At 65.6% G+C, this 112,354-nt stretch carries 104 protein-coding genes, 1 pseudogene and 1 riboswitch (1 of these 106 cut by a window edge); of the genes and pseudogenes, 47 read left to right on the top strand and 58 right to left on the bottom strand.

Translation table 11 applies throughout. The features are described 5' to 3' along the window. The first annotated feature begins 92 nt into the window (after positions 1 to 92). On the top strand, positions 93 to 392 hold the full coding sequence (locus tag B5D38_RS08130; protein ID WP_207552915.1) for a hypothetical protein: 300 nt from the start codon (positions 93 to 95) through the stop codon (positions 390 to 392). Positions 393 to 676: 284 nt separating this feature from the next. Here B5D38_RS08130 and B5D38_RS08135 read toward each other — a convergent pair. From B5D38_RS08135 to B5D38_RS08150, 4 genes and pseudogenes are all read right to left on the bottom strand, one after another. Next, positions 677 to 1,071, bottom strand: a pseudogene (locus tag B5D38_RS08135) (IS256 family transposase); the annotation flags it as partial. A gap of 561 nt (positions 1,072 to 1,632) precedes the next feature. Beyond that, entirely contained in the window at positions 1,633 to 2,424 is a 792-nt protein-coding gene (gene attM / locus B5D38_RS08140; RefSeq protein WP_078707928.1) for an AttM family quorum-quenching N-acyl homoserine lactonase, read from the bottom strand. Positions 2,425 to 2,474: 50 nt separating this feature from the next. Then, positions 2,475 to 3,635: an iron-containing alcohol dehydrogenase gene (locus tag B5D38_RS08145; RefSeq protein WP_078707929.1), complete on the bottom strand. Its 1,161-nt coding sequence runs from the start codon at positions 3,633 to 3,635 to the stop codon at positions 2,475 to 2,477. 189 nt (positions 3,636 to 3,824) lie between these two features. Continuing rightward, on the bottom strand, positions 3,825 to 5,279 hold the full coding sequence (locus B5D38_RS08150) for an NAD-dependent succinate-semialdehyde dehydrogenase (protein ID WP_078707930.1): 1,455 nt from the start codon (positions 5,277 to 5,279) through the stop codon (positions 3,825 to 3,827). A gap of 98 nt (positions 5,280 to 5,377) precedes the next feature. Between B5D38_RS08150 and B5D38_RS08155 the strand changes: the two genes are divergently transcribed. Beyond that, positions 5,378 to 6,160 carry an IclR family transcriptional regulator gene (locus B5D38_RS08155; protein WP_078707931.1) on the top strand — a complete coding sequence of 261 codons (783 nt, stop codon included), beginning with the start codon at positions 5,378 to 5,380 and terminating at the stop codon, positions 6,158 to 6,160. 70 nt (positions 6,161 to 6,230) lie between these two features. Here the strand turns inward: B5D38_RS08155 and B5D38_RS08160 are convergent, their stop codons facing one another. After that, positions 6,231 to 7,388 carry a LacI family DNA-binding transcriptional regulator gene (locus tag B5D38_RS08160; protein ID WP_078707932.1) on the bottom strand — a complete coding sequence of 386 codons (1,158 nt, stop codon included), beginning with the start codon at positions 7,386 to 7,388 and terminating at the stop codon, positions 6,231 to 6,233. Between the two features lie 213 nt (positions 7,389 to 7,601). On the opposite strand from B5D38_RS08160, the gene B5D38_RS08165 reads away from it, so the two are divergent. The 5 genes from B5D38_RS08165 to B5D38_RS08185 all read left to right on the top strand — a co-directional run bounded on the left by B5D38_RS08165 (position 7,602) and on the right by B5D38_RS08185 (position 14,332). After that, positions 7,602 to 8,882, top strand: coding sequence for an extracellular solute-binding protein (locus B5D38_RS08165; RefSeq protein WP_207552916.1), 1,281 nt, complete (start codon positions 7,602 to 7,604; stop codon positions 8,880 to 8,882). 104 nt (positions 8,883 to 8,986) lie between these two features. Beyond that, entirely contained in the window at positions 8,987 to 9,913 is a 927-nt protein-coding gene (locus B5D38_RS08170) for a carbohydrate ABC transporter permease (RefSeq protein WP_207552917.1), read from the top strand. 4 nt (positions 9,914 to 9,917) lie between these two features. Then, positions 9,918 to 10,751: a carbohydrate ABC transporter permease gene (locus B5D38_RS08175; RefSeq protein WP_078707934.1), complete on the top strand. Its 834-nt coding sequence runs from the start codon at positions 9,918 to 9,920 to the stop codon at positions 10,749 to 10,751. Between the two features lie 16 nt (positions 10,752 to 10,767). Beyond that, positions 10,768 to 11,895 carry an ABC transporter ATP-binding protein gene (locus tag B5D38_RS08180; RefSeq protein ID WP_078707935.1) on the top strand — a complete coding sequence of 376 codons (1,128 nt, stop codon included), beginning with the start codon at positions 10,768 to 10,770 and terminating at the stop codon, positions 11,893 to 11,895. 58 nt (positions 11,896 to 11,953) lie between these two features. Then, a complete protein-coding gene (locus tag B5D38_RS08185) occupies positions 11,954 to 14,332 on the top strand; it encodes a glycoside hydrolase family 3 N-terminal domain-containing protein (protein ID WP_078707936.1) in 2,379 nt (792 codons plus the stop codon). A gap of 54 nt (positions 14,333 to 14,386) precedes the next feature. On the opposite strand, the gene B5D38_RS08190 is transcribed toward B5D38_RS08185, so the two are convergent. After that, positions 14,387 to 15,640: an ROK family transcriptional regulator gene (locus B5D38_RS08190; protein ID WP_165690814.1), complete on the bottom strand. Its 1,254-nt coding sequence runs from the start codon at positions 15,638 to 15,640 to the stop codon at positions 14,387 to 14,389. A 160-nt stretch (positions 15,641 to 15,800) separates the two neighbouring features. Between B5D38_RS08190 and B5D38_RS08195 the strand changes: the two genes are divergently transcribed. The 5 genes from B5D38_RS08195 (at position 15,801) to aztC (ending at position 21,295) form a co-directional block, all read left to right on the top strand. Continuing rightward, a complete protein-coding gene (locus B5D38_RS08195) occupies positions 15,801 to 16,793 on the top strand; it encodes an N-acetylglucosamine kinase (protein WP_165690815.1) in 993 nt (330 codons plus the stop codon). Beyond that, on the top strand, positions 16,790 to 18,385 hold the full coding sequence (locus B5D38_RS08200) for an ABC transporter substrate-binding protein (protein WP_078707939.1): 1,596 nt from the start codon (positions 16,790 to 16,792) through the stop codon (positions 18,383 to 18,385). Before B5D38_RS08195 ends, B5D38_RS08200 begins: the two co-directional genes overlap by 4 nt. A 240-nt stretch (positions 18,386 to 18,625) precedes the next feature. After that, positions 18,626 to 19,420 carry a zinc ABC transporter ATP-binding protein AztA gene (aztA, locus tag B5D38_RS08205; protein WP_078707940.1) on the top strand — a complete coding sequence of 265 codons (795 nt, stop codon included), beginning with the start codon at positions 18,626 to 18,628 and terminating at the stop codon, positions 19,418 to 19,420. Continuing rightward, entirely contained in the window at positions 19,420 to 20,295 is an 876-nt protein-coding gene (gene aztB, locus B5D38_RS08210; RefSeq protein WP_078707941.1) for a zinc ABC transporter permease AztB, read from the top strand. The genes aztA and aztB overlap by 1 nt, the downstream gene beginning before the upstream one ends. 22 nt (positions 20,296 to 20,317) lie before the next feature. Beyond that, on the top strand, positions 20,318 to 21,295 hold the full coding sequence (aztC, locus tag B5D38_RS08215; protein WP_078707942.1) for a zinc ABC transporter substrate-binding protein AztC: 978 nt from the start codon (positions 20,318 to 20,320) through the stop codon (positions 21,293 to 21,295). Positions 21,296 to 21,391: 96 nt separating this feature from the next. On the opposite strand, the gene B5D38_RS08220 is transcribed toward aztC, so the two are convergent. Genes B5D38_RS08220 through B5D38_RS08230 form a run of 3 tightly spaced genes read right to left on the bottom strand, consistent with a single transcriptional unit; the run spans position 21,392 to position 24,555 of the window. Beyond that, positions 21,392 to 22,777, bottom strand: a complete 1,386-nt coding sequence (locus tag B5D38_RS08220; RefSeq protein ID WP_245318928.1) for a Dyp-type peroxidase — start codon at positions 22,775 to 22,777, stop codon at positions 21,392 to 21,394. Then, positions 22,767 to 23,462 (bottom strand): hypothetical protein, encoded by a 696-nt coding sequence (locus tag B5D38_RS08225; protein ID WP_078707944.1) that lies wholly within the window; start codon positions 23,460 to 23,462, stop codon positions 22,767 to 22,769. Before B5D38_RS08225 ends, B5D38_RS08220 begins: the two co-directional genes overlap by 11 nt. Before the next feature lie 10 nt (positions 23,463 to 23,472). Next, a complete protein-coding gene (locus B5D38_RS08230; protein ID WP_207552918.1) occupies positions 23,473 to 24,555 on the bottom strand; it encodes a catalase family protein in 1,083 nt (360 codons plus the stop codon). Between the two features lie 113 nt (positions 24,556 to 24,668). On the opposite strand from B5D38_RS08230, the gene B5D38_RS08235 reads away from it, so the two are divergent. Further along, positions 24,669 to 25,277, top strand: coding sequence for a TetR/AcrR family transcriptional regulator (locus tag B5D38_RS08235; RefSeq protein ID WP_078707945.1), 609 nt, complete (start codon positions 24,669 to 24,671; stop codon positions 25,275 to 25,277). A gap of 18 nt (positions 25,278 to 25,295) precedes the next feature. Here the strand turns inward: B5D38_RS08235 and murJ are convergent, their stop codons facing one another. The 8 genes from murJ to mutS form a co-directional block, all read right to left on the bottom strand. Beyond that, positions 25,296 to 26,912 (bottom strand): murein biosynthesis integral membrane protein MurJ, encoded by a 1,617-nt coding sequence (gene murJ / locus B5D38_RS08240; RefSeq protein ID WP_078707946.1) that lies wholly within the window; start codon positions 26,910 to 26,912, stop codon positions 25,296 to 25,298. Further along, positions 26,909 to 29,773: a [protein-PII] uridylyltransferase gene (locus tag B5D38_RS08245; protein WP_078707947.1), complete on the bottom strand. Its 2,865-nt coding sequence runs from the start codon at positions 29,771 to 29,773 to the stop codon at positions 26,909 to 26,911. The genes murJ and B5D38_RS08245 overlap by 4 nt, the downstream gene beginning before the upstream one ends. A gap of 96 nt (positions 29,774 to 29,869) precedes the next feature. Then, complete coding sequence (locus B5D38_RS08250) at positions 29,870 to 30,721, bottom strand: SDR family oxidoreductase (protein ID WP_078707948.1); 852 nt, start codon at positions 30,719 to 30,721, stop codon at positions 29,870 to 29,872. A 131-nt stretch (positions 30,722 to 30,852) separates the two neighbouring features. After that, complete coding sequence (locus tag B5D38_RS08255; protein WP_078707949.1) at positions 30,853 to 31,581, bottom strand: energy-coupling factor transporter transmembrane component T family protein; 729 nt, start codon at positions 31,579 to 31,581, stop codon at positions 30,853 to 30,855. Then, complete coding sequence (locus B5D38_RS08260; RefSeq protein ID WP_078707950.1) at positions 31,575 to 33,236, bottom strand: ABC transporter ATP-binding protein; 1,662 nt, start codon at positions 33,234 to 33,236, stop codon at positions 31,575 to 31,577. Before B5D38_RS08260 ends, B5D38_RS08255 begins: the two co-directional genes overlap by 7 nt. After that, positions 33,208 to 33,789: an ECF transporter S component gene (locus B5D38_RS08265; protein WP_078707951.1), complete on the bottom strand. Its 582-nt coding sequence runs from the start codon at positions 33,787 to 33,789 to the stop codon at positions 33,208 to 33,210. The genes B5D38_RS08260 and B5D38_RS08265 overlap by 29 nt, the downstream gene beginning before the upstream one ends. Before the next feature lie 75 nt (positions 33,790 to 33,864). Beyond that, positions 33,865 to 34,476 (bottom strand): YkoF family thiamine/hydroxymethylpyrimidine-binding protein, encoded by a 612-nt coding sequence (locus tag B5D38_RS08270; protein WP_078707952.1) that lies wholly within the window; start codon positions 34,474 to 34,476, stop codon positions 33,865 to 33,867. Further along, positions 34,468 to 34,579: riboswitch (TPP riboswitch) on the bottom strand. (Overlaps the previous gene by 9 nt.) A gap of 56 nt (positions 34,580 to 34,635) precedes the next feature. Continuing rightward, positions 34,636 to 37,341, bottom strand: coding sequence for a DNA mismatch repair protein MutS (mutS, locus tag B5D38_RS08275; protein WP_245318932.1), 2,706 nt, complete (start codon positions 37,339 to 37,341; stop codon positions 34,636 to 34,638). 325 nt (positions 37,342 to 37,666) lie between these two features. On the opposite strand from mutS, the gene B5D38_RS08280 reads away from it, so the two are divergent. After that, positions 37,667 to 37,951, top strand: a complete 285-nt coding sequence (locus tag B5D38_RS08280; RefSeq protein WP_131829882.1) for a hypothetical protein — start codon at positions 37,667 to 37,669, stop codon at positions 37,949 to 37,951. Positions 37,952 to 38,008: 57 nt separating this feature from the next. Here B5D38_RS08280 and olsB read toward each other — a convergent pair whose 3' ends face one another. From olsB to sppA, 8 genes are all read right to left on the bottom strand, one after another. Then, positions 38,009 to 38,851 (bottom strand): l-ornithine N(alpha)-acyltransferase, encoded by an 843-nt coding sequence (gene olsB / locus B5D38_RS08285; RefSeq protein ID WP_245319014.1) that lies wholly within the window; start codon positions 38,849 to 38,851, stop codon positions 38,009 to 38,011. Between the two features lie 351 nt (positions 38,852 to 39,202). Next, complete coding sequence (acuI, locus tag B5D38_RS08290; protein WP_078707955.1) at positions 39,203 to 40,195, bottom strand: acrylyl-CoA reductase (NADPH); 993 nt, start codon at positions 40,193 to 40,195, stop codon at positions 39,203 to 39,205. After that, entirely contained in the window at positions 40,192 to 40,695 is a 504-nt protein-coding gene (lspA, locus tag B5D38_RS08295) for a signal peptidase II (protein ID WP_078707956.1), read from the bottom strand. The genes acuI and lspA overlap by 4 nt, the downstream gene beginning before the upstream one ends. Beyond that, the gene (locus B5D38_RS08300) at positions 40,692 to 41,558 is read right to left on the bottom strand and encodes a TrmH family RNA methyltransferase (RefSeq protein ID WP_078707957.1); all 867 of its coding nucleotides are present in this window, start codon (positions 41,556 to 41,558) and stop codon (positions 40,692 to 40,694) included. The genes lspA and B5D38_RS08300 overlap by 4 nt, the downstream gene beginning before the upstream one ends. Next, positions 41,551 to 42,654, bottom strand: a complete 1,104-nt coding sequence (locus B5D38_RS08305; RefSeq protein WP_078707958.1) for a class I SAM-dependent rRNA methyltransferase — start codon at positions 42,652 to 42,654, stop codon at positions 41,551 to 41,553. The genes B5D38_RS08300 and B5D38_RS08305 overlap by 8 nt, the downstream gene beginning before the upstream one ends. Positions 42,655 to 42,756: 102 nt before the next feature. Further along, entirely contained in the window at positions 42,757 to 43,134 is a 378-nt protein-coding gene (locus B5D38_RS08310) for a lipopolysaccharide assembly protein LapA domain-containing protein (RefSeq protein ID WP_078707959.1), read from the bottom strand. A 176-nt stretch (positions 43,135 to 43,310) separates the two neighbouring features. Beyond that, a complete protein-coding gene (locus B5D38_RS08315; protein WP_078707960.1) occupies positions 43,311 to 43,595 on the bottom strand; it encodes an integration host factor subunit beta in 285 nt (94 codons plus the stop codon). 127 nt (positions 43,596 to 43,722) lie between these two features. Then, complete coding sequence (sppA, locus tag B5D38_RS08320) at positions 43,723 to 44,658, bottom strand: signal peptide peptidase SppA (RefSeq protein WP_078707961.1); 936 nt, start codon at positions 44,656 to 44,658, stop codon at positions 43,723 to 43,725. A 225-nt stretch (positions 44,659 to 44,883) separates the two neighbouring features. Here sppA and lptC point away from each other — a divergent pair, with 225 nt between their 5' ends. From lptC to ptsN, 6 genes are all read left to right on the top strand, one after another. After that, positions 44,884 to 45,612 (top strand): LPS export ABC transporter periplasmic protein LptC, encoded by a 729-nt coding sequence (gene lptC / locus B5D38_RS08325; protein WP_078707962.1) that lies wholly within the window; start codon positions 44,884 to 44,886, stop codon positions 45,610 to 45,612. Between the two features lie 9 nt (positions 45,613 to 45,621). Continuing rightward, positions 45,622 to 46,230, top strand: coding sequence for an LptA/OstA family protein (locus B5D38_RS08330; protein ID WP_078707963.1), 609 nt, complete (start codon positions 45,622 to 45,624; stop codon positions 46,228 to 46,230). Between the two features lie 61 nt (positions 46,231 to 46,291). After that, a complete protein-coding gene (lptB, locus tag B5D38_RS08335; protein WP_078707964.1) occupies positions 46,292 to 47,074 on the top strand; it encodes an LPS export ABC transporter ATP-binding protein in 783 nt (260 codons plus the stop codon). A 235-nt stretch (positions 47,075 to 47,309) separates the two neighbouring features. After that, positions 47,310 to 48,773: an RNA polymerase factor sigma-54 gene (gene rpoN / locus B5D38_RS08340; protein WP_342587353.1), complete on the top strand. Its 1,464-nt coding sequence runs from the start codon at positions 47,310 to 47,312 to the stop codon at positions 48,771 to 48,773. A gap of 268 nt (positions 48,774 to 49,041) precedes the next feature. Beyond that, a complete protein-coding gene (gene hpf / locus B5D38_RS08345) occupies positions 49,042 to 49,623 on the top strand; it encodes a ribosome hibernation-promoting factor, HPF/YfiA family (RefSeq protein WP_078707966.1) in 582 nt (193 codons plus the stop codon). 68 nt (positions 49,624 to 49,691) lie between these two features. Then, positions 49,692 to 50,153 (top strand): PTS IIA-like nitrogen regulatory protein PtsN, encoded by a 462-nt coding sequence (gene ptsN / locus B5D38_RS08350; protein WP_078707967.1) that lies wholly within the window; start codon positions 49,692 to 49,694, stop codon positions 50,151 to 50,153. A gap of 35 nt (positions 50,154 to 50,188) precedes the next feature. Here ptsN and B5D38_RS08355 read toward each other — a convergent pair whose 3' ends face one another. From B5D38_RS08355 to B5D38_RS08375, 5 genes are all read right to left on the bottom strand, one after another. Further along, positions 50,189 to 50,434 carry a BQ00720 family protein gene (locus tag B5D38_RS08355; protein WP_078707968.1) on the bottom strand — a complete coding sequence of 82 codons (246 nt, stop codon included), beginning with the start codon at positions 50,432 to 50,434 and terminating at the stop codon, positions 50,189 to 50,191. A gap of 40 nt (positions 50,435 to 50,474) precedes the next feature. Beyond that, positions 50,475 to 50,915, bottom strand: coding sequence for an Hsp20 family protein (locus B5D38_RS08360; protein ID WP_078707969.1), 441 nt, complete (start codon positions 50,913 to 50,915; stop codon positions 50,475 to 50,477). A gap of 262 nt (positions 50,916 to 51,177) precedes the next feature. Next, positions 51,178 to 51,675, bottom strand: a complete 498-nt coding sequence (gene msrB, locus B5D38_RS08365; protein ID WP_078707970.1) for a peptide-methionine (R)-S-oxide reductase MsrB — start codon at positions 51,673 to 51,675, stop codon at positions 51,178 to 51,180. Between the two features lie 123 nt (positions 51,676 to 51,798). Continuing rightward, a complete protein-coding gene (gene arfB, locus B5D38_RS08370) occupies positions 51,799 to 52,236 on the bottom strand; it encodes an alternative ribosome rescue aminoacyl-tRNA hydrolase ArfB (RefSeq protein ID WP_078707971.1) in 438 nt (145 codons plus the stop codon). A gap of 238 nt (positions 52,237 to 52,474) precedes the next feature. Beyond that, the gene (locus B5D38_RS08375) at positions 52,475 to 54,082 is read right to left on the bottom strand and encodes a phosphoenolpyruvate carboxykinase (RefSeq protein WP_078707972.1); all 1,608 of its coding nucleotides are present in this window, start codon (positions 54,080 to 54,082) and stop codon (positions 52,475 to 52,477) included. Between the two features lie 703 nt (positions 54,083 to 54,785). Here B5D38_RS08375 and B5D38_RS08385 point away from each other — a divergent pair. The 12 genes from B5D38_RS08385 (at position 54,786) to trxA (ending at position 72,714) form a co-directional block, all read left to right on the top strand. After that, the gene (locus tag B5D38_RS08385) at positions 54,786 to 55,484 is read left to right on the top strand and encodes a response regulator transcription factor (protein ID WP_078707974.1); all 699 of its coding nucleotides are present in this window, start codon (positions 54,786 to 54,788) and stop codon (positions 55,482 to 55,484) included. Between the two features lie 16 nt (positions 55,485 to 55,500). Continuing rightward, entirely contained in the window at positions 55,501 to 57,300 is a 1,800-nt protein-coding gene (locus B5D38_RS08390) for a sensor histidine kinase (RefSeq protein ID WP_078707975.1), read from the top strand. Beyond that, on the top strand, positions 57,297 to 57,761 hold the full coding sequence (locus B5D38_RS08395) for an HPr kinase/phosphorylase (protein ID WP_078707976.1): 465 nt from the start codon (positions 57,297 to 57,299) through the stop codon (positions 57,759 to 57,761). Before B5D38_RS08390 ends, B5D38_RS08395 begins: the two co-directional genes overlap by 4 nt. A 276-nt stretch (positions 57,762 to 58,037) precedes the next feature. Next, complete coding sequence (locus B5D38_RS08400; protein WP_078707977.1) at positions 58,038 to 58,439, top strand: PTS sugar transporter subunit IIA; 402 nt, start codon at positions 58,038 to 58,040, stop codon at positions 58,437 to 58,439. Next, positions 58,436 to 58,774 carry an HPr family phosphocarrier protein gene (locus B5D38_RS08405; protein ID WP_078707978.1) on the top strand — a complete coding sequence of 113 codons (339 nt, stop codon included), beginning with the start codon at positions 58,436 to 58,438 and terminating at the stop codon, positions 58,772 to 58,774. The genes B5D38_RS08400 and B5D38_RS08405 overlap by 4 nt, the downstream gene beginning before the upstream one ends. Before the next feature lie 207 nt (positions 58,775 to 58,981). Continuing rightward, positions 58,982 to 60,382 (top strand): adenosylhomocysteinase, encoded by a 1,401-nt coding sequence (gene ahcY, locus B5D38_RS08410; RefSeq protein WP_078708220.1) that lies wholly within the window; start codon positions 58,982 to 58,984, stop codon positions 60,380 to 60,382. Positions 60,383 to 60,684: 302 nt separating this feature from the next. Then, positions 60,685 to 63,174, top strand: coding sequence for a sensor histidine kinase (locus tag B5D38_RS08415; protein ID WP_078708221.1), 2,490 nt, complete (start codon positions 60,685 to 60,687; stop codon positions 63,172 to 63,174). After that, the gene (tsaE, locus tag B5D38_RS08420) at positions 63,171 to 64,703 is read left to right on the top strand and encodes a tRNA (adenosine(37)-N6)-threonylcarbamoyltransferase complex ATPase subunit type 1 TsaE (RefSeq protein ID WP_245318939.1); all 1,533 of its coding nucleotides are present in this window, start codon (positions 63,171 to 63,173) and stop codon (positions 64,701 to 64,703) included. The genes B5D38_RS08415 and tsaE overlap by 4 nt, the downstream gene beginning before the upstream one ends. A gap of 35 nt (positions 64,704 to 64,738) precedes the next feature. After that, on the top strand, positions 64,739 to 65,479 hold the full coding sequence (locus B5D38_RS08425; RefSeq protein ID WP_078708223.1) for a nucleotidyltransferase family protein: 741 nt from the start codon (positions 64,739 to 64,741) through the stop codon (positions 65,477 to 65,479). 71 nt (positions 65,480 to 65,550) lie between these two features. Beyond that, entirely contained in the window at positions 65,551 to 68,649 is a 3,099-nt protein-coding gene (addB, locus tag B5D38_RS08430) for a double-strand break repair protein AddB (protein ID WP_078707979.1), read from the top strand. Next, complete coding sequence (gene addA / locus B5D38_RS08435; protein ID WP_078707980.1) at positions 68,646 to 72,239, top strand: double-strand break repair helicase AddA; 3,594 nt, start codon at positions 68,646 to 68,648, stop codon at positions 72,237 to 72,239. Before addB ends, addA begins: the two co-directional genes overlap by 4 nt. Positions 72,240 to 72,396: 157 nt before the next feature. Then, positions 72,397 to 72,714 carry a thioredoxin gene (gene trxA, locus B5D38_RS08440; RefSeq protein ID WP_078707981.1) on the top strand — a complete coding sequence of 106 codons (318 nt, stop codon included), beginning with the start codon at positions 72,397 to 72,399 and terminating at the stop codon, positions 72,712 to 72,714. Between the two features lie 97 nt (positions 72,715 to 72,811). Here the strand turns inward: trxA and B5D38_RS08445 are convergent, their stop codons facing one another. The 6 genes from B5D38_RS08445 to B5D38_RS08470 form a co-directional block, all read right to left on the bottom strand. Next, positions 72,812 to 74,104 carry a bifunctional folylpolyglutamate synthase/dihydrofolate synthase gene (locus B5D38_RS08445; protein WP_078708224.1) on the bottom strand — a complete coding sequence of 431 codons (1,293 nt, stop codon included), beginning with the start codon at positions 74,102 to 74,104 and terminating at the stop codon, positions 72,812 to 72,814. A gap of 50 nt (positions 74,105 to 74,154) precedes the next feature. Beyond that, a complete protein-coding gene (gene accD, locus B5D38_RS08450; protein ID WP_078707982.1) occupies positions 74,155 to 75,093 on the bottom strand; it encodes an acetyl-CoA carboxylase, carboxyltransferase subunit beta in 939 nt (312 codons plus the stop codon). Between the two features lie 108 nt (positions 75,094 to 75,201). Then, a complete protein-coding gene (gene trpA / locus B5D38_RS08455; RefSeq protein WP_078707983.1) occupies positions 75,202 to 76,035 on the bottom strand; it encodes a tryptophan synthase subunit alpha in 834 nt (277 codons plus the stop codon). Between the two features lie 42 nt (positions 76,036 to 76,077). Beyond that, the gene (cutA, locus tag B5D38_RS08460; protein WP_078707984.1) at positions 76,078 to 76,404 is read right to left on the bottom strand and encodes a divalent-cation tolerance protein CutA; all 327 of its coding nucleotides are present in this window, start codon (positions 76,402 to 76,404) and stop codon (positions 76,078 to 76,080) included. A gap of 5 nt (positions 76,405 to 76,409) precedes the next feature. Beyond that, positions 76,410 to 77,633 (bottom strand): tryptophan synthase subunit beta, encoded by a 1,224-nt coding sequence (gene trpB, locus B5D38_RS08465; protein ID WP_078707985.1) that lies wholly within the window; start codon positions 77,631 to 77,633, stop codon positions 76,410 to 76,412. Next, complete coding sequence (locus tag B5D38_RS08470; RefSeq protein ID WP_078707986.1) at positions 77,630 to 78,316, bottom strand: phosphoribosylanthranilate isomerase; 687 nt, start codon at positions 78,314 to 78,316, stop codon at positions 77,630 to 77,632. The genes trpB and B5D38_RS08470 overlap by 4 nt, the downstream gene beginning before the upstream one ends. 173 nt (positions 78,317 to 78,489) lie before the next feature. Here B5D38_RS08470 and B5D38_RS08475 point away from each other — a divergent pair, with 173 nt between their 5' ends. The 3 genes from B5D38_RS08475 to B5D38_RS08485 all read left to right on the top strand — a co-directional run bounded on the left by B5D38_RS08475 (position 78,490) and on the right by B5D38_RS08485 (position 80,622). Beyond that, positions 78,490 to 79,101 carry an alpha/beta hydrolase gene (locus B5D38_RS08475; RefSeq protein ID WP_078707987.1) on the top strand — a complete coding sequence of 204 codons (612 nt, stop codon included), beginning with the start codon at positions 78,490 to 78,492 and terminating at the stop codon, positions 79,099 to 79,101. 65 nt (positions 79,102 to 79,166) lie between these two features. Further along, the gene (locus tag B5D38_RS08480; protein WP_078708225.1) at positions 79,167 to 80,111 is read left to right on the top strand and encodes a ring-cleaving dioxygenase; all 945 of its coding nucleotides are present in this window, start codon (positions 79,167 to 79,169) and stop codon (positions 80,109 to 80,111) included. A 76-nt stretch (positions 80,112 to 80,187) separates the two neighbouring features. Next, entirely contained in the window at positions 80,188 to 80,622 is a 435-nt protein-coding gene (locus tag B5D38_RS08485) for a PPC domain-containing DNA-binding protein (RefSeq protein WP_078707988.1), read from the top strand. Between the two features lie 24 nt (positions 80,623 to 80,646). Here the strand turns inward: B5D38_RS08485 and B5D38_RS08490 are convergent, their stop codons facing one another. Continuing rightward, complete coding sequence (locus B5D38_RS08490) at positions 80,647 to 81,471, bottom strand: ferredoxin--NADP reductase (RefSeq protein ID WP_116002631.1); 825 nt, start codon at positions 81,469 to 81,471, stop codon at positions 80,647 to 80,649. 304 nt (positions 81,472 to 81,775) lie between these two features. On the opposite strand from B5D38_RS08490, the gene argB reads away from it, so the two are divergent. Then, positions 81,776 to 82,663, top strand: coding sequence for an acetylglutamate kinase (gene argB / locus B5D38_RS08495; protein WP_078707990.1), 888 nt, complete (start codon positions 81,776 to 81,778; stop codon positions 82,661 to 82,663). A gap of 13 nt (positions 82,664 to 82,676) precedes the next feature. Here argB and B5D38_RS08500 read toward each other — a convergent pair whose 3' ends face one another. The 6 genes from B5D38_RS08500 to mprF form a co-directional block, all read right to left on the bottom strand. Next, positions 82,677 to 83,954 (bottom strand): MFS transporter, encoded by a 1,278-nt coding sequence (locus B5D38_RS08500; RefSeq protein ID WP_078707991.1) that lies wholly within the window; start codon positions 83,952 to 83,954, stop codon positions 82,677 to 82,679. Next, positions 83,948 to 84,544 carry an isochorismatase family protein gene (locus tag B5D38_RS08505; RefSeq protein ID WP_078707992.1) on the bottom strand — a complete coding sequence of 199 codons (597 nt, stop codon included), beginning with the start codon at positions 84,542 to 84,544 and terminating at the stop codon, positions 83,948 to 83,950. The genes B5D38_RS08500 and B5D38_RS08505 overlap by 7 nt, the downstream gene beginning before the upstream one ends. A gap of 131 nt (positions 84,545 to 84,675) precedes the next feature. Beyond that, positions 84,676 to 85,173 (bottom strand): MarR family winged helix-turn-helix transcriptional regulator, encoded by a 498-nt coding sequence (locus B5D38_RS08510; RefSeq protein WP_078707993.1) that lies wholly within the window; start codon positions 85,171 to 85,173, stop codon positions 84,676 to 84,678. 89 nt (positions 85,174 to 85,262) lie between these two features. Further along, complete coding sequence (locus B5D38_RS08515) at positions 85,263 to 85,985, bottom strand: DUF1003 domain-containing protein (RefSeq protein ID WP_078707994.1); 723 nt, start codon at positions 85,983 to 85,985, stop codon at positions 85,263 to 85,265. Further along, complete coding sequence (locus B5D38_RS08520) at positions 85,982 to 87,361, bottom strand: AcvB/VirJ family lysyl-phosphatidylglycerol hydrolase (protein ID WP_245318942.1); 1,380 nt, start codon at positions 87,359 to 87,361, stop codon at positions 85,982 to 85,984. Before B5D38_RS08520 ends, B5D38_RS08515 begins: the two co-directional genes overlap by 4 nt. An 11-nt stretch (positions 87,362 to 87,372) precedes the next feature. Beyond that, on the bottom strand, positions 87,373 to 89,940 hold the full coding sequence (gene mprF / locus B5D38_RS08525; RefSeq protein WP_078707996.1) for a bifunctional lysylphosphatidylglycerol flippase/synthetase MprF: 2,568 nt from the start codon (positions 89,938 to 89,940) through the stop codon (positions 87,373 to 87,375). Positions 89,941 to 90,232: 292 nt separating this feature from the next. Between mprF and B5D38_RS08530 the strand changes: the two genes are divergently transcribed. Further along, positions 90,233 to 90,955 carry a pyrimidine 5'-nucleotidase gene (locus B5D38_RS08530; protein ID WP_078707997.1) on the top strand — a complete coding sequence of 241 codons (723 nt, stop codon included), beginning with the start codon at positions 90,233 to 90,235 and terminating at the stop codon, positions 90,953 to 90,955. Positions 90,956 to 90,965: 10 nt separating this feature from the next. On the opposite strand, the gene B5D38_RS08535 is transcribed toward B5D38_RS08530, so the two are convergent. Continuing rightward, a complete protein-coding gene (locus tag B5D38_RS08535) occupies positions 90,966 to 91,556 on the bottom strand; it encodes a hypothetical protein (RefSeq protein WP_078707998.1) in 591 nt (196 codons plus the stop codon). Positions 91,557 to 91,560: 4 nt separating this feature from the next. Continuing rightward, positions 91,561 to 92,751 carry a succinyl-diaminopimelate desuccinylase gene (gene dapE / locus B5D38_RS08540; protein ID WP_078708226.1) on the bottom strand — a complete coding sequence of 397 codons (1,191 nt, stop codon included), beginning with the start codon at positions 92,749 to 92,751 and terminating at the stop codon, positions 91,561 to 91,563. 226 nt (positions 92,752 to 92,977) lie between these two features. Here dapE and B5D38_RS22525 point away from each other — a divergent pair, with 226 nt between their 5' ends. Then, the gene (locus B5D38_RS22525; RefSeq protein ID WP_245318944.1) at positions 92,978 to 94,216 is read left to right on the top strand and encodes a lytic transglycosylase domain-containing protein; all 1,239 of its coding nucleotides are present in this window, start codon (positions 92,978 to 92,980) and stop codon (positions 94,214 to 94,216) included. Here B5D38_RS22525 and B5D38_RS08550 read toward each other — a convergent pair. Further along, positions 94,141 to 94,941: a phosphodiester glycosidase family protein gene (locus B5D38_RS08550; RefSeq protein WP_078708227.1), complete on the bottom strand. Its 801-nt coding sequence runs from the start codon at positions 94,939 to 94,941 to the stop codon at positions 94,141 to 94,143. The two genes, B5D38_RS22525 and B5D38_RS08550, sit on opposite strands and share 76 nt — an antisense overlap. A 46-nt stretch (positions 94,942 to 94,987) precedes the next feature. Then, the gene (gene dapD, locus B5D38_RS08555) at positions 94,988 to 95,842 is read right to left on the bottom strand and encodes a 2,3,4,5-tetrahydropyridine-2,6-dicarboxylate N-succinyltransferase (protein WP_078708228.1); all 855 of its coding nucleotides are present in this window, start codon (positions 95,840 to 95,842) and stop codon (positions 94,988 to 94,990) included. A gap of 83 nt (positions 95,843 to 95,925) precedes the next feature. On the opposite strand from dapD, the gene B5D38_RS08560 reads away from it, so the two are divergent. The 3 genes from B5D38_RS08560 to B5D38_RS08570 all read left to right on the top strand — a co-directional run bounded on the left by B5D38_RS08560 (position 95,926) and on the right by B5D38_RS08570 (position 97,710). After that, on the top strand, positions 95,926 to 96,774 hold the full coding sequence (locus B5D38_RS08560; protein WP_078708000.1) for an LOG family protein: 849 nt from the start codon (positions 95,926 to 95,928) through the stop codon (positions 96,772 to 96,774). 183 nt (positions 96,775 to 96,957) lie between these two features. Next, positions 96,958 to 97,251, top strand: a complete 294-nt coding sequence (locus B5D38_RS08565; RefSeq protein ID WP_078708001.1) for a hypothetical protein — start codon at positions 96,958 to 96,960, stop codon at positions 97,249 to 97,251. Between the two features lie 171 nt (positions 97,252 to 97,422). Next, positions 97,423 to 97,710, top strand: coding sequence for a hypothetical protein (locus B5D38_RS08570; RefSeq protein WP_131829883.1), 288 nt, complete (start codon positions 97,423 to 97,425; stop codon positions 97,708 to 97,710). Between the two features lie 50 nt (positions 97,711 to 97,760). On the opposite strand, the gene B5D38_RS08575 is transcribed toward B5D38_RS08570, so the two are convergent. Further along, a complete protein-coding gene (locus tag B5D38_RS08575) occupies positions 97,761 to 98,561 on the bottom strand; it encodes a helix-turn-helix domain-containing protein (protein WP_245318947.1) in 801 nt (266 codons plus the stop codon). A gap of 259 nt (positions 98,562 to 98,820) precedes the next feature. Between B5D38_RS08575 and B5D38_RS08580 the strand changes: the two genes are divergently transcribed. Further along, positions 98,821 to 99,096 (top strand): DUF2061 domain-containing protein, encoded by a 276-nt coding sequence (locus B5D38_RS08580; protein WP_078708004.1) that lies wholly within the window; start codon positions 98,821 to 98,823, stop codon positions 99,094 to 99,096. Between the two features lie 12 nt (positions 99,097 to 99,108). Here B5D38_RS08580 and B5D38_RS08585 read toward each other — a convergent pair whose 3' ends face one another. Both B5D38_RS08585 and rplS read right to left on the bottom strand, forming a co-directional pair. Beyond that, positions 99,109 to 99,843 (bottom strand): methyltransferase, encoded by a 735-nt coding sequence (locus tag B5D38_RS08585; protein ID WP_078708005.1) that lies wholly within the window; start codon positions 99,841 to 99,843, stop codon positions 99,109 to 99,111. Between the two features lie 182 nt (positions 99,844 to 100,025). Then, positions 100,026 to 100,481 carry a 50S ribosomal protein L19 gene (gene rplS / locus B5D38_RS08590; RefSeq protein WP_078708006.1) on the bottom strand — a complete coding sequence of 152 codons (456 nt, stop codon included), beginning with the start codon at positions 100,479 to 100,481 and terminating at the stop codon, positions 100,026 to 100,028. Positions 100,482 to 100,631: 150 nt separating this feature from the next. Here rplS and B5D38_RS08595 point away from each other — a divergent pair, with 150 nt between their 5' ends. Beyond that, positions 100,632 to 100,814, top strand: a complete 183-nt coding sequence (locus B5D38_RS08595; RefSeq protein WP_131829884.1) for a hypothetical protein — start codon at positions 100,632 to 100,634, stop codon at positions 100,812 to 100,814. Positions 100,815 to 100,875: 61 nt separating this feature from the next. Here B5D38_RS08595 and trmD read toward each other — a convergent pair whose 3' ends face one another. From trmD to B5D38_RS08630, 7 genes are all read right to left on the bottom strand, one after another. Further along, entirely contained in the window at positions 100,876 to 101,559 is a 684-nt protein-coding gene (trmD, locus tag B5D38_RS08600) for a tRNA (guanosine(37)-N1)-methyltransferase TrmD (RefSeq protein WP_078708008.1), read from the bottom strand. Further along, the gene (gene rimM / locus B5D38_RS08605; protein WP_245318949.1) at positions 101,556 to 102,116 is read right to left on the bottom strand and encodes a ribosome maturation factor RimM; all 561 of its coding nucleotides are present in this window, start codon (positions 102,114 to 102,116) and stop codon (positions 101,556 to 101,558) included. The genes trmD and rimM overlap by 4 nt, the downstream gene beginning before the upstream one ends. Positions 102,117 to 102,200: 84 nt before the next feature. Further along, positions 102,201 to 103,679 carry a GGDEF domain-containing protein gene (locus B5D38_RS08610; protein WP_078708010.1) on the bottom strand — a complete coding sequence of 493 codons (1,479 nt, stop codon included), beginning with the start codon at positions 103,677 to 103,679 and terminating at the stop codon, positions 102,201 to 102,203. A gap of 163 nt (positions 103,680 to 103,842) precedes the next feature. Beyond that, positions 103,843 to 104,223: a 30S ribosomal protein S16 gene (gene rpsP / locus B5D38_RS08615; RefSeq protein WP_078708011.1), complete on the bottom strand. Its 381-nt coding sequence runs from the start codon at positions 104,221 to 104,223 to the stop codon at positions 103,843 to 103,845. A gap of 63 nt (positions 104,224 to 104,286) precedes the next feature. After that, a complete protein-coding gene (ffh, locus tag B5D38_RS08620) occupies positions 104,287 to 105,864 on the bottom strand; it encodes a signal recognition particle protein (RefSeq protein WP_078708012.1) in 1,578 nt (525 codons plus the stop codon). Between the two features lie 282 nt (positions 105,865 to 106,146). Next, positions 106,147 to 106,620, bottom strand: coding sequence for a GNAT family N-acetyltransferase (locus B5D38_RS08625; protein ID WP_078708013.1), 474 nt, complete (start codon positions 106,618 to 106,620; stop codon positions 106,147 to 106,149). Between the two features lie 6 nt (positions 106,621 to 106,626). Further along, a complete protein-coding gene (locus tag B5D38_RS08630; protein WP_078708014.1) occupies positions 106,627 to 107,106 on the bottom strand; it encodes an Lrp/AsnC family transcriptional regulator in 480 nt (159 codons plus the stop codon). A gap of 142 nt (positions 107,107 to 107,248) precedes the next feature. On the opposite strand from B5D38_RS08630, the gene B5D38_RS08635 reads away from it, so the two are divergent. Further along, entirely contained in the window at positions 107,249 to 108,262 is a 1,014-nt protein-coding gene (locus B5D38_RS08635; protein ID WP_078708015.1) for a 1-aminocyclopropane-1-carboxylate deaminase, read from the top strand. 29 nt (positions 108,263 to 108,291) lie between these two features. On the opposite strand, the gene B5D38_RS08640 is transcribed toward B5D38_RS08635, so the two are convergent. Beyond that, complete coding sequence (locus B5D38_RS08640; RefSeq protein ID WP_078708016.1) at positions 108,292 to 110,019, bottom strand: chloride channel protein; 1,728 nt, start codon at positions 110,017 to 110,019, stop codon at positions 108,292 to 108,294. 298 nt (positions 110,020 to 110,317) lie between these two features. Here B5D38_RS08640 and B5D38_RS08645 point away from each other — a divergent pair, with 298 nt between their 5' ends. The 3 genes from B5D38_RS08645 to dapF form a co-directional block, all read left to right on the top strand. Continuing rightward, positions 110,318 to 111,409, top strand: coding sequence for an MBL fold metallo-hydrolase (locus B5D38_RS08645; RefSeq protein WP_078708017.1), 1,092 nt, complete (start codon positions 110,318 to 110,320; stop codon positions 111,407 to 111,409). Between the two features lie 93 nt (positions 111,410 to 111,502). Further along, positions 111,503 to 112,201: a LysM peptidoglycan-binding domain-containing protein gene (locus tag B5D38_RS08650; RefSeq protein ID WP_078708018.1), complete on the top strand. Its 699-nt coding sequence runs from the start codon at positions 111,503 to 111,505 to the stop codon at positions 112,199 to 112,201. A 120-nt stretch (positions 112,202 to 112,321) separates the two neighbouring features. Then, positions 112,322 to 112,354, top strand: the 5' end (the start) of a protein-coding gene (gene dapF, locus B5D38_RS08655) for a diaminopimelate epimerase (protein WP_078708019.1). It continues 861 nt past the right edge of the window; only the first 33 of its 894 coding nucleotides appear in the window; it begins with the start codon at positions 112,322 to 112,324; its stop codon lies off the right edge, out of view.

Genomic DNA, 112,354 nt, shown 5'->3' on the forward strand with positions numbered 1-112,354 from the left:
TCGGCCAGATCCTCTCCACCATCTCCGCCGACGAATGCAGCAACTACCTCGTCAACTCAGGATATGGACGATCCTAATCTCATCCCGCTCTAATGTTCGATAGCGCGCGATCCGAAGCGGCGGTCGACACCGATCTCATCCCCTATTGGATCTACGAAGGTTCCGTGAGGGTCGAACGGCGCGTGCCGATGTTGCCGTTCAGCCGGGAAGTCACGCGGCTCGCTTGGCTCAAACGCAGCCTCACGGTCTATCGCCTGGCCTTTGGTCAACCACGGCAGGACGATCTGCTTGACTACCTGCAAACTCTCGCCGGCGAGGGCATGGACCCAAGCCTTCTTGGCGATCTGCAAATTCGGCTCGAACCAGGACTTCCTGGCGGGTCAGAACCATAGCCACGTCGCGACCATCCTCGAGGTCCCCTATACGAAGTGAAGCGCGTGCCGCGCCGGCGACATGGTTCGACCGCATTCCTTGAAGGGCGCCGCCCGCTGGGCCGGGCTGTCGGCAAAGCGGAAGCCCCGGCGTCCGGTCTTTATCAAACGGCTTTGGAACGGGACCCCTCATCGGCGTCCAAACGGGGGTCCGGCTCATATGTGGAACGGCCCGGTTGGCAAGGCGTGCGCCGCGTAAATCGCCGTCGGACGGTGCAGTCATATGTCCGGCCTGTTGGCGCGGTCAGCCGCACGGCACGCCCGAAGCGCCGCGTCGAGACGTTGATCAGCATCAGGCTCATCGCCCAGCGACCGAGTCAGTCCTCCGCCGTCGCCCGATCCCAGCTCGGGACCGGGACCTCATGGCCGTCTGCGCTGCGAACCCGTGGGCGATCGACACCACCTTGCCGCCGTGGAAGCCGTCCGCCCCCCGCATCTTGCCCCAGCGGTGCGCCTGGCGCTGCTCGTTGCGGCCGTGGCGCGGACCGCACGCTGCCTCGACATCGGCCTCCATCATTGCGCTCAGCGTCTCGATTCCTGCGGCAAGGCAGAACCGCTCGAAGCTCTCCTGGACGTCAGCGAAGGCTTCCTCCACAGCTTCGCCGATCGGGGCGGCCGCGACCGTGCTATTCTTCTTCATGGCGTTGCTCTCCAATGTGGATTCGACACCCCGAGCCTACCGGCTCAAGGTGAGCAACGCCGCCCCCCTCACAGTTTCAACATCAAGCGGGACATCCCCCGGATCTCGGGCGCAACCATATTGCCTCGCGCCACCCGCCGCGTTAGTTCATCCGTTACACCACGCTGTCACAGGATGGCCGAGACCAAGGCTCAGGTCGATCGACAAAACAATGACTTACGGCGGATTCGGGTTCGAATCCCTCTCTCTCCGCCATGCCTAAGTCATTGATTTCCTGCGATCCGAACGCCTGATTCTCAGATCATCCTGTCACAGCGTCCTGTCACACTGTTTCGGGCGTTTGTTTCTTGCATGCTCTGCTCGCACCCTTCGTCACGAGGCGCGGACTCCTCTTCTGGTTCCGCAGGCCGGTTCCGGTGGACCTGGTCTCCTGCCTCGGACATCCGGCGATCGCCCCGCAGAGTGACAGCTGGATGACCAGACGAAGGGCATGGAAGCTCGTGCATACAGTCGCGCCGAGAGAACGGCGCGACTGAGCCTTTTATCGAGAGGCCGAAGCTATCATGCGTAGTAGTCCGGCGCCTTCTTGAAGCTGGACCAGGCGTCGGGATCGTGGCCTGTGACAACGGTCGCGACTTCCCGTTCGGCGAGGGTGCGCAGCTTTTGGACCGAGCGCACGGTATCGACCGTGGAGGCAAGGAAGCCTGGAAGCGCCTTCTCCTCCCAGTGATCGACCGTATAGGCCGCATCGATCGTCAGAAGCATGGGCTTGGACTGCGGCAGGCGGACGAGGAAGGACTGATGCCCCGGTGCGTGCCCCGGCGAAAAGACCGTGGTCAGCGTCCCGTCGCCATAGATGTCATAGTGGTCGTCCGCGACACCGTTCAGGAACTGCCATTTCAGGCCCGGCTTGTCGAAATCTTTGCGAATATAGCCGCCCGCCGCGAACCAGTCGGGCGTGAAGGCGTACTCGTATTCGCAGCGTTGAACGATATGGGTTGCGTTCGGGAAGCGACCGATCGCGCCCGTATGGTCGAGATGGAGATGCGACTGAACCACATAACGCACGTCAGCCGGATCGATACCCAGCGCCTTGACTTGATCGACGCAACCCTGGTCCTTGTCCAGCACTGGCCAGTAGACGTCGCAGATGCCGCCCCAATGGCCGCGCGGGTCACTCGCCACCTCGATGGCGTTGCCGCCGTCGATGATCGCATGCCCGTCGGGATGGGTGATCAGGAAGAACGGGACCGGGATTTCGTAATCCGCGCCATTGCCCTGGTTCATCTTGATGTTGTGGACTTTGCACTTCAGCGTACCCGACTGAAGCATGTAGAGCCTGATATCCGTCATTCTGTCTCCTCCCGTGAGATCGTTGATTGAAAGGTTCGATAAGGGACGGCCTAGAAGGCCTCCTGGTAGAGACGCAACGCATCCGCCTCGGTGACATCGACTGGATTGTTCACTAGAAGCCGCGTCTGCTTCATCGCGTCGTTGGCGAGCAGCGGCAGTTTTTCCTCGCTCACTCCAACGTCACGCAGCCGGCGCGGTGCACCGCTTTCGTCCATGAGGCGTTGCATGGCGTCGACGAAAGCGTTGGAGCGCGCGGACGCATCGCCCGCCCCCGGCACGCCGAGGACATCGGCGAGTTCGGCATAGAGCGGGGCGGCGGTGGCAGCGTTGAAGCGCAAAACCGGCCCGAGCATCAATGCGTTCGAGAGCCCGTGCGGCACATGGTAATGCCCCCCCAGCGGATAGGCGAGGGCATGAACAGCCGCGACCGGCGAGTTGGCGAAGGCTTGGCCCGCCAGCATCGCGCCCAGCAGCATGGCCTCCCGCGCCTCCCTGTTCGAGCCGTCACGGCAGGCGGCCAAGAGGTTGGAACCCAAAAACCGCAAAGCCTCACGCGCCAAGGCGTCGGACAGGGGATTCTTCTTGTGCCGGCTGGTATAGGCCTCGATCGCATGGACCATGGCGTCGATGCCGGTGGCGGCGGTGTGGATGGCGGGCAGGCCGACAGTCAGCTCACCATCGAGCAGAACATAATCCGCATAGAGCTGGGGCGAGACGACTCCCATCTTGGTGGTCTCGCCCGTGGTGAGAATCGAGATATTGGTGACTTCCGACCCGGTTCCCGCCGTCGTCGGCACGAGAACCAGCGGCATGCGCGAGCCAGTAACCTTGCCGATGCCATAAAGCTCAGACAAGGGTTGCTCAGCGACGGTCAGCACCGCCGTGAGCTTGGCGACGTCGAGAGAGGAACCGCCGCCGAGGCCGACGACGATGCCACATTCGGCCGCCTTTGCCTTCTCCACGGCGTCGAGAAGCACCGCCTCCGGTGGGTCGGCCACCACGGAATCGAAAATCGTGACGGTGAAACCCGAGGCTTCGAGACCGACGACGATCGGCGCGATCAGTCCGGCCTTCACCAATCCCGCGTCCGTGACAAGAAACAGCCGCCGCGCCGAGAAACGTTCGGCAAGGCGCTGGCCGAGCTGCTGGGCACCGGACCATTCGACCTGAATGGCCGGCACCGTACGAAACTCGAAACTATTGATGGACATGAACGACCTCCCATAGTGCTAAGGCATGAGACCCGGCTTCAGAACCGGGCGTTATGCTCCCGATTATCGCTATTGCTTCGGATTTGCTGAAAACCCGCATTTCGCTGTTCTGCAGGTGCGAGCAATACCGGCGCGGGTTCGGCCATGGCGTGCGCCGAACAGAGAGATATCGGTGATCCTCGCCAGCCTCTAACGAAGCGCCGAGCACCAATATTTTACCTCGAGATATTCCTCGATGCCGTGATGCGAACCTTCGCGCCCAAGGCCGGACTGCTTGACCCCGCCGAAGGGCGCGACCTCGTTGGATATCAAGCCGGTATTATGGCCGATCATGCCGTATTCCAGCGCCTCGACGACCCGCCACGCGCGCCGGATATTCTCGGTATAGAAATAGGAGGCGAGACCGAACTCGGTGTCGTTCGCCAGCGCGATCACCTCCTCCTCCGTCTCGAAGCGGAAGAGCGGCGCGAGGGGCCCGAAGGTCTCCTCGCGCGCCACCCGCATGGCGCCCGTGGCGCCCGCCAGAACGGTCGGCTCGAAGAACAGACCGCCCAGCCCATGGCGTTTGCCGCCGGTGACGATACGAGCGCCCTTGGAGACGGCGTCGGCCAAATGGCTCTCGACCTTCTCAACCGCCGCCTCGTCGATCAACGGGCCGATCTGCACGCCGGGCTCCGTGCCCCGCCCAACCTGAAGCGTCGCGACCTTGGCCGCGAGCTTTTCGGCGAAGGCATCGAAGACACCGGCTTGAACGTAAAGCCGATTTGCGCACACGCAGGTCTGGCCGGCGTTGCGATACTTGGAGGCGATGGCTCCCTCGACAGCAGCATCGAGATCGGCGTCGTCGAAGACGATGAAGGGGGCGTTGCCGCCGAGCTCCAGCGACAGGCGTTTGATCGAGGGAGCGCATTGCGCCATCAGAATGCGCCCGACTTCGGTCGAGCCGGTAAAGGAGAGCTTGCGCACGACGTCGCTGCCAGTCAGCACGCGGCCCACTTCGCGCGAATCTCCGGTGACGATCTGAAGGACCCCGGCGGGAACACCCGCCTCCTCAGCCAGAACGCCAAGCGCAAGCGCTGTCAGGGGCGTCTGCTCGGCAGGCTTGACGATGATGACGCAACCGGCGGCCAGCGCCGGCGCCACCTTGCGGGTTATCATGGCCGCCGGGAAGTTCCAGGGAGTGATGGCCGCGCAGACGCCGACCGGCTGCTTGAGCACCATCAGCCGCTTGTCGGCCTGCGGAGCGGGAATGATTTCGCCATAGACCCGCTTGGCCTCTTCGGCGAACCACTCGATGAAGGACGCGGCATAGACGATCTCGCCCTTGGCCTCTGCCAATGGCTTGCCTTGCTCTGCCGTCATCAGGGCGGCGAGATCGTCCGCATTCGCAAGGATCAGCTCGAACCACCGGCGCAGTATTTGCGCGCGCTCCTTTGCGGCAAGCTGAGACCAAGGCCCGAAGGCCTTCTGCGCCGCCTCGATGGCCTGGGCAACCTCACTCGCGCTGAGCGAGGGAACGTGCGCGATGATCGAACCGTCTGCCGGATCGCGGACCTCGATCGCCTCCTTACTCGAAGCAGTCGACCAGGATCCGTTGATCAGGCAGGATTCACGCAGAAGGGCAGTGGAGCGAAGCTGAATCAAGGGGACCTCTTATTGAATCGATGGCTCGGTTCAGTATATTGAACTAAGTTCCCTATTTCGAACTAAGAATGTTGTCACCTTTAGGAAATGTCAAGTCGATGCCGCAGCCTACGAAAACCGTGACAGCCGGTGCCGCGCCGGCTCTGCGCCGTGCGATCGAGGTGCTCGATCTCCTGGGAAGCGTCCACGAACCGATGGCGGCGGCTGATATCGCGCGCGAACTCGGCATCCCGAAGAGTTCGGCCCACGGCTTGATCGCAACGATGATGGAGTACGAACTCGTGATTCGTGGCGTGGATGGGCGCATCCGTCTCGGCCCGCGATTGATGCGATGGGCGGGCGGATTTCTTGGCCAGACCAACCTTGTCAGCGAATTCGAACACTATTTTGCAGGGGCAACCGAGCTTGACGACTACACGATCACGCTGACGGTTCTGGAGGGGCGAGAGGTCGTCTATATCGCCTGCCACAACAGTGGGCAGCCGCTTGGTCTGACCTTCCGGATCGGCATGCGCCTGCCGGCCCCCTACACCGCGACCGGCAAGGCGCAGCTGTCCACGATATCTGCGGGCGAACTTGAGCGTCTGTTCGCCGAGCCGAAGGATTGGCCCGCCCCATTGACGCACCTTGGCGTCGGCTCCCTGGAGCAGTTGAGCGCTGAACTCGATGCAGTGCGCAGGAACGGGTATTCGATCGATGCCGGACAGGTTCGCGAAGGAATGGTTTGTCTCGGCGCGCCGATAAAGGACCATTCCGGCCGCGCCCTTGCCGGGATTGCCGTCAGCATGATCCGGAGTGAGGCGACCGGCCCTCTCCTGGAGGCGCTGGGAGAGCGTATCCGATGCGCCGCGGATACTCTAACTCACAGGCTCGGGAACTGAGCGCCATCGAGGCTTCAGCGACGGATCGACCGAACTCCTGTCGGAGGTCGACAGCGGGTCTCCGATCCGCTCAGCGGACAAGCTGGGGCGCGGCTGTCGAGCCACGCACCACCAGTTCGACAGGCACGGTCACGCAAGCAGGTGCCGCCGCCGGCTCCATCACCCGTTCGAGAAGCATTTTCACCGCGGTTCGGCCCATGCGCGCCAAAGGTTGATGGACGGTCGTCAATCCCGGCTTCATCTGCGCCGCCAACGGCAAATCGTCGAAGCCGGCGAGGGAAATATCCCCTGGGACGGACAGGCCCGCCTCATGGATGGCGGCAGCCGCCCCGACGGCGCTGATATCGTTGGCGGCGAAGATCGCGGTGGGGCGTGGTTCCAGCGCGAGCAGGTAATTCGCACCCTCAAAGCCACCCTTTTGCAGATAATTGCCTTCGGCCACCAAGCGCGGATCGTCCGCCATGCCTGCCTCCCGCAGAGCGTCGCCATAGGCTCTCAGGCGATCTCGCGCCGATTCCATTCGGTTGTCGCCGGTGATGAAGCCGATGCGCCGATGACCCAGTTCCATGAGATGGCGCATCAAAAGTCGCGCGCCGGCGTAGTTGTCGCCCGAAACCCACGGGAATGGGTCATGCTCGCCCCGGCGCTCGATGGTGACCACAGGAATGCGGGCGCGCGCCAGAGCATCGAGGTAGTCGCCCTGATAGGGCAGGATCGCGATGACGCCGTCGGCCACTTGGTGCAAAAGATCAAGCACGCGACCCGGTGGGCGGCCGGCGGAATCGGGCGGTGAATAGACCAGTAGGTCCTGGCCGACACCGCGCACCGCGCTGCCGATGGCCGTGACCACCTCGCCGGCAAACGGCGTGTGAAGCTGTGCGGTGACGCCGATGATGCCGTTGCTGCCGCCGCTGCGGCGCGACGAAAGGCGCTGTGCCATCCAGTTGATGACGTATCCCATCTCATCGGCGATGCGCAAAATGTCCTCACGCACCTGCTGGGAAACGCCGGGACGGTTGTTGATCGCGCGAGACGCCGTCATCCGCGAGACGCCCGCGACCCGGGCGATCTCGGCCAATGTGGGCGCGGCATGCGCGGCGTCGGCTTCGCGCTCGCGTTCAGACGCCTCGCGATCGACACGCGCCCGTCCGCTCTCCGATGAGGCATTCTCCCTCGGTGGATGGCTCTCTTGAGCCTTCTTCGGGCGGGGCACGATGGCGTCGTTCATGGCGTGGCCGCGGTCCTGGTCCGCATGATCTAACTTGCGACCAGAGCATTCCCTAGACCGCAACCCGTGCGCGGGAAAGCGCCGAGAGGCGAGATGTCGCATGCCTGACACATGCTGTCGAGGCGCAACGAGACGCGTTGACATGGGCGTAACGTTATCGGTAACGTACCTCATGTTCCGGCGCGTGATCGGAGCTTTACGGGAGGTATCGTGATGAAGACCATGGCCGCGCGTCTCGGCGCGCTTCTTTGTGGCGCCGCCGTCGCCGCCGCACTTCCCCTTGGCGCCCACGCCGAGGACAAGGTTATTACCGAGTGGGACCTGCAGACGACGCCCGGCGCCGTCGCCGTCATTCGCGATGCCGAAGACCGTTTCGAGAAGGATCATCCGGGCTTCAAGGTCGAGGACTCCCACATCCTCAACGATGCCTACAAGGCGAAGCTGAAGATCGCCTTCGGCGCGGGTGAGCCACCCTGCGTGTTCAGCTCCTGGGGCGGCGGGCCGCTGCGCGAATATGTGAACGCCGACCAGGTGGTCGATCTGACGCCCTATCTCGATCAGCATCCCGAGTTCAAGGATCGCTTCGCGACCGCGAGCTTCGGCGCCGCGACCACCGACGGCAAGATCTATGCACTGCCGGCGGAGAACACCGCTGTCGCGGCGATTTTCTACAACAAGGACATCTTCAAGCGCCTCAACCTCACCCCGCCCAAGACCTGGGACGAGCTGATGGCGACCGTGAAGACGCTGAACGACAACAACATCGCCCCCTTCGCCCTGGCCAATAAGAACAAGTGGCCGGGCTCCATGTTCTTCGTCTATCTCGTCGACCGCATCGGCGGGCCCGAGGCGTTCGCCAAGGCCGTCGACCCTGCGGCGGACGGCAGCTTCACCGACGAACCCTTCATCGAGGCTGGCAAGCGAATTCAGGAGCTCGTCAAGGCCGATGCGTTCGCCCGCGGCTACAACGGCCTCGACTACGATATCGGCGGCTCGCGGCGTTTGCTCTATTCCGGCCGCGCCGCCATGGAACTGATGGGCAGTTGGGAACTGGCGACCATCCGCAACGAAAATCCCGACTTCGTCGACAAGCTCGGCGTGTTCGCCTTCCCCGCCGTCGAGGGTGGCAAGGGTGATCCCAACAATCTCGTCGGCACTCTCGGCGACAACTTCATCTCGATCTCCAAGGCATGCCCCTACAAGGACGAAGCCTTCGATCTTTTGATGAAGCTCACCGATGACACCGCAGCCGCCGGCCGCCTCGCCGACAAGCGGGTGATGCCGCTGAAGAACCTCAAGGTGGAAGACCCCTTCCTCAAGACCATCGTCAAGATGGTGGGCGAGGCTCCCTCGGTGCAGCTCTGGTACGACCAGGAACTGGCGCCGGCACTGGGCGAAGCCCACAAGGACACCACCCAGGCTCTCTTCGGCCTTTCGATGACGCCGGAAGAAGCCGCCGCCAAGATGGAAGAGGTGGCCAAGTCGGCTCACTGATCCTGTTCTGCCGGAAGCGGATTTGAGAGAGATCGCTTCCGGCCCCTCTCCCACGGCGCAGCCCATGCGAATCGGCTGGTAACGCCGGCATGTCGGAGGAAAGCGTGACTGTTGCTACCCACCGTGCGGAACCTGTCCGCCGGCGGCGCGCTAGAGCCCTGTCGAGCGCGCTGGCGCCCGCCGTCTTTCTGGCGCCCGCCGTCGTCCTTCTGCTCGTCTATCTGCTCTATCCGCTGGTCGACAGCTTTCGCCTGTCGCTCCTGGCCTGGAACGGGCTGGGCGAGACCGCCCGCTATGTCGGCCTGGAGAACTGGGTGCGGCTCGCCCACGATCAGGTGTTCTGGCTCTCGGCCGGCAACAACATCCTCCTGGCGTTGTTCTCGGTGTTGATCCAGCTGCCGATCGCCATCGTCCTCGCGGTCGTGCTGGACGAGGCGAGCCATGGCTCGCGCCTGCTCAAGATCCTCTATTTCCTGCCGCTTTTGATGTCGAGCGTCGCGGTCGGCGTGCTGTTCAAGAACGTCTACGACCCCAATTTCGGCCCGGTGAACAGCATTCTCGAGGCGTTTGGCCTCTATGACTGGACGCAGGACTGGCTGGGCGATCCCCATCTTGCCCTCGCCTCGGTGATTGCGGTGGTGTGCTGGCAGAACATCCCCTTCTACATGGTGCTGTTCCTCGCCGGCCTCGCTTCCTTCCCGCGCGAACTCAACGAGGCGGCCCGTCTCGACGGCGCCAGCGAAATCACCATCTTCTGGCGCCTGAAGCTGCCACACCTCAAGGGCACGTTCCGCACCGCGGTCCTGCTCGCGGTCATCGGCTCGCTGCGCTACTTCGACCTCATCTACATCATGACCGGCGGCGGGCCCGACAACGCCTCCGAGCTTATGGCGACCTACATGTACCGCACGGTCTTCAGCTCGTTCCAGCTGGGCTACGGCAGCACCATCGCCTCGGCGATGTTCATCGTCGTCACCCTCATCGCCGCCGTTTCCTTCCGCATTTCCCGCCGCTTCGAGACGGAGATCTGAGCCCATGTCCAGCCGCTCCCTCTCGCCAGGCCGCATCGCCATTCCCGTCCTTGGCCTGTTCTGGCTGGCGGTGACCACCCTGCCCTTTATCTTCGTGGTGTTCACGAGCCTGAAAACCCAGCAGGAAACCTATGCCAATCCGGTTTGGGCGCTGCCCGAGAGCCTCAACTTTTCCAACTACCTCGAGGTTCTTCAGGGCCTGTTCTTCACCTATCTGAAGAACAGCGTCATCGTCATCTCGATCTCGGTGGCGATCATCCTCATCACCAGCTCCATGGCCGCCTACGCGCTGGCGCGTCTCAAGTTCCGCCTCGCCGGGCCGCTGTTCGCCCTGATCGTGGCGGGCATGATCGTGCCGCTCCACATCACGCTGGTGCCGGTCTACCTGATGACGCGCGACATGGGCCTCTACGACACGCCCTTCGCGCTGATCGGCCCCTATGTGGCGACGTCGTTGCCCATCTCGGTGTTCATCCTCACGGAGTTCATGCGTCAGGTGCCCAAGGAGCTTGAGGAGGCGGCGCTGCTCGATGGCTGCGGCCCCTTCAAGATCTTCTGGAAGATCTTCTTCCCGCTGTCGCGGCCGGGTCTTGCGACCGTCGCCATCTACAACGGCATCATGCTGTGGAACGAATTCATCTTCGCCTATGTGCTGACGTCCTCGCCCCAGAACCGCACCCTGCCGCTCGCCATCTGGGATTTCCAGGGTCAGTACAGCGCCAACATTCCGGCCATTCTCGCCGTGGTCACGCTGACCTCGCTTCCCCTCATCATCGTCTACGCCATCGGCCAGGAGCGCATCGTCAACGGCATGATGGCCGGTTCCCTCAAGGGTTGAGACGCGGAGTATAACCATGACCAGCATCACCCTTGCGGGCGTCACCAAGAAGTTCGGCAACCAGCCGGTTCTGGCGGGCATCGATCTTTCCATCGCCGATGGCGAGTTCTGTGTCTTCCTCGGGCCTTCCGGCTGCGGCAAGTCGACCCTTTTGCGCATGATCGCCGGCATCGAGACCATCACCGCCGGCGAGCTTCAGATCGGCGGCCAGACCATGAACGACGTGCCGCCGGCCGAGCGCCGCGTCGCCATGGTATTCCAGAACTATGCGCTCTATCCGCATATGAGCGTCTTCGAGAACATGGCCTTCGGCCTGAGGCAGGCGAAGACGCCAAAGGCCGAGATCGACCAGCGGGTGCGCGAGGCGGCGCGCATCCTTCAGATCGAGCCGCTGCTGGAGCGCCTGCCCCGCCAGCTTTCGGGCGGCCAGCGCCAGCGCGTCGCCATCGGCCGCGCCATCGTGCGCAAGCCCGATGTCTTCCTCTTCGACGAGCCGCTGTCCAATCTCGACGCGGCGCTGCGCGTCCACATGCGCACCGAGATCGCCAATCTCCACCGCGACTTCTCGCAGGCCAGCGTCATCTACGTCACCCACGACCAGACCGAGGCCATGGCCCTTGCCGACAAGATCGTGCTGCTGCGGGCCGGCGCAGATATTTTGACGAAGGGCAGCATCGCCCAGATCGGCGCGCCGCTGGAGCTCTATCACCGCCCAAAGAACCTCTTCGTCGCCGGCTTCCTGGGCTCGCCGACGATGAACTTTCTGCCCGCAACGGTAGAGGCGGCAAAGACGGACGGGGTGACCGTCCGCCTGGAAAGCGGCGAAGCGCTGTCCGTTGCCGTGGATGGCGCGGGGTTGGCCAAGGGCGCCAGGGTCACTCTCGGCATTCGCCCCGAACATCTGGAGATGGCGGCGGAAGCCGTTGCCGGCCAGACGATCACGCACACCGTCGAGGCAGTCGAGAACTTCGGCGAATACAGCTACCTCTACCTGCAAAGCCCGATGCCGGCCCCGTTCATCGCCAAGGTCTCAGGTGACGCTGTCGGGATGGCCGGGCGCGCCGTCGCTTTCCAGCCCCTCGCCCATTCCTGCCACCTTTTCGACGAGGCCGGCGAAGCGCTGCCTCATCTGGCATCCGCCTGAGCGGCGTCCGCCACCCGTTTTCCCCAATCGGCCACGGCCGGCATAAAGAGCCAATGTGATGTTGAAGATCTATCAGGACCCCGCGAAATCCATCTCCGAGCGCGTGGCGGACCTTCTGTCGCGCATGAGCGTCGAGGAGAAGATCGCCCAGATGCATGCGCTCTGGCTGATCCTGTCGCCCGATGGAAGCCATGAGATCCGCAGTGATCAGTTCACCGGGGCAAGCGACCCGAAAGCCGTCCACCGCATGCTCTCCCTCGGCCTTGGCCAGATCACCCGGCCGCTCGGCACCCGGTCCATCGAGCCCCGCGAGGGCGTCAAGGCGCTCAACAGCCTCCAAAAATTCTTCATGGAGGAGACGCGGCTCGCCATTCCCGTCATGTCCCACGAGGAATGCCTTTCAGGCCTGATGGTGAAGGGCGCGACGCTCTTTCCTTCTTCGCTCTCCTACGGCGCAACGTGGAATCCCGACCTCATCGAGAAGGTCGGCGCGGCCATCGGCGAGGAAGCACGCGCCATCGGCTGCCATCAGGGCCTTGCCCCCGTGCTCGACGTCGCCCGCGACGCGCGCTGGGGCCGCACCGAGGAAAGTTTCGGCGAAGACCCCTATCTCGTTGGCGTTCTGGCCAGCCGCTATGTGCGCGGTTTTCAGGGCGAAAAGCGCGACGTTCTCGCCACCCTGAAGCATTATGCCGGCCACTCCTTCAGCGAGGGCGGGCGCAACCACGCCCCCGTGCATCTGGGCTGGCGCGAGCTGAACGACACCTTCCTGCTGCCCTTCGAAATGGCGGTGCGCACGGCGAACGCCGCCTCGGTGATGCCGGCCTATCACGACATCGACGGTGAGCCCTCCCATGCCTCGCGCCATTTGCTGACGAAGGTTCTGCGCGAGGATTGGGGCTTCGACGGGATTCTCGTGGCCGACTATGTGGGCGTGAGCCTGCTCTATCAGCATCACGGGCTGGCCGCCGATCGGGCCGAGGCCGCAGCGCTCTCCTTCAATGCCGGACTCGACATCGAGCTGCCGGGCGACGACTGCGCGCCGCATCTCACCCAGGCGCTGGAGCGCGGGCTGATCACCATGGAGACCATCGACGCGGCGGTCTCGCGCATCCTGACTGAAAAGTTCCGCATCGGCCTGTTCGAAAGGCCCTATGCCGACGAGGATAAGGTGGTGCTGCGCACGGCCGAAGCGGTCGACCTCGCCCGGGAAGTCGCAGCACAGTCGGTGACCATCCTCGACAACAACGGCATCCTGCCGCTCGCCGCAGACGCGAAAGTCGCGATCATCGGCCCCACCGCCGACGATCCCCTTGCCCTCCTCGGCGACTATTCCTTCCCGGTTCACCTCATCCATAACGACGAGACCGAGGCCGTCGCCTCGGTCGTCACTCCCCTTGCCGCCTTCAAGGCGCTGCTTGGCGAAGACAGGGTGAAATTTGCCCAGGGGTGTTATATCCTTGAGGAGCGGCGTTCGGGCGCCCCGGTCTTTCCGGGCGATGTCGACGATGCCACCAGCCTCGAACTCGCCTCGACCCTGTCGACGCGCCTCGACCTCATCCCCGCCGCCGTGGAAGCGGCAAAGGCCGCCGATGTCGCCATCGTCTGCGTCGGCGATCTGTCGGGCATCTTCCAGACCGGCACGGTGGGCGAAGGCTCGGACGCCGATTCGCTGGTGCTGCCCGGTGTCCAGCAGCAGCTTCTCGACGCCGTGGTCGCTACCGGAAAGCCGGTGGTCGTCGTCCTCACCAGCGGCCGGCCCTACAATCTCGGCGGATTGGAGGATAAGCTGGCGGCGCAGGTCATGGCCTTCTTCGGCGGCGAGCGGGGCGGAACAGCGATCGCCGAGGTGCTGACCGGTGGGCGCGAACCGTCAGGCCGTCTCACCCTGTCGATCCCCAAGAATGTCGGCGCGGTGCCCTATTTCTACAACCACAAGCTCAAGAGCGCCGGTACACCGATCGCACGTCATTTCGGCAGCCGCTATCCCTTCGGCCACGGCCTTTCCTACACCGACTTCGCCTTCGAAGACGTGGCGCTCGAGGCCGACACCGTCGACATCGAGGCCGGAGAAATCGTCCTCTCCTTCACGGTGCGCAACAAGGGATCGCGGGCCGGCGTCGCCGTGCCTCAGCTCTATGTGCGCGACCGCCTCGCCTCGGTCGTGCGACCGGTCAAGGAGTTGAAGGGCTTCGGCAGGGTTGAGCTGGAAGCGGGAACGGCGGCGCGCGTCACCTTCCGTGTGCCCGTGGACATGCTCAATTTCACCGGCGCCGAAGGCCACCGCATCGTGGAGCCCGGAACTTTCGATCTGATGGTGGGAACCTCCAGCGCCGACATCAAGCTGCGCAAGGAGGTGACTGTCAGCGGCAAGACACGGCGCATCACAGGAGCATGGCGCATGGAAAGCACCTGCGAGGTCGTAACCCTGTCCTGATCGGTTATGAGGCACGCAAGCGCGCGAAGATCCATGCCCGAACGAGCGTTCGTCTCAAGGCTCGTTCGGGCTCTTTGTCGGCCCATCGCCGCTGGATGAGGCTCGCCCCCGGCCATCCTTCTCGCCTGCTTCCTGCCAAACGGTCGGGCGCATCAGCAAGGGGCGATGATGGCGATGGACGAGTTGACGGATCGCCAGATCCCCAGCGAGGATGACTGCGCCCTCAATGGTCGCGGTCGCGCCCTTCTGCGAAACCTTGACGATCGTTCGTCTGTTGCGGGCGTGGAACTCCTCGATGATCATCGAGGAGAATCCGGCGTGGCCGCAAAGTCCGCCGCCCAAGACAAGCACACTCGGATCGAGAAGAGTCGTGGCGGCGGCAGCCAGGCGGCCCAGAGCGACAGCGTGCTCGCGCATCAGTCGATGGGCAACCGCGTGCCCTGCATCGCCTAGACTGAACAGCTCCTCGCTCGAGCGGGGTGGTATTTCATCCGCCGGCCATTCGGCGGCGGCCCTCTCCACGAGCCCGACGGAACCGTAGAGCCGCTCGATGGCGTCACGCGGCGAGGGGGTATCCTTCGACCAGGAGACGGGGACCTGGGCCAGCTCGCCGCTCGCACCGTGGCCTCCGCGAATCAACGCGCCGTCGCAAAAGAAGCCCAGGCCGATACCAACGCCGATCTGCATGAAGGCCGCATCGTCGTAGCCTTGCATCAGGCCATTGGAATGCTCGGCAACTGCCGCGCAGTTGACGTTGTTTTCCAGAAGCACGGGGACGCCTCGCCCCAGCCCGCTCGCATTGGCGAACTGCTGGACGATCGTCGTCGCGGGCGGTTCCTCATCCGTATCGTCGGCCATGTTTCGAGGAACGATCCGGTTGAGCGCGATGGAAACGGCTCGCAGCGGCAGGACGTCGCGGAATCGTTCCAGCGCTGGCGACAAGAACGCGCCGGCGACGGAGCCGACGGCGGCCGGGTCGCCGGGGTGGCGGCGGCTGTCGCGCATCAGCAGACGTCCGCTCAGACATCTCGCGACGAAATTGATCTGGGTCGCGCCGATGTCCACGCCCAGAACCCAGCCGGCCTCGTCGCTTGCACTGTAGACAATTGTCGCCCGGCCGCGCGCGCCCTGTTCGCGCCGCAGCTCCCGGACCAAATTGCCGGCGACCAATTCGCCAAGCGCCGCCGTCACCGTCGGCAGACTGACGCCGACGTCCTCGGACAACATCTTGCGCGTGGCCTCCTGCGAACGCAGGAGGCTCGCCAAGACGGCCTGGGCCACGTCAGAGAGTTTCGCTTCTTCGTCCATCCCCTTCGGCCGTTTCCTGGACACTCGCCTTCCCCTAGCACGGGGCGTTTCAAAAGCGCACTTGACATAATTATTAAAGTCGATGACTTTAAAAAATAGAGGTGCGCCATGAACAAGCATACATCCCCGGAAATCTCATGGGCCGGCGCAGCGGGGACTTGTGCCACACGAGGCGCAGCTTCATGAACACGCCCCCATCCTGGTCGGCGCCGATGTCGGGGCCAGCAAGACGCGCATTCGGATCGAAAGCGCCGTCGACCGCCAGCCGCTGGCGGATATCACCCATGCCAGCACCGGCTGGTCGGAACTCGGCGATACCGAACGGGCGCGCGCGCTGAGCGCGGCGATCGCCGAAGCCGTTTCGCCGTTTGGTCGCGTCGCAGCGATGGTTGCCGGCGTTCACGGCGCCGACAGTGTCCAGCAGCTTGTGATGCTGGGCGAGCCGCTGGGGGAACGCTATTCACTCGTCCGCGTGCTGAACGACTCGCATCTGGTGATCCTCGCTCACGGCGCCTGGAGCGGCACAGGGGTGATCGCCGGCACCGGTTCGTCGGCAACGGCGACGCTGCCTGGCGGCGGCGTTCTGACCGTCGGCGGATGGGGCTGGATTTTCGGGGACGAGGGCGGCGCGGTCGGCCTCGTGCGCAGCGCCGCCCAGCGGGTTCTCGCCGCCTATGATCGCGCCGACGATGATCCGCTCACGCCCCTGCTGCTGCGGGCGCTCGATGTCGATCATCCACACGCCATGAGCCACCGTCTCGCAACAACCGAGCCACGGCTCTGGGCGGGCGCCGCCCACGTTGTCTTTGAAGCCTGGCAGGCGGGATCGTGGCGTGCTGGCGAGATCATCCGAGATCACGGCGGGGCACTGGCAAACTTGGTGGCGCTGCTGCGGACGCGAGGCGGCGACACGCAAACCGTCGTTTGCGCGGGAGGCGTGATCACTAACCAGCCATTGTTGTTCGCGGCCTTCGAGGAGGCCCTGCGCCAAAGGGTAGGCCGAGACATCGAGGTTGCCCTGCTCGAGGAGCCGCCGGTCAAGGGCGCGATGAACCTCGCCCGTCGCCTCCACCAGACTTCGAGCGGCGCCCAGGCGGCGCCCGACATCCATGCGGCGATATCTGTTGTCCACCAAACGGAGAGGGTTCGATGAAGCGTATATGCATGGGCTTGGCGACGGCGATCGCCGTTGCCACAGCAGTCTCCAGTGTGCCGGCCGCCTTCGCCGCGACGCCGAAGGATCAGCTAGTGATCGGCACGTCGCTGGCTCAGGTGCTCTCGGTCGACCCCCAGCAGGGCACAGAGGAGAAAACCCAGCAGATCCTGGCGAATGCCTATGATCGTCTCGTCTATAACGACGATCAGGACCAGAACACCATCAAGCCGCAACTGGCGGAAAGCTGGGAGGTCGGCGACAAGGCGATCACGTTCCATCTGCGTGATGCCAAGTTCGCATCGGGCAATCCGGTGACGGCTGGCGACGTCGTGTTCTCGCTGGTCCGCCTGATGAAGCTCAGCCAGGCTGCATCGGGCTACTTCAAGAGTGCCGGCTATACCGCCGACAACATCGAGAGCAAGGTTCGCGCGGTCGACGAGCGCACCTTCCAGATCGATCTGACCGACGATGTCGTTCCGGAGGATCTGCTCTACCGCCTCGCCATGGGCGTCTCGTGCATCGTCGACAGCGCCGAGGTGAAGAAGCACGTCAACGCCGACGATTACGGCAACGAATGGCTGCGCACCCACACGGCCGGCTCGGGTCCCTACAAGCTCCGCAGCTGGACGCCCAACGGCATGGTGATCCTGGAAGCCAACGAGGAGTACTGGGGCGAGAAGCCCGCCATGCGCCGGATCATCATGCGCCACGCGCCCGAGAGCCAAACCGCCCGGCTGATGCTGGAGCACGGCGACATCGACATCGCCGACGCCATGACCGCGCCCGACATCATGTCGTTCGTCGGCAAGGACGGCTTCACCATCGAGAAGACCAAGATCGGCGGCTTCTACGCTTTGGCCATGAATGCGGGCGAGGAGCCGCTTTCGAACCCGCTCGTGCGGCAGGCCATTGCCTACGGCATCGATTACGACGGCATCGCCAAGACCATTCTCGGGCCCTATGGACGGCCGCGCAATGTGCCGGTTCCCGAGGACTGGAAGGGCGCCATCGCCAATCCCGACTGGTCGTTCCAGCCCGAAAAGGCAAAGGAACTGCTCGCCAAGGCCGGCTATCCCGACGGCTTCTCGTTGACCATCAAGACGATCGCGCAGCCGCCGCGTGTCGATATGGCCACCGCCATCCAAGCCACCCTCGACCAGATCGGCATCAAGGTCAGCATCAACCAGGGCAGCGGCGCCGAGATCGTCGCCGATCATCGCGCGCGCAAGTTCGACCTGCTGCTGCCTCAGGCGTCGGCGGTGATGCCCAACGCCCTCGGGGCGATGAACGACTTCGTCACCAATCCGGACAACTCCAAGGAAGCCAACAATGCCGGCAGCATGGTCTGGCGCTCAGCCTGGGACATTCCGGAGATCAACGCCCTGCGCGACGAGACGAGCCGCGAGCGCGACGATGGCAAGCGGGTGGCGCTGATCAAGGAGATCCAGGAGAAGTTCATCGCAGAGAGCCCTGCGGTGTTGCCGATGTTCGAGCGCTTTTCACCGGTCGTGATGACAGGCCGCATCGACGGCTACAAGGGCAACATCTGGTCGCTGACGCGCTTCGAACAGATCACGAAGAAGGACTGATCCTCGCCGGCCTTCGGCCTTCGCTCCGGCTCAGGACGGGCGGGAAGAAGGCCGAGGGCGCTTGGTGCTGAGAAGCCGTCACTGAACTGGGCGGCTTTGCCAGCCTCTCCGGCCTGTCATGAGATAGGCGCGCCCCAATCGTTACTTTGTAACATTTGCTATTGACGAATGTCATAACATAACGTAATCGACTGCCCCGAGCGGCGCAGCGCCCACGGCCTGCCGCACGGAGACTTCGCCATGTCCGATTGCGTTACTTTTCGGAACCTGACCCTCGGCTATCACCGCCATCCTGCCGTGCATCATCTGGACGGAGCGATCCGCAAAGGCTCGTTGACGGCCGTGGTCGGCGCCAACGGCTCGGGCAAGTCGACCCTGATGAAGGGTATCGTCGGGGTCCTGAAACCTCTTTCGGGCAGCTGCGCCGTCAAGGCAGGAACCAGCCTCGCCTATCTGCCCCAGCAGTCAGAACTGGATCGCTCGTTCCCGGCGCGCGTCGTCGACCTCGTCTCCCTCGGCCTGTGGCCGCGACGCGGGCTGCTCGGCCGCCATCGGGCGGAGGACCGCAAAGCGGTCGCCAACGCCCTTTCGGCGGTCGGGCTGGAGGGCTTCGAGAAGCGCCCGCTCGATTCCCTCTCGGGCGGGCAGCTTCAGCGATCGCTGTTCGCGCGCGTGCTGGTGCAGGATGCAGACCTCATCCTGCTCGACGAGCCGTTCAACGCCATCGACGCGCGCACCGTCATGGACCTGATCGCTCTCATTGGGCGCTGGCATGGCGAGGGGCGCACCGTCGTCGTCGTCGTCCATGATCTGGACCTTGTGCGCGAACATTTTCCTGAGGCGTTGCTTCTGGCCCGTGAGCCCGTGGCCTGGGGCGATGCGCGCGCCACGCTCTCGCCCGAGAACCTGCTGCGCGCTCGTCGCTTCCACGAGGCCTGGGACGAGAACTCGCCGTGGTGCGGACCGGGTCCGGCTCCGGGTTCGGGCGCCGAAGCGCATACAAGCAGCACGTTCGGCGACAGGACGGCGGCCTGATGAGCATCGTCTACGACTGGCTGATCGCGCCCTTTGCCGAATTCGGTTTCATGCAGCGCGCGCTCGGCGGCGCTATTCTCCTGTCCATCAGCGCCTGCCCGGTCGGCGTGTTCCTGATGCTCAGGCGCATGAGCCTGTCGGGCGATGCGATGGCACACGCCATCCTCCCCGGCGCGGCGGTGGGCTTCCTGTTCTATGGCCTGGAGCTCATTCCGATGACGCTGGGCGGCCTTGCGGCCGGCGTCGTCGTCGCGCTCGGCGCGGGCTCGGTGTCGCGGCTCACGATCCAGAAGGAGGACGCCTCCATGGCGGCCTTCTATCTGATCTCCCTGGCGCTCGGTGTTCTGATCGTGTCGCTGCGCGGCTCCAATGTCGATCTCATGCACGTCCTGTTCGGCACCGTTCTGGCGCTGAACGACGAGGCTCTGACGCTGATCGGGACGATCACCGTGGTCACGCTGGTGGCGCTCGCGATCTTCTGGCGCGCGCTGGTCGCCGAATGCCTCGATCCGCTGTTCCTGCGCTCGGTCTCGCGCCTCGGACCGCCCGTCCACTTCATCTTCCTGGGGCTGGTCGTGCTCAACCTCGTCGGCGGATTCCAGGCGCTCGGCACACTGCTGGCGGTCGGCCTGATGATGCTGCCCGCCGCCGCCGCCCGGTTCTGGACCACTCGGGTGGAGCCGATGTGCCTGCTTGCCGTCGCGATCGGCATCTTCTCGTGCCTCGGCGGTCTTCTCCTCTCCTACCACGCCTCACTCGCCTCCGGCCCCTCGATCATTCTCCTCGCCGGCGTGGTCTACATCCTGTCCACCCTGATCGGCCCGCGCGGCATTCTCGCCACACGCATCCGGCCGTCCCTCCACCGAACCGCTTAAGCTGAACAGAAGGAGCATTTGCATGTCCAGGACGATGAAGCTTGCCGCATCTTCGATCGTTATAACATTAATGACCGGGGCGGTTTCGACGGCCTCCGCCGCCGAGCTGAACGTCGTTGCCAGCTTCTCGGTCATCGCCGACTTCGCCAAGAACGTGGGTGGCGACCGCGTGAAGATCACCACCCTGGTCGGCCCGAACGGCGATGCCCACGTTTACGAGCCCAAGCCGGCGGACGCCGCCGCCATCGCGGACGCCGATGTGGTGCTGGCCAACGGCCTGCAGCTCGAAGGCTTCCTGCCGCGCCTCATCGAGGCAAGCGGGACGAAGGCCCCGGTGGTGGAACTGACCAAGGGCGGCAAGATGCTGCCCAACCCCGAGGACGAACACCATCATGAGGGCGAGGCTGCCGCCGAAGACCATGATCACGCGGCGGAGGAAACGCACGAGCACGGCCATCATCACCACGGCGAGTTCGATCCGCATGCCTGGCAGTCGGTCGCCAATGCCGAGATCTATGTGAAGAACATCGCCGATGCGTTCTGCAAGGCCGATCCCGCTGGCTGCGATACCTACAAGGCCAATGCGGCAACCTACGAGGCCAAGCTCGAGGCCCTCGACAAGGAGGTCCGCGATGCCGTCGCCGAGATCCCGGAGACCAAGCGCACGATCATCACCTCGCACGACGCCTTCGGCTATTTCCAGGACGCGTACGGCCTGAAGTTCCTGGCGCCGGAAGGCATTTCGACGGAATCAGAAGCGTCGGCCGCGGACGTCGCGGCTCTGGTGAAACAGGTCAAGGAAGATAAGGCATCGGCGGTCTTCGTGGAGAACGTCACCAATCCGCGCATGATCGAGCAGATCGCCAAGGAAACCGGGTTGAAGGTCGGCGGCGAGCTCTACTCGGACGCGCTTTCGGACGAAAGCGGGCCGGCCTCAACCTACATCGATATGATGCGCCACAACGTGGAAACCATCAAGAACGACATCCTCGGCAGCTGACCGCGATAATTGGAGAGGCGGAATCGTCCGCCTCTCTCGCCCTTATCGGCTGGTATATGCCCAACCGGGAGCAGCGATTTGCGCTTGCCCGCCGGCTCAACGCCAGCCGGCATTGCCAATCCAGTCGAGGGCCGAGAGCGAGGGCATGAACATGTACTCGCCGCCCCGCAGCCGATTGAATGTGGTCACGCCATCGAGGCGGCGCCGCACGGGATCAGCGGGAATGGTGAAATGTCCCGGCTCCTCGTGAAGCCCGACGACCGGGTCGCGCTCCTCTCCGAGATCGATGAAGTTGCCCCGGTTGATCCACTCCTGCTGGAGGAATTCGATCGTGTCATAGGCGCGGGCGCTGATGAAAATGAAGAAGATTCCGCGATCCTCCCGCGCGTCGTCCGCTGCGCTGACATCCGCCGACCATTTCGGACCGAAGGTCGAGGAGCGACGGATGATGCGATGGATGTTCTCGTCGGTCAGGATGGTCAGCTCGCTGCCGCGCGGGTTGAGGCGGCGCATATGGGCCGAATGCGGGCAGACGAGGCCGCGCGGGTCCTTGGAGAAGTCGAAATCGTTGTTGCGGCTCGGATCGCCGCCGAGTTCGGGATCATCCCTGTCCGGGGAGAGAACCAGCGGCGCGCCGGAGCGCCAGCGCCCGAACATCTTCGCGCCCAGCTTCTCCTGTTCATGCTCGCTCTCGGCATGGCGGCGGACGAAGTCGTTGAAGGCGCCGACCCGGCTCTGGTATTTGCGAAGCACCACGAAGGAGCCGTTGCGGCCGAGGATCGAAGGTTCCGGCATGGCGACCGGCGCACCGGCCTCGCTGTTCTCGCCGAGGATGAATTCGCCGGCGGCGATGGCGCGCTCCTGACCGGGCTGCGGCTCGACGCCGCTGCCGGCCACTGTGGGCTGCGATATGGAGTCGCGAAAGCCGAAGGGGTTCTTCGCATCGGCATCGGCGCCGAAGCGGTGCGTGCCCAGAAGTGTGACGCCGTGCGACCTGTCGTATTCCTCCATCGCCCGTTCGATGGTGCGATCGAGCGCCTCGTCATCACGCGCATAGATCGTCAGCGCGATGTGGCAATTGCCGGGCTTGAACGCCTCTTCCCAGGTTTCCGGCGCGTTCTCGCCGAAATCACGCAGTTGCTCGGCCCTTTCGGCCATGCCCTGGCGAAAGGCCAGCGGGAAGCTCTTGAGCGCCGTTTCCGGCAAGCCGAGAGCTCTCAATCCCGCGTGGCTGAGCGCAACGCCCATCCACGCATCCCGCTCTTCCGTCCAGTCGGACGCGGCGGGAACGTGCCGCGCCAGACGGCGGACGAGGTCACGTCCTCCCTCCGCCTCGTCCACATGCAGCATCGCGTGGATGCCGACATAGGGTTCGGGGCGCGATCGCAGAATCAGAGCCTGGATGTCGTCGAGCTCGAGCGTGACGCTTTCGCGCCGGAAGCGCGCGGCGAGATTGCCGAGGATGCCCATCTCAGTAATCAACCCCCTCCGGCTTGGCGATCTCGGTGCTGAGCTTCTCCAGCGCGGTTCTCGTGGCCGGGTCCATCTCCTTGTTGACGGCCATGGCGTCGAGGAAGGCGCCGAGCGCTTTCTCCATGCGCTGATAGCGCCGGACGTCGACCACCGTGACCTGGGGATTGGCGACGAACCAGCCGGCGGCGTCGATCTGATGATCGGCGATGAAGTCCTTCACCTTCGGGCTGTCGATGCCGGGCCAGCCCTCGATATTGGCGAACAACAGGTCCATCAGGCCGGGAATCTTGGTGGCGAAGTCGTTGATGTAGGTATCCCAGTCGCCGTCATAAGCGGTGGCGAAGAGGATGCGCGTGTCGTCGTCGAAGAAGACGAAGCGCATGTCGTGCAAGGTCGAAACCCGTTGCGCGCCGTCCATGTTGCCGTCGGTCAAATCGAAGATGCGGCGCAGCCGATCCGCGCCGCCGGGCTTCAACTTCGCGATGGCCGTCAGCTCGGAGACGTTGCCCGACTGCTTGCCGGCGCGGCCTGCCTTCTTCGCACTGCCCTTATAGGCCGGGTTGTGGTCGCGGATCATGGTTTCCAGCGCGATCCTCGCCAGTTGCGGCAGGTCCGCGGCCAGCTCGGAAGCGCGGCGTCGGACCTCCTCCAAACGGGTCTCGTCGGTGAGCCTGGGGTCTTTGCTATCGGTCATGCTGCGATCCTCAATCGGGAATGTCGTTGATGCTGGCGGGCTCCACGCGCGGGCGATCGTTCATGCGGTGGCGGAAGCGGGAGGAGCGGTCATAGGCGGCGCGGCGAATGCGCATGATGCCGCCAAGCGGCCGGTGTTCCTCGACGCCGTTCCAGGGGTTGAAGGACAGCACGTCGTCGCCATAGACCTGCCGGCCGGGGCTATAGGCTTCTTGGGACGAAAAGCGCAGCGTCGCGATGGGCCGGTGCGGCGACAGCGCCTCGTCCCAAAGGACGGCGGCATCCTCCACCGGCATCCGCTCCAGATCCGTGCAGAGCTGGGCGCGCAACGTGTATTCCGCCCCGTGCTCGCTAAAGAAGCCACCGATCGCGTCGCGCATCGTCGAATATTCGACATGGGGCACCGGCTTGCCGGTCAGATCCTTCACCGCGACGCTGGCCGGAGCGAGAGACAGCTTGGCGATATAGGCGCCGAAGCGCAGGGCCGCCTGGGTGTGGTAGGTTTCGCCGAGCGGATGGTTGTTGTCCCGCGCCAGACCGTCGAGCGTCGCGCCCGCGGTTCCGCCGAGGGCCTCCACCGCATCCTTGGCGCCGCGCGCCGCACCCGCGACGATGCGCTGGAAGATGTCGGGCGCTTCGGCATTGGCTTCCAGAACGCCGAGCAGCACCTTGTATTTTTCGATGGTCCCGAAGGCGAGCGTCGGGAAGTTGACCATCAGGAAGTCCTGATTGGCGCCGCCGATCTCCGGTGACAACCGCGCTCCCGGCACGCCGATGATCTTGATGGCGAAGCCTCTCGGCGCCGGGATCTTGTCGGAATGGATATCGCCGGGCGCCGAAGACAGACGCGCGACCACGCCATAGGTGGCCGGGCGAGCAAAAATCCCCTGTGACAGTTCGGGGGGAAGATCGTGGACGACGAGTTCGCCCTTGAGAATCGCATGCGATTTCGCATGGGCATCGCGGATGGCGTGGCGATGGCGCTCGTAGGCGCCATGACTGCTTGCCGCCATCTGCGCGACGATTTCGTCCGTCAGGCGCTGTTCGTCGTCTGAGATGATTTCTACATTCGGATGAAAGCGTGTCGGTTCCAAGTGTCACCCTGTAATCCAAGGTCCGCGACGCCGAGATCCGACGCCGTCAATTTCGGATATCAAATGATATCTGGAATTGACGGTTCCCTCTGAGCGAAGAAAAAAGAGCGGCAATGGCGCGATCCACGCCCCGCGCGGTCAGCCAGGCCGCCACCCACGAACGTCTTGTCGAGACGGCAAGACGGCTGATCGTGAAGGAATCGATCCCGGCGCTATCGCTGCGCCGGCTCTGCACCGAGGCGGGATTCACGCAGGGCGCCTTCTATTCCAACTTCGCGGACAAGGATGCGCTGATCCTGGAAATCATGGAGCGGCATCTGGCCGACATCCATCGCCAACTGGCGGACCTTTCCGCCTCGCTGCTCGACGCCGACGCGGAGCAAACCTTCGAGGCACTCACCGCCTGGCTTAACGGTCTCGACGATCGCGAGGAATGGGCGGCGCTTGCGGCCGAGCTGCGCCTTCACGCCCATCGCGATCGGGCGTTCGGCGACAGGTTACGCGCGGCCGAGGCCCATTGCCTCGCCGGCTTCGCCGCCCTTCTGGATGATCTTGCCCGGCGGCTGGACCTCCGCCCGGCCGTCCCGACTATCCACCTCGCACAGATCGTGCTGGACCTCTGGTACATGACCGTACTGCGCCATCCCGAGGGGGACGCGCCCCAGTCCGCGTTCGTCGCCGTTCTGCGCCAAATGCTGCCGCCCGCCATGCCGTCGGCATAGCGGCGAGCACAGCCGCGATCAGGCGCCGGGAGTGCGGCGCGGCGGCCGGCGGAGCATGCGAAGCACCATGCTCCGGTCGACACCGCCGGTGGCGAAAACAGCAACGAAATAGACCGCCATCGAGACCGCCACCAGGACAAGGACGGCCGCGGCCTCCGCATGAAGCCCCGCCCCCGGCGCCAGATGCTCCGACAGCCGGTCCAGGAGAACCAGGAGCACCCCTCCCATGACAAGCGAGGAAACGATCACCATCACGGAGCGCTTCACGAGCTGGCGGTCGATCTCCCAAAGGCCGCGCCGGCGCAGCCCCTCGAAGAGGAGCACCGCGTTGATCCAGCCGGAAAGCGTCGTCGCCAGCGCGATGCCGCGCTCGGCCATCACGAAGAAGAGGCCCAGCGACAGGGCGATGTTGGCGAGAGCCGAGGTCCCCGTCGCGATCATCGGCGTTCGGGTGTCCTCGCGGGCGAAATAGCCGGGCGTGAACACCTTGATCATGACGAAGGCGGGCAGTCCGAGGGCGTAGAGCCCCAGAACCCGCGCGACGGCCACCGTGCTCGAGGCGTCGAAGGCGCCGCGCTCGTAGATCAGGCGGATGATGGGCTCCGGCATGACGTAGAGGGCGACGGCGGCCGGAACTGTCAGGAACAGCGCGAACTCAAGGCTGCGGTTCTGGGTGTGCTGGGCCTCGCCAAGTCGCCCCGCCTTCAGCGCGCGGGCGAGTTCCGGCAGAAGGACCACCGCGATCGCCACACCCACCATGCCCAGCGGCAGCTGATAGGGCCGATCGGCATATTGCAGGATCGAGACGGCGCCGGGCTTGAAGGAGGCGATGGCCTGGCCGACGAAGAGGTTGATCTGGGTGATGCCGCCGATGATGGCGGCGGGACCGGCCAGAACGAGCAGGCGCTTCAGCCCAGGCGTCCAGCGCGGACGCTGGATCGACAGGGAGAAGCCGGCAAAGCGCATGGCGACCGTTACCATCGCCACCTGCCCGAGGCCGGAGACGAGAACAGCCCAGCTCATGAAGAAGCCGATGGTCGTCTTGTCCGCCTTCACCCACCAGCACCAGGCCAGAACGCCGATCAGCGCGAAGTTGAGCAGGCTCGGTGCGACGGCGGCGGCGAAGAAGCGGCGGAAGGCGTTGAGGATGCCCGACACCATCGCCAAGAGCGACATCGACGCGAGGTAGGGAAACATGATGCGCGAGAAGGCGATCGTGATCTCGTAGCGCGTCGCGCAGGTGATGGCGTTGGGATTGCCCGGATCGTCGACGCAGGCGGAAAGGCCCGGCGCGATGATCGTCGTCACCAGAGCCGGCATGAAGACCATGGCGAGGACGGTGAGGAGCGTCAGGACGACGAGGAGCGTCGAGAAGATTTCCGTGGCGAAGCGTTTCGCCCCCTCCTCGCCTTCTTCTTCCAACGATCGGGAGAAGAGCGGGATGAAGGCGGCGTTGAACGCGCCTTCGGCAAAGAGCCGGCGGAAGAGGTTGGGAAAGCGGAACGCGAGGTTGAACGCGTCCGCCACCGGGCCGACACCCAGCGCGGACGCCATCAGCATCTCGCGGGCAAAGCCGAAGACCCGGGAGAAGAGGGTCGCCCCTCCCACCGTTGCAAACTTACCGACGAGACTCATCGTTTGGCGATGCCGACCGCTTGAGGAAAGGACAGAGAGCCGCCGCCGCAGGCCTCCTCCTCGGGATTTTCGAAGACGGCGATGAGCCGGCGCTCGATGCGCTCGGCCCTGCTTTGCGAGGTGATCTTCGCGCCGATCAGGTCGGTAACGTAGAAGACGTCCACCACCTTCTCGCCATAGGTGGTAATATGGGCCGAGCGAATATCCAGACTGAGATCGGCGATGGCGCCCGTCAGGTCCGCCAGAAGGCCGGTCCGGTCGAGCCCCTCCACCTCGATGACCGTGAAGCGGTTGGAGAGCGCGTTGTCGACCGTGACGCGCGGCTTGACCGGGAAGAGCCCCGCCTGCTGGGTGGAGGTGCGGCGGCGCGCGAGGAGATTGGGCATGGCCTCGCGGCCCGAAAGCAGCGCCTCGATGTTGCGGCAGACGCGCTGCGCCCGGCGCCGCTCGTCCTCGTCTCCCTCGAACTCGCGGTTGATGCGGATGATGTCGAGGGCGAAGCCGTTGGAGGTGGTGAAGATCTGGGCGCCCGCGATGTTGGCGCCGGCCGCCGCGCAGCCGCCGGCGATCTGCGAGAGCAGACGCGGGTGATCGCTGGCCAGAACCGTGATCTCGGTGATGGCCGTGAAGGCATCGACGCGCACCGCCGTCGCCAGCGCCAGCCCCGCCAGCCTCATCTCGCGGATGAACTCGGCATGGCGGCGCTGATCCTCCAGCGGCACCGTGAGGAAATAATTCTGATAATGCAGGTCGATATAGGCCTCGCGCTCGGCAATCGGCCAATCGGAAAGCGCATCGGCAAGGCGAGCCTTGGCGGCACGGCCGCGGTCCTCGCGCGAAGCCTGGGAGAAGCCGCCCGTCAACAGCGGCTCCGTATCCCAATAGAGAGTGCGGATCAGCTGACCCTTCCAGCCGTTCCACACGCCCGGCCCCACCGCCCGGATATCGCAGACCGTGAGGATAAGGAGAAGGTTGAGCCGCTCCAGCGTCTGCACCTTCTCGGCAAAGTCGACGATCGTCTTGCGGTCGTTGAGGTCACGCTGCTGAGCGGTCATCGACATGACGAGGTGCTCCTGGACCAGCCAGGCCACCAGCTCCGTCTCGCGCTCGTCGAGACCGAGGCGCGGGCAGAGATGACGGGCGATCTTCGCCCCGGCGACGGAATGGTCCTCGGGACGGCCCTTGGCGATGTCGTGAAGCAGCAGGGCGACGTAGAGCGGCACCCGGTCCTTGAGCGCGCGGGTGATCTCGGTGGCGACGGGGTGATCGTCCACCAGGTCGCCGCGCTCGATCCGAGAGAGGATGGAGATCGAGCGCAACAGATGCTCGTCCACCGTATAGTGGTGGTACATGTTGAACTGCATCAGGGCGACGATGCGCCCAAACTCCGGAATGAAGCGCCCGAGCACGCCCGCCTCGTTCATCCGACGAAGATGAAGCTCGGGGTCCTTGCGGTCGGTCAGAACGTCGAGGAAGAGGCTGTTGGCCTCCCGGTTCTCGCGCAGATCCGCGTTGACCAGCCGCAGCGACCGGCGGATCAGCTTCAGCGCGGCGGGATGGTATTCGAGCTCCAGCGAGGCGGCCAGCTTGAAGACGCGAATGAGGTTGACCGGGTCCTTCTGGAAGACGTCCGGTCCGCTCACATTGATGCGATTGTTGTCGACGTAGAAGTCGACGGTGCCGGGAATCTTGCGCGCCCGGCTCCTGAGGTTGCGCACCAGGTTGCGGAAGCGCGGGGCATCCTTGGCCTGCTCGTCCTCAAGGGCTGCGCAGATGATCCGGGTGAGGTCGCCCACGTCCTTGGCCATCAGGAAGTAGTGCTTCATGAAGCGCTCGACGTCCTTCAAGCCCGGATGGGTGTTGTAGCCCAGCCGGCCGGCGATCTCCGGCTGGAGGTCGAAGGACAGCCTTTCCACCGCCTTGCCGGCGATGAAATGCATATGACAGCGCACAGCCCAGAGGAAGTCGTCCGCCTTGACGAAGAGATTGGCCTCGTGGCGCGACAGCACGCCGAGGCGCACCAGATCCTCGCCGGAGGAGACACGATAATGGTATTTGGTGATCCAGAACAGGGTGTTGAGGTCGCGCAGCCCCCCCTTGCCCTCCTTGACGTTCGGCTCGACAAGGTAGCGCGTGTCGCCGAACTTGGCGTGGCGCGCGTCGCGCTCGGCCAGCTTCGCGGCGATGAATTCGGCGCTCGTGCCTTCCACCACTTCCTGCCCGAAGCGCTCGGCGAGCTCCGCCTCCAGCGCCTCCACACCGGCCACCCTGCGCCGCTCAAGGATGGAGGTGCGAATGGTCATGTCGGTGCGCGACAGGCGGATGCACTCCTGCACCGAGCGCGTCGCATGGCCGACGGTAAATCCCATGTCCCAAAGCATGTAGAGCAGATATTCGGCGATCTGCTCGCTGTGCGCGGTCTGCTTGTAGGGAAGAAGGAACAGAAGATCGATGTCGGAGCCCGGCGCGAGCTTGCCGCGTCCATAGCCGCCGACGGCCAGCACCGTCATCCGCTCGCCCGACGAGGCGTTGACCGTACCGACGACATGGGCGACGGCATAGTCGTGGATCGCGCGGATCAGGATGTCCTGGAGGGCGGACAGCCGTTCGGCGCAGAGGCCGCCGTGGCCATCCTCGAAGAGCATCGCCTTGACGGCTTGGCGCCCGTTCTCGCTGGCGGCCTTGAGCAGGGCGAGGACCTTACCTCTGGCGCGGGCCGATCCTCCGCCTGTCTCGTCCTCCGCGGCGATGGCGTCAAGGTCGGAGGCAAGGGCCTCAACGTCGATGATCTCGGCCATGCGCAAGGGGTCCGCCTCCCCACTCGTCGAACGCGCTGCGATTCGCTTTGAGGAGCTGGACATTAGGCAAAGGTCCTGGAGGAAGGGAGGCCAACCGGCCGCCTATAGCGCGTTTTCCTTAATGACGCGAGAAAAGCGCACGACGGCCGGTTTAACCACTCAGCCGCCGACGATCTTGCCGCCGTTGGGATGAAGCACCTGCCCGGTCATGTAGGAGGCGTCCTCGCAGGCGAGGAACAGCAGCGACGGCGCAACCTCGTTGGGCTGGCCGGGGCGGCCGAGCGGCGAGGACTTGCCGAAATCCTTCACCTTGTCGGGCGGGAAGGACATGGGGATGAACGGCGTCCAGATCGGCCCTGGCGCGACGCCGTTCACCCGGATCTTCTTGTCGGCGAGGTTGGTCGCCATCGAGCGGGTAAAGGCGGTGATCGCGCCCTTGGTGGAGGAGTAGTCGATCAGCGCCGGATTGCCCTTGTAGCTGTTGACCGAGGTGACGTTGATGATGGACGCGCCTTCCTTCAGGTGATCGAGCGCGGCCTGGGTCATGTAGAAATAGGAGAAGATATTGGTCTCGAAGGTCTTCTTCAGCTGTTCCTCCGAAATGCCCCGGATATCCTCGTCCTCCTCCTGATGGCCGGCGTCGTTGACGAGGATGTCGAGCTTGCCGAACTTCTCGACCGTGCGCCGCACCGCCTCGAAACAGAAATCCTTGCTGCGCACGTCGCCGCGAATGAGCAGGGCCTTGCCGCCCTCGCGCTCCACCGCCGCCTGTGTCTCCGCCGCGTCGCTCGTCTCGTCCAGATAGACGATAGCGACGTTCGCACCCTCGCGGGCGAAGAGAACGGCGGTCGCGCGGCCGATGCCGCTGTCGCCGCCGGTGATGATCGCGACCTTGTCCTTGAGGCGGCCGGAGCCCGGATAGCGCGGCTCGTAGTCAGGGCGGGGCGTCATTTCGGATTCGCGGCCGGGATCGCGGTCCTGGTGCTGGGCGGGAATCTGTTCGGCGGACATGGTCTCACCTCTTCTTCTGATTGATCGGGGAAGACGCGGCGCGCTTCGGCGCCGCGAGGGTCAAGCAGGAAAAGCGGCGGCGGCTCGCCTGTTCCGAAAAACCGTGCCCGGCCAAGCAATTTCCGGGATGATCAGGCGAAAATCAGGCCCAGCCCGAGCACCGCGACGAGCGCCAGCGCGAAGATGAGATCGAGGCGCGAGAAGCCCGGCACGCGCAGCAGCGTCCTCGGCCGGTCGGCGCGAAAGCCCCTCGCCTCCATGGCGATGGCGGTCCGCCCCGCCCGGCGCACGGCAAAGGCCATGAGCGGCACGACCATGCGGAAGAGTTCGCCAGGCGTCGGGAAGCGCCGGAGCGGGCGGCCCGCGCGCATGGCCTCCACAAGGCGGATCTGGTGCGCCGTCGCGGCAAGGTCGGGAACCACCTCGACGGCGGCAAAAAGCGCGTAGGCGATGCGCGGCGGCAGACGGAGATAGGCCATGAGCGCGCGAACCAGCGCCACCGGCTCAATGCTGAGGGCAAAGAACAGGGAGATCATGCCGCCCGCGAGTGCGCGCAGAAAGAGGATGAGACCGCCGCGCGCCGCGTCGCTTTCGGCAAGGCTCTGCGAGAAGACCGCCACCGCCTCGGCGTTTTCCTGGCGAAACAGCACGTTGGTCGTGAAGAAGCCAAAGCCGAAAAGGGCGAAGGGGATCATCAGAAGAAGCAGTCTTGCCGGAGAGATGCGGCCAAGGACGAGAATCAGGGCAGCGAAGAGGATGAGCGCCCCGCTCTGGAAGGCGACGGAGAAGACAAGCGTGGTGGCGACGATCCAAATCAGCGCAGCCGCGAGGACCGTCAACGGGTTGAGGCGCTTCAGCATGGGCCCTCCCCGTCGAGCCAGCGCCGCACCAGGGCTGCCGCGGACGCCTTCAGCCCGTGACGCGCCAGCAGCGCGCCATCGAGGAGGATCGCCTGCGCCGGCCCTTCGGCCGCCACGTGTTCCTCCGCCAGGACCACGGCCCGATCGGCCACGCGAAGCGCGAAATCCATATCGTGGGTGACGACGACGACAGCGCGCCCCTTCGCCCTCAACGCCTCGATGCGCTCGATGAGGCCTGCCGTCGCGGCGGCGTCCAGCCCCGCCGTCGGCTCGTCCAGCACAACCAGCGACCAGCGGTCGGCGGCATCGATGGCGGCGATGGCGAGGCGGCGCTTCTGCCCCTGGGACAGCGTCATCGGATGGCGGCTCTCGAGGCCCGAAAGCCCATAGGCGGCAAGCACCGTTGCTGTTTTCTCCGCATGGCCCGCCGCATCGGTCCCCTTCAGCATGGACGCGATCTCCTCGCGCACCGAGCCTTGAGAGAACTGCGCCTCTGCCTGCTGCACCACCAGGGCTCCCGCCGGGCCTTCGCGGCGTCCTCCCTTGAGGCGCAGGAGGCCGGCGAGGCTGGCCGCAAGCGTCGATTTCCCCGCGCCGTTGCGGCCAAGAAGAACCGTCACCTCCCCCGCCCGGACCGCGAGATCGATGCCGAGGAGCACAGGCTTTCCGAGAAAGGGGGCGCAATCGGCCCGCTCCAGACGGACGATCACCGCCCCCGCCGAGGAACGACGTGGCGGCAACCGCTCGGCGAGAAAGGCACCGAGCACCTCCGTCACCTTCTCCGAAGCGGCAAGCTGGCCCAGCGCCTCCTCGATGGTCAGCGGCGGCGGCGTCAGCACGATTCCCGCGTCGATGAGACGGGCATCGAGTTCGCTCGCCGCCGGACGCCAGATGCCTTCGGCCTCGAGAAGGGAACCATGATCGCGGAAGAAGCGGCGCGGCTCGCCCTCGGCGAGAACGTGCCCACCGCGCCCAAGGGCCACAACCCGGTCGACGGCGGTGATCGCCTCGCCGATGCGATGATCGACGATGAGCGTCGTCCGCTCGCCTTTGGACGCGACGAGGATGTGGTGCAGCCGCCGGGCAATCTCGGGGGCGAGATGCGCTGTCGGCTCGTCGGCAACGAAGAGATCGGCGTCCTGAACCAGCGTCGCAGCCAGGGCCACCCACTGGCGTTCTCCCCCCGAAAGCGAAAGGGAGCGGCGGTCGCGCCAGCTTTCGGGAAGCCCGAGCAGGTCCATCGCGGCGCCAACGCGAGCCTCGATCTCGGCGGCTGGCAACGCGCGGTTTTCGAGAGCGAAGGCGATTTCGTCCTCGACCCGCATGCCGCAGAGCACCTGATCGGCATCCTGAAAGTAATGGGCGACGGTGTCGGACCACTCGGCCGGCCGGCGCTCGGTTGCCGGCCGCCCCGCAACCCGCGTTTTCCCCGCCACCGTCGCCGGCACGCTTTCAGGAATGAGGCCGGTCAGCGCCAGAAGCAGCGAAGACTTTCCCGAACCCGAGGCCCCCAGAAGGAGGACGCATTCACCGCGCCTCACCTTGAGGTCGATCGGGCCGACGGCGGGCACCGGCTCGAAGGGAAAGGTGACGCGTGTGCCCGCCCACTCGGCGATGGGGCACTCCTCAGGCGAGCGCAGCGGTGCGCTTGTCACGATCGATCGCCAGACCCTGGAGAACGCCGGTGCGATAGAGCACCTCGGCGATCACCTTGCCGAGGAAGCCGCCCAGGAGCGCGCCCGAAACAGACCGCAGAACGAACATCGCCACGAGAAGGCCCGGCGCCAGGGCGCCATAGTCGAAGCGAATCCAGGTGTAGGCAAAGCTGAAGACGGCCGAGCCGACGCCGGCGGCCATAAGCACCGGCAGCGAATAGTTGCGCCAGCGTGTCGCGGCGAAAACCGCCTCGGCGCCCGCGCCCTGGATGAGCCCCGACAGGACGAGGATCAGGCCGCCGGGGCTGCCGAGCAAAAGCTCGACGGCGGACGCGAGGACCTCGGCGCCGAGCGCCGCGCCCGGCTTGCGGATGATGGCGGCGGCGACGATCGAGGCGACGAACCAGAACCCCATGAAGACGTCCATGGAAAGCGGCCCGATGATTGCCTGGGCGATCAGCCAGATCTGCACCCAGCCCATGTAGAGCGCCGCGAAGACGGCGCCGAGAACGGCGACGATCAGCGTTTCGCGCAGGGTCCATGCGGATGTCATGACAAGCTCCTCTAAACGGGAGACGGAAGGAAAGGTTGAGAAGAAGAGCGCCGCACCGGAGCGGCCTTGGTCGCCCTAGCGAACCCGCGTCGGGCTGTTCGCCGAGACGGTCAGGTCGAGGGCGACGTGGGCACCCTCGGGCGCGAAATTGAGAAAGGCTTCCCCTAGGGTCGCGAAGACAGGACCGGCATCGCCGCGCAGCTTGGTGCAGAAGTTCTTCGCCCGATCGAAGACGCCGGACTCTTTTAGAAAGTCGATGGCCGCATAGATCTCGTCCATGTGGCGGCCGTCGCCGAGCGGGTAATAGGAAAATTGCGCGGCCACGGTCTGGCCGGTCCGCGCCGCGGCGTCCACCGCCGCTAGGCTTGTCTCGATGGCATCGGCGCCCTGGCTGACGCGGCCGAGATCCGTCGTCGGCGTGCATATCTCCGCATCGGGCTCGCCGGGGCAGCCGCGCGAGACGGTCGCCGACAGAACGACATGAACGCCCGATTTCGCCGCCGCGACGAAGAGATCGCGCATCAGCGGAAAGAGTTCCTCGGGCGGGCCGACGACGAGGGTGGAAAGATCGTCGGTCTCGATGCGGAACCGCTTGCGATAGGGATCGATCGCCTCGAGAGCGCCGAGAATGACCGAAACGAAGTCGCCGGTCATCGGATAGAGGGAAATCTGCGCGCCTGAAAACATGGCTTAACTCGCTCCGCTGGCATTACCCAGATCAGCTTGAGGGTTTGAAGGCCTGACGCCTTCCTCTCAGCCCCGGCGATACGGAGCACCCCTGTTCGATGGGCCAGTCATAAAGCGAACCCGGCGCGCTGGCAACCGGCAAGGTTCGGACGACTGAATTTAGGCTGCCCCCGTGTTCAGGCCCTTCAGCCGATAGAGCGCCTCCAGCGCCTCACGCGGGCTCATTTCGTCCGGGTTGAGCCGCGCCAACTCCTCCAGGGCCGGAGAAGCCTGTTCCTTGGCCGGCTTGGGTTCGGCCGCCTTGCGCGCCACGGCGGCAAAGAGCGGCAGATCGTCGATGAAGGCGGTGCGCGTGCCGCCCTCGTCGCCCTTTTCCAGTTCGGCCAGGACATGGCGCGCCCGCTCGATCACCGCCGGCGGCAGGCCGGCGAGCTTGGCGACCTGAATGCCGTAGGACCGATCGGCAACGCCCGGCCGGACTTCGTGGAGCAGGATGACGTCGCCCTCCCACTCCTTCACCCGCATGGTCGCGTTCCTCATGCGCTTGAGGCGCGCGGCGAGCGCCGTCATCTCGTGGAAGTGCGTGGCGAACAGCGCACGGCAGTGATTGACCTCGTGCAGGTGTTCGACGGCGGCGAAGGCGATGGACAGGCCGTCATAGGTGGCCGTGCCGCGCCCGATCTCGTCGAGAACCACCAGCGCGCGCGGTCCCGCCTGGTTGAGGATCGCCGCCGTCTCGACCATTTCGACCATGAAGGTCGAGCGCCCTTCGGCAAGGTCGTCCGATGCCCCGACGCGAGAGAACAACCGGTCGACGACGCCTATGCGGGCGCGGCGGGCTGGCACATAGGCGCCGATCTGAGCGAGCACGGCGATCAAGGCGTTCTGGCGCAAAAAGGTCGACTTGCCGCCCATGTTCGGGCCGGTGAGCAGCCAGATGGCGCCGGCCTTCGTGCCCGGCGGCGGCGAAAGATCGCAGTCGTTGGCGATGAAGGAGGCCGCGTCCGCCTTCAGCGCCGCCTCGACCACGGGATGGCGCCCGCCCTCGATGCAGAAGGAAAGGCTGTCGTCCACCTCTGGCAAGCACCAGTCCTCGGCGATGGCAAGCTCGGCGAGCGCGGACGAAACGTCGAGGATCGCGAGCGCCGACGCGCCCGCCTGAAGCGCGGCGGAGGCGGCGATCACCGCATCGCGCATGCCCTCGAAGGCCGAAAGTTCCAGCCGCAGCGCCTCCGCGGCGGCGCCCGCAATCCTCTGCTCGATTTCCGACAGTTCGACTGTGGAAAAGCGCATGCAGTTCGCCAGCGTCTGGCGGTGGATGAAGCGCGCCTTCGCCTCGTCGCCCCGGCTGAGCGCGGCGGCCTGGGTATCGGGAACCTCGATGAAATAGCCGAGCACGTTGTTGTGCTTGATCTTCAGTGACTTGACGCCGGTCTCCTCGACATAGCGTCCCTGCATCTCGGCGATCACCCGACGCGACCGATCGCGCAGATCGCGCGCCTCGTCGAGAGCAGGGATGGCGCCGGCGCGCACGAAGCCGCCATCGCGCTTCAGAAGGGGAACGTCATCATCCAGCGTCGCGGAAAGATGCTCGGCCAGCACCTCCGGCAGGGCCAGGAGATGGGCGAGCGCCTCGATGAGCTCCGGCGTCTCCAGAAGGTCGACGGCGCCGTGAAGATCGGCGATGGCCGCAGCGCGGGCGAGCCCTTCACCGATGGCGAGAAGGTCGCGAGGCCCGCCCCGGTCGAGCGAGAGGCGGGAGAGCGCGCGCTCCATGTCCGGCAGGGATTTCAGCGCCTCGCGCAGGCGCCGCCGCGTTTCGGCCTCCTCGATGAAGAAGGACAGCGAGCGCTGACGTCGCCGGATTTCGGCGGGGTTGGTGAGCGGCGCCGCGAGACGGGAGGCCAATAGGCGCGCGCCGGCTCCCGTCATCGTGCGGTCGATCACAGCCAGAAGGCTGCCCTGGCGGCGGCCCGAGATGGTGCGGGAAAGTTCGAGGCTCGTGCGCGTCGCCGGATCGATGAGCATCACGGCGCCCTCGTCCAGCCTTTCCGGCCGCGCGAGGGCGGGACGCGATTCGAACTGGGTCTTGGCGAGGTAGGCGGTCAGCGCCGCCGCGGCGGAAAGCTCGACGCGGGAAAAATCCCCGAAGCCGGAGAGGGTCGCCACGCCGTAGAAGCGGCAGAGCCGCTCTTCCGCCGTCGCCCCGTCGAAGAGAACGGCCGGCTCGGGACGCACGGTGCGCCCCAGCCGCGCGAAAACCTTCTTCAGGCTTTCGTCGTGAAACACGGTGTCCGGAACGACGAGCTCGCTCGGCTCGACCGCCAGGATATCGGCGAGAAGACGATCGGCCTTTGTCGCGAGCACCTTGAAGACGCCGGTCGAAAGGTCTGTCCAGGCGAGCGCGTATTCGGCGCCAGGGGCCGAGCCGCCGATGCGCGCCAGGCTCATCAGGTAGTTGGCACGGCCCGGCTCGAGCAGCGCCTCCTCGGTGATGGTGCCGGGCGTGACGAGGCGAACCACGTCGCGCCGCACCACCGACTTGGCGCCCCGCTTCTTCGCCTCGGCCGGGTCCTCGATCTGCTCGCACACCGCCACCCGATGGCCGAGGGCGATCAGCTTCTGAAGATACTCGTCGGCGGCGTGGATCGGCACGCCCGCCATGGGAATGTCTTCGCCAAGATGCTTGCCGCGCTTGGTTAGCGTGATGCCGAGCGCGCGCGACGCCTCGGCCGCGTCCTCGAAGAACAGCTCGTAGAAATCCCCCATGCGATAGAAGAGCAAGCAATCGGGATTGGCCGCCTTGACCTCGATGTACTGAGCCATCATCGGAGTGGGGGCAGCAATGTCCTTGTCGACCGTCATGAACGCGCGAGGTCCGTCTTCGTCAGGCATACTCAACCGGTGCCCCCGTGAGGGCAGGATCGTCCTTCCCGATTATACCAAGCCATCTCGAGCCGAAAGGCGGCCGACCGTGGCGGCGTTCACGGACTGCCTCCCTCCCCTGCTTTTTCGTGAAGCGCGTTTTCGTCGCCCCGGCTTGAAACCCGAGGCCGGCAATCGCATTTCGAACAGCAGGAAATTGACCGCCGTTGTGGCGGTCATGTGATTGCGGCGGCGCCATCCATTTGGCAGGATAGGCATTTCCGGTGCAATGTTTGGCGCTCCGGCGGCCTTGGAGAATCATGACATGAGAAAGCTTGCGGGGATAGCAGGATTTGCGCTCATCGCCAGCTCGGCGCTGGCCGACACCGCGCAGCCGGCGACGTCAAATGTCAATGTCTACCAGTACGCGCTAGAGCATCCGGCCAACGATACGAGCGTGCCGTTCCTGCCCGTTCTTGGCGAGTCCGTACCCGCGAAGGTCAAGATCGAGGAGCCGCAGAAGGGGGGCCGCTACGGCTACTTCTATTATGCCGGCCAGCCGATCATCGTCGATCTCGCCACCCGCAGCGTCGTGCGCATCGGCCAATAAGCGGGAACAGGCGGGAGGCCATGGAGTAGCGGGCAAAACCTCCGCAGATCGTTAGGATCAGGCGGCAAACCGCCCGGCATCGGCGCCATAATGGCCGATATAGCGCGGATTGATGTTCTCCACCGGCAGGACGACCAGAACGTCTGTGGTGCCGAACTGATAGTCCACCACCGCGCCCTCGCCGATATAGCCCCCGAGGCGTAGATATCCCTTGAGCAGCGGCGGAAGCTGCGCCAGCGCCCTCTTCGGGTCGGGGCATTCGCCTGGAATCACGACGCTGCGGTGAGGCAGAGCCGCCACGCGCCACTCGTCTGGCGCCTTGGCGTGGTTCGCCAGAAAGGTCAGCGGCAAGGTGAGAGTGGAGAGCTCGGTGCCGGAAAGGGAGGCACAGCCGAACAGCACATCCACCTTGTGGTGGAGCACATAGGCCCAGATCCCCTGCCATAGCAGCTCGACCGTGCGTTTGCCGCGATAGTCCTTGAGCACGCAGGAGCGGCCGAGCTCCAGGAAGCGCTTGCCTGGATGGCGCAGGATCATCGGCCCGATATCGAATTCGCTCGCGGTATAGAACCCGCCCGCCAATGCCGCCGACGTATCGCGCATCAGGCGGTAGGTGCCGACGATCTGTTCGGTGAGAACGGCGCTTTTCTGCGTATCGATGACGAGAAGATGGTCGCAATAACGATCGAACCCATCCTTGTCCCGGCGGGTCATGCGCTGGAGCGCCGAAGGCTGGGCCGCCATTTCTTCGTAGAAGACGTGATAGCGCAGCTGCTGGGCTGCCTTGATCTCCTCGCGAGAGCGCGCGAGGCGTACTTCCATACCGCCGAGCCGGCCAAGAACCCCCATAGTCGGATCGATACTCATGGCCTGTCGCGGCATGGGAACGAACGACGCCATCTTGGCGCCGAGCGGTTTCACCTTTTCGCCCAAGGGCTTCGCCATTCTTCGGATGCGTCCGCCTTCCCGTCCATGATCAAGGCTCATCGCCGTCCTCCTGGCCCCCGGATTCTGGCAAGGCCAGACCGATCGAGGCGCACCGAGAGCAGATGGCTCAAAAGCCGGTCGCCCTCTGGCTCCATCCAAAGACCATCGCGGTTCTTCGGCTGCTCATCTCCTAGCCTACGTCCGGCGACATTTTGATGACTTGTCACGAACGCGGGGAGGCAGCCTCATCGAACCATCATGAACATTGTGGAGGACGGAGGGCACGCACGCAAGCGGTAAGCTTCCGACGTCCCGCCGCGGCCTTCAAGGCATGGCGACGACGAGGCGGCCGCGCACCTTACCCTCGGTGATCTCCCTTCCCGCCTCGATGATATCGGCAAAGCCAATGTCCTTCGTGATCGCGGCGAGCTTCCCAGGGTCGAGATCGGCGGCGATCCTCGCCCAGGTGCGCTGACGCTCGGCCCGCGACACCCGCGAGGCATCGACGCCCAGCAGCGACACGGCGCGCAGGATGAAAGGCGCGACGGAGGTCGGCAAGTCCATACCACTGGCATTGCCGCAGCAGGCGACGGCACCGCCATGCTTGATGGATGCGAGCATATGAGCAAGCGTCACGCCGCCGACCGCGTCGACGCCCGCCGCCCAACGCTGGGCTTCCAGCGGCTTGGGCGCACTCGCGAGCTCCGCGCGATCGATGACCTCGGCAGCGCCGAGCCCCTTCAGGAATTCATCCTCCTCGCGCCGCCCGGTCACGGCGACGACATGCCAGCCGAGCTTGGCGAGAATGGCAATGGCGACTGAGCCGACGCCGCCGGAGGCACCCGTCACCACCACCGGCCCGCGCTCCGGCGTCATGCCCAGTTCCTCCAGGCGCATGACGCAGCGCATGGCGGTGAAACCCGCCGTGCCAACGGCCATGGCATCGCGCATGGAGAAGCCGTTCGGCAGGGCAACCAGCCAGTCGCCGTCGACGCGGGCGCGTTCGGCGAAGGCGCCGTAATGGCTCTCGCCGATGCCCCAGCCGTTGAGAATCACCTTGTCGCCGACCTTCCAGTCGGCATGGGAGGAGGAGATGACGGTGCCCGCGAGGTCAATGCCAGGAACCAGCGGAAAGCGCCGGACGATCGGCGCCTTGCCGGTGAGGGCGAGGCCGTCCTTGTAATTGATGGTGGTGGCCGCGACGGCGATCTCGACATTGCCGTCCATGAGGTCGGCCGGCGTCATGTCGACGACGGAAACCGATTGGCGCTTGTTCTCATCGCGCTCCACCAGGATCGCCTTGAAGCTCTGCGTCATGAGGATGGCCCTTCCTTGGCTCCTGTCCGCCGGTCGTGATCGAGGATGAACTCGTCGAGGATCACCAGCCCCGCCCCCACCGTGATGAAGGTATCGGCGAGGTTGAAGATGGCGAACGACCAGACCGGCGTGTGAAAAAGGATGTAGTCGACAACATAGCCGAGGCGAAGGCGGTCGATGAGATTGCCCACAGCGCCCCCGACAATGATGGCGAAGGCGAAATGACTGACCCAGCGCGTCGGCGGCGTCTTTCGCCAAAGCCAGAAGACGAAGACGAGCACGAGGAGCGCGACGGCCGAGAGGCCGAAGACACTCATGCCGGAGAAGAGAGAGAACGAGATGCCCTCGTTGCGGGTGTGGTAGAGCGCGAGGAAGGGCAGAACCGGGACGCCATCGCCAAGCGGGATGGTCGCCACGATCGCCGCCTTGATCAGCTGGTCCGCCAGAACCGCCAGCGCGACGATAATGGCGCCACGCGCAAAGACCGCCGAAGGCCTCACAGCTTCAGCGCGCTCCGCCGCGCCTCGAACAGCATGACCGCCGTCGCCACCGCGAGATTGAGGCTGTCGGCCCGCCCCGCCTGCGGAATGCGTGCCAGCACATCGCAGGCACCGGCCAGAGTATCCGACAGGCCGACCTGCTCGTTGCCCATCAGCAGGACCGTCGGTCGCTTGCCATAGGCCGGCTCGCGAAAATCGGTCGTGCCCGTCATGTGGGTGCCGACGAGAAGGCCGCCGAAGCCCGCGCGCCAGGAAAGGAACTCGGCCTCGCTGACGCGCGCCAGCGGCACCGAGAAGATCGATCCCATGGTCGCGCGCACTGCCTCAAGGCCGAAGGGGTCGACCGTATCGCCCACCAGCATCACGGCCCTCGCGCCGGCCGCGTCGGCCGTGCGGATGATGGTGCCGAGATTGCCAGGGTCGCGGACGCGGTCCAGGGCGACGACGACGCCGTGCTTGCCGAAATCGATCTTCTCCGGCGGCAGAGTCTTCTGGCGGAAAACGCCGATCGCGCTTTGCGGGTTGTCCCGACGACTGATGGCGGCGAGCACCTTCTCGTTGGCCTCGATGACATCGGCACCGAGCGCCACGGTCTTTGCCGCCGCCTTGGACAGTGCCGGATGGTCGAGATCGGCCTTGCGCACCACCAGCGTCTCGATGCGCCAGCCGGCCTCGAGCGCGTCGAGCACGAGCTTCAGCCCCTCGGCGAGGAAGAGCCCGGCCTCGCCCCGGTGCTGCTTCTTCTGGGCGAGAAGGCGGATATCCTTGACCAGCGGATTGGAGACGCTCGTCACTTCCTTGACACGGCCGGGCGCGGCCGTGGAGCGGCGCGGCTTCTGCTGGGTATCGGCGGGCTCAGACATCGGCGATCCATCGCGAGAACAGCGAGGTCGAAAGTCGGCGCGGCTCCGCCCCTTCTTCCTCGATGACGAGTTCGCCCGATTCGACGGCGCCGCCCCTTCCCCGCATGGCCTCGGCCATCAGCGCCGAAAGCGTGTAGAAGGAAGCGCGGATCGAATAGGCAGTGAGGACGACGAAAAGCGGCCTGTCAGTCAGAAGCTCTCGCGTCAGGGACAGAAGATAGGGCAGATCGTCGAAAAGCTGCCAAACTTCCCCTTTGGGGCCACGCCCGTATTTCGGCGGGTCGAGCAGGATGGCGTCATAGCGGCTGCCGCGTCGCACCTCGCGCTCGGCATAGCGCACCGCGTCCTCGCAGATCCAACGGATGGGCCGATCGCCAAGCCCCGCCAGCTCCTGATTCTCCCGCGCCCAGCCGATCGCCTTCTTGGAAGCGTCGACATGCGTGACTTCCGCCCCGGCGCGCGCGCCGATGAGAGAGGCGACGCCGGTATAGCCGAAAAGGTTGAGAAGACGGACCGGGCCCCGCGCCCGCACCTTCTCCTCAATGAAGGCCCAGTGCGCTGCCTGCTCGGGAAACACGCCGACATGGCGGAAGGAGGTAAAGCGCCCGAGATAGGAAAGGCCGTCATGGGCGAGCGGCCAGGTTTCGCCGAGCGGAACCTTGGGAAAGCGCCAGCGGCCCGTGCCCTCCTCCTCCGTATCACCGGTGAAGACGGCGTCGACGTCCTCCCAACGCGCCTCGCCGAGGCGGCGCGGCCAGATCGCCTGGTTCTCCGGTCGGCGAACGAGAAGCGGACCGTATCGCTCGAGCTTCTCGCCTCCTCCTGAATCGATCAGACCGTAGTCTCGGTCGGATGCCACGGAGAGGATCACCGGAAGGCGCTCGAGGGGACGCGCACCCTCGCGCACGGCCAGGGGTGGACGCGCCGGGCGCTCCTCCGGCTCCGCCGGATCTAACGGTTGGGGAACGCGCGGATTGCGGCGCTTGGCTTCGCTCGCGCCACCAGCATGCGACGTTGTGCCGCTTGCTCTGTCATGGCGAAGGGCGGGGCGATCCTTTGCTCCGCCTGATGGCCGGTGCGGTCGGCGCACGCGCAGCCCTCCGTTCTGGTGTGATTGCGAATCGCGGGGGCCGCGTTTGGTCCTGGCCGAAGAGTTGGCCGCCGCCTATTTTGCCGCCGGCGTCCCGCCGCCTTTGGCTTATGCGGTCCGGGTCGGCGCCAGGGCGGTCCCGCCACCGGCCGATGCGGCCAGCTGGTCGCGCTCGGCCCTCATGCGACGGGCGCGCTCGCGCGCCTCCTCCGCCTCGTTCCTGGCGCGTTCCAGCTCATGCTTCCGGCGAAAAGCGGCGCGGCGGTAGTGAGCCTGCGTGACGAAGGTGCCGATGCCGCCCAGGAAGACGCCGACGATGAGAAAACCCATGAGCAGCACGAAGAGCGGCGCCGACAGCTGAAGCTGCGGCAATGTGCCGAGTGGGTCGAGCGACAGGGTCGTCATCTCCCGGTTGGCGACGCAGAAGATGATCAGCACCACCGCGATCGGAACCAGAATGACGAAGGAAATGACTTTGGAAACCATGGACCGTTCTCAGCAGACGCAAGGTGCCGGCCGCTCGCGGGAGCCGCCGCTCTTCGTCTAGTATGGTCTGGGGGCACGAGCCGTCAACGTCGCGAGGGCGGAAAGCTTAACCCTTGGCTGACGGATAACCGTCTTCCCGCTCAGCTCTCGTCGAAACCGCGCGAAGAGACCGCTGGTCAATCGCCGCTGTTCAGACGCTCGCGCAATTCCTTGCCCGCCTTGAAGAAGGGCACCCACTTCTCTTCGACGTCCACCGTGTCGCCGGTGCGCGGGTTGCGGCCGGCGCGCGGCGGGCGGTTCTTGACGGAGAAGGCGCCAAATCCGCGCAGCTCCACGCGATCGCTCTCGCAGAGCGCCTCCGTGATCTCGTCGAAGATCGCGTTGACGATCGTCTCCACGTCCCGCTGATAGAGATGGGGATTACGGCTCGCGATAATCTGCACGAGTTCGGACTTGATCACTTATTCCTCCAGCGCCGCACCGAACCGGCATCTGCCTCGCGTCCAACGGCTCTGATCGCCGCCAATGGCAGCATTGGTTGTTCCCCAAAATAACAAACGCCAGCCCGCGTCGACGGACTTGCGCCTGTCACCGAAGCTGCCAGAGCGACACGAGGCCGTCAAGTCGCGCCGCCGGCCCGGCAAGCGCCTCGGCAAGGCTGCGCGCCGACGGGTCGAGTCCCACGAGGGAGAACGCCGCCGAGCGCGCATTCTCGATAAAGGCGAAACGACCCTCCCGATCCGGCTTGCGATCGACGATGGCCAGTCCCTTCGGCATGTCGGGCTGGGCCTCGAGCCAGGCGCGCAGTTCGACCTCGCCGCCGATGGTGTCGACCAGGCCATTCTTGACCCCCTGCTGCCCGGTGAAGATCGAGCCGTCGGCGAGCTCCAGCACATCCTCCCGACTCATCTTGCGCCGTTCCGCCACCAGATCGACGAACCAGCCATAGGTGTCGGCGACGATGCGTCCAAGCATGGCGCGCGCCTCGGGATCGGTCGGGTGGAAGGGCGAAGGCTCGGCCTTCAGCGGCGCCGACTTCACCGCGTCGATCTTGACGCCGATCGTGTCGAGCAGCTTCGAGGCATCGGCAAATTGGATGAGGACGCCGATCGAGCCGACGATGGACGTGTTGTGGGCGACGATATGGTCGGCGGCGCTGGCGATCATGTATCCCGCCGAGGCCGCGAGGCTGCCAACCTCGGCAGCCACCGGCTTGACCTCGGCTATGGCGCGGGCCGCCTCGTAAATGGTTTCGCCGCCCGTCGTTGTGCCGCCGGGCGAATCGATGCGCAGAATGACGGCGCGCACCTTGGGATCCGTTCGCAGCCCGTCCATGAGGCGCAGCAGATCGCGATCCTCCGTGACGACGCCCTCGATCGAGATCCTGGCGATCTGGTCGCCCCCGAGCCAGGATTCCTCCGGGCCGCGCAACAACAGCGCCGCGCCGACCACGGCCAGCGCCAGGATCGCGATCGCAGCAAAGCGCCAGAAGCCGAGCTTGCGTCGCAGCCAACGCCGGTCCATGAGGTCGTAAGGGTCGTGCGCCAAGCTTTTCTCCGCCAGAAATATCAGAGGGCCACCGACCGATAGTGTCTCGCCGCATCCTTGCCAAGGCAAGATGGGCGCCTCGATGGCGTGACAGGGGGTTACGAGCGACGTAAAAATCCCATATTCGCAGAGGAGACTGTGCCGTTACCATCAGGGGATGGAGGCAAAGCCTCGCTCCGACGCCGATTTGGGAAGGATCCCGTGCTCGATCGATCCAGTGACGCCGTCACGAACATCCGCGACGAGCGGCCCGCCAGCATGGGAAACGAGCCGGGACGCGCGGAGGCCCCCCCGCGTCTTGAGCGCGAGTTCCGGCGTGCGCGGCGCCATTCGACGCTCGTTCGGATTCTGCGGATCAGCCTGCCGGTCCTCGCTGTGCTCATTCTTCTTGCTGCCGGCGCCAAGACCTGGCTCGCCCGTCTGATACCAGACGACATGAGCCTGGCCAACGTAACCGTCTCTGATGGGCGCATCGTGATGGAAGCGCCGCGCCTTTCCGGCTTCGACAGCCATGACCAGCCTTACTGGATGGTCGCCGACAAGGCCTATCAGTCGGTGGGCGATGGCCGCATCGACCTGGAAGGCGTTCGCGCCAATCTTTCCCTGACCGACGGCACCACCGTCGACATCAGCGCCACCAAGGGTCAATTCGATCCGGAAAAGCAGACCCTCAGCCTCGATGACAAGATTACTGTAAGGACGTCCAGTGGTATGACGGCCGAAATGCAGCATGCCGACGTCAACATCGCCAAGAATGAGCTGACGGGCCAAGGTCCGGTTGAGATCACGACGCAAAGCCAGACGGTGCATGCCGGCAGCCTCAAGGTGGCGGGCGGTGGCAAGCTTCTGTCATTCGGCGATCGCGTGAAGATGACGCTGTTGCCGGAGAAGACTGATACGCCGTCCCAACCCGGCGCCGGGAGCCGATAGGATTTTTCCATGACGAAACTGCTTTCTGCCATGCTCATTGCCGGCGCCCTCGCCCTGCCGGCATCGACAATCGGGGCCGGAGCGCAAGGCTTCGGCAATACGTTCGGCGGCCTCCAGATGTCGCAGGATCAGCCGATCGCCATCGAGTCGAACCAGCTCGACGTCAACGACGCCGACGCGATGGCGGTCTTCACCGGCAACGTGCAGGTCACGCAAGGCGAAACGCTGCTCAAGACCGGCAAGCTTGTCGTACACTACGCCAAGCAAGCGGCCGGCGGCGACTCCGCCGATGGGAAGGCCAAGCCGGCAGCGGCCAGCCTGCCCGGCGGCGGCGGCGAGATCGAGAAGCTCGAGGCCAGCGAGAACGTCTACATCAAGTCGAACGATCAGGTGGCGACCGCCCAGCAAGCGACGTTCGACATGACCACACAGCTCGCCGTGATGACCGGCGACGTCGTGCTCACCCAAGGCGACAATGTCGCGGCCGGATGCCGGCTTACCATTCACATGGATACCAGTGTCGCCCGCCTGGAAAGCGGCAACTGCGGTGGCGCGAAGGGCGAAGGCCGTGTGCGCGTCATGCTCACGACCAAGCAGAAGCCTGAGGGCCAGCAATGATCGCCGACGTGCTGCGCCAGCCATCGCCGAGAGATTGGCCGGCCCTCGGGAGACGGCGCCCATGAGCCTCGTGGATGACCGGGCGGCCGATCAGGGTGCGACTGGGCCGACCGTCGGCTCCGAGGGTGCGCTCGTCGCCAGCGGCCTCACCAAGACCTATCGCGGCCGACGCGTGGTCGATGATGTCGCGCTGTCGGTTCGGCGCGGCGAGGCCGTCGGGCTTCTCGGGCCCAACGGTGCCGGCAAGACCACCTGTTTCTACATGATCACCGGCCTCGTGCCGGTGGATCGCGGCCGCATCGAGCTCGACGGCCATGACATCACCGGTGTGCCGATGTACCGGCGCGCGCGCCTCGGTATCGGCTACCTGCCGCAGGAAGCCTCGATCTTTCGCGGCCTTTCCGTCGAGGATAACATTCGCTCCGTCCTGGAACTCGTGGAGAAGGACAAGGCCAAGCGCGAGGCGGAGCTGACGTCGCTGCTCGAGGAATTCCACATCGCGCATCTGCGCAAGCAGGCATCCACCTCGCTGTCCGGCGGTGAACGACGGCGCTGCGAGATCGCGCGAGCACTGGCCACTCATCCGACCTTCATGCTGCTGGACGAACCGTTCGCCGGCGTCGATCCGATCGCGGTGGCCGATATCCAGGCTCTGGTCCGCCATCTGACACGGCGCGGCATCGGCGTACTGATCACCGACCACAACGTTCGCGAAACCCTCGGCCTGATCGACCGCGCCTACATCATGCACGCGGGCGCCGTGCTGACCCACGGCAGTCCCCAGGAAATCGTCGACAACATCGAGGTCCGGCGCTTCTATCTGGGCGACCGTTTCACCTTCTGATCCAGGGCCTGCCACGGCATTCCGCCTGTCGTGCCGGCAATCGTGGTCGAGGCGGCGCATCGACAGACGTTGACAAGCAAGATGCGGACCAGCTTTGATGCGTTCGGGTGAAAGCACCCGGACGCCGGCAGGCGGGATGCCGGCTCGTCATCGCCAGCGCGACATCGAGGACCTCGTGGGGCCTCCTCGGTCGGGCCGGCGATCCTGGGTCAGGTGGGATTGCGATAGACGCATGATGCTGTCGGCAAAACTTCAACTTCGTCAGAGCCAGTCGCTGGTCATGACGCCGCAGCTTCTCCAGTCGATCCGGCTGCTGCAGTTCAATCATCTCGAACTCAAGTCCTTCATCGAGGCCGAGGCCGAGCGCAACCCGCTCATCGAAGTGGTCGAGAATCCGGAACCGGGGGCGACGACCGTGCCATCGGGCGAGGATGCGCCAGGGGCGCGCCACGTGGCGGAAGTCGACACAGAAGCCGGAGAAATGCTTCCTGGCGAGGCGCCACGGGCCGAGGCGGAGTACGGTTTTTCCACGCCCTGGGGCGGCGGCGCGGGCACGAGCACGGGTGACGGCGCGGCCTGGATCGAGGACCTGCCGGAGACCGGCCACTCCCTGATCGCGCACGCCGAGGCCGAGATCGGCGAAATCATCGCCGGTCCCATCGACAAGGCAATAGCGCTGGCGCTTCTGGATCACCTCGACGAGGCAGGCTATCTGCGCGTCGCCGCAAGGGACGCGGCCGAGGCGCTCGGCGTTCCCACCGCGACGGTCGAGGCTGTGATCGCCACCCTTCAGGCCGAGGCCGACCCGGCGGGCCTTTTTGCCCGCGATCTCGGCGAATGCCTCACCCTCCAGCTCAAGCGCCGCGACCGCCTCGATCCGGTGATGGAGCGCGTCCTTGCCAATCTCGATCTTCTTGCCCGGCGGGACTTTCAGGCGCTGAAGCGCCTCACAGGCGAGGACGAGGCCGGTCTGCTGGATATCCTCTCAGAGATCCGCCATCTCGACCCGAAGCCGGGGCGCGCCTTCTCCCAGGAGCCGGCAACGCCCGTCGTACCCGAGGTGCTGCTAACACGCTCGCTTGAGGGCGGGTGGCGAGTGGAGCTCAACGGTCAGACCCTGCCCAAGGTGCTCGTCGATCAGGACTATGTTCGGCGGGTGAGCGCGGGCGCGCGCGCCGAGGAGGATCGCTCCTTCGTTACCGATTGTCAGCACTCGGCGAACTGGCTGATGCGCTCTCTCGATCAGCGCGCGCGCACCATCCTGAAGGTCGCCGAGGAGATTGTGCGCCGCCAGGAAGCCTTCTTCGAGAAGGGCGTCGCCCAGCTGAAGCCGTTGACGCTGATGGCGGTCGCCAACGCGATCGGCATGCACGAGTCCACCGTTAGCCGCGTAACCTCCAACAAGTTCATGGCGACGCCGCGCGGTCTCTTCGAGCTGAAGTACTTCTTCACAGTGGCCATCGCCTCCAGCGCCGGCGGCGACGCCCATTCCGCCGAAAGCGTCAAGCATCGCATCCGCAAGCTGGTGGATGCCGAAACCGCAGGAAAAATCCTCTCCGACGACGACATCGCGGCGACACTGAAGGCGGAGGGGGTCGATCTGGCTCGCAGGACTGTGGCGAAATATCGCGAGGCCCTGTCCATCCCTTCATCCATCCAGCGTCGACGTGAGATGAATGCCCGCCAGCCCGCCTGCTAATAGCGCTTTCGTGCCTCAAAACGATTACGCTTTCAGCGGCAGGAAGGACGAAACCCTTGGCAGCGCCGCGCGTTGACAGTCAGCGCAATCGTTTCTAGAACGCGCCACCCATGGAAGTCTGCCGGTTGCGGACTTCCCGGTGTCCCAACAACGGCCCATTTGAGCCCATGCCAGCGAGCCTCGACTTAACGGACATGCAAGGACGCCGGGCCCAAGAATTGGCCGATCAAAGCGCCACAGGCGACGAATCCTAAAAGGGAGAACCGTGATGAGCCTTCGTGTTTCGGGCAAGCACATGGACGTGGGCGAAGCCTTCCGTACGCGCATCGAGGAGCGCCTGGGAGATTCCGTCGCCAAATATTTCGACGGCAACTTTTCCGGCACCGTCGTCATGTCCAAGAACGGTGCCCGTTATTCGGCCGATTGCACGGTCCACCTCGACACGGGCGTCGTCTTCCAGGCCAACGGGGGCGCGCATGATCCGCAACCCGCCTTCGAGGAGGCGGCCGAGCGCATCGAGAAGCGCCTGCGCCGCTACAAGCGGCGTCTCAAGGATTACCGGGCCGGCGACGACGCCACCAAGAGCGACATCGCCCTGACGGTGATGGAGGCGATCCCCGAGGAAACCGAGGATCTGCCGGAAAACTACGCGCCAGCCATCGTCGCCGAGACGTCGCTGCCGCTCTCGACCCTGAGCGTCGCCGGGGCGGTGATGGAGCTCGACCGCCGCGACAGCCCGGTCGTGATCTTCCGCAATGCCGCCTCGGGTGAGGTCAACATCGTCTATCGCCGCTCTGACGGAAATTTCGGCTGGGTTGACCCGTCGACTTACAAAGGCGATAGCGCTTGAGGCTGGCGCAAGCTCTGGCAGAGATTGTTCGCGTGGCCCGGCTCTAGAGCATCGGAAGGCAGCAGGCGATGGATCTCGGGGACCTGATCGAGCAGGATGCCATTCTTCCTGCTCTCAAAGCGAACTCCAAAAAGCAGGTCCTGCAGGATCTCGCGCAGAAGGCGGCCGAGCTGACCGGCCTGGCCGAGCGTGATATCTTCGAGACTGTGCTGCAGCGCGAAAAGCTGGGATCGACCGGCGTGGGGAACGGCATCGCCATTCCCCACGGCAAGCTGGAAGGCATCGATCGCATTTTCGGCGTGTTTGCGCGACTGGCCAAGCCCGTGGAGTTCGACGCATTGGACGAGCAGCCGGTGGACCTTGTCTTCCTGCTGCTGGCGCCCGAAAGCGCGGGCGCCGATCACCTGAAGGCGTTGTCCAAGGTGGCGCGGCTTTTGCGCAATCCTGATACTGTGGAGAAGATCAGAAGCTCGCGTGCTGCCAGCGCGCTTTACGCAGTCATGACGCAATCGGCTTCAAGAGCCGCCTGAGAACGGCGGCGCAAATTGGGGCCTGCGCTAGTCGATCAGTGCAGGCTCACCGTCATAAGCTCGTTCTCGCTGGCGCTGGCCAGGATCGAGCCACGGTCATCGGAAACCGCCAAAGGCGTTCCGTCGGCCGAAAACAGCGCCCAAAGCCTCAGGCCGGGCTGAATGGACCGGGCCGCGGGAAACTTCGCGCGGATGTCGTCCGACGACATCTGCCTCAGATAGGCCAGATCCCCCTCGCCGAGGGCGGCCAGTTCGGTCGGGGTCAAGGTCACAGTACTCATGTCCACTCCGTCTCCATGATAGGCAAACGCGGATCACCCGCTAATCGACGACGGCGATATCAATTTTTCTGACCACCCTTTCGGGTTCGGGCTTGGCGAGATCGATCAACAGCAGACCGTTCTTGAGTTGCGCGCCAAGAACCCGCATTCCGTCGGCCAGAAGAAAGCACTTCTGAAATTGCCGCGCGGCGATGCCCCGATGCAGGTATTCGCGGTCCTTTTCCTCGCCCTGACGGCCGCGGATCATCAACTGATTTTCCTCGGTCGTAACCTCGAGATCCTCGGGCTGAAAGCCGGCCACCGCCAGCGTGATCCGCAGCCAATCCGCGGGTCCTTCGCCATAGGGGCCGGATTCGGACCTGATTCTCTCGATATTGTACGGCGGGTATCCGTCTCCGCCTTTACCGATGCGCTCGAGGGTCTTTTCGACGCTGTCGAACCCCAAGAGCAACGGGCTGGAAAACGGCGTGAGGCGGCTCATTCGGCAAGTCCTTTGATGAAGCGACTTTCTCTCCGGGGACCCTCGTCGCGGCGTCCCCGGCCTTTCGTTCCTTCATATGGCGGCGCCCCCCTTATGCTTCAATGCGCAGGCCGAACGCCGCCATGCGATAGGCGCAAATGGGACATTCATCATCCAACGGGAAGATGAAGGGAGTGTTATTTGCGAAGGGAAGGAGCTCGCAGCCAACAAGAAGCCGCCGCGAAGCCGCAGCGACCCTGCCGCGCGCTAACGGTGCGCCTTGTCAGGAGGCCGCGCCAGCCCGAAAGTTCAGGGCCACGCCGTTGATGCAGTGGCGCTTGCCGGTGGGCGGCGGACCATCATCGAAGACATGGCCGAGATGACCGCCGCAGCGGGCGCAGTGAACCTCGGTGCGCGGATAGATGAGCTTATAGTCGGTGTGGGTGCCGACGGAGCCCTCGATCGGGGCCCAGAAGCTTGGCCAGCCCGTTCCAGAGTCGAACTTCGTGCCGGAGGCATAGACCGGGTTGTCGCAGCCCGCGCAGGTGTAGGTGCCGGACTTCTTGTTGTCGTTGAGCGGACTGGAGAACGGCGCTTCCGTCGCCTCTTCCCGCAGCACCGCGAATTGCTGCGCGGAGAGCTTCTTCTTCCATTCCTCGGGCGACATCGAAACGGGAAAGGCTTCCTCGGCGCTTTCGGCGCGGCGACTGGCGAAGAGACCGCCCGCCATGACGACCCCGGCACAGGCAAGGCCCGAGGCAAGAACGCTGCGACGGTTCATGGGGATACCTCCTCGTATATCGATGCGGATCGCGTTGAACCAAGGATATGGCAATCGCGCACTGACGCGCCAGCGGCCGGCGGCGACCACACACGCTTGTGACGACGCTTGAGGTCGCGCCGATTAGTCGCCGATCGTCCCTCGCATCCGCTTGACCTGCGAGCGGCCGCGCTTTTCCTTCAGCCGTCGCTCCACCGCGCCGCGCGAGGGGCGCGTCTTCTTGCGCGGCGGCGGGGGCGGAACGAGCGCCGCCTCGACCAGCGCCGCGAGCCGCTGCCGCGCGTCATCGCGGTTGCGTTCGAGCACCCGGAAGCGCGACGCCTCGATGACGATCTCGCCTTCCTTGGTGGCGCGGCTGCCCGCGAGCTTCAGGAGCCGGCGCTTCACGTCGTCGGTAAGGACAGAGGAGGCAGCGGCCGCAAAGCGCAGCTGCACCGCAGTCGCAACCTTGTTGACGTTCTGCCCGCCGGGGCCGCCGGCGCGGATGAAGGCCTCCGACAGCTCGCGGCCGGGAATGAGGGTGCCACGTCCCACGAGGAGCGCATTGTCGTCGGCCATCATCCTTCTCCGTGCTGCTGAACCGGGGTGACGCCCTCCCCGCTGAACGGTCCGCGCTCCTTCATAACGATAGGTGCGAGGTGCCGAAACCGCGAGACTCGGATCAAGGCATGTTTTCGTGCCGTCGGAGCCTGTCGCGTCGCTCGTGCGAACGAAAAACCGCCCGGCGCGATGCACCGGGCGGACGTCATCATCATCCAGAATCCGGGGCTTTCGCCATCACCCCCCGAGGCAGTTCCGGTCAGGCCTCCTGCCTGGCGGCGGGAGCCGCAGCCCGCACCTCCTCGTCGACATGGGCCTCGAACTTGCCGAAGTTCTTGCGGAACATACCGGCAAGCTTGTGGGCCTGCGTGTCATAGGCGGCCTTGTCGGCCCAGGTCGAACGCGGATCGAGGATGGTGGTGTCGACGCCGGGAACGGCGACCGGCACCATGAAGCCGAAATTGGGGTCCTCGCGGAACTCCACATTGTTGAGCGAACCATCGAGGGCCGCGTTGAGCAGCGCGCGGGTCGCCTTGATCGGCATGCGCCTGCCGACACCATAGGGCCCGCCCGTCCAGCCGGTGTTCACCAGCCAGCAATCGGCATCATGCTTGGCGATGAGCTCGCGCAGGAGATTGCCATAGACGGAGGGGTGCCGGGGCATGAAGGGCGCGCCGAAGCAGGTGGAGAACGTCGCCTCGGGCTCGGTCACGCCGCGCTCGGTTCCGGCCACCTTCGCCGTGTAGCCAGAGAGGAAGTGGTACATCGCCTGGGCGGGCGTCAATTTCGCGATCGGAGGCATCACGCCGAAGGCATCGGCCGTTAGCATGATGATATTCCTCGGGTGGCCGCCGCGATTGTCCTCGCTGACATTCGGGATGAAGTGCAGCGGATAGGCGACGCGGGTGTTTTCGGTCAGCCGGGCATCATCGAGGTCGGGAACCCGGTCCTCGTTGAGAACGACATTCTCCAGCACGGCGCCGAAACGCCGCGAGGCGGCATAGATCTCCGGCTCCGCCTCAGGCGACAGACGGATCATCTTGGCGTAGCAGCCGCCCTCGAAGTTGAAGAGGCCATCCTCGCCCCAGCCATGCTCGTCGTCACCGATGAGAATGCGGTTGGGGTCGGCCGAAAGCGTGGTCTTGCCGGTGCCGGACAGGCCAAAGAACACCGCTGCATCCCCGCTCTTGCTGATATTGGCCGAGCAATGCATGGGCATGACGCCCTTGGCTGGCAGCAGATAGTTGAGGAAGGTGAAGACGGACTTCTTCATCTCGCCGCCGTACCGGCTGCCGCCGATCAGGACGATCTTTCTGTCGAAGTTGCAGGCGATGATGGTCTCGCTGCGGCAACCGTGCCTGGCCGGGTCGGCCTTGAACGAGGGCAGATCGATGATCGTCAGATCCGGGTCGAACGTCGCAAGATCCGCCTTCGAGGGCCGGATGAGCAGGTTGCGCAGAAAGAGCGCATGCCAGGCGTACTCGGCAACCAGTCGGACATTGATGGAATTCGCCGGATCGGCGCCGCCCACCAGATCCTGAACGAAAACGTCCCGGCCTTCGGCAAAGGTCTTGAAGTCCTCATAGAGGGCGTCGAAAGCCTCAGGCGACATCGCCTGATTGTTATCCCACCAGACATTGTCCTCAGTCGAGCCGTCGCGAATGACGTATTTGTCCTTCGGCGAGCGTCCGGTGTGCTGTCCCGTCGTGACCCTAAGCGCACCTTGATCCGTAAGTTCGCCCTCCCCGCGCCGCAGCGCCGCCTCGTAAAGAGCAGCCTCACCGAGGTTCCAGCGAACGCAAGAAAGGTTCCTGAGGCCCGTGGTCTCGATGCCCTTCGCCGGATTTCTACGCCCCATTTCATCCATGATGACTGGCTCTCCTGCTTTATTTAGCCACCCGAACAGATCGCGGTTTCCGGTATAGAGAAACGCTCAACTCGAGCAACACAATTCGTTGATTTACAGACGTGCAACGCTTGATTATTCGGCCTTCCTTGAGGTTGACGACCTTTAATCGATTAGAAGTTTTGCCGAGCGTCAGCTGTTGTGCGACAGATTCGAGAATAGCAGGAGACTGCGACGCTCCAATTAAACTGTCTTTGACGCAGCGCAATCGACAGTTTTTCAATTGAACGCCTTGAATTTCTTCATAAAATCGTTCGCTCTTGTGCGCGGCGCCGAGCGGAAACCGTCGTCGTCGCGAGGAAACCTCATCTGCGCTGGCGCAAAAGAGTGAACCGGCTGCGGCTTCCCAAAACCCCTCTCCCAAAGGTGCAGAAGCCCTTGCCGAAGCGCATTGGGCTTGCCGAGAGCGCCCCTCCTTGCCATTTCTATGACGGCGGCCGCATCGACAGGGCCGTCGACCGCGGTTCGGCCATAGTTTTCATGATAGGCCGTCCGGAGCTGAGCGCGAGCATGTTGTCGCTTCGTTGGTGGTGATGCCCTTCGAGGCGTGGTAACGCCCGCCCGACAGACGCACCGCTCGGCGCCTGTTCGCGCTGGCCTGAAAAGCCGGCGCGATTGAAGAACGACGGCATGCGGCGCCAGGCGCCCAAGGAGAACAACGACGATGCCGACGATTGCGCTCGTGGACGATGACAGAAACATCCTGGCATCGGTGTCGATCGCGCTGGAGAACGAGGGATACAGGGTCGAGACCTATACCGATGGGGCCTCGGCACTTGAGGGCCTTCAGGCCCGCCCGCCGCATTTGGCGATTCTGGACATCAAGATGCCGCGCATGGACGGGATGGAGCTCCTGCGCCGTCTGCGCCAGAAATCCGACCTGCCCGTCATCTTCCTGACCTCCAAGGACGAGGAGATCGACGAGCTGTTCGGCCTCAAGATGGGCGCCGACGATTACATCAAGAAGCCGTTCTCGCAGCGTCTTTTGGTCGAACGCGTGCGCGCAATCCTGAGGCGTGGCGCCGCGCGGGAGGCGGCAAAGACGACGCCTACCCCCGAGAGCTCGCTGGAGCGCGGCCAGTTGGTGATGGACCAGGAGCGCCACACCTGCACCTGGATGGGCCAGCCGGTGACGCTCACCGTGACGGAATTCTTGATCCTCCATTCGCTCGCCCAGCGGCCCGGAGTGGTCAAGAGTCGCGATGCCCTGATGGACGCGGCCTATGACGAGCAGGTCTATGTCGACGACCGGACTATCGACAGCCACATCAAGCGCCTGCGCAAGAAGTTCAAGGCGATCGACGAGGAGTTCGACATGATCGAAACCCTCTATGGTGTCGGTTATCGCTTCCGCGAAATCTAGGGCCGACCGAGCGCCTATGGTTGCTGATAGCGCGAAGAGCGAGGCAACGCCGCTTAAGCGGCGCCGGGAAGCCGCGATCCGCAAGCGTCTCCGGCGCGTGCCTTTGGCGCGGCGGTGGATCATCCGCCTGCACGCGATGCTCGGTCACACGATCTTTTCCTCGCTGACGCGCCGCATCGTTTTTCTCAACCTCGTCGCGCTCATCGTGCTCGTTTCGGGCATTCTCTACCTCAACCAGTTCCGCGCCGGCCTGATCGATGCCCGCGTGGAAAGCCTCCTCACGCAAGGAGAGATCATCGCCGGGGCGATCGCCTCCTCGGCGACGGTCGACACCAATTCGATCACGCTCGATCCCGAGAAGCTCTTGGAGCTTCAGGCGGGTTCCACGCTGGAACCCGGCTCCGCCATGTCGGACAGCCTCGATTTCCCGATCAATCCCGAGCGCGTGGCGCCGCTCCTGCGCCGCCTCATTTCGCCGACCCGCACCCGGGCGCGGCTCTACGACCGCGACGCCAATCTCATTCTCGATTCGCGCCATCTCTACACGGGCGGCCAGATCCTGCGCTATGAGCTGCCGCCGCTCGAACCCGAGAACTCGACGTTCCTCGACCGCTTTAGCGACTGGATGCACAAGCTCCTCCAGCGCTCGGACCTTCCGGTCTACAAGGAGGTTCCAGGCGGCTCCGGCACCTCCTACCCGGAAGTGGTAAGCGCCTTGACGGGCGGCCCCGCCACCGTGGTCCGCGCCACCGAGGGAGGTGAGCTCATTGTGTCGGTGGCCGTGCCGATTCAGCGTTTTCGGGCGGTTCTCGGCGTCCTGCTTCTGTCGACGCAGGGTGGAGACATCGACAAGATCGTCCAGGCCGAGCGCATGGCCATCGTCAGGACATTCTCGGTGGCGTCCGGCGTGATGATCGCGCTGTCGATCCTGCTCGCTTCCACCATCACCACGCCGCTCCGGCGCCTTTCGGCGGCCGCCGTCCGCGTGCGGCGCGGGGCCCGCGGACGCAACGAGATTCCCGATTTCGGCGACCGCACCGACGAGGTGGGCGAGCTGGCGAGCGCGCTGCGCGACATGACCAACGCGCTCTACGCGCGCATGGAGGCGACGGAGCGCTTCGCCGCCGATGTCAGTCATGAGCTCAAGAACCCGCTGACGTCGCTCAGGAGCGCCGTCGAGACCCTGCCGCTGGCCAAGAACGAGGACGCCAAGGCCCGGCTGACGGAAATCATCCAGCACGACGTGCGGCGCCTCAACCGCCTGATCACCGACATTTCCAACGCCTCGCGGCTCGACGCGGAGCTTGCCAGGGAAAACGCGGAAAAGGTCGACCTCGCGGCCCTCCTGGAGCAGATTGTCGGCACCGCGCGCAGCCATTCCACCGAGGAGCGCCGCCTCACCATCGTCCTCGACAAGGGTCCGCAGCCTCCCGCCAAGGGCTATGTGGTTTCGGGGCACGATCTTCGGCTGGGCCAGGTCTTCACCAACCTCATCGAGAATGCCCGCTCCTTCGTCCCGGCCGCCGATGGCCGCATCGCGGTCAGCCTGCGCCGGCGCGGCAACCGCATCAACATCACCATCGAGGACAACGGACCGGGCATCCGCGCCGACAACATCGACCGCATTTTCGAGCGCTTCTACACCGACCGCCCCGCGGGCGAGGCCTTCGGCCAGAACTCGGGGCTCGGCCTGTCCATCAGCCGGCAGATCGTCGAGGCTCATGGCGGCACGATCCGCGCCGAGAACATCGAGGACCCGGACGCGCCGGAAGGCATCGGCGGCGCCCGGTTCATCGTCGTGCTGCCGGCAGAATGAGTGCCGGCCTGCCCTCCAACATCCACGCCTCCTGCGTCTCAGTCGCCGGCAAGGGCGTCGTCATTCGGGGCGCGGCGCGTAGCGGCAAGTCCTCCCTCGCATTCCTGCTTCTTCGGCGCGCCGAGGCTCTCGGCATCCGAGCGGCACTGGTTTGCGACGATCAGGCCCTGATCGAGCGTGAGGGAGATGACGTCGTCGCCCGGGCGCCGGTCTCGATCAAGGGATTGATCGAGATCTCCGGCGTCGGCCTCGTCCGGCTCCCGACATTTGACGAGGCGCCCATCCGCCTCATCGTCGACCTCGTGCCGAGGGAGCGGATCGAACGCCTACCGGAGGAGCGGGAGGCCGATGTCCTCGGCGCAAGGATCAGGAGGGTCTTTCTACCGGAGCGTGAGGCCGCCTTCGCGGCCGAAGTCGTGCTGGCGCTCATCAGCGGAAACGGAGGCTGGCGTGACGCTTGAGACATTCGCGGCACTGCATCGAAACCACTTGCGCATTCTGGCCACGGTGCCAAGATAGGGTGAGACTTTCGCCACTTCGGAGCACCTTCGAAGAGAGAGACATTGGTTTAGGGCCCTCGGACCAGAAATCGTGCAGTTCAGTTTCCCGGTCCGTCGTGGCGATCGATACGCAGGCTTGCGCGACCCGTTGCAAGGCAACCGGTCAACGCGCAGGTCCATCCGCAGCCTGTCCGTAAAAGGCGCGGAAAGCGGACCTCAACGGGAGCATTTTCTCATATGATCGGACTGGTGCTCGTCACCCATGGCCTTCTGGCCAACGAGTTCCGCAACGCCGTCGAGCATGTCGTCGGCCCCCAGGACGCGTTCGAGACCATCTCCATCGGACCGGAAGACGACATGGAGCGCAGGCGCATCGACATCGTCGAGGCGGTGGCGCGCGCGGATCGCGGCGACGGCGTGATCATCCTTACCGACATGTTCGGGGGCACGCCGTCCAACCTCGCCATATCGGTGATGGACGGCCAGCGCGTCGACGTGCTGGCCGGCGTCAACCTGCCAATGCTGATCAAGCTCGCCAGCGTGCGGCAGGATCGGCCGATCGCCCAGGCGCTCAAGGAGGCGCAGGAGGCCGGCCGCAAATACATCAACGTGGCCAGCCAGATCCTCAGCGGCAAATGACCTCTTCTTCCTCGGGCCAAGGCGCCGCCGATCCCATTCATTCCCCCCGCGCCGACGATCCGGCGCTTCTCAAACGCACGCTCGCGATCGTCAACAAGCGCGGTCTTCACGCCCGCGCCTCGGCGCGCTTCGTCCAGGTGGCGGAGGTCTTCGACGCCGAGCTCACCATCTCGCGCGATTCGATGTCGGTCGGCGGTCTTTCGATCATGGGGCTGATGATGCTGGGCGCGGCCCAGGGCACGACGATCGAGGTCACCGCCACGGGCCGCGAGGCCGAAGAGGCCCTCGACGCCATCACGGCGCTCGTTGCCGACTGCTTCGGCGAGGGCTGCTGACAAAGGCGCAGCGCCTTCCCGCCTCTGGCCACGCGCCGCAAGTTTCGGTTTCGCCGCCATCTCGCGGCAACCATCTTCGGCGCATCATATAATGAATTGTTTATGTCTTCTTGTGTCGAAGAGGGTCTGCTGCTAGACCGGCCGCAGATCATGGCATTCGCGCGCTCGACGCGTACCCCGAATCTTCGCACACCGAAGGGACCGAACATGGCCACAGCTCAAGACTACGTCGTCAAGGACATCGCGCTCTCCGATTGGGGCCGGAAGGAAATCGAGATCGCCGAAACCGAGATGCCGGGCCTCATGGCCTGCCGCGAGGAGTTCGGCGCCGACCAGCCGCTGAAGGGCGCGCGCATCACCGGCTCGCTCCACATGACGATCCAGACGGCGGTGCTCATCGAGACGCTGAAGGCGCTGGGCGCCGACGTGCGATGGGCGTCCTGCAACATCTTCTCGACTCAGGACCACGCCGCGGCGGCGATCGCCGCTGGCGGCACGCCGGTCTTCGCCGTCAAGGGCGAGTCGCTTGAGGAGTACTGGACCTACACCGACCGCATCTTCCAGTGGCCGGACGGCAATCCGTCGAACATGATCCTCGACGATGGCGGCGACGCCACGATGTACATCCTTCTTGGCGCGCGCGCTGAGGCCGGCGAGGACGTTCTCTCCAAGCCAGGCAGCGAGGAGGAGGAAATTCTCTTCGCCCAGATCAGGAAGCGCATGGCCGAGACGCCGGGCTTCTTCTCGCGTCAGCGCGACGCCATCAAGGGCGTTACCGAGGAGACCACCACTGGCGTCAACCGGCTCTATCAGCTCCAGAAGGCGGGCCTCCTGCCCTTCCCGGCGATCAACGTCAACGACAGCGTCACCAAGTCGAAATTCGACAACAAGTACGGCTGCAAGGAGTCGCTGGTCGACGGCATCCGCCGCGCCACCGACGTGATGATGGCCGGCAAGGTGGCCGTGGTCTGCGGTTATGGCGACGTTGGCAAGGGCTCGGCCGCTTCGCTGCGCGGCGCCGGCGCCCGCGTCAAGGTGACGGAAGTCGATCCCATCTGCGCGCTTCAGGCCGCCATGGACGGCTTCGAGGTGGTCACGCTGGAAGATGCCGTGGCGACCGCCGACATCTTCATCACCGCCACCGGCAACCGCGACATCATCCGCATCGAGCACATGCGCGAGATGAAGGACATGGCCATCGTCGGCAATATCGGCCACTTCGACAACGAAATCGAGGTCGCTTCGCTGCGCAACCTCAAATGGACCAACGTCAAGCCGCAGGTGGACCTCGTCGAGTTCCCGACGGGTCGCCGGATGATCCTCCTGTCGGAGGGCCGCCTGCTCAATCTCGGCAACGCGACCGGCCACCCGAGCTTCGTCATGTCGGCGTCCTTCACCAACCAGACGCTGGCCCAGATCGAGCTCTTCACCAAGGGCGAGCGCTACGCCAATCAGGTCTACGTGCTGCCGAAGCATCTCGACGAGAAGGTGGCCCGCCTCCATCTCGGCAAGCTCGGCGCCCGGCTTTCCGAGCTCAGCGAGGAGCAGGCGAGCTACATCGGCGTGACGCCGCAAGGCCCCTACAAGCCCGATCATTACCGCTACTGACCGCGAGCCGCGCCTGGCGCGGCGGCGGCTGACACAAGGAGCCGGCGGGGCGCAAGCCCCGGCGGCTCTTTCTTTTTTCCGACCGTGCCATTCTAGCGCTTTGCGGGATTCGGCCAAAGGTTTACATTTTACGAATCGCGGCCGGCGACGAGGAATTCGCCAGCTGCGAGGGGACTTTACGAACTTCTCTTGGATGCGGCTGAGAAGGACGAGGGATATTGCGACGGGGATCGGGACTGCGGCTCGCGCGCGAGGGGCGCAAAGAGCTGGCGCGGCCGGTATGGCCTTTTGAGAAAACGGGCGTGGCCCGCTTCGGTCGTCGATTTTCGGCGGCCGCCAAACCTGCTGGGGCAGGCTGCGCGCTCCTCGCGCTCTCGGCAAGGTCTGCCGATGCGCAATCCCTTGATCTGTTTGCCGGAACGTTCGGCCCCCAGGATATCCTTTTTCTTTCGCTCTACGCACTCACCCTCGGCGCGATCATGATCGCCGCCGTGTGGCTGATCCGCCAACGCGCGACCATCTGCGCCGAAAACGACACCCTGCGCGCCGCGCTAGCCGACGCCCAGGCCGAGGCGGAATCCGGCGCGACCATTCTCGCGGCAGACGACCAACTCATCCTTGTCTATTCGGGCCAGGGCGCGCCGCAATGCTTCGGTTCGCTGCCGGCCTCCATCGCCGTGCCCGCCGACGCCCAGCGGTTCCGCGCCTTCGCGGACTGGATGCCCGCCGACACGGCAGCAAGCCTCACCACCTGCATCGACCGCCTCAAGGCGGCTGCCGAACCATTCCGCCAGGAGATCGCCCTTTCCGGCGGTGCGATCATCGAAGTCGCCGGCCGCACCGTCGGCGGTCTTGCCGTTGTGCGCTTTCAGGCGCTTCATGGCCTGCGCGAGGAGCTCGGCACCCTCAGGGACGACAGTCGCCGCTATCTGGCGACGGTAGAGACGCTACAGGCGCTGGCCGATACGCTCGACAGCCCGCTTTGGCTGCGGGATCGGGAAGACCGCCTCGTCTGGGTCAATTCCACCTATGCCCGCGCCGTCGAATCGTCCTCGGTCGCCGAGGTGCTGGAGCGGCAGGTCGAGTTTCTCAACTCTGCCGACGGCGCCTCGATCGCCCGCGAGCGCCGCCTCAAGGGCGCCTTCTCGGGCAAGGCGACGGCCGTGGTCGCCGCCGATCGTCGGACCTTCCAGGTGATCGAGGCGGCGGGGCCGCTGGGTTCGGCCGGATTGGCCATCGACATCTCGGGAGCGGAACTGGCGCGCGACGAACTGCGCCGCACTGTCGAGAGCCATTCGGCGACGCTCGACCATCTCACCACTGCGGTCGCCGGCTTCGACGAGAAGACGCAGCTGGTCTATACCAATGCCGCCTTCCAGAAGCTCTTCGGCCTCACCGACCTGGATCTGGCGACGATCAGGGACCATGTCTCGCTGCTCGATCAGCTGCGCTCGCGTGGCATTCTTCCCGAGGACCGGCCGCTGCGCGTGCTCAAGGAGGAGACGCTGACGACCTATCGGGCGACGGAGCCGACCGAGGCGGTGTGGTATCTCGCCGACGGGCGCACCCTGCGCGTCTTCGCCAACCCCGAGCCTAAGGGCGGCACGACTTGGCTGTTCGAGGATCTGACGCCGATCGTGGAGCTGGAAAGCCGGCTTAATTCCCTGGTGCGGCTTCAGGGCGAGACGCTGGACTTCCTCAACGAGGCCGTCGCCGTGTTCGGCCAGGACGGGCGGCTGCGCCTCTCCAACCCGGTCTTCGCCAAGACCTGGGGCCTCGGCGCCGACTTCGTCAAGGACAAGCCCCATATCCGGGCCATCGCCGACGAAGCGCGGATTTCGATCCTTGCGCCGGAGGAGGCGGAAGAGAGCATCGGCTGGGGCGATTTCGTACGCGCCGTCACGGCCTTCGACGAAGGGCCGCGCGAGCCCGAGAGCGGCGAGTTCGAGCTGTCGGACGGCAGCGCCAAGATCTATTCCGTCGTTCCGCTGCCCAACGGGCAGACCATGCTGACCTTCGTCGACGTGACCGACGCGCGCAAGGCCGAGCGAATGCTGCGCGAGAAGAACGAGGCGCTGCAGCAGGCCTATGAAATCAAGAACGATTTCGTGAAGCATGTGAACTACGAGCTGCGCTCGCCGCTGACCAACATCATCGGTTTCTCGGCCCTGCTGCGCTCGGCCGATACCGGGCCGCTGAACACCCGCCAGAGCGAATATCTCGACTACATCTCGACCTCGACGTCGACCCTCCTCACCATCATCAACGACATTTTGGACCTGGCGACCATCGACGCCGGCATCATGGAGCTCGAGCTTTCCGACGTCGATATCGCCAAGACCGTCGCCCATGCCACCGAGGCCATCCGCGACCGCCTGCGGGAGCATGACATCACCCTCAACGTCGACATCGATGCAGCGGGGGAGACGTTCCGGGCCGACGGTCACCGGCTGACGCAGATCCTGTTCAATCTTCTGTCCAACGCGGTGAACTTCGCCCCCATTGGTTCCGAGGTCGACCTCAAGGGTTGGCGCGACGGCGATACGGTCGCCTTCTGCGTCGTCGATCGCGGACCGGGCATCGCCCCCCATCTCATCGCCAAGGTCTTCGATCGCTTCGAGGCCGATCCGGTCGGCGGGCGGCAGTCGGGCGCCGGCCTTGGCCTTTCCATCGTGAAGAGCTTCGTCGAGCTCCACCGGGGCAGCATCACCATCGAGCCGGGCAAGGAGGGTGGCACCGTTGTCACGTGCCGATTTCCCGCTGACGAGCCCAAGCGAGAGGCCGCCGAGTGACCCCGGTCGGAGCGAATGAGCCGACGCCGAATGCCGAGGCTATGATTCGCGAGCTCTTTCTTGCCGACGAAGCGGCAACCATGCGGCTTGGCGCCGACCTTGCCCTCGTCTTGAGAGCTGGGGATGTCGTCGCCCTGTCGGGGGATCTCGGTGCCGGGAAATCGACCCTTGCGCGGGCCCTGATCCGCGCGTTGGCGGGCGACCCCGACCTGGAGGTCCCCTCGCCCACCTACACTCTGGTTCAGTCCTACGACACGGCGCCACCGGCCTTCCATTTCGATCTCTACCGGCTCGCGGACCCTTCCGAGCTTGCCGAACTCGGCTTCGAGGAAGCCGCGGAAACCGGCATCGTCCTGTGCGAGTGGCCCGAGCAGGGCGGGGTCGAAAAAGGCGCCAACCTCTCGATTCGCCTGGAGGCGCCGGAGAGCGGCTGCCGCCGCGTGGGGCTTTCAGGCACAGCCGAGACCATCGGCCGCGTGGCGCGCTCGCTCGACCTGCGCGCCTTCCTTGCCCGCTCGGGCAATGGCGCGGCGCCGCGTCGGCGGCTGTTCGGCGATGCCTCTCCTCGCCGCTACGAGGCGGTCGCGGGCGCTGCCGGCCCGCTCGTGCTCATGGACGCGCCGGCCCTGCCCAAGGGGCCGCTGATCAGGCACGGGCGCACTTACAACGACATCGCCCACCGGGCGGAGACGATCGTGCCCTTCCTCGCCATCGCCAAAGCGCTGCGGCACGAGGGCTTTCACGCGCCCGCCATCCACGATTTCGATCTTGCCGAGGGGCTCGTGCTTCTCGAGGACCTCGGCCGCGATGGCCTGCTCGATGCCGAAGGCGAGCCGATCCCGGAGCGCTACGAAGCGGCGGTGCGTTGCCTCGCGGCCATCCACGGCCGATCCTGGCCGGATTCGGTCGAGGTCGCGCCGGACCTTCGCCACGAAATTCCCTCCTTCGATCGCGACGCGCTGACCATCGAGATCGAGCTCCTGATCGACTTCTATTTCCCGAGCTTCTTCGGCCGTCCGGCGCGCGACGACGAGCGCCAGCGCTACCTCGACGTTTGGGGTCGGCTCTTCGATCACCTCGACGAAAGCGAGAAGAGCCTCCTCTTGCGCGACGTTCATTCCCCCAATGTCCTCTGGTGCGAAGCTGCAGAGGGGATCGGAAAGGTCGGCCTCATCGACTTTCAGGACGCGATGATCGGCCCTTCGGCCTACGACGTCGCATCGCTCGCCCAGGACGCACGTGTCACGATCCCTGAGGAAATGGAGTTGCGCCTTCTCGACGCCTACGCCGAGGCGCGGCGCACGGCGGGCCGGTTCGACGAGGTCGCATTCCGCCGGGCCTATGCGATCACCGCCGCCCAGCGCGGCTCCAAGATCCTCGGCGGCTTCGTGAGAAGCAGTGAGCACGACGGCAAGTCCCAGTATCTTAGGCATATCCCCAGGATGAAGGCCTATCTTCGCCGAACACTCAAAGAGGAGGTTCTCAAGGAGCTCTCCAGCCTTTATGGCGAGTGGGGCCTCACCGCTTGAAACGAGCGGACAAGGCGATTTCCCGGATCGATGAGATGACGCGCGAACCAAACGAGAAATTCCGTCCCTCGACGGCGATGATGCTCGCCGCTGGGCTCGGCAAGCGAATGCGGCCGATTACCTCGACCATTCCAAAGCCTCTGATCGAGGTTGGACAGAAATCGCTGATCGACTATGGCCTCGATGCGCTGTCGCGCAACGGCGTCTCCAAGGTCGTGGTCAACGTCCACTACATGGCCGATCTGATGCAGGCGCATCTGAAGAAGCGCAAGGACATGGAGATCGTGGTCTCCGACGAGCGCGAGAAGCTGCTCGATTCGGGCGGCGGCATCGTCAAGGCCCTGCCGCTGCTCGGCGAGGAGCCCTTCTTCGTCATCAATGCCGACACCTTCTGGATCGACGGCTATCGCGACAATCTCGATCTCCTGGCCGATCTCTGGGACCCGGAGAAGATGGATATCCTGCTACTCATCGCCACGATGGAGCAGGCGAGCGGCTACGAGGGACGCGGCGATTTCGCCATGGATGTCGAGGGTCGGCTGAAGCGCGTCAAGGAACGCACCATGTCGCCCTTCATCTATGCCGGGGCGGCGCTGTTCAAGCCCGAAGTCTTCGACGGCTATCAGGCCAATCCATTCTCGCTCAACCGCATCTTCGACACGGCGATCGATTCCGACCGCCTCTTCGGCGCCCGCCTCGACGGCCTCTGGATCACCGTCGGAACGCCGGAAGCCGTGCATATGGCGGAGGCGCGGCTGCGCTCCAGCGCCGCCTGAAACGGAACGCGCCGAGCGCCATATCGGCGGATGAGGGTGTACCGGGCGGACCCATGCGGTAGATTGACCACATGCGTCCCCACCTCTTCTCGATTCCCCCCGGCGTGCCGTTCCTGAGAACCCTCGCTGGGGCCCTTGCTTCCGGCGAGCTCGTTCCGGGCTTCAGCGCGGCGGGCGATCCGTTGGCTTTCGCCGCTGCGACGATCTTCGTGCCGACAAGGCGCGCGGCGCGCGTCCTGGCCGCCGAGATCGGCGCCGCTCTCGGCGGAGAGGCGGCGATCCTTCCCTCGATCCGGCTTCTGGGGGCGGTCGACGAGACGAGCCTGGTCTTCACCTCCGGCGCGCCCGACCTTTCGGCCACCATGGACGCCCTGGAGCGCCGGCTTCTCATCGCCCGGCTGGTGCGCCAGTGGAAATCGCAGATCTCGACCGAGACGATCCGCCTTCTGGCGAAGGAGGAGGTCGATCTGCCGGCCTCCTCGGCCGATGCGCTGTGGCTTTCGGGGGATCTTTGCGCGCTTCTCGACGAGGTCGAGGATCAGGCGATCGATCTTGCGCCGCTCGCCACCCTCGCGCCCGACCGGCTCGCCCATTGGTGGCAGCTGACCCTGACCTTCCTCCAGATCCTGACGAAGCACTGGCCCGAGGTGCTCGCCGAGCGCGGCGTGGTCGATGCCGCCCGCGCCCGCAACGCATGGCTTCGCGGCGAGGCGGAGCGGCTGACGCGCGACGGCGCGAGGGGGCCGGTGATCGTTGCCGGCTCAACCGCGACGGCGCCCGCGACACTCGCCTTTCTCAAGGCGGTCGCGCATCTGCCCAACGGCGCGGTGGTTCTGCCGGGGCTCGACCGCGACCTGGACAGGAGCGCCTACGAGGCGATCGATCTTGCGCGCTCGGCGGCCGCGCCCGGCCACGCACAGTACGGGCTGAAGCGCATCCTCGCCGCCCTTGGCGCGGAGCGGGATGAGGTCACGCATCTCGACGCCGCCCTGCCGCCATTGCTGCGGGCCCGAGAGCGGCTTGTCGCCGATGCGCTGCGCCCCGCCGAGACGACCGATGCCTGGGCCGGCGCCCTGCCCGAGGCCGGCGCGCTGGATGACCTCGCCCTGATCGAGGCCGGTGACGAGCGCGAAGAGGCGCTGGCGATCGCCGCCGCGCTGCGCACCGCGATTTCCAAGGACGGTACCAAGGCGGCACTGGTGACGCCGGACCGCAACCTCGCCCGACGAGTGGTCTCCGAGCTTTCGCGCTTCGGCATCGCCGCCAACGACTCGGCCGGACGGCCGCTGGCGGCGACGGCGCCGGGGACGCTCCTCATCCTGGCGGCGGAGGTGGCGCTTCAGCCGGGCGATCCCGTGCCGCTGCTGTCGCTCCTGAAGCACCCCCTCGCCCGCTTCGGCCTCTCGGCGGATGCGGCGCGGCGCGCCGCGCGCACCATCGAGATGATCGCCCTGCGCGGCGGGGCGGCTGTTGCCGATGTCGTCGGGCTCGCCGGCCTCTATGACAAGCGCCGCGCCGCACTGGAAGAAGAGGGAGCACGCCCCGCGCGCCCCATTGCTCTCGTCTCGCATGAGGATCGAGATATGGCCGCCACGGTGGCGCGGGACGTCGAGGCGGCGCTCGCGCCTCTCACCGGCCTTCGCGCATCCGCGCCACAGGAAATCGCAGCCTTCGCCACGGCCGCGACCAAGGCGCTGGAGGCGCTCTGTCGCGACAGCGAGAGCGACGCTTCGAACCTTTATGCCGAGGAGGCGGGCACGGCCCTCGCCACGTTCCTCTCGGCGCTCGTCCATGCCCCGGAAACCCGCTTCTCCTTCGATCCCTTCGAGCTGCCCGACGTCCTGCGGGCCCTGATGGCGGGGGAAACGGTGAAGCCCCGCGGCGGCCTGTCCGCGCGCGTCTTCATTTGGGGCGCCCTGGAAGCGCGCCTTCAAAGCGTCGACACGGTGATCCTCGGAGGGCTCAACGAGGGCTCCTGGCCTGGGGCGGCGCGAAACGACGCCTTCCTGTCGCGCATCATGCGCACCGACCTCGCGCTCGACCCGCCGGAGCGGCGGATCGGCCTTGCGGCCCACGATTTCACCATGGCGCTCGGAGCAAGCCGCGCCATCCTCTCCCGCTCGTTGCGCTCGGGCGGCGCGCCCACCATCGCCTCGCGCTGGCTCCAGCGGTTGCTGACGATCGCCGGTCCTGACGGCGCGGCCGAGCTAAGGCAGGCGGGCGCTCCCTATCTGACTGCGGCCAGAACGCTCGACGAGCTGCCGCCGGAAAAGCACATGGAGCCTCCCGCGCCGCGTCCCCCCCTCGCCCAACGGCCGACGCGCTTTTCCGTGACGGAGGTCGAAACCCTCATCCGCGACCCTTACGCGGTCCATGCGCGGCGCATCCTGCGGCTCGAAAAGATGCCGCCCTTGATCCGCGATCCCGGCGCAGCCGATCGCGGCAGTCTCTACCACCGCATCCTGGCGCGCTTCGTCATGGAGGGTGTCGCGCCCAGGGCGGACGACGCCGAAAGCCGGCTTATCGAGATCGCCCGCGAGGAGTTTCTCACCGAGGACCTGCCGGTAGAGGTCGAGGCCGTATGGTGGCCGCGCATGGAGGGGCTCGCCCGGCGCTTTCTCGAATGGGAGCGGGGAAGAGACGAGGCGGTGAAAGCGCGCCATGCCGAACTCGGTGGCTGGATCGAGCTTGCCGACATCGGGCTGACCCTCACGGGTTTCGCCGACCGCATCGATGAACTCAAGGACGGATCGCTGGAGCTGATCGACTTTAAGACGGGCACCGAGCCCTCGGCCAAACAGGCGCGCACGCTGCTCGCCCCGCAGCTTCCCCTGGAAGGGGCGATGGTCAAGCGCGGGGGCTTCAAGGGGCTCGAGGAGGGGCGGCGCGTCGCCGACCTCCTTTATGTTCGCCTGCGCGAGCGCGACTTCTATGACGAGCGCCTCTCGTTCGAGGACAAGAAGGCCGGCGTGGTGACCACGGCGGACGATCTCTCCGAGGCCGCGCTGGAGAAGCTGAAGGGCCTTCACGCCGCCTACCGCGACGAGAAGCGGCCCTATCTCGCACGCCAGCGCCCCTTCCGCGCGGGCGACTTTTCCGCCGACTACGACCACCTGTCGCGCGCCCGCGAATGGGCGGCGGGCGACGACGGCGCGGGAGATGGCGAATGAGCGGCTTTTCCGTTTCCGAAGCCACCCGGATGGCGCAGGGCACGGCCTCCGATCCGCGCCTCTCCGTCTTCGTTTCGGCCAATGCCGGTTCCGGCAAGACCCATGTCTTGACCGAGCGCGTCGTGCGCCTGCTTCTGTCGGGCGCCGAGCCCGGCCGCATTCTCTGCCTGACCTATACGAAGGCGGCCGCCGCCGAAATGTCGAACCGCGTCTTCACGCGCCTCGCCGCCTGGGCGACGGCGGACGATGAGACGTTGGCAAACGAACTGTCCCGTCTCGGGGAGGAGCCGGCGGTGGAGCGCCTCGCCGAGGCGCGGCGGCTCTTCGCCAAGGCGCTGGAAACGCCGGGCGGCCTCAAGATCCAGACCATCCATGCCTTCTGCGAGGCGATCCTCCACCAGTTCCCGCTGGAGGCCGGCGTTCCGGGACATTTCGAGGTGATGGAGAGCGCCGAGAGCGCGCTTCTGATCGCCGAGGCGCGGCGCATGCTCATCGGCGGGGCGACGCACGGCCTCGAAGAACAGAAGGACCTCTCCGAGGCCTTTGCCGACGCGCTGTCGCTTGCCGGAGAGTTCGGGCTCGATCGCCTGATCTCCGAGATCGTGATGAAGCGGGATGCCATACGCCGCCACATGGAGGAGACGGGGGGACTGGCGGGGGCGGTCGACTTTCTCGCCGAAGCGCTGGGGATAGACCCCGCCGAGAGCGAGGCGACGATCATCGCCGCCGCCTGCCCGGCTCCCAGCCTTGACGACGATTTCTGCCGGAGCCTTTCCGTCGTCGCCAAGGCGAGCGACAAGGTGACGGACGCAAAGTTCCTCGCCCGCCTCGGCGCCTATCTCGAAGCAGGCGAGCCGGCGGCACGTTACGAGGCGCTCCTCGCCCTGCTCTTCAAGAAGGACGGCGACCCCTACAAGAGCCTTGCCACCAAGGCCGTCACAACCTTCCACGAGGACTTCCAGAATCGCATCGACCGCGCCGTCGAGCATCTTTCCGCCATTCGCGCGAAACTGGCGACGCTGAAGCTCTTCCGCGCCAGCCGGGCCGCGCTCGTCATCGCCGACCAGCTGGAGCGCGATTACGGCAACCTCAAGCGGCGGCGCGGGCGCCTCGACTTCGAGGATCTCATCGTGCGAACGGCCGATCTCCTGGCGCGCTCCGAGGCAGCCGACTGGGTTCACTTCAAGCTCGACAAGGGCCTCGACCACATCCTGGTCGACGAGGCGCAGGACACCAGCGCCCGCCAGTGGCAGGTGGTGCGCTCGCTGGTCGAGGAGTTCTTCACCGGACGCACCGCGCGCGAGGGCCTGCGCACGGTCTTTGCCGTGGGCGACGAAAAGCAGTCGATCTACTCCTTCCAGGGCGCCCTCCCCGCCATGTTCGCCGACGAACGCCGGCGCATCGAGGAGCGGGCGCTGGCCTCGGGCCGCAAGTTTCGCCGTCTCGATCTGCACCAGTCGTTCCGCTCGGCCGCCGACGTGCTCTCCGCAGTCGATGCCGTGTTCGAGGACCCGGAGAACCGGCGCGGCCTGTCCTCGACGGGCGAGGCGCCGGCCCACCAGTCGGCGCGCTCCGAACCGGGGCTGGTGGAAGTCTGGCCGGTGGTCCAGGCGCAGCCCACGCTGGAATCGGAGGATTGGCTGAAGCCCGTCGACATCCAGCCGGACAGCGCACCGGTGAACGTGCTGGCCCGGCGCATCGCGTCGCAGATCGGTGCGTGGATGGGCGACCCCATCACCGTCAAGGGCAAGACCCGCGCCCTCACCCCGGGCGACGTTCTCATCCTGGTCCGAAAGCGCTCCGCTTTCGTGGAGGCCATGGGCAAAGCTCTCAGGGACGCGAACCTGCCGGTGGCCGGCGCCGATCGCCTTGTCCTCACCGACCACATCGCCATCCAGGACCTGATGGCGCTCGGCCGGGTCGCGGCCAATGCCGAGGACGATCTCTCCCTTGCCGCCGTGCTGAAGAGCCCGCTCTTCGGCTTCTCTGATGATGAGCTGATGGCGCTCGCGCTTTCGCGAGGCCCTCGCGACGCGCTTTATCTGGCGCTGCGCCGCCTTGTCGGCTTCGAGGGGGAAAAGCGCCTGCCCGATTTCGTGGCGCAGGAAGCGCGAACGGCCCTGCGCGAGAAGGCGGCGCGGGCCTTCGACCGGCTGGAGCGCCAGAGAATGCGCGCCGGCTTCGAGGGGGTTTTCGCCTTCTATGCCCGCGTTCTCGGCCCCGAGGGCGGGCGCGCCAGCCTCGTGGCACGGCTCGGCAGTGACGCCGGCGAGGTGATCGACGCCTTTCTCGACCTCGCGCTTGCCGAGGAGACCAAGGCTCATGCCGGCCTCGACGCCTTTCTCGCCGACATCGAGGCGAACCCGCCCGAGATCAAGCGCGAAATGGAACATGGACGGGGCGAGGTGCGCATCATGACCACCCACGCCTCGAAGGGTCTGGAAGCTCCGGTCGTCTTTCTGGTCGATCCGGGCTCAGCCCCCTTCTCCCATTCGCACGGCGCCCGCCTGATGTCGTGGGAGGACATGCCGGGCCTTTATCCCGGTCAGGCGCCGGGCTTTCTCTGGCGCGCCGACAAGAGCCTGGAGACGAGCGCCATCGCCGCGCTCAAGGAGACCGAGCGCCTGCGCGCCGAGGAGGAATATCACCGCCTCCTCTATGTCGGCATGACACGCGCCGCCGACCGGCTGGTCGTCTGCGGCACGGCGGGCGTTCGCGGACCCAACGAGCAGTCCTGGCTTCAGCGGGTGCAGGCAAGCCTTGGCCCAAAATGCGAGGAAATTTGCGACGATGACGGCGCGGTGGTCGCGTGGCGCTTCGGCAAGCTCGCGGGCGGCGAAAAGATCGCCGCGCCTCAAACCCAGGTGGCCCAGCCAGCGGCGCTCGATCTTTCGCGGCTGCCGCCGGAGGCGCTGGCTCCTCGTCCGCTCACCCCGTCCTCGGCCGGCGCCTCCTACGAGATCGAGCCGGAGGAAGGCGGCGAGGCGGCAGGCGTGGGGGGCTTCATCTCCCCCGTCCTCGGCGGAGCCAAATCGAACTCCCTGGCGGTGCGTCGGGGCCTTGCCGTCCACAAGCTGCTGGAGATCCTGCCGGAGACCGCCGAAGCGGAGCGTGAGGCACATGCCCGCGCCTTCCTCGCCTCGCCGATGGCCGATCTTCCTCCAGCCGAGCAGGAAAGCGCCCTTGGGGCTGTCCTTTCGATCCTCTCCGACCCGGCCTTCGCTGCGGTGTTTGCCAGCGGTAGCCGAGGCGAAGTGCCTGTTTCGGGGCGAATCGTACTCGGCGGCGAAGAGTACTCAGTGAGCGGAACAATCGATCGTCTGGCTTTATCACCAGATCGTGTTCTCATCGTCGATTACAAAACCAACCGTTCCGTGCCGGTGGATATTGCTGCTGTGCCACCAGCCTATCTTCTTCAGCTCGCGCTCTATCGCGCGCTTCTGAGAAGCCTTTTCCCGCTGATTCCTGTGGAAGCGGCTCTTCTTTTCACCGAAGCGCCCGTGCTGATGCCGGTTGCCGGCGAGGCGCTCGATGAAGCGCTGGCCCGGCGGGCACGATCCGCCGCCGGCGCCGGGGTCTCCGGTGCTTGATTTACCGACGACGGCCTTCTACCTGTCTTAACGAGTTCTCCAGCGCGCCATGCGACACTGTGGCTCGCTCGGACCCTCTGATCACATCATGTCATCGTGCTTTTGCGGATTGCCCCTACGGTCCGCGCGCGACGTTCAAGAACAAGGAAACGCTCCCATGGCCACGAAGAAGATCGACAGCACCAATTTCAAGTCCGAAGTGATCGACAGCTCCAAGCCAGTGGTGGTCGACTTCTGGGCCGAGTGGTGTGGCCCCTGCAAGATGATCGCGCCGAGCCTGGAGGAAATCTCCGAAGAAATGGATTCGATTGCGGTCGCCAAGGTCAATATCGACGAGAATCCGGACATCGCCGCGCAGTTCGGCGTGCGCTCGATTCCCACGCTGGTTCTTTTCAAGAACGGCGAGCCCGCCTCCATCCAGGTCGGCGCGGCGCCGAAGTCGAAGCTCGTGAACTGGATCAAGGGCGCGGCCTGATCGCGTCGGTCGAGCCGAGAGCGAATGACTTGGCCCGCTTCGGCGGGCCTTTTCTTTTGGCGCTCCGCTCTTCTCCTGTCGCGGCGCCGCTACCGGCTCAATCCGGCGCGAGCCCGCTCTCGGCGAGCACTTCCCCGGCAAGGTAGAGCGACCCGCAGACGAGAATGCGCGGCGCCCTCTCGCCCCATTGGCCGTCCGCCACCTTTCTCAGCGCCGAGGCCACATCCTCGCAGGGCTCAGCGGCAAGCCCCGCCTGGGCGACCGCTTCCGCCAGCGCCTCGGGCGGAACCCCAGCCTCCGACATGTGAACGGGCACCGTGAACACCTGCCTCGCCATACCCTTGAAGGCCGAGAAGAAGCCGACCGTGTCCTTGGTGTTGATCATCCCGGCGACGAGCACCAGCGGTCGCGGAACCTTGTCCTCCAGGCCCGCCAGCGTTTCGGCGATAACGAGGCCGGCACCCGGATTGTGCCCGCCGTCGAGCCAAAGCTCGGCTCCCGCCGGCACGAGATCGGCTAGGCGGCCTGCGGTAATGCGCTGGAGGCGACCGGGCCAGGTCGTGGCGGCCACGCCCTCCTCGATGGCAGAGGCGTCGAGGCCAAGGCGGGCCAGCCGAAGCGCGGCAATGGCGTTGGCCGCATTGGCGATCTGGTGGCGGCCGGGAAGGCGCGGCAACGGCAGGTCCAACAGGCCCGTTTCGTCCTGATAGACCATGCGGCCGCGTTCCTCGAAGGCGAAGAAGTCCTCGCCATAGACCGCAGTCGGCCCGCCGGCGGCAAGAGCCGCCGCCTTCAGCACATCGAGCGCCGCCGACGCATTCTGCTGGCCGATGACGACAGGGCACCCCGACTTGATGATTCCCGCCTTTTCCGCCGCGATCTCCTCGACCGTATCGCCGAGATAGGCCTGATGGTCGAGCGAGACGCTGGCGATCACCGAGACGGCGGGGCGCTCGATCACATTGGTCGCGTCGAGCCGACCTCCGAGGCCGACCTCGATAAGCGCAACGTCAGCCGGATGCTCGGAAAAAAGAAGGAAGCCGGCGGCCGTCAGGATCTCGAAGACCGTGATCGGCTCGTCGCTATTGGCCCTTGCCGTCCGGGCGATAGCCTCCGCCAGCACGGCATCATCCACGAAGCGGCCGGGTCCGTTCGAGCCGCCGAGACGATAACGCTCGTTCCACTCGACGAGGTGCGGCGAGGTGTGGACATGAACGGAGCGTCCCGCCGCTTCCAGTATGGCGCGCAGGAAGGCGACGGTGGAGCCCTTGCCGTTGGTGCCGGCGACATGGATCACCGGCGGCAACTTGAGATGGGGATCGCCGAGAGCGGCAAGCAGACGGCGGATGCGCGTCAGCGCGAGGTCGAAGCCCTTGGGATGCCGCAGCATCAACCGTTCGATCTCGGCCGCGGCGAGACCTCTCGTGATCGACAACGGGCCTACTCTGCGGCCTGGGACGACCGCGCTTCCTCGGCCGACAGTCCCATGACTTCGAGATGCGAGGTCGACTCGGCCTGGGGCAGGGTCGAGGGCGACTTTGTCAGAACCTTCAGGAGCGAGGCGATCTTGTGCTTCAGATCGTGGCGATGCACGACCATGTCGATCATGCCGTGCTCCAGAAGATATTCCGAGCGCTGGAAACCTTCCGGCAGCTTCTCGCGAATGGTCTGCTCAATGACGCGTGGTCCGGCGAAGCCAATGAGCGCGCCCGGCTCGGCAATGTGGACGTCGCCCAACATCGCGTAGGAAGCGGTCACGCCGCCGGTCGTCGGATTGGTCAGAACGACGATGTAAGGAAGGCCCGCCTCCTTCACCATGTCGACGGCGACGGTGGTGCGCGCCATCTGCATCAGCGACAGGATGCCCTCCTGCATGCGCGCGCCGCCCGAACCGGCAAAGAGAACCAGCGGTGCCTTGCGCTCCACCGCCGTCTCAGCGGCCGTGACGATGGCCTCGCCCGCCGCCATGCCCAGCGAGCCGCCCATGAAGGCGAAATCCTGGACAGCGGCGACGATGCCTAAACCTTCGATCGTTCCCGTGCCCACCAGGAGAGCGTCGTCCATGCCGGTCTTGGCGCGGCTGTCCTTGAGACGCTCGGTATAGCGTCGCTCGTCGCGGAACTTCAGCGGATCGGCCGCCACCTTGGGCAGGTCCACCGCTTCATAATCGCCATTGTCGAAGAAGGCTTTCAGCCGGTCTCCGGCGCGAATGCGCATGTGGTGCCCTGAAGATGGGACCACCCACTGGTTGGCCTCGAGGTCCTTGTGAAAGACCATCTCCCCCGTTTCGGGGCATTTGATCCACAGGTTCTCGGGCACTTCCGGTTTGGAAAGAAGGCTCGAAATCTTCGGGCGAACGTAATTGGTGATCCAGTTCACGGCGGCTTTCCGTTGCGTTCCGGGCGGGCGGCGGCCGGACCTTCCGGCCCGGGTGCTTCAGTCGAAGCCTCTAATATCAGCTTGTGCCCTTAGTTGGGCAGAGCGGCGTTAGCGCGCAAGCCTGGCCGATCTTACACCCTCGGCGAGGTTCGACACCAGGGCGGCGACGGCGCCCCTGGTCTTGTCGGTGGCGCAGCCCGCCTCGTCAAGCGAGGACGCAATCGCCGACACCAGCGCCGAGCCGACGACGACGCCGTCCGCCGCCTTGCCGATCTCGGCCGCCTGCTCCGCCGTCCTGACACCGAAGCCGACGCACACCGGAAGATCGGTGTGGCCTTTGATGCGGCCGACCGCTGCCTCGACCTTCTTCGCATCGGGCGCGGCCGAGCCGGTGATACCGGTGATCGACACGTAGTAGACGAATCCGGACGTGTTCTTCAGAACCGCCGGCAGGCGATGATCGTCGGTGGTGGGGGTTGCGAGGCGAATGAAGGAAAGCCCCTTCTCCAGCGCCGGCAGGCAGAGTTCGTCGTCCATCTCGGGCGGCAGGTCGACGACGATCAGCCCATCGACCCCCGCCTTGAGCGCCGCGTCCACAAAGGCTTGGACGCCGTAGACGTAGATCGGATTGAAATAGCCCATGAGAATGAGCGGCGTCGCCGGATCGCTCTCGCGAAAGCGCGCGACGGTGGCAAGCGTCTTCTTCAGTGTCTCGCCGCCATGGAGTGCCCGCCGCCCCGCCTCCTGGATCGCCGGCCCGTCGGCCATGGGATCGGAAAACGGCATGCCGAGCTCGATCAGGTCGGCGCCGGCCGCCGGCAGCGCCTTGATGATGTCGAGCGCCGTCTCTCCATCCGGATCACCCGCCATCAGGAAGGTGACGAGCGCCGGCCGCCCCTCTTCTTTCAAGGTTTTGAAGCGCTCTTCGATGCGTCTGGTCATGGCGGGCTTTCGGAACTCTGGTCGAAGGGTTGGTCGGGCGGATCAGGCGTCGGGCGCGGCGCTCGCCTCGATCCAGTCGCGAGTCGCGGGATCGATGAAGGCGATGGCGCGGCCGAGGATCGCCGGTGTCTCATAGGGATGATGAATGCGGATTTCGTCGGCGACCTTCTCGAAAAGGTCGGCGCGGGTCTTCAGGACGAGCGGCCATTCCTCCGCCGTCTCGACGGCGCCCTGCCACCAGTAGCGGCTTTGAAGAGGAGCGCCCACCTGCGCGCATGCGACGAGCCGAGCCTCGACGAGACGGCGCGAGAGACGGTCCGCCTCCTCGGCGCTCGGGCAGGTCACTTCGATCTCCACCGCCTCGGTCATGCTCCCTAGAGCTCCAGGCCCATGGACTGCGCCACCGTGTGGACGTCCTTGTCGCCACGGCCGGAGAGGCAGAGGACGATGGTCTCGTCCTTGCCCATCTTCGGCGCGAGCTTGGCCACCTCGGCAAGACCGTGGGCGGATTCGAGGGCCGGGATGATGCCTTCCGTGCGGGTGCAGAGATGGAAGGCGTCGAGCGCCTCCTTGTCGGTGATGGGGTCGTAGGTGACGCGCCCGGTGTCGCGCAGCCACGCATGCTGCGGCCCGACGCCCGGATAGTCGAGTCCGGCCGAGATCGAGTGGCCCTCCAGGATCTGCCCATTCTCGTCCTGAAGCAGATAGGTCCGGTTGCCGTGGAGAACGCCGGGGCGCCCGCCGTTCATCGAGGCGGCGTGGCCGTTTTCCACGTCCATCCCGTGGCCGCCGGCTTCCGCGCCGAAGATCTTGACCTCGGGATCATCGAGGAAGGCGTCGAACATGCCGATAGCGTTGGAGCCGCCGCCGACGCAGGCGACGACGGCCGAGGGCAGGCTACCAGTCTGCGCCAGCATCTGCTCGCGCGCCTCGCGGCCGATGATGCCCTGGAAGTCGCGCACCAGCGCCGGATAGGGGTGGGGGCCCGCCGCCGTGCCGATCAAATAATAGGTGGTGTCGACGTTCGTCACCCAGTCACGCAGCGCCTCGTTCATGGCGTCCTTGAGCGTGCCGGCGCCGGCGGTAACGGGACGCACCTCGGCGCCGAGAAGGCGCATGCGGAAGACGTTGGGCTTCTGGCGCTCGACGTCGGTCGCGCCCATAAAGACGACGCAGGGCAGGCCGAAGCGGGCACAGACCGTGGCGGTGGCGACACCGTGCTGGCCGGCGCCGGTTTCCGCGATGATGCGCGTCTTGCCCATGCGCCGCGCGAGAAGAATCTGCCCGAGGCAGTTGTTGATCTTGTGGGAGCCGGTGTGGTTCAGCTCCTCGCGCTTGAAATAGATCCTGGCGCCGCCGAGCTCCTCCGACAGACGCTCGGCGAAATAGAGCGGCGAGGGCCGGCCGGTGTAGTGGGTGTTGAGGGCGCCGAGCTCGGCTTCGAAAGCGGGGTCCTGGCGCGCCGTCTTCCACGCTTCTTCAAGCTCCAGGATCAGCGGCATCAGGGTCTCGGCGACGAAGCGCCCGCCATAGATGCCGAAGCGGCCGTCTTCATCGGGGCCGGAGCGATAGGAATTGGGGAGGATCGGTTGGTTCACGAGGCTTTCCGTTCTTGTGTCTTGCCCGGCGCGGGCGCTTGGCCCGCCGCCTCCAATGCATCGAAGAAGCGATGGATGAGGGACACGTCCTTCACTCCCGGTGCGCTTTCCAGACCCGAGGAAACGTCGAGACCCGTCACCCCGCGCCGCCCGAGCGCCCCGCCGACATTTCCGGCATCCAAGCCACCGGAAAGCATGTAGAGCGTTCCATCGTCAAGCGCGTCGAGAAGCCGCCAGTCGAAGGAAACGCCGTTGCCGCCGGGAAGCGCCGAGCCCTTCGGCCTTTTCGCGTCGAGCAGCAGGCGGTCGGCGACAGGAAGATAGGTGGCCACGCGGCCGACATCCTCGGCCGAGCCGATGGAAACCGCCTTCATCACCGGCCGCGAGAAACGCTGCTTCACCTCCAGGACGCGCTCGGGCGTCTCATGGCCATGAAGCTGCAGCCAGTCGGGCGAGACGGACGCGACAATCTTGTCGAGCAGCGCATCGTCGGGGTCAACAGCCACCACGGTGACGAGGGCGCGCGAACCGACCAGACGGCGGAGCGCCGCCATTGCCTCGATTTCGAGATGGCGCGGACTCCTCGGGAAGGAGATGAAGCCGACATGACTTGCCCCGCGCGACAGCGCGGCCTCGATCGCCGCCTCGTCCTTCATGCCGCAGGTCTTGATGTCGAGCGCCATTGGTCGGTCATCCGTTTGGAATTCCCCTTGCTTATCGCGCGCCTGCCCGTCTCCTGCAAGGCGCGGCCTGTCGGCGGGCTCGCCAATGGCGACGGACCGTCAACCGTTCGCCCTCTTCGCCTTTCGCGCCGGCAAGGCCAACTATGGGGCAACGTTCAACCGGAGGCCCTGCCATGGCCGAGCTTTCCTTCATTCATCGCTTCGAGGCGGGCGAGGATCAAAGCCTTGCGCCGCTGCTGCTGCTTCATGGCACGGGCGGCGACGAGCGCGATCTTCTGCCGCTCGGCCGTCTCGTCGCGCCTGGCGCGGCGCTGCTCTCCCCGCGCGGCAAGGTGCTGGAAGGCGGCATGCCGCGCTTCTTCCGCCGCCTTTCCGAGGGCGTCTTCGACGAGGCGGATGTGGCGCGGCGGGCAGGCGAGCTTGCCGATTTCGTCGCCGAGGCCCGAGAGGCCTATGGCATCGGCGCGCCTCTCGCCCTCGGCTTTTCCAACGGGGCGAACATCGCCGCCGCCATGCTCCTCCTTCACCCGGAGGCGCTTGCCGGCGCCGTTCTCCTGCGGCCGATGGTGCCGCTCGCTTCGCCGCCGGACGGCGATCTTTCGGGCAAGCCGATCCTGATGATCTCGGGCGCGGCCGATCCGCTGATCGCGTCGGAGAACCCCGCGCGCCTCGCCCGTACATTCCGCGAGCGCGACGCCGATCTCACCCATGAGACGGTCGACGCTGGTCACGGCCTTTGCGAGCGCGATCTTCTCCTCATGAAATCCTGGATGGCCCGCTCATGACCACTCGACTTCGCGGGCGCATTTCGCCCCGTCCCCTGATTCCCGACACGCTTTCGGAGGCCCCCATGCAGCTCACCGGCATTCACCACCTCACAGCCGTCACCGCCGAGGCGGCGCGCAATCTCGATTTCTACACGCGCGTTCTCGGCCTGCGGCTCGTCAAGAAGACCGTCAATCAGGACGACGTCTCGGCCTACCACCTGTTCTATGCCGATGGACTCGCCTCCCCCGGCACCGACATCACCTTCTTCGACTGGCCGGTCGGGCCGGAGCGGCGCGGCACCCATTCCATCGTGCGCACCGCCTTCCGCGTCTCGGGTCAGGCGACGCTGCAATGGTGGCAGACGCGGCTCGAGAGCGAGGGCGTTGTCCATCAAGGCATCGTGATGCGCGACAAGCGCCTCGTGCTCGACTTCGAGGACTTCGAGGGCCAGCGCCTGACGCTGATCGACGATGGCGGGGAAGGCGAGGCTCACCCTTGGGAAAAAAGCCCGGTGCCGGCCAATCACCAGATCCGTGGCCTCGGCCCGATCACCATCTCGGTGCCCGATCTTGCGCCGACGGCGATCGTGCTGACCAAGCTGATGATGATGCGCGAGGCCGGCACCTATCCGACGCCCGGCAACGAGGGCTCCACCACCCATGTCTTCGAGATGGGAGACGGGGGCGCCGCGGCCGAGCTGCACGTCGCCGTGGAGCCGGGGCTGCCCATCGCGCAGCAAGGCGCGGGCTCGGTCCACCATGTCGCGTTCCGCGTTCCTGATGCCGATTACGAGGCCTGGGCGCAGCGGCTGGCTGAGGTGCGCCTGCCCTCCTCCGGCCCGGTCGACCGCTACTACTTCAGGAGCCTTTATTTCCGGGAGCCGAACGGCATTCTCTTCGAGATCGCGACGGACGGTCCGGGCTTTGCCACCGACGAGCCCCTGGAACAGCTGGGCGAGAGGCTGGCGCTGCCACCCTTCCTGGAGCCGCGCCGCGCCGAGATCGAGGCCGGCCTGAAGCCGCTGTAAGGCGGCGGATTGCGGAACCCAGCCTGCTTCCTCGTGTTTCGACCCGGAAGACCGGTCAAGCACGAGGAAGCTTTCGATGCGCTCCAAACTCGTTCACGAAGCAGACGGCCAGCGCACCTTCGTGGTCGTTCTCGACCACGGCGACGAGGTGATGGCGAGCCTCAAGGAGGTGGCGGACCGGGAGAAGCTGTCGGCGGCACAGATCACCGGGATCGGCGCCTTCTCCGATGCCGTCCTCGCCTATTTCGACTGGGAAACCAAAGAGTACGAACATATTCCGGTCGAGGAGCAGGTGGAGGTCGCTTCGCTGGTCGGCGATATCGCCCTTGCGGACGGCAAGCCCGCGCTGCACATCCACCTCGTCCTCGGCCGGCGCGACGGCAGCGCGCTCGCCGGCCATCTCGAAAAGGCCCATGTGCGCCCGACCCTCGAACTGGTCGTCACCGAGTCGCCGGCCCATCTGCGCAAGGAGAAGGATGCCGAATCGGGCCTCGCCCTGATCCGGCTCTGATAAGTTCGTGTCCCGCCGCCTTCCTCAGTCGACGAAGGCGCGCTCGACGACGTAGGTGCCGGGATTGGCGTTGGAGCCCTCGACGAGGCCGAACTTCTCGCACAGCGCGGCCGTGTCCTTCAGCATGGCCATCGACCCGCAGATCATCGCGCGGTCGGTTTCCGGGTCGAGCGGCGGTACGCCGAGATCGGCAAAAAGCTCGCCGGTCTCGATGAGCGTGGTGATGCGGTGGCGGCGCGTCTCGCCTTCCCGCGTCGAAGTGGCGTAGTGGACCAGGCGATCGCCGACGATCTCGCTGACCAGCTCGTCCTCGCGGATCTTCTTCACCAGCTCACGGCCATAATCGAGCTCGGCATCGAACCGGCAGGTGTGGGTGAGGATGACCTGCTCGAACTTCTCGTAAGTTTCGGGATCGCGCACGATGCCGGCGAAGGGCGCGATGCCCGTACCGGTCGAGAAAAGGTAGAGCCGTTTGCCGGGAAGAAGCGCGTCCATGACGAGGGTTCCTGTCGGCTTGCGCCGCATCAGGATGGTGTCACCCGGCTGAATTTTCTGGAGATGTTCGGTCAGCGGACCGCCCGGCACCTTGATGGAGAAGAACTCCAGTTCCTCGTCCCAGGAGGGGCTGGCGATCGAATAGGCTCGGAAGACCGGCTTCTCGGCGTTGGGCAACCCGATCATGACGAATTCGCCCGAGCGGAAGCGGAAGCTCGCCGGCCGCGTGATGCGGAAGGAGAACAGCGTATCGGTGTAGTGCTTTACGCTCGTCACGGTTTCCGCGAAGACGCCGGCCGGGATCGGGAAGGCGGCAGCCGTGGCGGCGCCGGATTCGGCGGGCAAGGAACTCATCTCAACCATTTCCTTTCCAATTCGCGGGGTTCTCGAAACCCCTGGTCGCTCGGCGACCTCGGCAGCGGACACACCCTATCGCCTATTCCGCCTGCCTCGTGAAGAACAGGCGTTTCGATCGTCGCTCCCTTGGTGAAAAAGCCGTTCGCCGCGACGCACCGCTTCGGGCGGCAATATTGGGGCCCGGCCGCCCGCGAGCAAGGCGCGGAACGGCCGCGCGGACAACATCCCTCATACGACCAGTTCCGTCCCGGCACAAATCGCGATATGAGCGGCGGCCCTTTCCTGTCAGTGGACGTTCGCCATGACCCCCGACGAAGCAGAGCATCAGGCCCGCCTTCTCGCCGAAGCGCTGCCTTTCATGCAGGCTTATGAGAACAAGACTGTAGTGGTCAAGTATGGCGGCCACGCCATGGGCAACAGCGAGCTGGGCAAGGCTTTTGCACGCGACATCGCCCTTTTGAAGCAGTCGGGCGTCAACCCCATCGTTGTCCATGGCGGAGGCCCTCAGATCGGCGAGATGCTGAAGTCGCTCGGCATCGAATCGCGCTTCGAGGGCGGCCTTCGCGTCACCGACAAGCGCACCGTCGAAGTGGTGGAGATGGTGCTCGCCGGCTCCATCAACAAGGAGATCGTCGCCCTGATCAACGCCGAGGGCGAATGGGCGATCGGCCTTTGCGGCAAGGACGGCAACATGGTCTTCGCCGAAAAGGCGAAGAAGACCATCGTCGATCCCGATTCCAACATCGAGCGCGTGCTCGACCTCGGTTTCGTCGGCGAGCCGGTGGAGGTCGATCGCACCCTTCTCGACCTTCTCGCCCGCTCCGAGATGATCCCGGTCATCGCCCCCGTCGCGCCGGGGCGCGACGGCCACACCTACAACATCAACGCCGACACCTTCGCCGGCGCCATCGCCGGCGCGCTGAAGGCGGCGCGCCTGCTCTTCCTCACCGACGTTCCGGGCGTGCTCGACAAGAAGGGCGAGCTCATCAAGGAACTGTCGGCGGCGGAAGCCAGGGCACTCATCGCCGACGGCACCATCTCGGGCGGCATGATTCCGAAGGTGGAAACCTGCCTCCAGGCCATCGAAGGCGGCGTCGAGGGCGTCGTCATCCTGAACGGCAAGACGCGCCACGCCGTCCTGCTCGAGCTCTTGACCGAGCACGGCGCCGGCACGCTCATCGTCAAGTAACAGAGCCCTTTCCTCAGCCCGGCCCCTGCCTGCCGGTGCCGGCCACCGGATCGACCAGCGGCTGACCGGTGCTGCCGATCAGGGTCGGCTCGCGATGCGTCAGCACATAGCGGACCGCGACCAGCGCGGCGGCGATGCCCGATGCCGCCGCGATGCCGAGCGCCCAGCGCGGCCCCCAGTAATCCGCCACCCACCCCACCACGGGCGCGCCGATGGGCGTGCCGCCAAGGGCGATGCCGAGCCGCAAGGCCATCACGCGGCCGCGCATGGCCGGCTCGGTGGTCAGCTGCATGAGGGCGTTGGAGGTGTTCATGATGGTGAGCGCCGAAACTCCGATGACGACGAGCGCCGCGCCGAAGAGCAGCGTCGTCGGCGCTATCGCGGCCAGCGCGCAGCCGATGCCGAAGGTCGCCGAGCCGCCGAGCAGGAAGCGAAAGCGCGGCTTTTCCCGTCCCGCCGCCAGAAGCGCGCCTGCCAGCGTGCCCACTGCCATGACAGAGGAAAGAAGGCCGTATTCGTTGGCCCCGGCGTGGAACACTGTCACCGCCATGGTGGAGATGAAGATCGGGAAGTTGAGCCCGAAGGTACCCACCAGGAAGAGCATGACGAGGATCGCCATCAGGTCCGGGCGCCGCCAGACATAGCGGAAGCCCTCGACGAGACTGCCACGGGCGCGCACGGCGCGGGTCGTTTGGCGCAGCTCGCTGCCGCGCAGGAACATTAGTGAGGCGACGACCGCAACATACGAAGCGGCGTTGAAAAGAAAGGCCCAGCCCGAGCCGACGGCGGCGATGAGCACGCCCGCCACCGCCGGCCCGATCATCCGCGCGGCGTTGAACGAGGTCGAGTTGAGGGCAACGGCATTGGCGAGATGGTCGTCATCGACGAGGTCGGAGACGAAGGTCTGTCGCGCCGGCCCGTCCAGTGCGGTGGCGCAGCCGAACAACAACGCGAATACGTAGACGTGCCAAAGCTGGACGAGCCCGGAGATCGTCAGCAAGCCGATCGCCAGAGCCAGAAGTCCCATGATCGCCTGGGTCGCGATGAGCAGCTTGCGCCGGTCAAAATAGTCGGCGGCAAAGCCGGTCCACGGAAGCAGCACCATCTGCGGGCCAAACTGCAGCGCCATCACGATGCCGACGGCTGTCGCGTTGTTGTGGGTCAGCCCCGTCAGGACCAGCCAGTCCTGGGCGGTGCGCTGCATCCAGGTTCCGATGTTGGAAACCAGCCCCCCCGCAGTCCAAAGGCGGAAATTATAGATGCGCAGCGAGCGGAATGTGCCCCTCAGCATGAGCGCCCGCCGTCGCCGGCGGACTTCCCGCTCTCGCGGCCTTCGAGAGCGGCGATGATCGCCGCGCACGTGCCGGTTTCGCCGAGACGGGGGAAGATGCGCTTAAGGCTGTTCTCATGGGCTTCGGCAATGCGATCCGTCATGGCGTCGACGGCCAGCGCGACGTTGAAGCCGAGTTCATAGGCCTGCCGCGCCGTGGTCTCCACACCGATCGAGGTGGCGATGCCGCAGATGACGACGTGAGTCACGCCGCACTCCTTCAGCATCTCGGCGAGCCCGGTCGCCGTGAAGGCGCCCCAGCTGTGCTTGGTGACGCGGATGTCCTCGGCCGCGACACCGAGTTCCGGCACGAGTTCGGTCCAGTCCGCCGGCAGATCGCCTCCCGGTCTGGGCTGCTCGGTGCGCCCCGGCGCTCCGCCTGCCACATTGACGAACACCACCGGGAGTTGGCGGGCGCGAAAGGCGGCCGCGAGGCTCGCCACCTTGGAGACGATCTCCGCCCCCAACGCCGCCGGAACCATGGGAAGAATGCCTTTCTGAAGATCGATGACGATGAGGGCGGTGCGCGCGTCGAGAGAGGTGATGGCCATGATGCTGATCCTTGAAAAATGGGGCGAGTCGGGGCCTTGCGCGGCGTCGGAGGGTTGCGCCTGCCACGCCCGAGCTCGGGGGAACCGGAGGACGGCAGCCACGCTGCCCGACGAATAGGGTCCGGGTCGCTTCAGGTATCGACGAGGCGCTGCAGCAGCTCGATGGCGCGCGCCAGATCCTCCTGCTCGGCGGGAGAGAGACGCGCCTGGATCGCACCTTTAAGCCACATGTCGCGCGCCGCCCGCCCCTTGGTGAGCGAGTCGAAAAAGGTCGGGCTGATGGAAAGGATCGTCTGGCGGCCGTCATCGGGATCGGGCGCGCCGACGAGAACGCCCTTGTCGATGAGGACGGCGACGGTCGCGCCCATGGATTGCGGGCGCATGCCCTCGGCGCGCGCAAGGCTCGTGACCGTCGCCGGCCCCTCGAGCTCCAAACGCCGGAGCACCGACCATTGCGACGGCGTCAGGTCGCGCGCCTTGGACTCCTCGCGAAACCGCCGCTTCAGGCGCCCGACGATGCTGTGAAGGTCGCCGGCGAGCGCCTTGGCCCGCTGCCGCTGTTCGTCCGTTTGGGTGTCGGAGACCGCTGGCTCCTCGCCGCTCTCTGCAGAATCATCCGTGGTGCTCATAACTGCAGTCTAGCACCTCTGAAGGAAAACTGCACAGTTTTCCTTCGCAAATTGCTTCGCTGCCGTGCGTCTCGTCCGGCGGGGCGTGATCAACCCTTGCGGTCTGCTCCGGAGCCGGCGCGGAGCTGGCGCACGATCTCGTCCTGGGCTTTGCCGAGGCGCGTCAGGTGGTCCCACTGCATGAGGAGATGATGATCCATCTTCTCGTGCAGACGACGAATCTCCACCTCGGCCTTGAGGTTGATGCGGTAGTCGTTCTCGGAGCGCAGGCGGTCCTTCTCCTCCTGGCGGCGCTGGCTCATCATGATCAGCGGCGCCTGGACGGCGGCAACGCAGGAGAGAATGAGGTTGAGGAGAATGAAGGGATAGGGGTCGAACGGGGCGGAGAAGAGAGCGAACGAATTGACCCCGATCCAAAGAACGAGCACCCCCGCGAAGGACAGAAGGAATGTCCATGAGCCGGCGAAGCCCGCGAGGCGGTCGGCAAGACGATCGCCGAAGTCCAGGCGCTTGTCGTAGACCTCCTCGGGATTCACTGTCACGGTGCCGCTGGCGGCAAGGCTCTTCAGCACGGCGCGGTCGAGGACCGTCAGTTCTCCGTGATCCTCGCGGATCATCTCCTCGATCGTCGTCTGGCGGGCGCGGCGCAGATCGTCCGAGCAGATCCAGGAGGTATGCGCCCACTCCGGTTCGTCCCGATCGAGGGTGGCGCGGACCGCACCGCTGACGACGGCGACCGGCCGTAGCATCGAGGCCGGAAGCGCCCGTCCGCAGACGCCGCAAACCCGCTCACCGGCGCCCGCGTCCGTCATTTCAGGATGTCCTTGGCCAGCGCCTCGTAGTCGCCGTCGAAGTGGTGCCCGCCCTCGGTCTTGAAGAGAGTGATGCCGCTGTCCGCGAGCTCGGGACAGGCCGTGTCGTCGTCATCGGCGCCATAGAAGCACTGGACGATGGCGGGAGGAATCTGGCGAAGGTCCTCGACCGTCGATCGTCCGCCTGATCCGACGCCAAGCCATCCGGACACCGAAACCTGATAGTCCACCTCACGCGAGAACCCGAGCAGCGAGAGCCGCCGAACCAGCTTCTTGTGCTCATCGTCGAGAGCGAGATAGGCGGACGGCAGAATATCCGCGCCGAAGGAATAGCCGACGAGATAGACGCCCTTCACGTTCCAGCGCGCGAGATAGGCGTCCATGATGGCCTGAAGGTCCTCGGCGATCTTCTGAGGCGTCTTCGGGCTCCAGAAATAACGCAGCGAATCGACGCCAACCACGGGCACCCCGGCCGCCTGGAGGTGTTCTCCGATCGTCTCGTCGAGATCGCGCCAGCCGCCGTCGCCGGAATAGATGATCGCCATGATGTCGGACTTGGCCGGCGCGTCGAGGATCGCCAGCGGCAGGGACGATATCCCGTCGGATTCGCCGCCCTGCTTGCCCGGCTTCAACAGGGCGAAGGCGGCTGCGAAGGCATCCTTGTCGGTGTTGTGGATGTCGATCGCGGGCCAGCGGGTTTCAAGCCGCGCCGCATGGGCGCGCCCAGCATCGCTCGCGCCCGGCGTCAGGACGATCTCGACGGGGTCCGGAAGGCGTCCAGGCGTCAGATCATAGACCGCCTCGCCGCTGGCCGTGCGGTGAACCGGCGCGGGCGTGCAGAGCGCCTTCTTCAGCGGCAGACCCTCCTGCGGATCAACGGCAAGGGTTCGGCCGATGGTGGCGTCCGGCGTCTGCGCCGCGATAGCGAGGGCGAGCGTTCCGCCGAGGCCGACGCCCGCCACGGCGGGAAGCTTGTAGTCCGCCGCGCCGAAGCGACGCTGAATCAGCTGGCTGTAGCCCTCGAGATCGGAGACGAGATAGGCGCAGTCCTGGTCGTCTTCCGCCGGAGCCGCATCGATCGCCGCGAGATATCGGCGACTGTCGACGCCGAGGACGATCTGGCCCGCCTGACGCAGCCGCTCTGCAAGCTGCTCCTCCGGGCCGGTCCAACCGTCCCCGTCGGAAAGCACGATCACCTCACCGGCAAGCGGCTTGCCATCGGGAAGCAGTTCCACCGGTTGTTGCAGGAAATCGGGCGTGAAGGCGTCGGGCTCCGGCGCCGAGGTCGGCGCCTCGGCCATCGCGCCGCTGGGCAGCAAGAGCGCCGCGACGAGGCCCACGAGGATCATCTTGGGTCGGGCCCGCTGCGATCTCATCCGAACGAAACTCACTTCGCCACCACTCCCCTCACGCCGCCTCCAATCAGCACCGCCACATCGGCAAGCGCCAGAAGCGGATTGCGCCCCCCGCCCACGGCGATGAACCGCGACTGCCATTCCGGCAGGAACTTGCCCTTGAAGCTGCGCAGACCGCGAAAATGATAGAATCTCTCGCCGTGCTCAAAGACCGTATGGGCCACGCGGTTCCATACCGAGGCCGTCGCGTGGGGCTGGAAGCCGGCGAGCGGTGCCATGCCGAGATCGAGCCAGACATAGCCCTCCTCCTTGAAATGGAGGATCAGCTTGGCGAAGAGGTAATCCATGGTGACGTTGGATGCGTCCGGCGAGAAGCGCATGAGGTCGACGGAGATCTCGTCCTTGAGCGCTGTCCGCAGCACCGTGGCGAAGGCGACGATCCGGCCGTCCTGGCGCAGCACCGCCGTCGGCTGGCTCGCCACATAGGTTCGGTCGAACGCGCCGAGCGAGAACCGCTTCTCGCGCACATTGTGCTTGGCGAGCCAGGCGTCGGAAACCGCCTGAAGATCGTCGAGGCAGAGCGCGACGGCCTGAGGTTCCAGCACCTCGAAGCCGAGCCCCTCGCGCTCGCCCTTGTTCAGCGCGCGGCGGAAGTCGGCGCGCTTGGCCCCGGCGAGGTCGAACGTCTTCAGCTTCAGCTGCGCGTTCTCACCGAGCTTGAAGGCGTAGAGCCCGGCATCGGCATAGAGCGAGAGGTTCTCCGGGCGGACCTGATAGAAGACCGGCCTGCCGCCATGCAGCCTGGCGAGCTCCGAAAAGCGGAAGATCAGCTCTGGCCATGCTTCTTTCGGCCCGACGGGGTCGAACAGGGCGATCCACGAGCGCCCCTGCTGGGCGAACATAATGAAGGCATCGCGCGCCTCGGAGAAGACCAGGCTCTTGTCGCCCATCAGCACAAGGTTGGCGTTGGGGTTGAACTGCCGCTGGACGATCGCCGCCGCCTCTGCGAGCTCGGCTGCCGCCGGCGGCTCCACCGTCAGACGCGCGAAACGCGTGAGCGACCAAACCCCGACTGCTCCCGTGACAAGCACCACGGCGAGCGCCGCCCGCAGGCTGCGCGGCGCCTCGGCGGCGAACTCGAACTGCCACCAGAGCTCGTTGGTGTATTCGATGTCGCGATAGGCGAAGAGCATCACCGCCACGACCATCACGACGACGGTCACGATGGCTACCAGCCAGCGCCCGGTGAGCGGCTGACGCAGCATTCGGGAGGGGCGGTTGAATTCGCGCTGGGTGGCGAGAAGGGCGGCCAGCAGCACGGCGAGCAGCACGATTTCCGTGATGTTGGAGGCGCGCAAAGCCGCCAGGAACAGGGCGAGGCCCGTCACCGACAGCGACATCCACCACGAACCGTCGAGGCGGTGGGCCAGCCCGCGCGCAGCGATGAGAAGCACCATGCCGAGAACGCTGGAAAGGAAGTTCGCGCCCTCGAGGATGGGCAGCGGCAGCGTGTTCGACAGGAATTCCAGCCGCTCGGCGGGAAGCGGCGTCACGCCGGCGACGATGAGGATCGTCCCCGCGACCATCGAGAGCACGGCGAGGCTTTGCGGCGCGAGCCGGCCCGCCGCCACCACGGCGCGCGAGACAGCCTTGCGGGCGAAGATGCGGCGAACCTCAAGGCTGCCGATGATGGCGGTCGAGAGGACCAGCGGCAGCGCATGGTAGACAAGGCGGTAGAGGATCAAGGCGCCGAGAACGTTGTCCACCGGCACCGCGTTGCCGAGGGCCGCAACGATCACCGTCTCGAAAACGCCGAGGCCGGCGGGAACGTGGCTGACGACACCGAGGCCGATGGCGACCGCGAAGATCGCGGCAAATCCCGGGAAGGCGATGGGCAGCGGCGGCAGCAGCACCCAGAGGACGGCCGCCGTGGCGGTGATGTCGCAAAGGGTCGCGGCCGCCTGGAGCAGAACCACGCGGACGCTCGGCCAGGGCACCGTGTGACGGCCGAGCCTCAGCGCGCCCTGGCGCGCCGCCGGGATGAGGAGCAGGGCCGAGACGAGGATCAGCAGCACCGCCGCCGACGCCTGGATCAGCGGCGGACTGACATTGACGATACTGGCCATCTCATCGCTGGAGACGAGCGCGCCGAGGGCGGTCGTGAGAGTCAGCCCCAGTCCGAAGGCTGCGGTGACGAAACCGATAATGCGGGCGATCTCGTCCGGTTCGGCGCCGAAGCGCGAATAGAAGCGGAACCGGACGGCCCCCGCTGAGACGATGCCGAAGCCCGCCGTATTGCCCACCGCATAGGCGCAGAAGGCCGTGAGCGCGACAATGGGATAGGGCAACCGGCGCCCGGCATAGGCGAGCGCCGAGACATCGTAGAAGCTGAGCGCCACGAAGCTCGCCGCGGTGAAGAGAACGGCCAGTGCGACCGAGTGCCAAGGCGTGGCGCGCAGCGCCAGTGTCACGTCGTCATAATCGACCTCGGCGATCAGGCGCTGGATCGAGCCGAACACCAGGATGACGAGGGCGAGCATCAGGAGCGGCGTGACGAGCGCCGCCCAGCGCCGCGAACCGAATCGGGTCAGCTTCAACATGAAGGGCCACTTGAAAGAAAAGGCCCGGCCAGCCGGCCGAACCTTGGAAGGAGGAGCGAGCTCCTCGGGAGAAAGCCTGCTGGGCACGCCGCAACTCCGCGCTGGAGCAACGCCAAAAACGGCGCGCTCTTACCACGCCCCCGACGCGTCAGATAGAAGCTCCCGATGCCGTTTTCGCGATCGGAACACCGGACCGACCACCCGCGATCACCCGCCGGTGACAGAGCGGGTCGCTCGGCGCGTCGATCTGCCCTATTTTGCAGGGACAACCATTCGAACAGCCGGACCCTCCATGAACGACAGCCCCAGCCCCCGGACCACCGAGGCGGCGCGCCCCCAGGATTTCGCCCATGTGCGTGACTGGGTGTTCGATCTCGACAACACCCTCTATCCGCGCCACACGAACCTCTTCCAACAGATCGACGAGCGTATCACTGCATTCGTTTCCAACCTGCTTTCGCTCGAGGCCGGCGAGGCCAAGACGTTGCAGAAGAAGTTCTACCGCGACTACGGAACGACCCTTCGCGGCCTGATGAGCGAGCATCAGGTGGACCCAGACGCCTTTCTCGAATTCGTCCACGACATCGACTATTCGTGGGTGAAGGCCGACGCGGCGCTCGGCGAGGAGATCAAGGCGCTTCCGGGGCGAAAATTCATCTTCACCAACGGCGATCGCGGCCATGCCGAGCGCACCGCGCGCCAGCTCGGCATCCTCGACCATTTCGACGACATCTTCGACATCGTCGCGGCCGGTCTCGTGCCCAAGCCGGCGGCCGCCACCTACGATAAGTTCATGGGGCTCCACCGCATCGACGCCGCCCACGCCGCCATGTTCGAGGATCTTGCCCGCAACCTCGAGGTGCCCAAACGCCTCGGCATGAGGACGGTGCTGATCGTGCCCGCAAACCTGGAGACGACCTTCGGCGAGATCTGGGAGCAGGAAGGGCGCGACGGCGACCACATCGACTTCATCACCGACGACCTCGCCGCCTTCCTGCGCAGCGTCCGCGACTGAAGCCCTGGGTTCAGATCAGCGGCACGCCCGTCACGTCCATCACCGCGCCGTAGGAGACGAGGGAGGAAATCACCATCAGCGTGACGATGCCGATGGCCGCGAGAATGTCGCCGCCGATGGCGACGGCCGCCAGACGCACCGTCAGCGTCAGGCTGGCGATCGTCGCCACGATGCCGAGCAGCCCGAGTGTCGGCCCCTCCCCCAGCGCCATGACCAGCAGCCAATAGGGCACCATCGCCCAGGCCAAGAGCGCGCCGCCCCAGTTGGTGGCGATCACCAGCGGCACGATCTTGCGCGAAAATCCGATCGGCCGGGCGATCATCATGAGGATCAGCACCGGCAGCAGCCATGACAGGACGTCAGCGACGAAATGGGCGGCGAGGACCGTTCCAAGTCCGGCGTCGACGGCGACTTGCGTCCGCTCCGCCGACTCGTACTCGATCCACGAGAGAGCAAGCGGCGGCAGGGAAATGGGAAGGGCCGCGAAGGACGCCCAGAAACCGTCGGCGGAAAGGTCGAGCGCCTTGAGCCCGTCCGGCCGCCCCGCCATCATCCGGGCCGTGGCCGAGAAATAGCGCAGGACCTCCGGGAGCCTCGGCATCTGCTCAGGACTGGGCGCCGAACCAGCGGGTGATGAAGAGCTCATAGATCCGCGTCAATTCCTCAAGTTCAGCCAGCGCCACACGCTCGTCGACCATGTGCATCGTTTGGCCGACCAGGCCGAATTCGACGACGGGACAGGCGTCCTTGATGAAACGCGCGTCCGAGGTGCCACCCGAGGTTGAGATTTCCGGCCGCCGCCCTGTTTGATCCTCGACAGCCTTCGCCAGAGCGTTCGTCAGCAACTCGTTTCGGGTGAGGAAAACCTGGGCCGGAGCCGCCTTCCAGTCAATGGCGAAAGTGATGCGCTGGCGCCCGATCTCATCACGCTGTGCCGCCGCCTCGAGACGTTTCGTCAACTCCGCCTGCAGCGTCGCCACGCTCCACTCATCGTTGAACCGGACATTGAAGGCGGCCGTCGCCCTCTCCGGTATGACGTTGACCGAAGGGTTGCCGACGTCGAAGGTCGTGATTTCGAGGTTCGACGGCTGGAACCTCTCATTGCCCAAGTCGAGAGGCCGATCCTTGAGGGCGGCGAGGAGCCGCATCAGACCCGTCACCGGATTGTCGGCGCGGTCGGGATAGGCGACGTGCCCCTGGCGGCCGGTGACGGTGATGGCCGCCGAAAGCGAGCCGCGCCGGCCCACCTTCATCATGTCGCCCAGAGCCTCGCGCGAGGTGGGCTCGCCGAGCAGGCAGGCGTCGAAGCGCTCCCCCCTTTCGGCCGCCCACTGGAGAAGCTTGGGCGTGCCGTTGACCGCCGGCCCCTCCTCGTCGCCCGAGATCAGCAGGGAGATTTGGCCGTGCGGCATGTCGCCACGCTCGAGGAGGCGCGCAAGGGCGGCGACGAAGCAGGCGATCCCCCCCTTCATGTCCACCGCGCCCCGCCCGAAGAGCATTCCGTCGCGAATCTCGCCACCAAAGGGGGGCAGGCGCCATGCCGCCTCTTCTCCCGGCGGCACGACGTCGACATGGCCCGCGAAGACCAGATGCGCCCCGCCGCCACCGCGCCGGGCGAACAGATTTTCCACATCCTCCATCCCCGGCTCGGCAAAAACTGGCCGAAAAACGGAGAATTCGAGCGGCTCCAGCATTTCCTGAAGCGCAGAAAGGACGCCGGCCTCGAGCGGTGTCACCGAAGGACAGCGAATCAGCCGGACAAGATTTTCGCGAGGGTCTGTGGGCAAAGCAGTCATGATCGGCTCAATAGCGGAGAGCATCGCCGACAGCCAGCGGAGCTTTCGCGAGGCTGTGTCGCACGAGCAACTCTTTCTTAACCATCAATCATAAGCGGGGGGCTTGCCTTTTTTGTGCCGAGTTCACGATAAAGAGAACGATCGGGCACCATGAGCGGGGGACGCCATGACGAAAGATCAGATCCGAACGGGACAGACCGTGCTTCGACGGAAGACCGGAGCTGGAATGGCTCTCTGCATGCTGCCCCTGGCGCTGGGGGCCTGCGTCTCCAACCAGAGCGCGGACAACCAGACCAAGACGGTCAGCCTCGCCGACGTCACCGCGACCTACGGATATGCCCCGTCGCCGGTTTACGCCCTCGCCGACGGCACGCATCTGGTCGCTCCTTCCTCGAAACCTCAACAGGAAGCCGACACGGCAGTCCCAGCCGATCAGACGGCATCGATCGCCCCCTCGCCCGCTTCCGATCCCGCGACGTCTGGCAAGACCGGGCGAATCAAACCGGGCGAGGCAAAGGACCCGGTGGCGGCACTTCAAGCTGACGTCGCCGACCACCGCGCCGCCGAGCGCCTTCTCGCCAAGGCGCGGGCGACAGCGGCGCCGGCCGGAGCGGCGGAGACATCTTCCGCCGGTGCGGCCGCCGCCACGAAGGTCGCCGAGGGGACGGACGCCAGCATCGCCGAGAAGGTCGCGGCCGCCCCCGCCGCGGCCAAGGAGGCTGTCAGCCAGACAATTGCGGCCGTCGGAACCACAGCCGAAGCCGCGACGGTGGCCACAATCGACACCACCAAGAGCGCCGTTGCCACCACCGGCCGCGCCATCGCCTCGGTCAGCCAGCGCATCGGCGACACCTTCATGGCCAGCGACAGCATCACCGGCAGCAGCAATCTCGACAAGATGATCGAGACGGCGGCGGTGGAAAACGACATTCCGCCCGAGCTCGCCTTCGCCGTGGTGCGGGTCGAAAGCCATTACAATCCCAAGGCCAAGGGCGGCCGTGCCCTCGGCCTGTCGCAGATCAAGCCGGCGACGGCGCGCAGCCTCGGCTTTGCCGGCCCCAGCGAGGCGCTCTACGACCCCGAGACCAATCTTCGCTACGGCATGAAGTATCTCGCCGGTGCCTGGGAGCAGGGCGGCCACGACATCTGCCAGACGGCGATGAAGTACAAGGGCGGCCATCGCACCACGGTCATGAGCCGGGCCGCCGCGACCTATTGCGCCAACGTCAAGAAGCACATGGCCGCGATCGAGCGACGCCGGATGCGCTCCTCGCCCATCACCACCGCCAGCCTCAGCGACAAGGACATGGGCTCGTCCGCCCGCTCGCTGCCGGGCGTCGTGCCGGTTCCGACATTCTCCAGCTCGAACAGGATCACCACCCTGTCGTCTCAGGGCTCCTCCGACGCGCTGACCCCAGGCTTTGCCAGCGCCGAGAGCATCGGGCCGAGCCGATCCGGCCGATAATCGATTCCCCCGGCGGGATAGAAGAGGCTCGAGACCTTCCCGTCGAGGAACAGCGCATCGCGGCAGCCGAGGCGGTCGCGGAAGAACAGTGCGAAGTCCCAGAAATTGATCTTCTGCCGCGTCATGACGAAATGGACCAGCCGGCCCTCGTCGGTGGCGCAGATTCCATTGCGCACGAAGCGACTGTCTGAGCCCTCGATGAAGCGCGGATGAAGCGCGCCGTCGATGAGCAGCATCGGGCCCGACTGCGTGGCAAGGCTTGGCCTGTGGCCTTCCGCGAGGAAGCGGCCGGTTTCCATCACCCCAGCGCGGCCGTTCTCGACATAGAAGATGCCGTTGGGCTTCATCGAGAAATTGCCGGGGCCGTCCGCCGTGGAGACGGGATGGCGTTCGACACCGTCCTCGACCGCTAGGCCGACGGGCCGCCGCGCCTCGTCGAACATGCCCGCATTGACCGCCAGAACCATGGGGGATGAAAAGCTCGCCGCGACCTTGGCGAAGGTCTCGTAGGGAACGCCGTCCTCGTCGGCCGTGGCGAGCCTTAGATCGTAATGGTCCAGCGGCACGTCGCAGACGATGAAATCCACCCCGCCCGCCGCTTCCATGCGGCAAAGGCCCTGGTGGTCGGGCGGCAGCGCCGGCGGATCGGAAAGCCAGGCCAGCAGCGAGCCGAGCCCGGCAAGCGGCAGACCGAGCGCGGCGGAGAACAGGCGGGCCCGGGGCATCGCCCGGCGCGCGCCCTTGCTGGCCCCCGCCCGCTTCACCACCCGGTCAGCTGCGCAAGAGTTCGTTGACCGAGGTCTTGGAGCGCGTGCGCTCGTCGACCCGCTTGACGATGACCGCGCAATAAAGGCCCGGCCCCGGCTCGCCGTTGCCCATCGGCTTGCCCGGCAGATTTCCCGCGACCACCACCGAATAGGGCGGCACCTCGCCATAGGTGATGGAGCCGGTCGCGCGGTCGACGATCTTGGTCGACTGGCCGATGAAGACGCCCATGCCGAGGACCGAGCCCTCGCGCACGACGCAGCCCTCCACGACCTCCGAGCGCGCGCCGATGAAGCAGTTGTCCTCGATAATCACCGGACCGGCCTGGAGCGGCTCCAGGACGCCGCCGATGCCGACGCCGCCGGACAGGTGGACGTGCTTGCCGATCTGCGCGCACGAGCCGACTGTCGCCCAGGTGTCGACCATCGTGCCCTCGCCAACATGGGCGCCGAGATTGACGAAGGAAGGCATCAGCACGGCGTCGCGGCCGATGAAGGCCGACCGGCGAACGATCGCGCCCGGCACGGCGCGGAAGCCCGCGTCGCGGAACCGATTTTCACCCCAGCCGGCGAACTTGGACGGCACCTTGTCCCACCAGGCCGCGCCGCCGGGCCCGCCGTCGATCGCCTCCATGTCGTTCAGGCGGAAGGAGAGCAGCACCGCCTTCTTAAGCCATTGGTTGACGGTCCAGCTGCCGTCGGCCGCGCGCTCGGCGACCCGCGCCTCGCCGCTGTCCAGAAGCTCCAGGGCCGCCTCGACCGCCTCGCGCACCTCTCCCTTGGTCGAAAAGGAGATTTCGCTGCGCGCCTCGAAGGCGGTGGATACTATCGTTTCGAGTTGTGCGCGATCGGGGGCAGGCATCATGGCGGCTCCTTCATTCTTCGGTGAGACCGCTCTAGTAGAAGGAGACAAGTGAATCAATCGAAGCCAGCGGAGACCCGCCCATGGCCAAGGCACCGCGCGACGACAAGGCCTGGGACCCGTTTCCCTCTTCGCGCACAGATCGCGAGCGCGCCAACGTCAAGCCCGACACGGCGCAGACCGCCTCTCCCACCTACCGCCTCGCCTATGACGATCCGGATTTCATCTCGCGCGAGGAGATGCGCGGCGTGCGGCTCCAGCTCGAGCTGATGAAGCCGGAAATGGCGCTGATCGAGGCCGGCATCCGCTCGACCGTCGTGCTCTTCGGCGGGGCTCGCATTCCCGAGCCCGGCGCGGCCGCCTGGGCCGCGCGCAACGAAACGCAGAAGAACAACCTCGAAGCCAACGCCCGCTACTACGAGGAGGCGCGCAAGTTCGCCCGCCTGTGCTCGACGCACTCGGCCAACGCCTCGGGCGGCAAGGAATTCGTCATCGTCACCGGCGGCGGGCCGGGAGTCATGGAGGCGGGAAACAGGGGCGCGGCGGACGTCGGCGCGGTCTCCATCGCGCTCAACATCACGTTGCCACATGAGCAGGCGCCGAACCCTTACGTGACGCCGGACCTGTGCTTCAACTTTCACTATTTCGCGATCCGTAAGATGCACTTCCTCCTGCGGGCGCGGGCGATGGCGTGCTTTCCCGGCGGCTTCGGGACCATGGACGAATTGTTCGAAACGCTGACGCTGATCCAGACCCGGCGGATGCATCAGATCCCGGTTCTCCTCTTTGGCGAGGCGTTCTGGCGGCGGGTGATCGACTTCGAGTTCCTCGCCGAGCAGGGCACCATCGCGCCAGAGGACGTCCATCTGTTCGCCTTCGTCGAAACGGCGGAGCAGGGATGGACCATGATTCGCCACTTTTACGGCTTCTGACAGACGCACCCATTGCCGCTGAGAGCGGAACTCCGTCCTCACGCGTCGCGTTGATCCAACAAAATAGCAAAGGCTCGGCTTTGAGCGCGATCTCAATAAAGTCGAAGCACTTTGCGCCATCATTGCTAACCCGGAGCGGCGACACTCAGTCGCACCACTCGAATTCTTCTCAAGGAAGCCACCATGCCCGACGTCGATTCCAGGCTCATCCGATCGAACCAGGACCAGGATACGCCGCAGCACATCGTCGAGGACGAAACCACCGCTCAAGTCGAGCGCGCCGATAGCGACCCGCAAAGCGGTCGCGACCGCCAGGCGGCGGCTCACGCCGAGGCGGAGGGTTCTGGCGAGCGACGTCATACCCCCGGCACCACCGAAGCGCGCGCCATCGGCGCCACCGCCTACAACGCGGCGCAGCGCGCCATCGAGGGCGCGGTGTCGCTGGTGCGTCCGGGCCGTTCCATCCTCTGGCACTGAGAAGCCTACGCTGCCTCAACTGAGAGCGCAGCCGATGGTGTCCGCGATGCAACAGGGCGGCCGTCCCGAATGGCCGCCCTCATCCAGGCGGGGCTAAATCCCCCTTCCTTTCAGGCTTCATTAACCGTCTTCAACGATCTTCAGGCCAAGCGAAAGCCGGAGGTCGGGAACATGAGAGCGGTTCATCTCGAAGACAATTTGAAGGTTCGGTTTCCCGGCCAGGACGCCTCGTTCATGGCGGGCGTCGAGATCGGCATGCTGGCCACGCTGATGGCGATGCGGCCGCGCGAGTTCTCCCGGCAGATCGACACGGGCAACATGGAACAGGCACGGCTTCTCGGCCTGAAGATGGGCTATCACGTGTCCGAGGTCGAGCAGGTCGACCGCAAGGAGGTCCGCGTCACCTTCCGCGACCGGTCACTTGGGCCCAAGCTCCGCGTGGTGTCATCGCAGGGCTGAGCAACGAAGCGGAGAAGCTCTCCGCGTAGAATTTCTCGATATCTTGTCGGCTATGACACGGTCAGGGTGTCGATGAAGCGGGGCGTGTGCTTCGCCTCGAAATCCGCCTCGCGCACCAGCCAGTCGAAATGGCGCGACAGCGCCATGACCTGCCGACGCTCGCGCAGCGCCAGATAAAAGCGGCCGACATAGACGGTGGCATGCATCGGGCCAAACACCGTCAAGGGCGAGGAAAACACCTTCTTTCGATCGAAAAGGTAGAGGCGAAGCGAGGGGTACAGCTCCTCCGCCAGGGCGCGCAGCCGCGCCAGTTGGCCGCGCCTCTCTTCGGCCGGCAGACCCTCCCAATAGCCGTGGCCGGCGGCAAAGCTCTCCAGCGTGTCGAGCGGCATGGCGATCTCGTAGTCCGTCTCCGGCGCTCTCAGATACTCCAGCCGGTCGCGCATGTCGGCGATCGCCTGGTCCGAGGTGCGGCCGAGGAAGTCGCCATACTCGAAGCGCAACACCGCCTCCGACTTCAGCATGTCGGGCAGGGTCGCCGGCACGTGGCGAATCTTGTAGCCGCGCGCCTCCTGATGCCAGCGGAAGATCGATTCGTCGGACGGCGCGCGCGTCGCCTCCTCGATTCGCATCGCCGCCTCAACCATGTCGGCGCCGCGCTCCTTCCGGTCGGTAAGTCCCAACAGCCAGTCGCACGAAACCCCGAGGGCCGAGGCACATTCGGCCGCAAATTGGGCATTCGGCAAACGGCCGTCGTCGCGGGAGAGAATCAAGGATACCGTCGACCGGTCGGAGCCCGTGAGCCGCGCCAGGGCGCTCCGTGACACTCCGCCGGTCGTCATGGCGGCCATGAGTCGTTCGCGGAAGAGCTCAGATCGCTGCCTTTTGTCCATAACGGTGATTAATATCACCATATTGTCGATTCATGCAACGATCGTGACCCGGGTCATGATTATTTACGGGCTGCCGGGCTTCTGCCTCTGAGCGTAGAACCCCTCTTGCAAGGCCGATTCTTGGCCGGCTCAGCAACATTGACTTCGACGCCCGTCCCGCCGCTCACCGCGGGAGCCGACGATTCGCGGCCAAAAGCAAGAAAAGGAGAACGATCCAATGGAAACGCGCGCTCGCAGCCTCGCCAAGGCCGCCACATGGCAGCTTCTCGGGCTCTTCACCATGTCGGCGCTCGGCTTTCTGTTCACCGGATCGTTCACCGCCGGCGGCGCCCTGGCCCTCGCTTCCTGCTTTCTCGGCTTCTGCACCTACATCGTGCACGAGCGCGTATGGGCCGGCATCAAGTGGGGCTGGTCCATCGCGGCCGATAGCGGCAACCGCCAAGGCATGAGAGGCCAAGCCATGGCGGGCGAAAGCGTCCAGGGAAAAGCCTGACGCCTTTCGTGATCAGCCGAGCTTGGTGGCGCCGAGGGAATAGGCCATCGGGATCTTCGCCGTTCCCTCCTTCAGCCGGAAGAGATCGACGCCGACCTCCTCCATTTCGGGGAAGGCACGCCACGCGATCCGGTCGTGCTCATGGAGAAAATCGAGCCGCATCCCTGCTTCCAGAACGGCAGTTACGACACGGGACACCGGGTGAAGCCACTCGTAGTTGCGAGTGTTCTGAAGCTGCCGCTCGTCGCCGGTATAGGTGGACGTCTCGTCGAAGACGAGCGGCTGGGCCGCCGGCGTCTCGCGGTCGAAGGCGGCGTAGAGGCGGCCATTCTCCCATTCCATCTGGTTCATGACCGGATGGCCCTCGAGCAGATAAAGCCGCCCACCAGGCCGCAGCACGGCCGAGACGACCTTCGCCCAGCGGTCGATATCCGGTAGCCAGCCGATGGCGCCCCAGGTGACGAGGGCCATGTCGTAGGTCGCGCCGAGCGCTTCCGGCGCATCATAGAGCGAAGCCTCCACGAAGCGCGCCTCGGTCCCCGCGCGGGCGGCGAAATCCTGCGCGGCGGCAATCGCTTTGGGCGAAAAGTCGAGCCCGGTGACGCTCCGTGCCCCCAGATGCTTCAGGGACAGCGTGTCGAGCCCGATATGGCACTGGAGATGGACGATGTCCTTGCCGGCGAGATCGCCGATCTCTTCCGCCTCGATGGCGTGAAGACTGGAGCCCCCTGCAAGAACCGTCGAGATCCAATAGGAGCCCGTCGTATCGGTAGCGTGAAGCTCCGCCCGCTCGTCCCAATTGGCACGATTGGCGTCAAAAAAACGTCTCGAACATCAGGCTATCCTCCAAAGCAGGTCCCAAATACACGAAAGGCGGCCACAAGGGCCGCCCGACGAAACGCTGAAAAGGCTTGAGGGGAAGAAACCGACTATTCGGCCTTCTTGGCCTCTGCCTTCTTAGCTTCGGCCTCGGCGCGGGCATCAGCCGCAACCTGGCGGGCTTCATCATTGAGCTTGCGGGCGCGCACGTTGGTGGCCTCGGTGATACGGGCCGACTTGCCGCGACGGTCGCGCAGATAATAGAGCTTGGCCCGGCGCACGCGACCACGGCGCACGACCTCGACCGATTCCACCATCGGCGAGTAGACGGGGAACACGCGCTCGACGCCCTCGCCATAGGAGATCTTGCGGACGGTAAAGCTCTCCTGCAGGCCCGCGCCGCTGCGGGCGATGCAGACGCCTTCATAGGCCTGGACGCGGGTGCGGTTGCCTTCCGTCACGCGCACGTTGACGCGCAGGGTATCGCCCGGAGAAAACGCCGGAATGGTGCGGATGGCTTCGATACGGGCCGCTTCGGCGGCTTCGAGCTCGGCGATAATGTTCATGGCACAGCCTCAATTCGTTTCATGCCGGTCTGCCTCAGCGGCCGACATGGCCGTTTGCACGGTCAAGTTATTCTGAGGAAATCGAGGCGTCCCTTACACGCTCCGATCCACTTTGTCGAGTACACGGGAACGCGCGAGGCAGACTTTTGCATGACCCGCCACCTCGCATGCGCCGTTGCCTGCTTGCAGGAGCGAGGGAACCAAGATGCGGACGGCGCGGTTGTGGCGAACAAAACCCTTGTTGAGGACAAAGCCATGGGGCGTGGAATTCTTCTTTGGCTGCTGGGAATACCGATCCCGATCATCATCCTGATCCTGCTGTTCTGGCACTAGCTCCAGAACGTCCGCTGAAGCCGGACCACGTATAAGCGAGAGCCGTCATCCGACCGCAACACTACCCGGTCAGAAGGTCCGGCCGCCGCTCGGCGGTGATCCGCTCCGCCGCTTCCCGGCGCCATCGCTCGACGGCGCCATGATCGCCGGAGGTCAGGACCTTCGGAATCGTTCGGCCTTCCCATTCGGCCGGCCTTGTGTACTGGGGGTGCTCCAGGAGCGCGCCCTCGAAGCTCTCCCACTCTCCGGAAGCCGCATTGCCCATGACGCCGGGCAGCAGACGAATCACGGCGTCGAGCAGAACGAGGGCGGCGATCTCGCCTCCGGACAGCACGTAATCGCCGATCGAAACCTCCTCAAGGCTCCGTCCCTCGATGACACGCTCATCGACGCCCTCGAAGCGGCCGCAGAGAATGATGGCGCCCTCCCCCTCGGCCAGCTGGCGCACCCGCGCCTGGGTCAGCGGGCGGCCGCGCGGGCTCATCAGGAGGCGCGGGCGCGTATCACCCGCCGGAGCCGCGTGGTCGATGGCCGCAGCCAGAACGTCGGCGCGCATCACCATGCCCGGCCCGCCGCCGGACGGCGTGTCGTCCACCAGGCGATGCCGGCCGATGCCGAAGTCGCGGATGGCGACCGTCTCGATCACCGCATCGCCGCGCTCCAGCGCCCGCCCGGCCAGGGAAACGCCGAGCGGCCCCGGAAACATCTCCGGATAGAGGGTGAGAACGGAGGCGCGAAAGCTCATGGCCGCGGATCGCCCTCGTCGCCTTCCTCATCGTCGCTGCCCTCGAGGCCGGCGGCAACGGGTTCGACCGTCAGCACCTGAGCCGACAGGTCAACCGCAGGCACGGCCGCTTCGGAAAACGGGATCATCACGCTGGCCCTCCCCTCGCCGGCGATTTCAAGGATCGTCCCCGCGCCGAAATCGTGGATCGCCACGACCGTGCCGACCTCCTCGCCCGCGACGGTGCGCGCCGAAAGACCGACGAGATCGGCCTCATAGAATTCGTCCTCGTCCTCTTCCGGCAGAACGGAGCGGTCGACAAAAAGCTCGCGGCCGCGCAGTTCCTCCGCGCCCTCACGGCTCGTCACCTCGGCAAGTCGCACGACCACGACATTCTTCTGGGTCCGCGCTGAAAGCACGGTGAAGCGCCGACCGTTCTCATCGAACAGCGGGCCATAGGCGCCAAGATCGGTCGGCTCCTCGGTGAAGGAGCGCACCCGCACCTCGCCGCGTATGCCGTGAGGCGCGCCGACGATGCCAAGGAGAACGGGGCGCTGAGGAGGTGTTGAATCGGGCAAGGACGGGCCTTTGGGCAAGAAGCGGATCGCCCTCCCTCTGCGACAAGGCGCGGCCATGCGTCAAGCCGCGCCGGTCCGGCCGATCTAGAGAACGGGGCTGCGCCTCTCCGCGCCCGACGTCTCGTAATAGTCGCGCTTGGCGTCGTACATGCGCTCGTCGGCGCGGCTGGCCGTCACCTCGAGGCGTTCGCCGGGCCGCGACGTCGCGATGCCGATGGAGAAGCTGAGCGGCGGCTCGGCATAGAAGCGGTTGTTGAGCTCGACCAGCTTCTCGATGGTATCGACCATCTCGTCCGCCTCGCCATTGGCGATGCCTGGCATGACGACCACAAACTCGTCGCCGCCGATGCGCGCCACCGAGTTCGGCTTCAGCACAGCCTTCTCGAGCACCTCGCCGGCGCGGCGTAGAAGCTCGTCGCCGACGGCGTGGCCGAGCGTGTCGTTGGCTTGCTTCAGGCCGTTGAGATCGGCCACGAGGATCGTCACCGGGAAGGTCGCCTTGCGCTCCAGGCGGTTCAGCTCGTCGATGAAGAAGGAGCGGTTGTGAAGCCGGGTCAGCACGTCGTGCTTGCCGAGAAATTCGAGATAGGCTTCCGCCTTCTTTCTCGCCGTTATGTCGGTCAGCGCGACCTGAACGAGCGACCAGCTGTGCTCATGACCGGGGAAGACGGAGAACTGCATGTGCAGGCAGAGTTCCTCGCCGCCGAGGGTGTAGTTCACCACCTCGCGCTGCTGGATCAGCTTGCCGCCCCAAAGATCGATGAGCTGCTCCTTGAAGTTCGGCTCCATCTCGTTGCGGAACACCCGGTCGAGATTGGCGACGAGATGCCCCGTGTCGCGGGCGCCGAAGAGCGTGAGGGTCTGCTGGTTGACCTCGATCACACGGATTTCGCTCATGCACCGGGCGACAAACTCGGGATGAACGTCGAGAAAGGTGCGGAAATCCTCGATCCCCGTCGCCCGCACCATGTCCATCAGCTCCCTGACGGACGAGAAGTCCTCGACCCAGAGCGACACCGGCGAATGCTGAAAAAGCCCGCGGGCGAACTGTTCGCTGAGGGCGAGGCCGCGCCGCGCCTCCTCACGCTCGGTGACGTCCTCCGTCGAGACCAAAATCCGGCTCCAGTCGGCCTCGAACCCCGGAACGACCCGCCCCTTCAGCTGAATGTCCAGACGGCGGCCCGACAGGGTGTAGTTGACGGCGGGGCTGTGGAACGACATGGCCCCGTCCCAGAGCTGAACCAGCTCCTCGAGATGGCTGTCCTTCATGTCTCCGGAAAAGACTCGATCGAGATTGGCGGAAAGATGCTCCTCGTCCCGCGCCTCGAAGAGTTCGAGGGTCCGCCGGTTGACCGCCACCACCTTGATAAGGTGTGCGCAGGCGAGAACCTCGCCGGGATTGTCGATGAGGTAGGCTTTCAGGTCCTCGATGCCCTCGCCGCGCCAGATGTCGAACCGCCGCTTGACGGCGCTGTAGTCCTCGAGCCAGAGCGGCACTGGAGAAAGCTCGAAGAAGTCATCCCGCAGGAGACTGCCGGACCGTGCCGAGACGCCGTCGTTCATCCCACTCGTATCCCATCTCGCCCACCGAACGCATCGGCAGATAGATCATCCAATTCCTTAGCAATCAGTCAACCGACGAGTTTTTGGGGGGCACTGCATCACCCCTGAGACAAAAACGGCGCCCCGATTGGGACGCCGCTTCTCATGTAGACGGGAAAACCGATCAGGCCTCGGCGCCGGAAGCCGCCTCGGCGGCAGCGGCGGCAGCGTCTTCCTCGCGCTGCTTCCTTTCGGCGGCGCGCTCCTGAGCCTTCTTGCCCGGCTCGGCCTTCTTCGGATTGCTGCGGGCCGGGCGGTTGGCGATGCCGGCCTGGTCGAGGAAGCGCAGAACGCGGTCCGTCGGCTGGGCGCCCTCGCCGAGCCAATGCTTGATGCGGTCTTCCTTCAGCGTCACGCGCTCGGCGTCCTTGGGCAGCATCGGGTTCCAGGCGCCAACCTGCTCGATGAAGCGGCCGTCGCGCGGGCTGCGGGCGTCGGCGATGACGATGTGGTAGTAGGGGCGCTTCTTGGAGCCGGCACGGGCAAGGCGCATTTTCAGGGGCATCGGTTCAGTCCTTCGTCTTTGGATAGTGTTTGTCTTGGATGCGATGGAGACCGGCGACGGTCTCTATTTCTTCTTTCCCGGAAAACCGGAAAGACCGGGCAGGCCGCCACGCCCGCCGGGAAGTCCTGGAAGGCCGCTCCCGCCGAGGCCGGAGGGCAGGCCCTTGGAGAGCGCGGAAAGGTCCGGCATGCCGCCGCCGCCCTGCGCCGCCTTGGCGAGCGCCTCGATCTCCTTGGGGTCCATCTTGGAAAGGTCGGGCATGCCGCCCATGCCGCCGCCGGGCAGGCCCATCTTGCCGGCGAGCCCGGACACCATGCGGCCCATCATACCGCCGCCCTTACCGCCCTTGCCCATGGCCTTCATGACGTCGGCCATCTGGCGATGCATCTTCAGGAGCTTGTTGATGTCGGCGGCCGAAGTGCCCGAGCCGCTGGCGATGCGCTTCTTGCGGCTGTTCTTGAGAATGCCGGGGTTCTTGCGCTCGGCCGCCGTCATCGACGAGATGATGGCGAGCTGACGCTTGAACAGCTTGTCATCAAGCCCGGCAGCCGCGATCTGATCCTTCATCTTGCCGATGCCGGGTAGCATGCCGAGCATACCGCCCATGCCGCCCATCTTCTGCATCTGGCGGATCTGGTCGGCGAGATCGTTCATGTCGAACTTGCCCGACTGCATCTTCTTGGCCATCGCCGCGGCCTTTTCCGCGTCGATATTCTCGGCCGCCCGCTCCACCAGGGAAACGATGTCGCCCATGCCGAGGATGCGGTCGGCGATGCGCGCCGGGTGGAAGTCCTCCAGCGCGTCCATCTTTTCGCCGGTGCCGATGAGCTTGATCGGCTTGCCGGTGACGGCACGCATGGACAGCGCGGCGCCACCGCGCCCGTCGCCATCGACACGGGTAAGGACGATGCCGGTGATGCCGACGCGCTCGTCGAAGGAGCGGGCGAGATTGACCGCGTCCTGGCCAGTCAGGCTGTCGGCGACCAGGAGGATTTCATGCGGAGCGGCGCGGGCCTTGATCTCCGCCATCTCCACCATGAGCGGTTCATCAATATGAGTGCGGCCGGCGGTGTCGAGAATGACGACATCGTAGCCGCCGAGCTTGCCGGCTTCCTTGGCGCGCGAGGCGATGGCCACGGGGTCCTGGCCGGCGATAATCGGCAGCGTCGTCACGCCAGTCTGCTCGCCGAGAACCTTGAGCTGTTCCTGCGCCGCCGGGCGGCGCGTATCGAGCGAGGCCATCAGCACCTTCTTGCGCTGACGGTCGGTAAGGCGCTTTGCGATCTTGGCGGAGGTGGTGGTCTTGCCCGAGCCCTGGAGGCCGACCATCATCAAAACGACCGGCGCCGGCGCGTTGAGGTCAATCGGCTCCTGCGTCTCGCCCAGCGTGGCGACGAGCTCGTCATGGACGATCTTGACCACCATCTGGCCGGGCTTGATGGACTTCAGAAGCTCGGCGCCCACCGCCTTGTCGCGCACGCGGTCCGTGAATCCACGTACCACCTCCAAGGCGACGTCGGCCTCGAGAAGCGCGCGCCGAACCTCGCGCAGCGCCGCGTTCACGTCCTTTTCCGAAAGCGCGCCGCGCCCGGTAAGGCCGTTCAGGATGGACCCCAAACGGTCCTGAAGTGAATCGAACATGGCGCTTCCCTTTCGTTCCTGCCTCCGCCCCAAGTGGGGTGAAGACCCGACCGGCGCAAACCCCTTGAAGGCCCAGGCTGAGCCGGCCCCTGAAGGACAGCCCAACGCAAAACGCATCCGCGGGCGAAACTCGCTGGCGGATGGGGACCTCCGGCATGTCCTCAGTGAATTCAGAACACGGCCGGTCGGCGGCTCGCTTCGGTGCGAACGCGGATTTGCGCCGCGTCTATCATTGGTGGGGGAGAGAAGTCAAACCAACAGGTGCTCCCACCCCGATGCCGACTACCGGAGCGCAATCGTCTTGCCGAGGCAAACAGCCTCGGCACGTCCCACATATTGACCAAAGCTGGGGATCGGGCGGTAGCCGTGCTTTTCGTAGAAGCGCACGGCACGCTCGTTCACCCGCCGCGTTTCAAGCCATATAGCTTCATAGCCGTCGCTCCTCGCGCGGTCTTCAAGATACGTCAGCAGGGCGCTTCCGACACCTCTCGTGCCCGCAGATGCGAACATGCGCTTCAGCTCCGCGACGCCGACTTGCAGCGGCCGATAGGCACCGCAACCGACGGCGCAACCATCCGCATCGCGGACCAGCACGAAGAGAGTTCCCTTCTCCTTCATGACCTCAGTGTCGAAGGAGGCTCGGCCGCTGCTGCCAGTGATCGAGGAGAGCGTTTGAGACAGGCGATCAAGAAGAGCAACGGCCTCCTCACAGCCAGGGTCGACAGGCTCTATGTTGAAAAATTCAGTGCGCCGCATCGGTCTTCAAAAATCCAAAGGCGCGTTGTCGATGACCTCCTTCATGACGAAGAAGGTGCGGGTCTGGCGCACGCCCGGCAGGACGAGCAGATCGCGGCCGTGGAGTCGGTTGAAATCCGCAATGTCCTTGACCCTGATCTTGAGGAAATAGTCGAAGTCGCCGGCGACGAGATGGCAGTCGAGCACGAAGGGCAGCGCCTTCACCGCCGTCTCGAACGCGGAAAAGCTCTCGGGCGTCGAGCGGTCGAGAACGACCGCGACCATGACCAGCGTGCCGCGATCGACCTTTTCCGGCGAAACCTCGGCGCGCACGCCGCGCAAAAATCCCCGCTCGAACAGCGAGCGCGTACGCCGATGGCAGGTTGCGGGCGTCAGACCGGCCCTTTCGGCGAGCTCGGCATTGGAGAGGCGCCCGTCGGCCTGAAGCAGACGCAGTAGGCGCAAATCCGCCTTGTCGAGAGGAGCGGACGATTCTTCCATTTTCATTTCAATTTATGATCTATTAGGCCAGATTTCTGGCGAAATTTCACAAGAACCTTGTGATCAGCCCCGTGATTTTGCAAGCACCTTTGATACGACTTTCGCTAGCTTCGGCGGCGTCTCTCCTCTCCTCGCTGGAGCCGCTGCCATGCTCGAAAAGTTCGATCGCTATCCCCTGATGTTCGGCCCGACGCCGATCGAAAGACTCTCCCGCCTTTCCGCCAATCTCGGCGGCAATGTCGAACTCTTCGCCAAGCGCGAGGACTGCAATTCGGGCCTCGCCTTCGGCGGCAACAAGATCCGCAAGCTCGAATACATCATCCCCGACGCCATCGCCTCCGGCGCCGACACGCTGGTCTCGATCGGCGGCGTCCAGTCCAATCACACACGTCAGGTAGCGGCGGTGGCCGCGAAGATCGGCATGAAGTGCCGCCTCGTCCAGGAAAGCTGGGTGCCCTTCCCCGATGCCGTCTACGACCGGGTCGGCAACATCCTCATGAGCCGCGTCATGGGCGCCGAGGTCGAACTCGTCGACCAGGGCTTCGACATCGGCATTCGCGAAAGCTGGGAGAACGCGCTCGAGGACGTGAAGGCCAAGGGCGGAAAGCCCTACCCCATTCCCGCCGGCGCCTCGGTCCACAAGCTCGGCGGCCTCGGCTATGTCGGATTCGCCGAGGAAGTGCGCGCGCAGGAGGCCGAGCTCGGCTTCAAGTTCGACTATGTCGTCGTCTGCACCGTCACCGGCTCCACCCATGCCGGCATGCTCGTCGGTTTCGCCAAGGATGGCCGGGCGGACAAGGTGGTGGGCATCGACGCATCCGGCACGCTGGAGCAGACCCGCGCGCAGGTCATGGACATCGCCCGAAAGACCGCCGACCTCGTCGGCCTCGGCCGCGACATCGGCGATGACGATCTGACGCTGATCGCCGATTACGCCTATCCGGCCTATGGCGTACCCTCGGACGAGACAAACGCCGCGATCCGCCTTTGCGCCCGCATGGAAGGCATGATGACCGACCCGGTCTATGAGGGCAAATCCATGCAAGGCCTCATCGACCTTGTCAGGAAGGGCTACTTCCCCGCCGGCTCGAAAGTGCTCTACGCCCATCTCGGCGGCGTGCCGGCGATCAACGGCTATTCCTACCTCTATCGCAACGGCTGAGAAGGCCGTTGGGATGACATCGGCGAGCGCTACTGCCTCTGCGTCTCGCCGAACATCTCGCGTTGCGCCTTTTCCAATTCCTCGGCGTAGCGCTTGCGGACGTGAGTTTCGGAGAGCAGGCCGAGAACCGTGGCATCGGGAGCGATGACGGCGAATTCGTCGCTCTCGGCCTCGTCGAAGCGCTGCATCACCTCGACGATGTTCATCTCCGGCGTCAGCGCCACGTCCTTGAGGATCGCGAGGCTCGCCACCTCGGCCGCCGGGTCCGCACTTTCGTCATAGGCGCTGGCGGTCAGCGCGATGCCGGCATAGTGGCCCGCGTCGTCGAGAAGCACGACGCGCTGCGTCGAGCCGAGGGGAAAGCGCCGGCGGAATTCGGCGACCGTGATGGATCCCGGCACGGCGCGAGTCTCCTTGCGCATCATGCGGCCGGCGGTGAGCAGCCGCACCCAGCCGACATCCCGAGCGCTGCGGATCGTTTCGCCGCGAAGGTGCAGCCGCCAAGTGGAGAAGGAATAGCCGAAGAGGACGCGCACCACCGTGCTCGCCACCAGCGTCGCGGCGATGACGACGCCGGTGATGCCGAGGTCGCGCGTCGCCTCCAGCACCAGCATGGCCATGGTGAGCGGGCCGCCGATGACGGCGACGGCGAGCGCGGCCATTCCGACCAGCGCCGACTGCGTGGGATCGACCACGGGATAGCCCGCCACCAGCTCAAGAATGCCGCTGAAGAGCCGGCCGCCGATGGTTCCAAGAAAGAGCGAGGCGAAGAACAGACCGCCACGGAAGCCGAAGGCGAGGCAGACGATGGATGCCATCGACTTGGCGATGAAGATCGTGCCGAGAAAGACCAGCGTCCCGGAGATGGAAACGTCGAGGGCGAGCGCAGAGTGCCCCGAGGAGAGGACCTGCGGCGTCACCAGCGCGAGCGGGATCATCAGGAAGCCGCCGACCACCTGCCGCAGCCAGAGCGAGGCGGGCATGCGGCGCGTCAGGGCCTCCAGTGTCGACATGGTCCGCATCAGGCCTATGGCGATAAAGCCGAGAAGCGCACCAAGAATGCCAAAGAGCAGATAGTCCGACGGAATGATCGGCTCGGGATCGACGAGCCCGATGATGTAGGGATGGGCGCCGAGGTCATGGGCGACCAGCGTCCCAGCGAGAGCCGCTGCCGCAACTGGCGCAATGGCCGAGGGCATATAGGCTCCGATGACGATCTCGAAGGCATAGAAACAGCCGGTGAGCGGCGCGCCGAAGGCGGCGGCGATCGCCGCACCTGCCCCGGCGCCCACCAGCGTGCGCACGTCGCCCCGGCGAAGTCCGAGGCGCTGGCCAGCAATGGACCCGACGACGCTGCCCATCTGGGCATAGGCCGCCTCAAGGCCGACCGAGGCGCCGACGCCATTGGAAATGAGGGTTTGGCCGGCGACGATCAGGCTGTCGATGAGCGACATGCGCCCGCCATGCAGCGCGTTGGCCTCGACGGAGTCGACGAGGGGCCGGCGCCGCGCGCCGACGACCCTGGTGAACAGGATGAGCGCCAGCCCGCCGGCGGGCAGCGCCAGAAGATAGATCGGCTCGATGAACGTCTGGGTGCTGAGGCGCCCGCCCGCCGGCAGATCGTAGAGGAAGCGCTGGATCGCCGAGGCCGTCACCTGAAGAATGGACGTGCCGACGCCCGCCAGCGCGCCGACAATCAGCGCGATAACGATGAACCACACCTCGCTGGAGCGAAAGCGCCTGCGAAACTCCACCATCGAACGCCAGACGGGCGAGTGGGGCGAAGCGTGATGTGGCCGATGATGGCCGGAGGCGCGGCGAAGATGCAGCAAATTGGGAGATCCCGGAAGGCATTCCAGAAGGGGCGGCCATCACGGCGGAATGATGCGGAGCACGAACCGGCGGTCGCCGCCCCTCTTAATCGGCCAACCGCCGATCGCCAACCCTTCGCGGTAGGCGATTCGCGCCGAAACAAAGGTTTGGCCTCGCCTTTGAACTGCGAAGCGGCAAGGCACTTCCTACATGAGGGGGCGTCTGTTCCCCGAAGGGCGTTTCATGCGTTTTCTCTCCCGCGCCAATCCCTACCATTCCGGTCCCGTCAGCGATCATTTCGACGGTCGGCGCTTCTTCAACCCCGACGGGCACGGGCCCGGAGGGCTTGGCGCCCTTTTGCGCTGGCGCTTCAAGCACAAGCGCGCGCAATGGCCCGATCACTTTCCCGGCCTTCCAACCGATCGTCCGCCAGCCCGCGTCTCAGGGGGTGCGGCGCGGCTGAGCTTTGTCGGCCATGCCTCCTTTCTCCTCCAGACCGGCGGCCTTAACATTCTTCTCGATCCCCTGTGGTCCGAGCGCTGCTCTCCCTTCGACAACGTCGGCCCGAAGCGCCGCAACGCGCCGGGGATTGCCTTCGACGATCTTCCCGCGATTGACGTCGTGTGTGTCTCGCACTCGCACTACGACCACATGGACGCGTCGACGCTGAAGCGGCTTCACGCGCGCTTCTCGCCGCGCTTTCTGACGCCGCTGGGCAATGACGCCCTCATTCGCGGCTTCTGCCCTTCGGCAAAAGTCGAGGCCCATGACTGGCTCGCTCGCGTGCCGCTCAACGGCGATGTCGCGCTCACCTTCGAGCCGACGCACCATTGGGGGGCGCGCGGCGTCTTCGACCGCTCGATGACGCTATGGGCGTCCTTTGCCTTCGAGACCCCGGCGGGGTTCATCTATTATGTCGGCGATTCCGGCTTCTTCGGCGGCGCGAACTACCGCGCGGCGAGGCAGCGCCACGGCCCGGCCAAGCTCGCCGTCCTGCCGATCGGCGCCTACGCACCGCGCTTCTTCATGGCACCGCAGCACCAGGACCCGGACGAGGCCGTGCGGGCCGCGCGCTTCCTGGAGGCGGAGCTTTCCATCGGCAGCCATTGGGGCACGTTCCAGCTGACCGACGAGCCGATCGACGAGCCGCCCGCGCGCCTTTCGGCGGCCCTCGCCCGCTGGTCGGTTGCGCCCGAGCGCTTCATCGCAGGCCGCCCCGGCCTCGCGGTCTCGCTGCCCCATGCCATCGACGCGCCTCTGCCCGAGCCCCTGGCGGCAACGCCGGAAACCACCGCGCGCGCCGTCCATGAAACGGGCGAGGAGGCCAGCGACTGAGGGTCGCGGCGCGGGGCGCGGTCAGCGCCGGAACCATTGCCACGCCCTGCGGTTCAACATGCGTCGACCCGAACATTGCGAAAGGATCGCCCGATGAACCGGCTTTCAGCGCTCCTCCTTCCCCTGATCCTGGCCAGCGGCCCGGCCCTTGCCCAGGATACGGCGGGTTCCTGCGGAGATCAGACCGAGGTCAAGGCCGGCGACACGTTGAGCGCCATCGCCGACCGCTGCGACGTCAGCGAGTTCACCATCCTGAGGGCGAACCCTTCCGTCCGCGGCTCGGACGATCTGCGCGTCGGCTCGACCGTCCAGCTCACCACGACCTCCGACGGTACCATCGACCGCCTCGGCTCACTCGCGGAGCAGGCGGGCAGCGAGCTCGGTCAGGCGGCGCAGGGCGTAGGGTCGGCGATCGGCTCCTCCGTCAGCGGCTTTCTCGACCGCAATCCCCAGCTCGACCAGCGCGTTCGCGACATCGGCCAGAAGATCGGGCTGACCGACGGCCAGGAGCCGGCGGATGTGTCGCTGGAACCGCAAGGCGGCGCTCCCGGCTCCACCGTGACTGTCTCGGCGACAGGGCTGCCCAAGGATACGCCGGTGGAGATCGTCGGCGGCGGGCGCCGCTCGGCCTATACGGTTCTCGACGAGGCCCGCACGACGCCAGACGGAACACTTCAGGCGGCGGTGGAGATTCCGCGCGACGTGGGCGATCAGTCCGCCTATCGCATCTCGGTGCGCGGCAAGGACGACGCCTGGAAGGCGGTCGCCCCGCTCTTCACCATACGACGATAGCGACGAGGCGCCGATACCTCGGGCGACCGGCGCCTGCGCGATGAGCGGCCGGTAGCAATCCCTCGGCATCTTTGCCATATAGGCGGCAAGACCTAACCTTCACCGCCGAGCGGTTTTTCGATGTCCGAGTGGATTGCCTTTGCGAAGATGAAC

This window comes from Consotaella salsifontis (assembly GCF_900167365.1).
GTDB classification, from domain to species: Bacteria; Pseudomonadota; Alphaproteobacteria; order Rhizobiales; family Rhizobiaceae; genus Consotaella; species Consotaella salsifontis.

Excerpts from the sequence above, each read along its gene's own strand:
- trpA (WP_078707983.1), bottom strand. The coding sequence starts at position 76,035 with ATGACCAGACGCATCGAAGAGCGCTTCAAAACCTTGAAAGAAGAGGGG.
- B5D38_RS08485 (WP_078707988.1), top strand. The coding sequence starts at position 80,188 with ATGCGCTCCAAACTCGTTCACGAAGCAGACGGCCAGCGCACCTTCGTG.
- B5D38_RS08640 (WP_078708016.1), bottom strand. The coding sequence starts at position 110,019 with ATGGTGGAGTTTCGCAGGCGCTTTCGCTCCAGCGAGGTGTGGTTCATC.
- B5D38_RS08165 (WP_207552916.1), top strand. The coding sequence starts at position 7,602 with ATGAAGACCATGGCCGCGCGTCTCGGCGCGCTTCTTTGTGGCGCCGCC.
- B5D38_RS08575 (WP_245318947.1), bottom strand. The coding sequence starts at position 98,561 with ATGGCCGCCATGACGACCGGCGGAGTGTCACGGAGCGCCCTGGCGCGG.
- attM (WP_078707928.1), bottom strand. The coding sequence starts at position 2,424 with ATGACGGATATCAGGCTCTACATGCTTCAGTCGGGTACGCTGAAGTGC.
- B5D38_RS08625 (WP_078708013.1), bottom strand. The coding sequence starts at position 106,620 with ATGCGGCGCACTGAATTTTTCAACATAGAGCCTGTCGACCCTGGCTGT.
- B5D38_RS08225 (WP_078707944.1), bottom strand. The coding sequence starts at position 23,462 with ATGACCGATAGCAAAGACCCCAGGCTCACCGACGAGACCCGTTTGGAG.
- hpf (WP_078707966.1), top strand. The coding sequence starts at position 49,042 with ATGAGCCTTCGTGTTTCGGGCAAGCACATGGACGTGGGCGAAGCCTTC.
- B5D38_RS08400 (WP_078707977.1), top strand. The coding sequence starts at position 58,038 with ATGATCGGACTGGTGCTCGTCACCCATGGCCTTCTGGCCAACGAGTTC.
- ffh (WP_078708012.1), bottom strand. The coding sequence starts at position 105,864 with ATGTTCGATTCACTTCAGGACCGTTTGGGGTCCATCCTGAACGGCCTT.
- aztA (WP_078707940.1), top strand. The coding sequence starts at position 18,626 with ATGTCCGATTGCGTTACTTTTCGGAACCTGACCCTCGGCTATCACCGC.
- B5D38_RS08235 (WP_078707945.1), top strand. The coding sequence starts at position 24,669 with ATGGCGCGATCCACGCCCCGCGCGGTCAGCCAGGCCGCCACCCACGAA.
- B5D38_RS08385 (WP_078707974.1), top strand. The coding sequence starts at position 54,786 with ATGCCGACGATTGCGCTCGTGGACGATGACAGAAACATCCTGGCATCG.
- B5D38_RS08405 (WP_078707978.1), top strand. The coding sequence starts at position 58,436 with ATGACCTCTTCTTCCTCGGGCCAAGGCGCCGCCGATCCCATTCATTCC.
- B5D38_RS08130 (WP_207552915.1), top strand. The coding sequence starts at position 93 with ATGTTCGATAGCGCGCGATCCGAAGCGGCGGTCGACACCGATCTCATC.
- B5D38_RS08255 (WP_078707949.1), bottom strand. The coding sequence starts at position 31,581 with ATGCTGAAGCGCCTCAACCCGTTGACGGTCCTCGCGGCTGCGCTGATT.
- B5D38_RS08505 (WP_078707992.1), bottom strand. The coding sequence starts at position 84,544 with ATGGCCATCACCTCTCTCGACGCGCGCACCGCCCTCATCGTCATCGAT.
- B5D38_RS22525 (WP_245318944.1), top strand. The coding sequence starts at position 92,978 with ATGGCTCTCTGCATGCTGCCCCTGGCGCTGGGGGCCTGCGTCTCCAAC.
- mutS (WP_245318932.1), bottom strand. The coding sequence starts at position 37,341 with ATGACGGTCGACAAGGACATTGCTGCCCCCACTCCGATGATGGCTCAG.
- lptB (WP_078707964.1), top strand. The coding sequence starts at position 46,292 with ATGAGCCTCGTGGATGACCGGGCGGCCGATCAGGGTGCGACTGGGCCG.
- B5D38_RS08550 (WP_078708227.1), bottom strand. The coding sequence starts at position 94,941 with ATGCCCCGGGCCCGCCTGTTCTCCGCCGCGCTCGGTCTGCCGCTTGCC.
- rpoN (WP_342587353.1), top strand. The coding sequence starts at position 47,310 with ATGCTGTCGGCAAAACTTCAACTTCGTCAGAGCCAGTCGCTGGTCATG.
- B5D38_RS08390 (WP_078707975.1), top strand. The coding sequence starts at position 55,501 with ATGGTTGCTGATAGCGCGAAGAGCGAGGCAACGCCGCTTAAGCGGCGC.
- B5D38_RS08395 (WP_078707976.1), top strand. The coding sequence starts at position 57,297 with ATGAGTGCCGGCCTGCCCTCCAACATCCACGCCTCCTGCGTCTCAGTC.
- B5D38_RS08580 (WP_078708004.1), top strand. The coding sequence starts at position 98,821 with ATGGAAACGCGCGCTCGCAGCCTCGCCAAGGCCGCCACATGGCAGCTT.
- B5D38_RS08425 (WP_078708223.1), top strand. The coding sequence starts at position 64,739 with ATGACGCGCGAACCAAACGAGAAATTCCGTCCCTCGACGGCGATGATG.
- B5D38_RS08250 (WP_078707948.1), bottom strand. The coding sequence starts at position 30,721 with ATGTCCGCCGAACAGATTCCCGCCCAGCACCAGGACCGCGATCCCGGC.
- ahcY (WP_078708220.1), top strand. The coding sequence starts at position 58,982 with ATGGCCACAGCTCAAGACTACGTCGTCAAGGACATCGCGCTCTCCGAT.
- aztB (WP_078707941.1), top strand. The coding sequence starts at position 19,420 with ATGAGCATCGTCTACGACTGGCTGATCGCGCCCTTTGCCGAATTCGGT.
- addA (WP_078707980.1), top strand. The coding sequence starts at position 68,646 with ATGAGCGGCTTTTCCGTTTCCGAAGCCACCCGGATGGCGCAGGGCACG.
- B5D38_RS08310 (WP_078707959.1), bottom strand. The coding sequence starts at position 43,134 with ATGGTTTCCAAAGTCATTTCCTTCGTCATTCTGGTTCCGATCGCGGTG.
- msrB (WP_078707970.1), bottom strand. The coding sequence starts at position 51,675 with ATGAACCGTCGCAGCGTTCTTGCCTCGGGCCTTGCCTGTGCCGGGGTC.
- B5D38_RS08265 (WP_078707951.1), bottom strand. The coding sequence starts at position 33,789 with ATGACATCCGCATGGACCCTGCGCGAAACGCTGATCGTCGCCGTTCTC.
- B5D38_RS08535 (WP_078707998.1), bottom strand. The coding sequence starts at position 91,556 with ATGCCGAGGCTCCCGGAGGTCCTGCGCTATTTCTCGGCCACGGCCCGG.
- argB (WP_078707990.1), top strand. The coding sequence starts at position 81,776 with ATGACCCCCGACGAAGCAGAGCATCAGGCCCGCCTTCTCGCCGAAGCG.
- B5D38_RS08360 (WP_078707969.1), bottom strand. The coding sequence starts at position 50,915 with ATGAGCCGCCTCACGCCGTTTTCCAGCCCGTTGCTCTTGGGGTTCGAC.
- B5D38_RS08270 (WP_078707952.1), bottom strand. The coding sequence starts at position 34,476 with ATGTTTTCAGGCGCGCAGATTTCCCTCTATCCGATGACCGGCGACTTC.
- trmD (WP_078708008.1), bottom strand. The coding sequence starts at position 101,559 with ATGAGCTTTCGCGCCTCCGTTCTCACCCTCTATCCGGAGATGTTTCCG.
- B5D38_RS08300 (WP_078707957.1), bottom strand. The coding sequence starts at position 41,558 with ATGTCTGAGCCCGCCGATACCCAGCAGAAGCCGCGCCGCTCCACGGCC.
- acuI (WP_078707955.1), bottom strand. The coding sequence starts at position 40,195 with ATGACGCAGAGCTTCAAGGCGATCCTGGTGGAGCGCGATGAGAACAAG.
- murJ (WP_078707946.1), bottom strand. The coding sequence starts at position 26,912 with ATGAGTCTCGTCGGTAAGTTTGCAACGGTGGGAGGGGCGACCCTCTTC.
- trxA (WP_078707981.1), top strand. The coding sequence starts at position 72,397 with ATGGCCACGAAGAAGATCGACAGCACCAATTTCAAGTCCGAAGTGATC.
- B5D38_RS08190 (WP_165690814.1), bottom strand. The coding sequence starts at position 15,640 with ATGGACGAAGAAGCGAAACTCTCTGACGTGGCCCAGGCCGTCTTGGCG.
- B5D38_RS08180 (WP_078707935.1), top strand. The coding sequence starts at position 10,768 with ATGACCAGCATCACCCTTGCGGGCGTCACCAAGAAGTTCGGCAACCAG.
- B5D38_RS08245 (WP_078707947.1), bottom strand. The coding sequence starts at position 29,773 with ATGTCCAGCTCCTCAAAGCGAATCGCAGCGCGTTCGACGAGTGGGGAG.
- B5D38_RS08355 (WP_078707968.1), bottom strand. The coding sequence starts at position 50,434 with ATGAGTACTGTGACCTTGACCCCGACCGAACTGGCCGCCCTCGGCGAG.
- aztC (WP_078707942.1), top strand. The coding sequence starts at position 20,318 with ATGTCCAGGACGATGAAGCTTGCCGCATCTTCGATCGTTATAACATTA.
- B5D38_RS08565 (WP_078708001.1), top strand. The coding sequence starts at position 96,958 with ATGCCCGACGTCGATTCCAGGCTCATCCGATCGAACCAGGACCAGGAT.
- B5D38_RS08530 (WP_078707997.1), top strand. The coding sequence starts at position 90,233 with ATGAACGACAGCCCCAGCCCCCGGACCACCGAGGCGGCGCGCCCCCAG.
- B5D38_RS08475 (WP_078707987.1), top strand. The coding sequence starts at position 78,490 with ATGGCCGAGCTTTCCTTCATTCATCGCTTCGAGGCGGGCGAGGATCAA.
- B5D38_RS08280 (WP_131829882.1), top strand. The coding sequence starts at position 37,667 with ATGAGAAAGCTTGCGGGGATAGCAGGATTTGCGCTCATCGCCAGCTCG.
- dapD (WP_078708228.1), bottom strand. The coding sequence starts at position 95,842 with ATGCCTGCCCCCGATCGCGCACAACTCGAAACGATAGTATCCACCGCC.
- B5D38_RS08510 (WP_078707993.1), bottom strand. The coding sequence starts at position 85,173 with ATGAGCACCACGGATGATTCTGCAGAGAGCGGCGAGGAGCCAGCGGTC.
- B5D38_RS08445 (WP_078708224.1), bottom strand. The coding sequence starts at position 74,104 with ATGCTGCGGCATCCCAAGGGCTTCGACCTCGCGCTGACGCGCATCCGC.
- B5D38_RS08645 (WP_078708017.1), top strand. The coding sequence starts at position 110,318 with ATGCGTTTTCTCTCCCGCGCCAATCCCTACCATTCCGGTCCCGTCAGC.
- B5D38_RS08480 (WP_078708225.1), top strand. The coding sequence starts at position 79,167 with ATGCAGCTCACCGGCATTCACCACCTCACAGCCGTCACCGCCGAGGCG.
- B5D38_RS08500 (WP_078707991.1), bottom strand. The coding sequence starts at position 83,954 with ATGCTGAGGGGCACATTCCGCTCGCTGCGCATCTATAATTTCCGCCTT.
- B5D38_RS08520 (WP_245318942.1), bottom strand. The coding sequence starts at position 87,361 with ATGAGATCGCAGCGGGCCCGACCCAAGATGATCCTCGTGGGCCTCGTC.
- sppA (WP_078707961.1), bottom strand. The coding sequence starts at position 44,658 with ATGGACCGGCGTTGGCTGCGACGCAAGCTCGGCTTCTGGCGCTTTGCT.
- ptsN (WP_078707967.1), top strand. The coding sequence starts at position 49,692 with ATGGATCTCGGGGACCTGATCGAGCAGGATGCCATTCTTCCTGCTCTC.
- olsB (WP_245319014.1), bottom strand. The coding sequence starts at position 38,851 with ATGGCGTCGTTCGTTCCCATGCCGCGACAGGCCATGAGTATCGATCCG.
- B5D38_RS08635 (WP_078708015.1), top strand. The coding sequence starts at position 107,249 with ATGCTCGAAAAGTTCGATCGCTATCCCCTGATGTTCGGCCCGACGCCG.
- B5D38_RS08200 (WP_078707939.1), top strand. The coding sequence starts at position 16,790 with ATGAAGCGTATATGCATGGGCTTGGCGACGGCGATCGCCGTTGCCACA.
- rplS (WP_078708006.1), bottom strand. The coding sequence starts at position 100,481 with ATGAACATTATCGCCGAGCTCGAAGCCGCCGAAGCGGCCCGTATCGAA.
- B5D38_RS08595 (WP_131829884.1), top strand. The coding sequence starts at position 100,632 with ATGACCCGCCACCTCGCATGCGCCGTTGCCTGCTTGCAGGAGCGAGGG.
- B5D38_RS08145 (WP_078707929.1), bottom strand. The coding sequence starts at position 3,635 with ATGTCCATCAATAGTTTCGAGTTTCGTACGGTGCCGGCCATTCAGGTC.
- B5D38_RS08375 (WP_078707972.1), bottom strand. The coding sequence starts at position 54,082 with ATGGATGAAATGGGGCGTAGAAATCCGGCGAAGGGCATCGAGACCACG.
- B5D38_RS08185 (WP_078707936.1), top strand. The coding sequence starts at position 11,954 with ATGTTGAAGATCTATCAGGACCCCGCGAAATCCATCTCCGAGCGCGTG.
- B5D38_RS08155 (WP_078707931.1), top strand. The coding sequence starts at position 5,378 with ATGCCGCAGCCTACGAAAACCGTGACAGCCGGTGCCGCGCCGGCTCTG.
- B5D38_RS08515 (WP_078707994.1), bottom strand. The coding sequence starts at position 85,985 with ATGACGGACGCGGGCGCCGGTGAGCGGGTTTGCGGCGTCTGCGGACGG.
- B5D38_RS08630 (WP_078708014.1), bottom strand. The coding sequence starts at position 107,106 with ATGAAAATGGAAGAATCGTCCGCTCCTCTCGACAAGGCGGATTTGCGC.
- mprF (WP_078707996.1), bottom strand. The coding sequence starts at position 89,940 with ATGTTGAAGCTGACCCGATTCGGTTCGCGGCGCTGGGCGGCGCTCGTC.
- B5D38_RS08160 (WP_078707932.1), bottom strand. The coding sequence starts at position 7,388 with ATGAACGACGCCATCGTGCCCCGCCCGAAGAAGGCTCAAGAGAGCCAT.
- addB (WP_078707979.1), top strand. The coding sequence starts at position 65,551 with ATGCGTCCCCACCTCTTCTCGATTCCCCCCGGCGTGCCGTTCCTGAGA.
- B5D38_RS08560 (WP_078708000.1), top strand. The coding sequence starts at position 95,926 with ATGGCCAAGGCACCGCGCGACGACAAGGCCTGGGACCCGTTTCCCTCT.
- B5D38_RS08650 (WP_078708018.1), top strand. The coding sequence starts at position 111,503 with ATGAACCGGCTTTCAGCGCTCCTCCTTCCCCTGATCCTGGCCAGCGGC.
- B5D38_RS08570 (WP_131829883.1), top strand. The coding sequence starts at position 97,423 with ATGAGAGCGGTTCATCTCGAAGACAATTTGAAGGTTCGGTTTCCCGGC.
- B5D38_RS08330 (WP_078707963.1), top strand. The coding sequence starts at position 45,622 with ATGACGAAACTGCTTTCTGCCATGCTCATTGCCGGCGCCCTCGCCCTG.
- B5D38_RS08175 (WP_078707934.1), top strand. The coding sequence starts at position 9,918 with ATGTCCAGCCGCTCCCTCTCGCCAGGCCGCATCGCCATTCCCGTCCTT.
- B5D38_RS08470 (WP_078707986.1), bottom strand. The coding sequence starts at position 78,316 with ATGGCGCTCGACATCAAGACCTGCGGCATGAAGGACGAGGCGGCGATC.
- B5D38_RS08490 (WP_116002631.1), bottom strand. The coding sequence starts at position 81,471 with ATGAGTTCCTTGCCCGCCGAATCCGGCGCCGCCACGGCTGCCGCCTTC.
- dapE (WP_078708226.1), bottom strand. The coding sequence starts at position 92,751 with ATGACTGCTTTGCCCACAGACCCTCGCGAAAATCTTGTCCGGCTGATT.
- cutA (WP_078707984.1), bottom strand. The coding sequence starts at position 76,404 with ATGACCGAGGCGGTGGAGATCGAAGTGACCTGCCCGAGCGCCGAGGAG.
- rpsP (WP_078708011.1), bottom strand. The coding sequence starts at position 104,223 with ATGCCCCTGAAAATGCGCCTTGCCCGTGCCGGCTCCAAGAAGCGCCCC.
- arfB (WP_078707971.1), bottom strand. The coding sequence starts at position 52,236 with ATGATGGCCGACGACAATGCGCTCCTCGTGGGACGTGGCACCCTCATT.
- B5D38_RS08610 (WP_078708010.1), bottom strand. The coding sequence starts at position 103,679 with ATGAACGACGGCGTCTCGGCACGGTCCGGCAGTCTCCTGCGGGATGAC.